Below are 115,343 nucleotides of genomic sequence, written 5' to 3' on the forward strand. Positions count from 1 at the left end.
CACGCTATTGTCCTTCTATCGAGGATAAAGTGGTTAGATTTGCTGACAAAGGAAGACATCAAATATTTGTTGAACCAGATGGTTTAAATAGTATCGAGCTGTATCCAAATGGTTTATCAACTAGCTTACCTTTTGAGGTTCAATGTAACTATATTCAATCGATTAAAGGTTTTGAGAAAGCTTTTATAATGCGCCCAGGTTATGCGATTGAATATGATTTCTTTGATCCAAGAGATCTAAAGCCAACATTAGAAACAAAACATATCAAAAATCTCTATTTTGCTGGACAAATTAATGGTACTACTGGCTATGAAGAAGCTGGTGCTCAAGGTTTAGTAGCTGGCATTAATGCCGCTATTAGCTTAGATAGTGACAAATCATGGTACCCAACTCGTGCAAACAGTTATATCGGAGTGTTAATTGATGATCTTATTACTAAAGGTACAAAAGAACCATATAGAATGTTTACCTCTCGTGCGGAATATAGACTGATTCTACGTGAAGATAACGCTGATTTACGCCTTTCTGATAAAGCTTGTGAACTAGGACTTTTGAACAAAGAAAATCAACAATACTTCATCAATAAGAAAAATGCTATTAATGAAAATATAGCAATTATGAAAAACACTTGGATAGGTCCACAAACACAGAAAGCTCGTGATTTAGAGAAATTCTTAGATAAGAAAATGACACGTGAAAGTACCTTATTCGACTTACTCAAAAGACCAGAAATAGATTACAGCAAATTACAACAAATATCTGAGCTAAATCTAAACTTAAAAGATGAGGATGTAATAGAACAAATAGAAATTTCAGCAAAATACTCTGGCTACATAGAACGTCAACATAAAGATATTGCAAGATTAGCAACCTTTGAGCAAAAAGCTATTCCTAAAGATTTTAATTACTCTCAAGTTAAAGGTCTATCTAATGAAGTTCTACAGAAATTGACTGAACAAAAGCCTACGACATTAGGAGAGGCATCACGTATCCCAGGTATAACTCCTGCAGCTATATCATTATTGACTATATATATGAAAAAAACTGGTTTTATAAAATAGGAAAAGATATGAAAAGAGATTACTTCAAAATAATTATATTAACATGCTTAGTTACTATGCTTTTTTCCTGTGCTACCAGACAGAAATATATAGATCAACAAAAAGCATGGATTGGCAAAAGTATTGATGCTTATATCCAAGAATTTCGTATGCCACAAAATGTAATCCAAGTATCTCCAGACTCAAATATTGAAACATATGTTTATATTCGTAAAGCTGTTAATCCAAACACTCCAGCCTATGCCGGCAACCCTATTAATAGTCTTGTAATGGCAAATAGAAACCCACGCTTTGTCCAATTTGGTGCGCTAATGTGTACAACTTGGGTATCGATAGATAAAAATACTAAGATTATTAAAAATATAACTTTCCGCGGTAATTACTGCGCAACTAGTAAATAAATAGAGAACACAATGAACATCAAACAAACTTCAGCACCTCTAGTTACAGGTCTTGTTTCTGCATCAATTTGTTTTAGCTTTGGCTTCTTTGCAAATGTTTTTAAATACAATGGGCTTGAATTCTTTTATGCTTACATAGCTTTTCTTATATTACTGTGTTATCCAATGAATATAGCTGCGATATATTTTCAAAAATCTTTCCCTGATTTAAACTCACACAATAAGCTAGTCAATAAAATTACTAGAAGCTCTAAGTTTAGGCCTGTTAGTGTTTTATTAACTGGTTGTATGGTAATTTTAATAGCTTTGATAATATTTGACATAGCAACTTATGTTTTAGATTTTTTTGACAACATACCAGCTATTGATCGCTTAAGTGATGAGAGTCTCAAATTTAATAATAACATACCCATATATGTCTCACTACTTGTAGTATTTATTGTAATCCTTTTAATGTTTATTTTAGCTGATAAAAGAAAGCTGAATTTAAATGAAACTCTAAAAACTACAGTCCATGTATCTTTGTATTTAGTTACTATTTTAATGCTAATAGTAATATATTCACCGCAAGGAATGTTAGGTATTAAAGACTTTCTTTTAGACTTAAATCACCAAAAAAATAGTCAATTGCCTCAAATGTTTGCTTTAGCACTAACATATGCAATCTTAAGTAACTTTATATCAATAGCATTCTATAAAAATATAATAAATATTGGTGATGATAATTATAGTAAGCTTAAAACTAGTGCTTTTAAGAGTATTTTTTATAATATAATTTTCTCATTTATCATTTGCGCTACTATATATGCTATTTTAGGTAATTATAGAAGCTATTTACAACCGACTGAAGGCCTAAAAATCACAATTGTTTTCAAAATCGTTAAACTCAATTCGCCGATATATTATTTACTTCTTGAAGTAATATTTACAACTCTTAATTTAGTTGTTTTTATTGCGGCATTAAAATACATCTTCGAAATTGGTTCTAAACTTTATACAAAGCTCATAGTTTTACTTATACCATTTATTATAACTATTACATTTATAGAATCTGGTATAGCTAATATAGACTTCTCTAAAATGTTTGGACTACATTTAGTGATTATTTTTATATTTTTATTTGATGTATTGATAGTTGGTTGGATTTATGATGCTCAAAAACTTAGCTATGAAATACTCAAAAACACAAACACTCGACTTTCACCTCTATTTAATATTATGCTGAGAATAATGATACCTTTTATCTGCATTATTGTTACAATTGGTTATATATTCTGAGCAATGCCTGTAATGTGGCAATTTATCTCTGATTTGGCATGTACGATTATATATATTGTCAAGGGAAGTATTTTTTAGCAATGTCATTTAACAAGAGAAAGTTTTAAAATGTTTTTTAATAAAAAAAATAACCAAGACGAGTTAAAAAAGCTTGCAGCTATTGAAGCTGCTAAAAGTATTACCTCAGAGATCACACTAGGTGTAGGTACTGGAAGTACAGTAGCATTTTTTATAGAAGAACTTGTAAACTATAGAAATAAAATCAAAAATGTAGTATCAAGTTCAGAGGATTCTACTAGCAAACTTAATGCACTAGGTTTTGATGTAATTGACCTTAACTACGCTGGGGAAATTGATTTATATGTTGATGGTGCTGATGAGTGTAATAATCACAAAGAACTTATCAAGGGTGGTGGTGGTGCTCTAACACGTGAAAAAATTTGTGTCGCTGCTGCTAAGAAGTTTATCTGTATCATTGATGAGTCAAAAAAAGTTAATACTCTAGGTAACTTCCCTCTTCCTATAGAAGTTATACCTATGGCACGAAGCTATGTTGCTCGTCAAATAGTAAATCTTGGTAGTCAACCAGTATATAGAGAACAAACAATCACAGATAATGGTAATGTTATCTTAGATGTTTACAATCTAAAAATTGATAACCCTCTGAAATTAGAAACTGAGCTAAATCAAATTACAGGTGTTGTAACAAATGGTATTTTTGCTCTTAAGCCAGCTGATATAGTAATTATGGCAAAGCAAAACGGTGAGATTGAAAGATTTTAAGTATAAACTTATATTTCAGTAACCTATAAACCTTATCTACTTTTTTCTATTACCATACAATAAAATATAATAAAAATGACTCCAAAAGGAAAAGCTCAAAACCTTATCTATATAGTCCAAATTGTAGGATAAAATAACCGAATATCGCCATAACCAATGCTAAAAATAGAGTCCATCTAACAATGCTTGGTGCATCCATCACTATTACCTTTAACATAACTAGGTACAAATTCCAAGGTAATGTTGCTAATAATGCTTGCCATATTCTTGTATTTAGAAACACTAATAACAAAAGGCCTAGCAACAACTATATCATTAAGCCCTTCATAGATATTATTCATACCTTCTTGAGATGCTTTAGCATCATGTTTGACTTAATCAAGTTTTACAAGGATACTAGCTACTCGCTCATATTTTGATAGTTGGCTCGTTAAAGTAATATTTATCATAGATAAAAAACTGTAACTAATAAATAACTAAACATATAAATATAACAAGTATTTTCCAAATAAAATCAGATGCTAACTTCTCAATATGGTTAAAAAAATTTTAACATACTAAAGAATTAAGATTTAACTTAAATTATAAAATTATATCACAACATTAAATAGCTAACTTTAAAAGCTAATATCATTCATTTTGTTAAGTTTTATAAAGATTATTTTTATAAAAATAGGAACCAAAGCCATTACTACTAAAAAAGCCAAAGCTAAGATAAACTTAGTATCAATAAAGTTTTCTTTACTTCCTTGAATTATAGCCTCTTTAAAGTGTACTCCAAACCAGACATAAATAAATGTCACAGGTATGATGCCAATTAAAGTAGTAAAAAAGAAAATACTATTTTTAACCTTTAATATACCTGCTAATATATTTGGTACAAAAAAAGGTATTGGCAATAGTCTTACGACAAAAAGTGTAGTTATAGGGTAATTTTCTACTAAAGATTTAAATTTAGAGACAATTTTATATTTTGGATTAGTAGATGTTTCATCCCAATTATATTTTATAAATAAAAAAGTTAGCATTGCTCCTACGGCAGCTGCAAGTAGACAAACTATAAAACCCAAAGCCAATCCAAATAAAAGACCTGCTAGTATCTTTAAAAAAGGTTTTATAGGAGCAGAAAAAAACACAGCTAAAATATAAATACAAACATAGCTAGAACAAGCTAAAATAATATGCTTATCAACATAAGCACTCGCCTTAATATACGCAAGGTTAATCTTATCTAGATCAAAATATTTATAACCATTGAAGACTAAAAACAATAGAACTCCAAAACTCAAAAAGAATATTAAAAATAGTCTTTTAATAAGTAAGGGGTTTAGGTGCTTCACTTAAATTTTAAAAAATTTATTTTAGACAATACAATAATTAAGCTAAAGCAGCTTTTGCTTTTTTTACAACAGCAGCAAAAGCATCTTTGTTATATACTGCTAATTCAGCTAGTGCTTTTCTGTCCAGCTCAACACCAGCTTTGTTTAAACAATTGATTAGCTGGCTATAGCTGATATCGTATTGTCTAGCAGCAGCATTAATACGGACTATCCATAAAGATCTAAATGTTCTTTTCTTAACTTTACGGTCTCTATAAGCGTATTGACTTGATTTAATCACAGCTTGCTTAGCTACTCTATATACTCTAGAACGAGCACCATAATAACCTTTAGCTTGATTTAAAACCTTCTTATGACGTGCACGTGCTGCTACGCCTCTTTTTACTCTTGACATAATTTAATACCCCACTTTAAAAATTGATAAACAAACCTACGCGTAAGGCATTTGTTGAACTAAGCTAGCAGTATTAACTTTAGCTACTTGGCTCATACCTCTTAAATGACGCTTCCTCTTAGTTGTCATTTTAGTGTTAATATGAGCACGGTTTGCACAACGGTGTTTGAAACCACCATTACCAGTCTTTTTAAAGCGCTTAGCAGCACCACTTTTAGTTTTTAACTTTGGCATATTTAAATACTCCGCATTTTGTATTAGTTGTTATAAAAAAATTTATTTACTACTTTTTCTTTGGTCCTAAAACCATGATCATTTGGCGACCTTCCAGTTTAGGTTGGTGTTCTACCACACCGTGTTCAGCAGCATCATTTGCCATACGCTGAAGCATTTCCATACCTAGCTCTTTATGTGACATTTCTCTACCCCTGAATCTCAATGTGACTTTTACCTTATCACCTTTTTCAAGGAATTTTATCAGGTTGCGTAGTTTTACCTGATAATCTCCTACATCAGTCACAGGTCTAAGCTTTACTTCTTTTACCTGTGTCTGTTTTTGGTTCTTTCTAGCTTGTGCTTTTTTCTTACCTTGTTCAAATAAGTACTTACCATAGTCCATCAAACGGCAAACAGGTGGATTAGCATTTGTTACCATTTCAACCAAATCAACACCAGCCTCTTCAGCCAATGCTAAAGCCTCATTGATAGATACAACACCTTTTTGTTGACCATCAATACCAACTAGACGCACCTCTTTTGCTTTAATTTGCTCATTTATAGGTGCTTTTTTATCCATTTTAATAATCTTTTCCTCCGCAGAAATTATTATTCTTTAGCTTGTATTTGCTTATTTAAAAAAGCACAAAAATCACTTACAGACATCAGCCCTAGACCTTCACCATTATGCTTTCTTATTGTGATAATCTTTTGCTGTTGTTCATTTTTACCAATGATAACAAGGTATGGTACACGCAAAAGAGTATGCTCACGTATTTTAAACCCAATTTTCTCATTTCTCAAGTCTAATTTAGCACGAACACCACTTTTTTCAAGTGTTGTAAATACTTCTTGGCAGTAGTCATCTTGATTATTACTAATCCCCATCACAGCTACTTGCACTGGCGCTAACCACAATGGTAAATTTCCAGCATAGTGCTCAATAAGCATACCGATAAATCTCTCCAAAGAACCAACTATTGCTCTGTGCAGTATAACTGGTACCTGTCTCTCGCCATTTTTATCGATATATGTAGCACCTAGTCTTTGTGGCATTGAGAAATCTAGCTGTATAGTACCACACTGCCAATTTCTACCAATTGCATCTTTGAGATGGAACTCGATTTTAGGACCATAAAACGCACCCTCACCTGGAAGTAGTTCATAGCTAACATTATTTGCATCAAGAGCATTTTTGAGCATCTGTTCAGATTTATTCCAAGTTTCATCATCTCCTATCCTGTTTTCAGGTCTAAGCGCAATCTTGACAGCAAAATCATTAAAACCAAAATCTTTATATACTTCAAAACTCTGTTGTACCATCAAAATCACTTCTTCTTCAACCTGTTCCGGTGTACAGAAAATATGCCCATCATCTTGAGTAAAACTTCTCACTCTTAGTAGGCCATGCAACGATCCAGATGGTTCATTTCTATGTACTATACCGAACTCAGCCATTCTTATAGGTAGATCTCTATAGCTATGCAGCTTTGTGTTATAGACCTGTACACAAGTAGGACAGTTCATCGGTCTAATAGCAAAATCTCTGTTCTCAGATTTTGTTGCAAACATATTATCAGCATACTTAGATGAGTGACCAGACTTTTGCCATAAGCTAAAATCTGCAATAAGTGGGGTTCTAATCTCACTACAACCATATTTATTATTAGAAGCACGCATATAGTCTTCTACTTGGCGCCAGATCCTTACGCCATTATCATGCCAAAATGCTACACCTGGTGAGTCTTCTTGGAAATGAAATAAATTGAGAACTTTACCAATTTTTCTATGATCGCGTTTTTCAGCTTCTTCGAGCATATTCAAATACTGCTCCAAGTCTTCTTTAGTTGCCCAGCATGTACCATAGATTCTAGTCAGCATCTCATTATCATAATTGCCTCGCCAGTAAGCACCTGCCAACTTTGTCAGTTTGAATGCTTTTAGTAGGGAAGTATTTGGAATATGAGGACCTATACATAAGTCACTAAAATCACCTTGTGTATATATTTTTACTTGCTCATCAGCTATACTATCAATGATTTCTACCTTATAGTTCTCGCCTTGAGTCTTAAAAAATGCAATTGCTTCAGTTTTAGGAACTACTTTATAACTAACAGGTATAGACTTTTTTGCTAGTTCTTTCATTTTCTTTTCTATAAGAAGCAATTCTACTTCGCCTATCGTCACTTTGAAAGAAAAATCGTAATAAAAGCCATTATTAACTACTGGACCTATTGTTACTTCAGTACTTGGATATAATTCTTTGACAGCATGAGCTAATAGATGAGCACAAGAATGCCTTAGAGTTTCAAGACCTTCTGGATCTTGTATTGTTATCAATCTTAATTCACAATCATTATTAATTTTATCTTTTGCATCTTTGAGCTGATTATCAATATATGCAGCTACTGTAGTCTTAGCTAAGCTTGGAGATATTGATTTAGCAACATCTAAAGAGTTAACACCCTTTTCAAACCCTCTTATCGAACCATCAGGAAATCTAATATTTATCATTTGTAGTATACTTAATTTTTATATTTGTTAATGAAATTCACATACAACATATATTATATTGTATGGCTATAATTATGTAAATTATTTATCAAAAATGTTGAAATATTTACAAGCAAATGAATCTGAGACCAACTTTTTATAAAAATCTTAATATAAATATCAAAATTAAAATAAATCATTATAGATGATATGAAAAGTATCAAAATATCAATATATTTCCCTTGAGAATAATAATATTAATTTAAATATTAATTAATAAGTTTTATTATTTTGCTAAAATCCTGTACTTAGCTTAAAAACCACCTTTCAACAACTATTTTAGACATAAAGCAAAGCTATTTTTACCATTTAAATTCTTAAATAGAATTTGGTAGGATTAAATCTATAGATAGTTGATTTACTAGCTTTGTTTTTTAAACAATATAGATAAGGAGTCTTATCACATGAAGCTAAATAAAATTACATTACTAACTAGCTTAGTATTATTATAGTTAGCTTAGAAGCATATTTACATGGCTATGTCGAAAACCATGCTTCTCGTGTATTAACTATGTAAATAAGGTAAAAATAAAGATTGTGTTCAAGAGCTCAATATGAGCCTCAATCAATAGAGCAAGCCAGTGAGCTATTTAATTTAGGTGCTCTAGATATATAATATATTGGAAGCGCAGATGTAGCTGGCTTTAAACCTTTGATGAGCAAGAACAAAGTCGTTGGGCAAAAACTGTTGTTCAACCTGGACAACCTTTAAAGATTAAATGGAAATTCACAGCCAATAATAAATCTAAGCATTTCAAATTCTATATAACTAAGCCTAACTGTGACCATGATAAACTACTAACTTGGATAGCTTTGAAGAAAAACCTCTAAATTGTTTTGATCCTCAGCTAACTTGAGTAGCACCCAACTAACCACCTAATATATAGTCTAACATTTACATGTAAAATGCCAAATAGGTCATGTTATCAAATCATTATGGCTAAATGGGATGTTGATGACATTAGGATGAGTTTCTATAACTTACTAGACTTAGATTTTACAACTAGCAAGCTAGCTGGAACTATAATTCTACCTGATGGTTCTAGCATTAATAAGAATGGTTCACAACAGTCTAAAACGCTAACATATAATCCTACTAAATCATATCCATACCAGGAACTGAAATAATCTTTGAAGGCAAAGTTTATCAAAATAAATGGTATGTAAACCTAGGTCAAAAGCCTAGCACTAAACAATGAAGACCTTTGGTGTTTGTAAGAGATCACCAATAGCAAAATAATCCTTCTGATAGATTCCTAGTGAAAAAATTCACGATAAATACACTAAACATTAAAGAAGGTAATAAGATAACACTACAAGTATTCAAAGGTGGAACTATAACAGATTACCCATTACTTACAGTTCCTAAAGCAATCCGTACAAATTAATTTGTTCTTAGAACTTACTAAAAAAATTAATAAAATTAGCACCAAGCATCTTAATAACCAGATTATTGTTGGTGTTAAAGATAGTAATAATGCAGTATAATCCATAATTGCAATACTGTATATATATTTCAAACAGCAGATTAAAACATATGATGAGATTAGCCTTACTATCATCAGGCTAGCTAAAACCTAAAAAAATGAGCTTCATTTGACGGATTTCAAAGATCAGTACAGTATTAGTCCTGATGACAATCTTTATATAAACGCAAAAATGTCTCATAGCTCTGCAACTGCTAATGTAACAGTAGTTCTAAAAGATCAAAATAGTAATCAAGTTTATAGAAAAGCAGATATTCAGATTTTACTTATGGATACTTATGATCTAGCTTTAGAAATTGATAATATCAAAGCTGAAAACTATAAAATTACTATCTCAAGTAAGCTTGCTGGAGCAGAAGCTTAGCAGAATGATATCAACATTAAAGTTTTAAGTTCAGAGATAGCTAATGATAATCCTCTACCAACAAACCAAGATGTTAATGTTAGTATTGAGTCAAATACGTCTTACTATCAACTCAACACAAATGATTCTATAATTGCTATAGCATGGACTAGTAGTCTTGATAAGACTAATTTAGATAACTATCAAATAACGATTATTTCTTGGAATAAAACTCGCCAAGCTAGTGGTAACGATAGTTCTGCTTATGTAAAATTCCACTTCCTAAAAATAACCAAACAAGTGTTACATACTTGGTTAACATGATTTAAATATTGTTACTTTCCATATCAAATATGGCACTACAATAATTAATTATTAAGTCTATCAAAATAATCATTATATAATACATGCGTAATAGCCAAAGCGTTATTATTATAAAGTACTTTATAGACATTAATTTTAGCAATACATTTAATAGTATTCTTTATTACATATAATTCTAAGTAATATTTACAAAAATCTACAGATACCTTGGTATGTGTTTCATACTCTATACCTTTCTTTAGGTTATATATCTTACAGTAGTTAAGACATGACTCTACAGCAAAACTAGATAATGATAAAAAATAAAATACAAGTTAAAACTCTAGCTAACATAATTTTGATAGTCTTGAGGACTTATTAGGCTCTTAAGCTCCTTTAGATTAGCTATTTCAATTTCAAATATCCAGCCCTTACCATAGCAACATTGGTTTATAAGTTTTGGATTATCTAATAATTCTTTATTTACTTTTGCAACTTTTCCAGATAACGGTGTGTAAATATCAGATGCGGTTTTTACTGATTCTATGACACAAATCTCATCGTCTTTGGCATATTCTTGACCAATTTTAGGTAGATCAACATAGACAATTTCACCAAATTCATCTTGAGAATAATCATCTATACCAACTCTTGCAATATTGCCTTTAACCTCAACCCATAGGTTAGAATCTGTATATAAATAATTTTGATTTATTTCAATCATAATTCCTCTTCGATAAAACTCTATCTTATATTTTAAGCTAATAGGTGATAATAACATAAAAATCTTTTAAAATTAATTTTAAAAAATAAAAGTTCATGGTGTAAATGATGAGTCTAGAAAACAAAAACATAATTATAACAGCTGGTGGAACAGGTGGTCATATATACCCAGCACTGGCTGTAGCTGAATTACTCAAGCAAAATAAAGCCAATGTAACTTGGGTTGGTACTCCTAATAGTATGGAGGCTACAATAGTTCCTAACTATTTTAATATCCAGTATATTAAATCATCAGGTGTTCGGAGAAAAGGAATTATAAAAAAGATTACTTTTCCACTAAAGCTTGCTTACAATACCTTAAAATCTCGTACTCTATTAAAAAAACTTAAGGCAGATCTGGTCATTGGTTTTGGTGGTTATGTTTCTGGGCCGATATGTCTAGCAGCTGCACAAATAAACATCCCAATAATCATCCATGAGCAAAATGCAAAAATTGGCCTCACAAATCGTATATTAGCTAAACTTGCAACAACGATATGTTTAGCTTTTGAGATCGAAAATCTCAACAGTCATTTTAGTGTTAAACAATTAGCAAGAACAAAAATTGTCGGTAATCCAGTTCGTAAAGATATCGTTGCGCTTAATGATCAAACAAAAAAATATACTGACTCATCAACATTAAAGATATTAGTTCTAGGTGGTAGCCAAGGCGCTAAAGCAATAAATGAAATCATTCCCAAATTAATTCAAAAAGCAAACGAGCAAGACATAAATATAAAAATCTGGCATCAAACTGGTAAACTATCATTCCAAGCAACTAAAGATGCTTATAAAGATATACCACAAAACCATATCAAAGATATAGCTGCTTTTATAGATGATATGGCTACAGCATATAATTGGGCTGATTTGGTAATTTGTCGAGCTGGTGCACTGACTGTATCAGAATGTGTTATTGCTGGGCTACCAGCTATATTTATACCATTACCATCAGCAGTTGATAATCATCAGTTTTTTAATGCTCAAAATATAGTGAATAACAATGCTGGCTTTTGTTTAATACAACAACAGATGACTTTAGAAAATTTACTTGCTATAATAAAGCCTCTTAATCAAGATAAATCTAAGCTTGAGCAAATGTCACAAATGGCGAAAAAAACATTGATAAAAAACTCAAGTGAACAAATATTAGATTGTGCAAAAGAAATTTTAAACAAAAAGTAAAGGATCCGAAATGAACTTTGATATGTCAAAGCTAATGCAACAAGCACAGAAAATGCAAGAACAAATGAAAAAAGCTCAACAAGAGCGTGAAAATATGCAGGTGATTGGTGAGTCTGGTGCTGGTCTTGTTACGGTAACAATGACAGGTAAATATGATGTTAAATCTGTCAGTATCGATAATTCGCTTATGTCTGAAGATAAAGAGGTACTTGAAGATTTAATTGCTGCGGCTGTCAATAGCGCTGTAAAAAAAGTAGAAGAAAATTCAGTAGCATCTACAGATATCCATAAGATGGCAAAAGAAGCAGGTATCGACTTACCTAGTGGCATCAACTTTCCTTTTAAATAATGACTAGTAAAATTTTTTCTCCAAAAATTACTGCTGTAATAGAATCTTTACGCAAGCTTCCAACTATAGGTAAAAAATCATCTCAAAGACTTGCTCTCTACCTGCTAGACAAATCACCAGAAACAGCTGTTGTTATTGCTAATTCTCTTTTGGATGCTAGTGCAAATATCAAAAAATGTAAATATTGCCAAGCACTTACTGAAAATGATATTTGTAATATCTGTAGTAACACTAATCGAGATGACACCAAACTATGTATAATAGAAAGTATGCTTGATATGATCGCTATTGAAGAAGCTGGAATATACAGAGGTAAGTATTTTATTCTAAATGGTAGAATTTCTCCATTAGATGGTATAGGTCCGAGTGAATTAAAGCTAAACATTTTAGAACAAATTATAGCCGGTAGAGAAATTGATGAGGTAATTCTTGCAATTAGTCCTACTGTAGAAGGTGAAACAACCGCTCACTTTATTTCACAAATGATTGCTAAAGATGTAATGATCTCTCGCATAGGTTTTGGTGTACCATTTGGTGGTGAACTAGAATATTTAGATCAGCAAACTTTGCTACATGCCTTTAATGCAAGAACTAATATTTAATAATAATTTACTTATTAAGTATTCTTTCGATATTTAAACAAACATCTAAATTTCTTACTAAACGGATTAGTAAATATAATTTTCTCCTATTTCTAACTACCACTACGCAAGCAAGTTTGGCTTGTTTATTATCTACAGACATCATATCAAAACTTCTAATATCCACACCCTCTCGTGCTAAAGTTGCTGTGATCTTCGCTATCGAACCAGGAATATTTTTGAGTGTAACTGCAAGCCTAGCTTTAAAACTAGGATCATCATCACTATTTGTAAACCAATCAGCTTTAATCTCTTTAGTCTGACCGTCTTTAAGTTTTGTATATAATTCATTACAACTTTTTCTATGAATCTCGACATTGCTTTGCTCGTTGACAATTCCAATTATTTCATCATTTGGCAGAGGTAAACAACAATCAGCAATACGAGGATCATCACCATATCTGATTTGTAGCTTTGATAATGATGATTTTTTATAAGCATTGCGCATGTCATCAAAATGCTTAACAATAAAATCAATAAAGTTATTTGGATCAATAAGACCTAAACCAGTATCTAAATAAAAGCGATTTATTGTATCTATTCCTTCATAATTGAATAATGCTCCATCAATAATTTCACTTGGAACTTCTCTTAGTTCAACACCTAGAAGTCTAAGCTCACCTTCAACTATATCCTTACCGCGAATATAATCAATATTACGATATTGCTGTTTCAAAAAATCTTTGATAGCTGATTTAGCTCTATTAGTCTCGACAAATTTCAACCATGCTGGATTAGGGTCGGCAATCGCTGAAGTAATAATCTCAACATTATCACCTTGCTTTAACCTATAGTTAAGTGGAACAATCTTGCGGTTTACTTTAGCTGAGATACATTTATTACCAATATCGGTATGTATGTAATAAGCAAAATCAATACAAGTTGAATTTACAGGCAGCTCGACAATCTCACCTTGAGGAGTAAATACGAATACATCATTATTAAAAATATCTGTTTTGACATTTTCTAAAAACTCTACTGAACTAGCAGTATATACATTGATATCAGAAATCTTCTTAAGCCATCTTTGTAATGCTTTATCAGTTTTCTCACCGATTTTATAACTCCAATGAGCTGCAATACCATATTCAGCTTGACGATCCATTTTCTCTGTTTTTATTTGAATTTCTAAAGGTATATTGTATGGTCCTAAGACAACCGTATGTAATGAACGATAGCCATTTGCTTTTGGAGTTGCAATATAATCTTTAAATTTTTGCGGTATTGGCTTATACAATTCATGAACTCTACCTAATGTAACATAACAATCTATTCTATTAGGGACAATAATCTTATAAGCATACATATCCATAATTTCATCAAAAGATATACCTTTTTTACGCATCTTGTTATATATACTATACAAAGTTTTCTTACGTGCTTTGATATCTTCTAATGAGACTAAATCATCAAGCTTTTCAGCTAATGCCTCTTTTACCTCATAAAAGACCTTTTCTTTATTTTTTTCTACTTTTTTTACTTTTTCTTCTAAAATATGATACCGATAAGGATGCATACCCTCAAATGCTAGAGTTTCTAACTGCTCTTTAAGAGTATTGATACCTAATCTATGAGCAAGAGGTGCAAACACATCTAAAGTTTCCCTAGAGATTCGACGCTTTTTCTCAGGTTTTAATGGCGCTAATGTACGCATATTATGAAGCCTATCAGCTAGCTTGATAAATATTACACGGACATCTTTTGTCACAGACAGTAGCATTTTACGGAAATTTTCTGCTTGTTGTTCTGCTATATTTTTATGCCTTATCTGGGTAAGTTTAGTCACTCCCTCAACAAGTTGGGCAACTTTTTCACCAAAAAGATTGATAATATCCTCAGCGGTATATTCAGTATCCTCAACAACATCATGCAATAAAGCTGCAATAATTGTATCAACATCCATCCTAAGCTGAGCAAGTATACATGCTACAGCAATAGGATGGGTAAAATAAGGCTCTCCAGAACTTCTAACCTGGGTTTCGTGAGCATCCGCACCAAATATAAATGCTCGAGCAATCTTTAACCTTTCTGCTTCAGGAAGGTATTTAGAAATTAATTGATTAAGGTCATAAAAACAAAACATATTTAACAAAATATTTTACAATACTTAATTAAATGATAAATTGAATCATATATCAAAGCAATTTATAACTACTTTGTTTTGAAAGAAATTAGATATTTCCTTGAAATAATTGCCATAAACACTACCAAACTAATATCAACAACAAGTAAGATAGCTGCTAGTATAGTATTATATTTTTTCTGTGCAAAAACAGCGCCATGACCAGGTGGCGTTACACTGCTAGGATTATGAATCATACCATATTTTTTAATTATACTTGAGTTTATATCTCTGACATTAATAACTGATACTCCTTCTTTTAAGAAATCCACAGCCACAGAATTAACTGTTTTATATTCTGGAGGTAAACTCTTAGTCACTCCAGTAGGAAAACTAGGTAACTTTATAATACTCTCTTCAGCATTACTAGTACTAGGTTTTTTAGATTTTTTATTATCCTTAATATCTAGATCTGATGATTTAATTTGTGGCTGTTTTAGCCCGATAGAAGCCATGTTACCACCAACATTTATATAAGCTTTAATTTTATCATCGGCACCAGTGGCATCTTTGTACATTTTTATACGTGTTGCAATAGATGTATTTGTTGCATCCTCGTATGGAATATTAATGACTTTATAACCATTCCTTTTTATTGCATCATTAAGTTTTAAGATAGCTACTGGAGTCATTCCATAACCATTATCATGAGGACCACCTAAAGTAATACCTAAGATATCATAATCAAATATACCTTTCTCGACAAGATTATGATATATATCAGGCCAAGTAAAGCCCGGTCTATTTGCACCAAATTGTGAAGCCCCAGCAGAAAATATAATTAATGGCTTAAGTTTCAAAGTCTTAATAGCTGCCAACATCGCTATATCTAAAGCTGGATACGACCCAGTTGCTTGCACAGCCACTGTATCACCTTCTTTAAGATCAAGTTCACTTAACCATTCAATAAATATCGCTGCCATATTTGGATTAACCGAAGATCTCTTTGCATAAAGATCACCGGAATCTGTAGTTATCTCAGTCATTGACAGACCAATCAACCCAGTACAAGAAATATCCCCCATTGTCTTACACAGATAACCTTTTGACATAAAAAAGCGTTGTGTCAACGCAAATGCATTATCAGCTAATTCGGCAGCTGCAAGCTTTTGTGTATAACCTTTCGTTTCAACAACTAGATTCTTCTCAACTATATATAAAGATATAATCATAAATGCGCTTAAAAACACTATTATATAGCGCGATAAAAATTTACGGTGCCAGTACATAGTTTTCATATTATATTCCTACTATCTCAGGTCCAATTAAAACTATTAGTAACAAACGTATAATGATAGAAGCTATTAATAAAGATCCTATTGTTTCTATAAGTCCTTGTCTATCTATAGATAAAGTTATAAGTCCAGGGATAATATAACCAATTACCCGAACTTGATTTGAGTAAAAACTAGTAGTCAAATATTGTGAAAAAAGCATATTACACACAGTACCTAATATAAATGATAAAAGTACTGTAATAGCAATTCTTCGTCTACCATAAATAATCATAAATTTAGACATAAATCTGACTATACCAAATATGATTATTGATATGATAATAGTTACTATGACTCTATCAGGAGCTCCCATCTCTAAAGCAAAATATCCTGGCACAACCATACCACCTGTAGATAATCCTAGTAGTGATACAAAAACTAGACCAACTATAAGACCAATTCCTATAGATAGCGTTAATGGATCCATATTTTCTCCTGTTTAATCTTAAAACTATAAATTTTGCTTCCTTTTATGGCTAGTATTACAAAAATCAACTAATTCCATACCAATATCTTTAATATTACCAACACCAACGAGGATATAAGACTCCGCTGGATTTGACTCAACTATTTTCTCAAGTATTTGTATAGGTGTCATCTCTTCACAAACTATAACTTTAGTCATTGGCTTATTTAGCGATTTTGCATATTTTTTATAAAATGAAGTAAAAACTTCTGTACCAGTACCTATTAGAACAATTAAATCTTGTTTTTGCCAGCCTAAGGCTGCTTCTGCCATTTGTTTTGAGCGATCTTCTCTATCATCTCTACAATTTACAACTAGTACTTTTTTATCACAGCCTGAATATTTATCATAAAGCTTATACCAAAGCATTTTTGTTGATACAGGATCATTAGCGGCAAAAGCATTAGCAAAATTTATTTCAGCATTTTTAATATTAAAATTATACTCTGTCATCGCACCTGGGTCTGGAGTTGATTCCCACATTCCCTTAAGAGCGATCTCTCTAGGTATACCTAAATCATCTGTTACTTTTAATGCTAGAGCAACATTTATCTTAAATTCTGAATAAACAAATTTATTTATTTCTTCATCAGATATTTTCTCAGCATCTTGTGCCGTAGCTGCTATTAGTTCTGTACCACGGTCTTTACAAGCATATTCAAAAAAATCTAAATGGATATCTTCTGCAGTAAAATATTTAGCCTTAACAGGAACAGTAGCTGCTAATGCTTTTGCGACATCTCTTTCTGTAGGACCCATAATATCTAAATGATCAGGGCGGGCATTTGTCAAAACTCCATGTGTCGCTTTAACAAGCTTTAGCTCACATAGCGATTGCAAAAGTGGCTGCAAAGCCATACATTCAATAACGATAGCATCAGCTTTTGCTCTTCTTGCCTTAAACATAATTTTAACTTGCTCAGTAATATTACTAAAGCCTATCCTAAATACAGGTGTCTCTGAACCATCAACATCAATATATCTAGCTAAAGTCCCAGTAGTTTTAGCTATAGTTCTATAGCCACCAGCTCTGACACCAGCTGCTATAAGCCTAGCAACACTTGACTTACCTCGAGTACCATTTACATGAATTCTAATTGGAATACTTTTAATACTGATATTATGTACTATGTTTTCTATTATTAGATACACGCATAAAACAGCAAATACTCCTACAATTAACCAAAAATCCAAAGTAGTCACCTTTTATGTAACAAGTTACATTATATAATTATATCACTGAGAATATAATATACAAAGTCATTAAATTTAATCTAATTAAATATCAGTAAATCTTGTCTCAGGTATGTAATAAAGTACTGGTATCATAATAATAGAAGCTACTACTAAAAGCCATGCTGGCGCTAGCATATTACCTGATGTAACCACTAATGAAGTAGCTATAAATGGTATAGTTCCACCAAAAAATGAGTTACCTATATTATAACTTAGCCCATTGCCACTATAACGATATTTAGTATCAAATAGCTCAGGTGCAGCTGCTCCATACGCTCCCCATATAGCCATCAATGGAACACTTAAAATAAACATAGCCAACAATAAGTAAATGACTCCAACATCCATTAACATAAAACTAGGATATGCAAATATTAAATATACCCAAATCGAGAACTTCATCAAAGGTTTTCTACCTAAATAATCGCTCAATAAACCCCATAATGGCGCTGAAAAAGAAAAAATTAAACTAAATATCGTGACTACTGCCAAAGAAAAAAACTCTGAATAATGCAGCTCAACAAAATGATTACTTAAGTAAGAAAGTACCAAATAATACGCAATATTGGCATAAGCTGATAAGGCTATTGCTAGAAATAACGGCTTAGTCTGCGTTTTAAACATCTCTCTTACTGGTTTAACAGAAATATCTCCTTGTGCCTCCAACTCTTCAAAAGAATAACTCTCTGGCATAATTAAGCGCATTACTAAAGCCATTAATGCTAATACTAAACCAATAATATAACCTATTCGCCAAGCCCATAAATCAAGAATTTCTCGGCTAAACAATCCAAACAATAACATTGCAACTAGTGAAGCTAAGAAAACACCTGTTCCAGATGACATAGTAGCAAAACTAGCAATAAAACCACGACGGGTTGGCTTAGTTGATTCAATCATAAAAACCATTACCCCACCATAGGAGCCACCAATAGAGAATCCCTGTAGTAACCGCATTATCACTAATATGATTGGCGCCAAAATTCCAATACTACTATAAGTTGGTAATATAGCTATCACCAACATAGGTAATATTATCATAATTATAGATATTACTAAAGCTTTTTTACGACCAAATCGATCACCAAAGCTGCCCATAACCACACTACCTATAGGCCCCATGAAAAACCCTGCAGCAAAAACCCCAAAAGTTATAAGAATTGCGGTATATTTAATAAAGTCAGGGAAAAATATACTTGCTATCACAGGAGTTAAATATGCAAAAAGCATAAAATCATACCACTCAACAATAGTACTTGCCGAGGCAAAAAAAATATGTCTTTTGGAAAAGCGTTTCATTTATTTAAAAGAAATTGATTATTATAAGAACTATACTTTATATATAAAAAAGCAACTTTGCAAATAATTAGATTATCAATTGACTTAGATAATCAGTTTTATGTTTTTTTTTTGAAAAACTACTAAATGATTTATTTACCCAAAATTGAAAACTTTAAAATTATCAGTGGTGCGGACGGGGAGATTCGAACTCCCACGGTTGCCCGCTGGAACCTAAATCCAGTGCGTCTACCAATTTCGCCACGTCCGCAATAACTGGGGTGATTGATGGGACTTGAACCCACGACAACCGGAATCACAATCCGGGGCTCTACCAACTGAGCTACAACCACCATTACAAATCGCTACGTCATTGTAATGGCGCGTCCGGCAGGATTCGAACCTGCTACCCTCGGCTTAGAAGGCCGATGCTCTGTCCAGATAAGCTACGGACGCACAAAAATGGTCGGAGCAGAGGGATTTGAACCCCCGACCCTCTGGTCCCAAACCAGATGCGCTACCAAACTGCGCCATGCTCCGATAGTTTTAAAATTAATGGTGGCCAGAGACAGAATCGAACTGCCGACACGAGGATTTTCAGTCCTCTGCTCTACCGACTGAGCTATCTGGCCAGTGAGAGGTATTATACATATACAGGAATATTTAAGTCAATACTTTTATTAAGTTTTTTCTTGGTAAAAAGTTTTTATCTGCTCACCATCAGCATAGGCATATAATGTTTGAGCTACAGAAGTAGATCCTGAACATATATTTCCATACTTATCAATAGCTATGAGTCCAACATAATCACCCAAACTATCACTTTCTGCTATAGATTTATCTACAGCAATTGATAGGGGCATTCCATCTTTTACTCGAGTAGCAATCTTTGCAGCAACTGCTTGATTAATTACATGTTCTCCTATTCCTGTACAAGATATCCCCATACACCCATTAGCAAAATTACCTGCAACTGTAGGACTATCCCCTACTCTTCCAGAATATTCAAATCCAACACCACCTGTTGAGGTTACTGCACAAATTTTTCCTTTTGAGTCTAAAGTTACTACACCTATCGTTCCTGTATAGTCTTTTTTGAGCTGTAGATACTCTTGATACCTTTTTTCTGTCATTGGGTTATAAGTTGGCAAACCCATCACATCATGAGCAAATGTTGTAGCTTGATCACCAGCTAATATACTATGATATTGTTGCATTAGTCTATTTGCTACTTCTATTGGATTTTTAATATTTTGGATATTAATTACACCAGCAAACTTTTGTTTTTGACTATCGATGATAGAAGCTGACATTCTGATTTGCCCATCTTGCTGAACGCGCGAGCCAGTACCTGCATTAAATATGTCATCATCCTCTAGAAGTTTAGCGGCAAAAATTGCTACATCGTTAGCATCATCTACTTCTTTTAGGTAGTTATATGCTTTTTCAACAATCGGTAAAAGATGCCTGTGATAATCTTCAAAAGAAGTATTTTTATCTTCTCTAGCACCACAACCACCGTGAATTATAATTTTTTGCATAATATTTCCATTTATGTATTTAGTTACATCAGACAAATTATATCCAAATTATTATTAAGCTCATACAATTAAAGTAACTAGGTTAAATCAAAAATACAAACAAATTAATATAAATTAGAGTAACATATTTATAGATAGTAAAACTAAACAGTTATATGAAGATATAACTATATTCTAAAATTGATAATGACAAATAAAAAGAAAAATATAGCTAGATATTAGAACTCTACTAGGCAAGTATTTAGATCAAATTTTTGACTTTCTAATAAAATATGCATACGAATATCAACTAAGCTAATTGGTGCATTGTTACGCGCGTTATGTAGTGATGAGTATTTAAGGTGAGAGAAATCTATAATTGTCACCATACCTGAGCCAACAACCTCTATAACATTTTCAGCATTCAGTAAAGCTGAAGTATCTTCATCAATACCTACACCAACCATATACGGATTGTATGAAAGTGCGGCTAAAAGCCTACCTAGTTTATTTCTTTGAGAGAAATGCTGGTCTACTAGAAGTTTATTTGTTAAACCTAAACCAGGAGCTAGATTAACCATGTTACATCTAGGCATAAGGCCTGCTTGACCACCTGCGATCATAAAACCAGATATAAACGCTGCACCTGCTGAAGTCCCTGCTACATTGACACCCTTTGCATTTAACCTACGAATAAGCTGTGCCACCAAGAGTAGTCGAAAGTAAAAGTTGGTTACCTCCAGTCATAAAAATACCTGTACAATGGAAAAGTATATCTTGATATTCTTTATTAATAGTAGCATCAAGACGCGTTTCTATTTTTAGGTTATGTACTTCTTTGACTCCCATTTTTGTAAATATATCAACATAAATACCTCCTGTATCTGGAAGTTTTGATGCTGTTGGAATAATAGCAATTTTTGCTTCACCACCACCCGATAATTGGACAAATTTCTCTAGAACCGTAGGGCTTGCGAACTTATCTTCACCACCGCCAATCGGTATTATATACCCACGCTGGTCTTTTTTTACTGGCTTAGAAGGTATCTTTAAAATCTCCTTTATAATAAAAAAAATATATGCTAATAGCATTTTGCTAAAAAAATACTAATTAATTGAAAACTTTTAGATAAAAAAGGTTTATTTTAGGGTATAAATTTGTATGCATCTAATATTAATTTACGCTCTTGAGAATTGATGATATGCTATCACATAATTATTTATATTAAACTAACTAAAATGAAAAATCTTAAAGCTCTAACAATTGGTGGTGCAACTCTTGATACTATTATCGAGTATGAAGAAATGTTCACCATGAGTATGCAAAAGAAAGATACCATCCAATCTTTTATGCTTCTTGAAGAAGGAGCTAAGATTGAAGTGACAGATCAAAAATCTTTTTCTGGTGGTGGGGCTACTAATGCTGCTGTTTCATTCAAAAAACAAGGCATAGATGTCAGCTTTTTTGGGAAGATTGGTAAAGATATTGCAGGAGAACAAATCACTCAAGAACTAAAAAATCATGGTATAGATATCTCTAACATTCGCTATTCTAGTAAATATGGTACTGCCACCTCATATGTAGTGCCTACCCTAAGTGGTGATAGAACAATTTTTGCTTATCGCGGCGCTAACAAAGATATTCTAAAAGATGATTTACCATCACAAGCAATTATAGCAAGTGATTTTATATATATCACATCATTGAGTAAATCATCTGCAGCAAGGTTACCCGAAATAGTTAAACTAGCAGCAGATAATAACACCAAAGTTGCTATCAATCCTGGCTCTAGTCAGCTAAGCGTTGGTGAAAGTTTTATAAAAGACTCAATGTTCGGTATTGATATTCTTGTACTAAACTTCCAAGAAGCACAAAAATTGATGTTATCACTACTATCATCTGATGATAAAGATATTGTTGAATCGCCTCTTAGTGAAGAAAAAAGTGATTTTTTAAACTCCACTTTTAGACTTAAAGATTTCTTTAAAATCTGTCTAGATCTAGGTGTAAGAATAATAGTAGTTACAGATGGCGCTAATGGTGTCTGTGCTGCAACTAAATATAAAATATACCATAGTGAATCACTACGTGTTAAAAATGTCATAAATACACTCGGTGCCGGTGATGCATTTAGCTCAACTTTCTGTGCAAATATTTACAAAGGAAATAGTATCGGAAATTCTATAAAGTTTGCTCTAATCAATGCAAGTCATGTAATCCAATATTCTGATGCAAAATCAGGGCTACAAACATCAGAAAGCCTTGAGAAAATAAAATCAAAAATGAATTGCGGTTTAGATAAAAAAGTAACGGTTATTTCCTGGTAGCTATATATACCCTCAAAAAATGACTCGACATCTGCAACATAATAATCTATCTCTTGATTGTCATAAAAATTAGCCTCTGATTTATGATCATCTGCATGGACTAATACTGTTTGCATACCTAAATGCTTTGCTGATATTAAATTATGTGATGAATCTTCAAAGAAGATAGTTTTTTCAAAATTAATATCAAATTTATCTCTACCTATTTCAAAATATTTGGTCTTTGGTTTAGAAACTAAGGCTGTATCTTGTATTGTTAAGATACCATCAAAACTTTTATCTAAACCAAGTTGATTAAGTACTCTATTAGCATGGAAATTAGAAGCATTAGTAAAAATATAAGTACGATTATTTTTTCTTAAATCATTGATATAATTATTTAGTTTTTTATTCGGCATAAAGTGACTAATCTCAATATCATTGACATAGTTTAGAAACTCTTTAGGCTCAATTATGATAACGTATCATTCCAAGCATAGTTGAACCAAACTCATAATATAGCTCATCACGGATTGCATTTGCTTTCTCTGTATCTGAGATATTTAGTTTTAATTTAATATACTCACTCATTCTAGCCATTTGGCTACCAAATAAACCATTTTGTAAGAATAAAGTGTGTTATCAAGATCAAAGATGTAGGTTTTCATTTTTTTAATACTTTTTATAAGCAAAATACCCTACCAAAGATTTAAGTAATTTCATATATAAAGCCTCTCTCAAAAAAAAACCTGCTACCTCAGCAAAAGCAGTCTTATCTCATTTAATATGCTCAACATGTATTCTACATTAGATTTTCTTGAATGTTGTAGCATTTTATAGATACATCTCTCATTAATCTAAGCCAAAGATCATAATCTTCACTAGCTTTACCATCCATATAACAATTATATTTCAAAATGGTTTCTTTTTTTATACATTACAAGATGGATGAGAGATTATACACTTATAATATATTCTTCCTAATACTTCCATTGCTTTCTGGGAAAGTCTTATATCTATTATTTTCCCATGACTATTAATATGTTCTAAATTAGTTCCAACAACATCATAACCATACTTTGTAATATAATCCATTTGTTTCACAAATCTAACTTTATATGCAATATCATCAGCATCCACGTACATCCTAGCTATATACTCACCATTTGCTAAAAAAAAAAAAGCTTCGTTTAGAGAGTAAATTAATACCACTATTCTCTCTAGATATAATCCTAATTCGACTATCAGTTTCCTCATATTTTTTTTTGATTATAGCCAAACTATTATCAGTTGAACCATCATTTACAATGATAAACTCAAAGTCTTTAAATGATTATTGTAAAATACTTTCAATAGCTTGAGCTATATATTTCTCAGCATTATATACTGACATAATCACTGATATCTTTACATTATTCATATTCTTATCCATGATTTAGGGCCATATATCATCTTGCTTAATTTTAGTATAATTAAACCTACTTACTAAGGAGCTATAACAATTTTTTTACTATTTTGTTAAGCCAAGCTCCCCACCAACTAAATGAGCTATTAGCGATAATATTGTGTTTACACAGGCTCATTCAATGCATATCTCTAAAGCTTTGTTTCTATATATTCCAATCTACAATTTGGAAATCCTCAATATCTAATAAATCTTTTGCATAGGCAAAATCGTTTGTGAATAATAAAAACTTTGGTTTTTTGACTCTACTATTAATATAACTAATAGCATGGTAATATTTTCTTGTGCAAATCTCTCCAAAGAGATACTTATTTTTAGGATTCGATATATAATCTCCTTCCATAATATGTATAGCTACACAATTTTCTTATAACAAGTTTTCTTCAACACTAGATATTAAAAGCCTACCTTTAGTTTGCTCAATATAACTAATATAATATATATGTTTGAAAATGCCCATCAACATAAAGATCTGTTATGTGTTTAGCAAAAATTTATTTTCTATTTTGAAAAATAAAGATGACTTTGACTTATATTTTAAAATTCTAGTTAATGGTGCTATATTCTCTTCAATACCAAATACACTATTTAACCCATAACCATTATGTATAATATGAGTTCCAAAACCTGATAAATCTAGCTCAAGCTCTATATTCTTTACTAAAGATAAATACTTGTAAAAGACATATTGGAACATTTGGTTGCCAAGACCACCAATCAATTGACATATAATAACTTTATCTTTTCTTAGCATGTATATGATATCTAATACAAGCTGATGATTGATATTTTTTTAGAAAGGGAAAAGTCAATCAAAACTTTTGGAACTAGTACAGCACTATAAAAATCTTTCATTAAGTGATCCTTAGTAAGTTTTAATCCTCTAATATTTTCTTGGACTAAAAATGTAAAAAAATCTCTATTAGAAATTATTTCAAATCCATTCTTTTCTAAGAGATGAATAATACCATTCCTTAGAAAAACCTAAATAATAATACGGCTGAAAATGTGGTAGGCTTGCAAAAGAAGCTGTTAAAAACAGATCTACCCTATCTTTAAAAGTCTAGAAAACTTAGTTATAGCTTTATCTGGATATGGTATATGCTCCAACACTTACGTACATAAAATAACATCGAAGTGATTATGTTCATTAATATCCCAAATATTTCCAGTATATATACGATAACTCTCCATATTCCCAAGACTCAATCTGAAGCCCTTCACTCGAAGTACTGGACTCATACTTTCCAAAATCTTGACCATAATATTTCAGGTGACTACAATATTTCTATATCTTTGGATCACGCACCCAGCATCAAGTAAGGTACTGTTCTCTTTAATCTATTGCAGTTTATTTTACCCATTTATGCCGATTATACTTATTATGAATAGGAAGTTTTTTTATTCTTATTTAATATACCTAACCCTACTTTTTTATAAGCTAAATAATTAATACATCTAAAGTTTTCGAGTTTATAGCAGTATTTTTCTCAATCTTGACTATACCATTATACAAACTTTGATATATATCTCATAATCATCACTTAATAAATCCCAATAGTCTTTTTAAAAATTCTCAATACTTGGCTCATAGAACTCAAACTGAATACATCTAATAGCTTTATTTTCTAGTAATTTTTTAGCTCCCAATAAAATATTATACTCATGCCCATGAACATCCATAAAAGTCAATTTGCTTAATATTATTCTCTAAACAAAAATATCGATAGTCGTTACATTTATTTCTTCAGAACACTTACTGTCCTTCATCAAGATGCTAGTACTTCCTAGAGTTTCATAATCATAGAAAATATTTACTTTTTCTTTTTTACCTCCTAACACCTAATTTATAAAAAATGATTTTCTTTATTTGAAATTTTTTTTGTCAATTTACTATAAGCTAATTTTAATGGTTCAAACATGTAAAGCTTATAATCTAAATCTTTATATTCATTTATTAAATATTTAGACCAAATCCACAATATTTGCCCCTACATTAAAAATTACTTGTGGATTTAATATTTTAACTTTTTTGATAAAATAAAGTTCTCTACTATAGCTAGTAATACACTAGCTACACCAAAATTCATTCCAAAATATGACAAAAAATTGAATTTCTTCCAAAATTGACAAAATATTTTGTTTCTTATTACTCTTGATACAAATTGCTTAATCATTTATCGCCTTTTACTACTTACAATATGCAAAGTTATTTTTAGAAAAATAACATAATGTAACCTCTCACCAAATATCGTATAAAAACATAGCCCTAGAAATATTATATAAATTAAACAGTATCCAGTTATATGATACTTTCTGTTGCGTCTCTGATTTCATTTTCCACTGTTCTTTAAATGAGATACTTAGGATTATTACCAACACCTCCCAAATGAAATCTGGCAATAAATATATCAACATATTGACAACAATAGTGCTCTAAAAGTTACTTTTATAAAACCATTGATAATTTTAATATAATTTTGCACCTCTTGTACTTTTCTATAGCATTTTCATTTTTATGAGCATCAGAATATGATAAATAACTCACTACCTATAAGCAAGCTTATTTTTTTAAAAAAAAGCTTTGATTGTTTGTTGTGTACGCCAAGGACGATTGTATACAAATAGTACTATAGGTGCTAATTTATGCATCTTATTTGAGCTAATCTTTTTTAAATATATCTCTTGTGTGAACTTTATATCCTACATCAAGTAGATTTTTATTAGTGATAATTAAATCACAAAGACTTTTAAAAGTCTGTAAACTAATATACTTTAACAAAATTATTATCAACAGTTTTTAATATTGGCTCATACACTATCACTTTAACATTAGATTTAACTAACTTTTCAATAATATCAAATACTGCATATTTGGCTTTCTACCTATATCTGGTGTGTAATAAAATCTTTGCATGTTTGATTAGACTGTACAATTGCACTAATCAAATTATTGGGAATGTTTAAATAATTTGCTTTAAACTGCTTAGTACCTTTAGGTAAACAACCTCCATAGCCAAAACTAGGATTATTATAATAATCTCCTATTCTAGGATCTAGACATACACCTTTGATAATATCTTGAGTATTTAAATTACGTAATTCGGTATAGGTGTCAAGCTCATTTAAATATGCCGCTCGCGTTGCTAAGTAAGTATTAGCAAAAAGCTTCACAGCTTCTGCTTCTGTAGAGTCCATTGTGCCATTTTTTAACAAGTTTGCAAAACCTCTGACAACCTCTGATTTTTCTCTGATAATAATTCTACTAGGATAGAGATTATCGTATAATGCCTTTCCTTATCTTAGAAACTCTGGTGAAAATATAATATTATCCACCCACAACACCTGCTTTAAAGATTTTGTAAAGCTTAGGTGAACTGTTGATTTTAATAACAATCGTTGAACTTGGGGATATTTTTAAGCAATCTTTGATAATAGCTTTTAGAATGGAAACATCAAAAGTACCTATAGTATAATCATAATCTGCCGGATAGACATTAGCAATATACTCAGCATTTTCATAGACTATGTACTTGTCAATAGTTGTAAAATATAGTTTAGTTGTTTTTCCGACGAAAACTTTTGTATAAGTTCATCCTTAATTGGCGATATTTTGCTAAGTAAATTAACTCTAATATCATCTATATCTACAAAAGCAAACCTCATTATTTTGCGCCAATAAAATACTATTGCTTAAACCTACATAACCTAAGCTTACTATTGTTATTTTCATGTGTACCTTTCTTTATAAAATTTTTACATATTTAAAATACTGTATTTACTGATTTTGCATATACTAAATAATCCTTAACATACAAAAACTTTAATATATCATTATCAAAAATATTTGTTAGATTACTTTTTAGAATCTCAATCAATATAACTTTTGGTCTACATTTTTAAAAATCATGAGATTTAATCACAATAAAATCCAAACCTTCAACATCAATAGACAAAAAATCTATTTTTTGATGTTCAGATAAATTGTTATTAAAAACTTCTGCCAAGGTTAATGTTTGAATGTCTTTTGTAAATTTTATAAAATAATTACCTTGACCATCTCTTTCTTCTGATATATATCTTGAAAAAACATTTAATGCCAGTTCATTTAAAGCATAATAAGTTATAGTCTGTATTTTATACGAAATTGGTTTTTCTATATTTATATCACTTGGGCGAATTTTATTAAATAATTTCATACTACTATGCATTGCATCTATGTTTATCCCTATACAATCTTTTTTATAAAAAAATAGGTATTAGAAAACCTCTTAGGATAATGAGCCCCAACATCTATATAAAAAAAGCCTTCTTGTTGGTATTCAAAAATCCTATTTAAAGTCAAATCAACCATCTTGAAAATAAGATTTGGTAGCATATTCATCTAAATAAGTATTTTTAAAATACCTTAATTTATCTTTTACTGCCTTAGGTAATACAGTTTTAATAACTTTTTAAAAAACATTTAATATCCTTAAAATCAAAAAACTTTTTAATAAACTAAAAAAGTTCTTTATAGTCTTTTGCCCAAAACCAAGACTAAAATATGCAGCTATAAAGTATGATATTAGAAGTGGCTAGTGCAGCTCCTTGAATTCCATATGTCATAAATAATAGTTAAGCAAAATATTAATAACACTCCCAAAAGTATTTATCACATAAAATATTTACAAATTCTCAGTTAAAAGCCATCTACTACTAGCAACCCAAAGTGATACAAACACCACAGCCCAAATATGAATCATAATCACACTACCTGCTTGATTATATGTTGCCCATATAACAAACTAACCTCCCAATTACTTAAAAATGTCATAGTAATTCAATAGCTATAGCCATCCATACCATCAAATTTACATTGATAATAGTAGGAAAAAGAGATGATGATATAATTGCTGGCACGAAATACCAAACTGTAATTATCTTCACAGCTGCAGCAAACTGTCAAACCTCCCCTGCTCCAAGCATATGATTTATCATAACCTGATATATATTCATATATATAGATACTGCCAAACCACTTAAAGATCAAAGACCAGCTATTATCTTAATAATTATTTTGCAACAGCAAACTTAAAGCGCCATTTTCTGATATTGCCAAACTTTTTAGATTGATAAAAATATATCAATCCTGGTGATAAAGTAAAGCTATATAAAACGGCAACTACAGCAAAATAGATTAACTTAGCTCTCTATAATAGTATAAATATTATTTTTGTAGTTGATGATATAAAGATATTAAATTCGCTAGCGCTACAAATTTACTTTTTACTTGACTCTGAAAATAAAAATCTATGATATTAAACTCTGCATCATAGTATAAATAGCTACTACTAAAATTATACTTTTTGTATAAAAACTCTCATCTGAAAGATAAAGAGTCCATAATAGAATCTCCAAAATACAAAAAACCCAAGCAACTTCAAACCCAAAATGCTTCCCAGAATAGTATTTGATTTATTTGAATCTTTTACTAATTCTCTGACAACTAAACTATATAGTCATAGAATTGTAAGCACACTAAAAAGTGCCACAAAACTGCTAGCATAATTTAAAACACCAAATTCTTTTGGCCCTATGTATCTAGCAACCCATATCCATACTAGTAGAGATGCTAGCATTCTTCATACATTCCCAATAAATAACCATCCAGTATTTAAGAAATATTTTTTAAATCCTTACAATTAGTTTCAAATTAAGAGTCATAAAACTTTCTTAACTCTCTAATACACTTTATCTAGTCTGTAGTCTTGTATATTGATTTTAGTTGTATACTTTTGAATAGTGTTTACCTCTTAAACTATTAGGTCTTTAAGCCTATCAACATCTCCAACCTCAAACAAATACTCTTCTGCAACTAAGTCTCTATTACCACTACAATCTGAAGCGAAGACAGGTAATCCCACAGCCAAAGCTTCAAGTATATTTAGAGGCAATCCTTCTCTCTGAGATGATAAAACATACAAATCTGTAATATTTAACCATTCGTTTATATTATTTTGATATCCTAGCAATCTTACTCTTTTATCTAAATTATCATCTTTGATAAATTTAATATAATTGTAATATTCTTTGCCTTGACCAATTAATAATAATTTTAGTTTTTTATTTTTAATTTGTTGTACTGCTTTTATTAAATCCTCTTGTCTTTTGTTCTTGACTAGTTTAGCAACATATATGATTATAAAATCATTTGCTTGAAAACCCAGTTTGGCTCTAAGTTATAGTTTTTTCATAAGCTGATAATGGTTTAAACTTACCAAGGTTAGTTCCAACACCGTTTACCAACTTAGTATTTTTTGCTCTAAATTTATCTTTAGCTATATTATAATCTTCTTGATTAATAGTTAATAAATATATATTTTGATAGATATTTTTCTATTGGATAGAAAATTAACCAACTTTTAAGTGATGCTCACTTATAAAAATGAAAACCATGAGCTGTATATATTAGTTTATATTTTTGCTTAATATTTTTTATTGCTAGTCTTTTCAAAACACTTGGAACTGGTGTATGACAATGCACAACATTATATTTTTCTTTGATTATAAGCTCTTTTAAGTGTCTATACGCTTTGAAATTTTTAAGAGATAATGGTGACCTATTAACTTATATTTTATGTATTTATAACAAAAAGGTATCTGGCACTGAAATATTTCTTCATAATCATTTTTAGCACACACATGAACTTCATAACCAATATATTTAAGCATTTGAAAAGTTGGTATGTGAAATTGCATAATATGTGTTTTAACAACGCTTGTAACAATCAGAATTTTTTTTGACATTAAATATTATTCTCTTTTGCATAGTTTTGCCACCTAAGCATATCATAACAAATATCATCTATAGTCTTTTGTGTCTCAAAGCCTAATTCTCTTTTAGCTTTAGCAACATCTGCAAAACTAGCTGCAATATCACCAGCTCTTCTAGCTACTATCTGATATGGAACCTCTTTGCCTAGGGCTTTTTCATAAGTTTTGATAATCTCTAATACGGAGTAACTATTTCCAGAACCAAGATTATAAGCTCGCCAAGCAGGGTTATCTCGCGATAATTTTTCTAATGCTAATATGTGCCCTATTGATAAGTCTACCACATGTATATAGTCTCTCACTCCAGTACCATCTCTAGTCTCATAATCACCACCAAAGATACTCAGTTTAGCTAACTTGCCAGCACCTACTTGCGCTACATAAGGCATGAGATTATTAGGTATACCTTGTGGATCCTCACCTATCATACCACTGCTATGAGCTCCTACAGGATTGAAATATCTAAGACAAGTGATATTGAAGTTATTATTAGCATTTTGCAAGTCTCGCAAAATATCTTCTAACATTAGCTTAGTTGCACCATAAGGGTTAGTTGTACTTAGAGGCATATCCTCTGTAAACGGTGGTTGATTATTCATTCCATATACAGTTGCTGATGAACTAAAGACCAAGTTATAAACTTTATACTCTTGCATTAGCTCAAGTAAATTTAACGTGCCTTGGATATTATTATGGTAGTATTCTAGTGGCTTCTCAACACTCTCACCTACAGATTTAAAGCCAGCAAAGTGAATCACTGCATAGATATCATGTTCTTGAAAAACTTTTGCTAGCTTAGCTTTATCTAAAAGATCTAGCTGGTAAAAATCAAAATATTTATTTGTGATTCTTTTAACTCTATCTACTACAGATGGTTTACTATTTGAAAGATTATCAACTACCACAACTTGATAATCTCTATCAAGAAGTTCTACCACTGCATGACTACCTATATAGCCTGTACCACCTGTTACCAATATTTTTTTATTCATAATATACACTCTATATAGTTTTTATCTTTTCTTTCTACAAAATTTGATTGAGATTGTTGTTTAGTTTTTATAAACAGTTGCAAAATTTTCATAGTAATAACTCTCACACTTTCTATAACAATAAGTAAATTAAATACAAAACTCCATCTTCTGATATAGACAAGATCAAGTTTTAACTTATTCTCTGGTAGAATTGCATAACTTGTCAAAACTTGCGCATAACCAATGATTCCCACCTTAACTTTTTTCTGTAAGAAAACTCAGGAATTTCTTGACTAAACTTATTTATCAGCTCTTGGCGCTCTGGCCTTGGTCCTACTATAGACATATCACCTTTTAAAACGTTGAAAACTGCGGTAACTCATCTAACCATATCAGGCGAATTATTTTACCAACTTTTGTAATTCTAGTATCATTACCAATAGCCCAAACTGCACCAGTTTGTGATTCAGCATTTACTTTCATACTCCAGAATTTTATTAGATTAAATCTTTTTCCATTTCTAGTAACCCTCTCTTGAATAAAAAATGGTGAACTTCTATCTTCTAAATAAATCGCCACAGCTGTTAGTAACATGATTGGTAATGTTAAGATAATAACTACTAAACCAAAAAAGATATCAAAAATTCTTTTAATAATTTTTGTTTTTTTTACACTCATAGCTAAGCTATCACCAAGAGGAACTAGGATTGCACCCCAAATTGATATTTCATACTTTCTTGGGATGAGAACTACTTCAAGGTTATATTTGCTTAGAATTGATAAGTCATTATCATCTAATAGCTTCAATGCCTTATCTGAGATAAATGCTTTTCTATAACTATATGCCACATCAGCTAGGCTAAAACCATCGATATCTTTACTTAAATATCCAGCAATTATTTCTCTAGGTAGCTTGGTAGTCTCTGCCTTCGCACAAAGCCACTCTTGTTCTTGATCTAAACCAATAATTAGGATTTTGCTATAGATAGTATTTCTTATCAACCACCTAAAAATATTTCGTGATACAGATAACATTAACAGTTGCAGTAAAAAGCCCAAAATGATTAAGCTACGCGGAAATGAGAACCTCCTTAGAAAGAGTGCTAGCGATGTTATGAAAATTGCAATAGCTAATCCACATAATAAATTTTTTAGGACATTTCTTGATTTAGATACTTTTTCACCATTAGTATATTCAGAAATAAGAAAAATTAATAAAGATGTTACTGCTATAAAAACCGCCATGAAGTCAAAACTATTAAAATTACTAGCATTATAATTTAATAGATGTAAAGGTATAGAGTAACTCAGTAATACAAGTATTACAGATATCACTAGCGCTATTGTTTTGATGATGATCGCTAAATTAAATTTTATTAAGCTCATCTCTCATCTTATCAATAGCTTGCTTATAGCTATGAGAATTAAAAATAGCTGAACCGACAACAAAGGCATTTACCCCACATGCTGCTATTTCAGCTATATTTTGAGGATTCACCCCACCATCTATCTCTAGCAAAATATCTCTAGCTGTAGATTTAATCCATTGCGAGACTTCTTTAGCTTTATCAAGCATAGCCGGAATAAATTTTTGTCCCCCAAAACCAGGGTTTACTGACATTATCAATACTCTATTAATATTTTTCTCAACATACTTCAAGCAATCTATTCCAGTAGCAGGATTTAAGGCAAGTCCAGCTTGAATACTAAAAGATTTAATTAGCTGTAAGCTTCTATCAACATGCTCACTTGCTTCAGGATGAAAAACTATACTAGTTGCTCCAGCTTTAGCAAAATCCTCAATCAAAGTATCTACTGGTTTAACCATGAGGTGAACATCCATACCAGCAGTTATACCAAAGTTCCTTAGAGCTTTAAGTACCATAGGTCCAAATGTCAAATTAGGTACATAGTGGTTGTCCATAACATCAAAATGAATGTTATTAGCGCCAGCTGCTAAAACTGCTTTAACATCATTGCCTAACCTAGCAAGATCTGCAGAGAGTATAGAAGGATTTATCTGAATATGTTTCATAATAGCTAGTTTAAATATTATTATATATACTTGAAAATTCTATCATATTGAAAGTAAAATTTGGTTATATAAAATTTATGTTTGTAGATATTAGTTAAAAAGATTTGTTAGCAAGTTTAGAAAGCTTTATTATTTGGAGATTAAAATGACTAAACATATTAAAAATGCTGTAGAAACATTTCGTTTAGAAATAGAAACGTTAGAAAAATTAAAAAACTCTATTGATGAGAATTTCGAAAAAGCATGTGAAATCATTTTAAAAAATAGTCGTAATAAAGGTCGAGTAATAATAACAGGTATGGGAAAATCAGGTCATATCGGTAAAAAAATGGCTGCAACACTTGCTAGTACTGGCACACCTGCTTTCTTTGTACATCCAGGTGAAGCTGGACATGGCGATTTTGGTATGATTACCAAAAGTGATGTATTAATAGCTATTTCCAACTCTGGAACCTCATCAGAAATCATGGGATTAATGCCGATGCTAAAATACCTTGATATTCCAATAATTGCTATGACTAGTAATCCAAAATCTATGCTTGCTAAAAATAGTGATGTTACTCTTAATCTAAATGTTGATAAAGAAGCATGCCCACTTAACCTTGCTCCTACATCAAGCACTACAGCAACTTTAGTATTAGGTGATGCTTTAGCGATTGCATTACTTAAGGCAAAAAACTTTTCAGCAAAAGACTTTGCTTTCTCACACCCTAATGGTGCCTTAGGTAAAAAACTAGTTTTAAAAGTTGAAAATATTATGCGTAAAGGTAATGAGATACCAATAGTTAAGCCGACAGATAATATCCGTAAAGCAATATTAGAAATCAGTGATAAAGGCGTTGGAAGTACCTTAGTTGTTGAAAATAGCAAAATTTTAGGTATTTTCACCGATGGCGACCTAAGAAGAATGTTTGAAGCTGAGAGTTTCAATTCTCAGAGAGCTATCTGTGAAGTCATGACAAAAAAACCTAAAACCATCTCTAAAGAAGAAATGGCTGTAACCGCCCTCGAAAAAATGGAAAAATATGAAATTACAAGTTTAGCTGTAATAGATGAAGATCATAATATACTAGGCATAATAACTATGCATGATCTTGTCAAAATTGGGCTTAGATAGAGAAATTTGATTTATTTCTGTTTGATAAAATTTTTTTAAAACCAACGATCTACGCTTACATATCTACACCATAATAAAATATAATATAAATCTCAAAATGATCAGCATAAAAATGCGTTACATTAATTATTTATAAATCTTCTAAACGAGAGCCAGATTAACCAAACTTAAGATAGGTCCACCACCAGCATCTATTAATCTAGAGCCCAATAACTGCAAAGTAAAACTCAAGCACTGTGGTGAAGTTTTAGCAATACTACGTGAAACACCTATAGTAAGCATAGATACAAGAACCAAATTTTAAAATATTTTTATTCATATAATGACCTTTTATCTCTTTGATAGGCCATATCAAAGATTATTATAAATAAAAAAAACTAATAATATTTAATAATATAAGAAATTATGATACATGATCATAGTAAAGATTAAATTTAGTAGTGGTTTTGTTTGAAAAGATAGAACTAAAGAACATTACCTATAGACACACAATGATAGCCAGCATCCACATGGACGACTTCTCCTGTTATACCAGTTGCCATATCTGAGCATAAAAACGCTACGGTATTACCAACTTCCATAATATCAACATTTTTCTTAAGTGGAGAAACCATAGCATTATAATCAAGCATCTTCTTAAAGTTTGAGATGCCAGAAGCTGCAAGAGTTTTGATAGGGCCTGCTGATACAGCGTTCACTTTAATACCATCTTCACCTAAAGCTAAAGCAGTATATCTAACTGTGGCTTCTAAAGATGCTTTAGCAATGCCCATAGTATTATAACTTGGCATAGCTTTTTCTGCACCAATATAGGTAAGTGCTACCATAGAAGCATTGCGATTTTTCATCATACTACGACCTTCTTTAGCTAATGCCGCAAAAGAATACGCACTGATATCATGAGCAATATTAAAACCTTCACGAGTTACACAATCAATAAAATTGCCTTCTAACTGGTCACGCGGTGCAAAAGCTATAGAATGAACTATGCCATCTAGACCATCCCAAACTTTACCAAGCTCTACAAATAAATCCTTAATCTCTTGATCAGAAGTTACATCACAAGGCAAAACTGCTGCTGGATTAAATTCTGCACACAATTTTTCTACTCTATCTTTGAACTGGCCAACATAAGTAAAAGTAAGCTCAGCTCCTTCTCTATGCATAGCTTTTGCGATACCATAAGCAATTGACTTATTACTTAAAAGCCCTGTAATTAATATTTTTTTTCCTACTAGAAAACCCATTAAACTCTCCTTTGCAAATGTTTTTTAAAAAAATTAATCTAAATACTAGAATTCACTCAACTTGATTATGCAGTACAAATAATATTTCAAAGTAGTATATTATAATTATAATTAATAATAAAATAAAACACTAGACTAATTTGATGAGAGAAATAATTTATGAATAGTAAAAATAAAAAAATAGTTCCTACAAATAATGGCGAAGTAAACTTTGATCGAGCTAAAGAAACTTGGAATATTATGAAAATAACATCCGAACTTGTAGAAGGATATGAACGCCTAGATAAACTTACTCCTGCTATAAGCATATTTGGATCAGCTAGACTAAAAGAGAATAATAGATATTACTTAGAAGCTGTTAAAATAGCAGAAAAACTATCTAACCATGGTTTTACAATAATTACAGGTGGTGGCCCAGGCATTATGGAAGCAAGTAATAAAGGAGCTTCTTTGGGTTGCTCCTATAGTGTAGGATTAAATATAACTCTACCACATGAACAAACTCCTAATAAATACCAAGATATTAGCCTACTTTATAGATATTTTTTTACTCGAAAAGCAATGTTCATTAAGCATTCTATGGCTTATATAGTAATGCCTGGAGGTTTTGGCACCATGGATGAACTTTTTGATACTGCAACTCTTGTTCAAACTAAAAAAAAAGCATATATGCCAATTATTCTTTTTAGTAAAGATTTCTGGGGAGGGTTAGTAGATTGGATAAAAACAACAATGATAGAAAATGGTGTTATAGATAAAAATGATCTTAAAATTTTACACCTTGTTGATACTATTGAAGAGGTTATTGAGATTATTCGAAACTACTATCAAAATTCTTATCATGCTAAAGAACACGCAAAAATAATTTTTTAAAGGTTTATACATGGATATCAACACTATATCAGCAACATTAATAAACAACTCTTTACCTATAATCGTAATTTTTAATGTTTTGATTCACATTTTCTGTGGACTAGGACTAGCCAAAGATATACCCAAAGTTTTAGAAAGAAGGCTTACAACTATTTTGTTACCAAAAAATATTTGGATTTTAGTTGGTTTAGTATTTGGTATCTGGGGGTTGCTAATATATTGGCTACTGCATCACTCAACTTTCTCACGAGGGTAAAGCTAACTCACCAAAAACTTCTTTTCTTAGATTATCAATATCTTTGCGGATAATCTCTTCGACAATTTCCTTGGTAAGAGTATGATCGATATTTTTGATACAACCTACATTACCCCATTTACTCTCAAAAAATTGATTATCAACGATTTGATCATTCTCTGCTAAGGTAATCCGAATAGACTCATGAAACTTACCTAGTTTACCATTCATTAATAATAAAAAATATGCTCCAAGCATTTTCCTAATCTTGACCTTACCAAGTACACGCATAGTTTTATGATGAATAAAAAATGGTGTAATCAAGTGAAGCTTCTGATATAGTACCTCATCTATTAATGATGAAATTCCAGCAGACATTGATATCGCATAAATTAGATCATAGTTATCTGCACTAATCTTGTATTTATTGATAATCAGCTTTAATTTTCTTCTTACAAAAATAGGGCGTCCCAAGGCTACTGTAGTTACCTTAACTTTTATACCATCAACATCAACATGCTCAACGCTATCACTCTTACTGTAATAGCCTCTTATAATTAATATATTTAATCTGTCTTTATTCATTAAGCTTTTTCATAAATGTCTAAAACAGTCCCATTGAATACTCATAATCACTCCAGTTATATGTCAATTCTAGAACTGTATGGTTAGATATATCTACATAACCTAGAAAGGCTAAAGTATACTTATACTCTATATTATCAGTTTTTTACTGCACTGTCATTACTAGCACACTTGTATAAAAATCTACAGACTTATCTAAGTCTTTTACAAGCAACATTACATTAGCAAAGCGTATCCAAACTCCTTATCAAAAATTTATTTGTTATTGATAAACTATTTTGCTATATTATAGCAGATTTTTAATCCCCTGTTCGTAACTATCCAGGGTTAACAAAACTATAGGAAAGCAAATGACTAATTTTCAACTTTTAATATTATTCACGTTTATTGATTTCTTAATTCTATTTTTATCTTTCAAGCTTTTTGGTAAAAAAGGAATTCATGTATTTATTGTTGTAAGTATAATAGCTGCAAATATCCAAGTTAATAAAGGTGTTGCTTATGATATCGCTGGATTTCATATTATTGCAACACTTGGTAATGTTATGTTTGGAGGTATTTTTATCGCCAATGATTTACTCAACGAAAAATATGGTCGACAAGAGTCGCGTAAAGCTATATTAAAGTCAATTTTCTTTGGGATATCATTTATGTTTTTAATGTTTATCTCTACATTATTTACTAGTTTAGATGATCCTTTCTATAATGATGCTAATAAAGCACTTAATTTATTTTTCTCTATCAATGGCATAGCTTTAAAAGCTGTGACTATTAGTAATATAGTATATCTGATATCTCAACTTTTTGATGTACTTATTTACTCGAAAATAAAAAGCTATAGTTCTGATATAAAATGGCTATGGTTTAGAAATACTGGCTCAACTTTAATATCACAAATACTTGATACAACTTTTATTACTTATGGGTTTGGATTTGCTGGAATTTTACCACTGGATTACGCTGTTGAAATAGTAATCTCAACTTTAGTAATAAAATATACCTTTGCTTTGATAACTGCACCTCTGTTTTACATTTTAGTATTTACAAAGCCTTATAAAGAAAGTTGATATAAAATTATTATTTAGCTTTAACTTAATAGATAAACTGTTACATCTTTTTGATAACTCTCTCCTATATCCTGATATGAATAGCTAAATAATTTCTGTCACAAGTCCAACACCTTTACAATATATCTCAAAGTCTTTGGTAACCTAGAACCACTACCAAACTCTTTTTTCAACGCTGCGTTCCTTTATTATTCATACGAACAAAATCCTTGTATACAATAACTTCTGTGATTACTTTTGTAAATACTGTCGAACCTTAAAAATCATACTGCTCATTAGAAACATTAGTTTTCTCAAACTTATCTAATATAATCTGTTTATGCAAAAATAAGCTTAGTATCATATGTAAATTGTGGTTTTATCTTTATTATAACCCTTGATAATAAGCTCACATTTTTTTACGAATTTATTAGGATCATTTGCATCTGAGATAACATAAGTATTAATATAGTACCAATATTTGTAGAGATATAATCACTACCATTAATACGTATTATATTTAGCATATGATGCAGACAATGCTAATAATAGCTATAACTAGAAGTTTTTTCATTTTTATTCTCCTTTAGTCAATTAATCATCTAAATGATGTAATGCTTTAAATTAAGCCTAGTTCAACTAGAGCATAATAAACGCCATCATTATAATTTGTTTTAGCGATTAAATTGGCTTTTTCTTTTAGTTGTGGTGAAGCATTTTCCATTGCAATGGCAACATCAACTCTATCAAACATCTCTAGATCATTATTACCATCACCAAAAGCATAAGTCTCATAGTTTTCTAAGCCTAGATACTCAACTACCTTATCAATACCATTAGCCTTTGTATGCCCAGCTAAATAACAATCAACATAACCATGCTCATTATGTGGAGCTGTGATATAATCATCGCCGAGTGTATGCTGTAAGGCAACAACATCGACATTTCTACCTAAAACCAAAGCATTATAGATTGTAACATTATATAGATTGTGTGTCGTAATAATTTTATCTTTATTGACAATAACAGTATTATAAAAATATTCAAGATCCTCTGATTCAAGGTTATTTACATAGGCATACTTACCCTCAAAGAGCCAGTCATGATTGTGTTTCTCACAGAATTCTAAAACACTATCTATAGCACTTTGGGGGAAAAGTTTCTCATAAACAAGTTTATCGCCGACTCTTACAACTGAGCCATTAGCAGTAATAAAGCCGTCCATAGGTAACTCAAGAACCGCTAATGGAATAAAGCCTTGCGTCCTACCAGTAGCTATGAAAGTTTTATAACCTCGTTTTCTGAGATTTTTTATTGCTTGAATATTTTTCTCTGAAACAAAAAGTTTCCCTTTATTTTCATATACTAAAGTACCATCGATATCAAAAAAGAATGCTTTATTTTTCATTTTTCTCCTTAATAATCTAAAATATTTGCTATTCCCATATACATGGGAACCTATCAATTTATAGTTAATATTCAAAAGATATGTAAATCTATAGAAATTATATTTTTAATAAATAAACATTGCATCACCATAGCTGAAAAACCTATATTTTTTTGCTATTGCATGATGATATGCTTGCATAATTTTGTGTTTATCGGCAAAAGCACTTATAAGTATAATCAAAGTAGACTTTGGTAAATGAAAGTTTGTAATCACCGCATCTATAACATTAAACTTTTTTCCAGGATATAAGAAAATATCTGTCTCCCCCTGATAAGTTTCAATCTGACCATTTTGTCCTGCTGTCTCAAGTGAGCGTACAGAAGTTGTGCCTATAGCTATGACTCTACCACCATTTGCTTTTGTTTGTCGAATTTTTTGACACACATCTGCTGGTACAGATATTACCTCAGCATGCATTTTATGACTCTCAATATCATCAACTTTGACAGGTTTGAAAGTTCCAGAACCAACATGTAGAGTTATATAAGCAATACCAACACCCTTAGCTTTTATCTGCCGCATTAGCTGTTGTGAGAAATGCAAACCAGCTGTAGGCGCTGCAACTGAACCTAAATCTTTAGCATATACAGTCTGATAACGCTCAGCATCAAACTCTTCATCTTCGCGCTTCATATATGGTGGTAATGGAATATGACCAAACTCTTCCATCAGCTGATAAATATCTTTGTCGCCTTGTAGCTCAAGTAGATACATAACACCATCTTTGTCTAAAACTTTTGCTAATGTATCCTCAATATATATTTCACTGCCAATAGCTGGTGAACGGTTAGCTTTGATATGTGTTTCAAAGACTTTTGGTGTTTTGATCCTTTCTATAAGGTATTCAAGCTTTGCTCCAGTAGTTTTGCTACCATACAAACGAGCCAACATTACTTTACTATTATTAAAAATAAGTAAATCTTTTGGCGTTATAAAATCAATAAAATCAGTAAATTTATGATCAGCTATTTCACCTGTTTGCTTATTTAACTTTAGTAACCTACTAGCATCACGATTTTTTAATGGGTATCTAGCGATCAATTCTTCTGGTAATTTATAATTAAAATCATCTGTTTTCATCAACAACCTTATACTAATAAAAACTAATATTTTTAGTGTCTCTTAAATTTACTTTTATTTCTTTTATATGACTCATAGTCATTAAGAATTTTTTTAACAAATCTTTATCTGATAAGTCATTTAAAACTTACTATAAGTAAGAGAACTTCTATTTTTTAAAAAGTCAAACAAAAACTAGCATATTAAAAACATTTACTAAGTAATTCACCCTCATCATTTTCAGGATCAAAATTTTCATCTATCATAGTATTCATTTGGATAATTTGGTCTGCAAGTAGCTTACTTGTGAGAATATTCATCTTGAGTAAATCAACATAGTAACTTTCTTATCTTTTATTAAACTTTGTTACTATTGTATCTATATTTTTAATAATCTCTTCTAAACCATCTTGATTATAAAACTCTAAAAATACTTTCTTTTTACATCTAATATTTCGTTTTCCATATTGCTTCATTTTCTCTTGAGCTTACAAGACTTGCTTTACCATTAAACTTTTTAAAATACTATTCTTATCAACAAATTCTAGTCCAGCTCTACGCGCTTTTTTGAGATATTGATTATCACTAGCAAAGACTTCTTTAAATACATTCATCAAAGCTAGCATCTTAGTATTATCAAACATACGCTCACGCTGATATTTATCTAATGTTGAAATATGTCCAATTAAACGCCCTTTTGCAAAAGCATCACTCAAAACTCGAGTTAGTGCAATAGCATCCTTAAAACCTATATTTACTCCCTGCCCTGCTAATGGATGAATTGTATGTGCTGCATCACCTACTAATACCACATTGTTTTGCATATAACTCTTAGCATGACGCTCTATTAACTCAAAACTAAACCTTTTTGATAGTAAGCTAAGACTACCAAAACTATTATCAATTGCCTTAGTAAGTTCTATCTCAAACTTCTCATCTAGTAAACTCATAAGAAAATTAGCATAATCAGTCTTTACAGACCAAACTATTGAAGCTTTGTTTGCATCTACTAATGGTAAAAACGCTAGTACACCTTTATCATAAAAACGCTGATATGCTGTTTGCTGATGGTCTTTTTCAAGCTTAAGTGTTGCAACAATAGCAGTATGTTTATACGGTTTAACTTTAGTTTCAAAATTAAAATAATTACGAATAAAAGAGTTAGCACCATCTGCACCAATTACTAAACTTGTTTCAATGATTTTATCAGCTAAAAATATTTTTTCAGTATTAACATTTCTTTGGATTTTATGTATTTTTTGATTAGCAAAAATCTCAATACCTGTAGCACTGACCTTCTCTATTAGAGCGGCAATTATTATATCATTTTCAACAATACATCCTAAGCTATGCTCGGCTATTTCTTCGGCGGTAATATTGATACTTTCACTAGGAATATCATCCCATACGCGCATTTGATAATATGGTGATATACGCTTATTTTTAATACTATACCAGACACCTAATTGTTGCAAAAAACTTTTTGAGGTATGGTTTATAGCACTAACTCTAGTTTCGACTCTATCAGCTCTTAAAGGCTTATTATTAATCTTTTTTGCTTCAATAAGCGCAACCAACAAACCATTTTGGTGCAATGCTAAAGCAAGGCTTAAGCCTACCATACCACCACCGACAATCACAGCATCTTTTTGAACATTTCTAACACTCATCCTCAACCACCTTTCTCATTAGAGTTGAGCCTTTGCTAAGCTTACCCATCATCACTCTTGATAGAACTTTTTTAGCTAACTTGCTTCTTTGTAACAGATGTAAACCAGCATTTCTACTTGCAACTAACTTAGCATCATTAGATACAAACCATTTTACAAAACCATTAGTGATAAAAATTGTTCTATCATGATCTGGTTTTCTAACTTTGGCAAACTCTACTAAAACAGCTTCAATTGAGTTCTGTGAAAAATCACTCTCTGCAAGCAAATCATACAAAAAACCAATATCTCGTATACTTAGATTCATTCCTTGACCAGATACTGGATGCAAAAAATGTAATGCATTACCAAAAAAAAGCACATTGTCTTTATGTACTTGCTCAGCTTGGACAAGATATAAAGGAAAAACCTCGGGTTTTGAAGTAAGTCTAATTTCTCCTAATCTGTAGCCAAAGCGATCTTGGATTAGCTGCTCAAACTCTTTATTATCTAAGGCTAACTTTGCTTGTGATTTATCTCTATCAATAGTCCAAATACAGCCCATAGCAGTTTTTGCCTTAGGTAACATTGCTAATATCCCATCGGTCATAAATCTTTCAAAAGCTGTATTATCATTATAAAGGTCAGTTTGAATATCAAAAACAAGTGCATCTTGTTGATAATCAGTTGCCTTGACTGCGACATTTAGCATTTTTCTTAAACTTGAGTTTGCGCCATCACAAGCGATTATTAGCTGTGCTTCTATAGTTTTAGTCTCTCCTTGCTGCTTGACTACTAAAGAATACTTATAATCGTGTTTATTTAAACTAACAACTTTTGTTTCAAAAGATTTAACAATATTTGGATTATCAGCAACACTTTGTAAGGCAACTGTCAGAAGCTCTTGCATTGGCACAGTAGCTCCTAGAAATGGCAAATTTTCATCTTTAGCAAATATCTCAGCTCTGCCATAACTACCTTTATCTGAGATATGAACTTTTTTAATAGTTTGAGGTTTACTTGTAACCTTATCCCACAAACCAAGAGTATTTAAAAAAGCTATTGATGAATAAGACACCGCAATACTTCTATTATCATTTTTTACTTGTAACTGATCTTTTTCAATATGAATAATTTTACATCCAGTCTTGGCTAGAGCTAGAGAAGTAAATAAACCAACTATTCCGCCTCCGACAATTGCCACATCATATTTAGTATTCATGTTGATACCTAATTTTTTCACTATCAATAAGTAAAACTGCTACTTTTGTATACTCAACCAACTCAATAAAATCTTTTGCACAACCTTCATCTTCACCTAAAGCTTCATAGTCCATATATGAGATTTTCATCAGATCACTAATTGCTTCCTTGATTTCTTGATATTTTAAATTCTCAAAATCCAAACCAAATAAACCTACTCCTGATAGAAACCATCTTATCCAAGATGTAAGAGCTTCAGCTCGATAACTTAACGGCTTATTATCTGCTGGAATAAATAAATCAAAGCTTAGACCTTTTTCATCGAATTGAGATTTGGTGTAATAATAAAGTTTTTTCATAGTTTTCAAAGCTGAACTAGCAATCAAATCACCATCTTCAATTGGCTTGGTCATTAGAGAATCTGACCAAGCTGTAAATTTAACTTCAGCACCAAAACTAAATAAGGCACAAAGTAAACCATGGGCTTCAGAAGCTGAGCTTATAGCCTGCATTACTTTAAGTGCTTCTGCTACATCTTCAAAACTAGGTTTTTCTTTTTTCATAGAAATCATAATTTTATTTTATTTATCTCGTTAAATATTTTACTGTATCTAGATAATTAGTTATAGGTATTTTTTGAAATATTCTGCTCAAAGCAAAGTTAAAAGCAGCTAATAGTTAGCAACAGTCAAATACTTAATCAGCAAAAGAAAAGCATTTAACTCCAAATTCAATAAATATATCTACAAACTTTTAGTATAAAATTATCCAAAGAGTATTTAGCGTGATTTATAATAAGTTTGTAATCAAGAGTTTAGTTGTCTGGGTTATTAGTAATTTAGTTACAATCTTGTATCGACACTACTTAGAAAAGTGAGCCTTAGTGTTTTGACTAGAGATCAAGCTTTGATGCTCTAGCGTTGACAAAGGAGCCCAACGTTTAAGCTATGGCACCCACCTTGATACCATAGGGATCAAGGATATTGGACTAAAACGTGAATCTGGACAGCTAATTTTTTTCATACTTGCAGTCATGGATAAAAATCAAATACGTAGGCAGCTTTTAAATATTAGAAATTCTCTTACAAACAAAACCTATCTTAGCGAGCAAATCAGTTCTAAACTGATAAGTTACATACAAGTAAATTTTACTAATCCCAAGATAGCTAGTTTTGTATCGCTAAAAAATGAAATAGATACTCAAACTATTAACAGTCATTTTGAAAATATCTATTTACCTATAATTCATCCATTTACAAAACATGGACTCTGGTTTGCTAAAGACTCTAAAAGTTATTACTTAAATAAATATAAAATCAAAGAACCTCTATACTCTGTTAAAGATATAGTTACAGCTTGGGAACTTGATATTATTATAGTACCGATTGTTGGTTTTACTAGTGATAAATTTAGAATGGGTATGGGTGGAGGTTTTTATGACTATAGCTTAAGCTTTAAAAAAACTCATAAATACCCTTTAACTATAGGTATAGCCTTTGATGAACAGCAAAATAATGCTATTATCATAGATATACATGATATTAAGCTTGATTTAATTATTACACCTACGAGGATATTATAACTATGGATAGTACTACTGTAGCAGATCAAATCAAAACTCAAATATTATCCAAAGTTGAACCTCAAGCTATAATTGAAGTAATTGATGAAACACATAAGCATGTAAAACATAAAAGCTATACTCAAGGCAAGTATTATTTCGTGCTTAATATAAACTCTCAAAAACTCAGCACAATAACAAAAATCCAGTCACACAAGCAAATATTTAAAGCTGTTGAAGATTTAATGCCATATATTCATGCTTTATCAATAAAGATCAAACCGGAGTAAGATACAATGTTTGATTTTATTATACATTTTAATGAGTATATAAATTATTTTATTGACCTTTTAGGTGTGTGGTTTTATATTTTATTATTCTTTATCGTTTTTTGTGAAACTGGAATTGTTTTAGGTATATTTTTCCCGGGTGACTCATTACTTTTTACAATTGGTATAACAGCCGCTGCTACAAGTATCAATATTCATTTAGCAGTTTTAGCGATATGCTTAGGTGCTATAATCGGTGACTCGTGCAACTATATCACTGGTAAATTTATTGGCGAAAAACTCTTTAGTAATAATGCACGAATTCTCAAGAAAGTTTATTTGATTAGAACAAAAGAATTTTTAGAACAACATGGCACAAAAGCGATAATTTTCTCACGTTTTATTGCCTTTGTTAGAACCATTACTCCTTTTGTAGCAGGTGTAAGCAGAATGAATTATGCTAAATTTGTCACATTAGGAACAATATCTGCAATTATATGGTCTTTTTCTATAACCTATACTGTATACTTCTTTAGTAATAACAAATTTGTTAAACAAAATCTAAGCCTTTTAATCGCTATGGTAGTAATTGTTGTAATTATTCAAATGCTACTTAAAAGTATTATCAATAAAATAAAAGCAAAAAGAACTTAACCTTTAGAAATTATTTTTTTATAATCTAACGACAAAACATTCAAAAGCATAACTCATGGATACAATCTCGGCGCTATTAAATATAGTCTTGCATCTAGATCAATTTATTAGCACTTATATAAATATACTAGGTGACTGGACTTACTTACTGCTTTTTTTAGTCATTTTTTGTGAAACTGGAATTGTAATAACTCCTTTTTTACCAGGTGATTCATTACTTTTTGCCATAGGTCTTACTGGAGCTGCGACAACTCTTAATGTTCACCTAGTAACGCCAATATTAGTATCAGCTGCAGTTTGTGGAGATTCTTGTAACTATTTCTTAGGTCGTATGATTGGTAAAAAAATCTTTAAAGATGATGCAAAAATTCTTAAGACTGCGTATCTTTTAAAAGCTCAAGAATTCTTTAACAAGTACGGTCCAACAGCTATTATACTTGCTAGGTTTACACCACTTGTACGTACATTTATGCCTTTTACAGCTGGTATGGCACTAATGAAATATACTAAATTTGTGGCAATAGGTATTATCGGTGCATTTATCTGGGTTTATTCTATTGTGTATTTGGCATTTTTCTTTAGTAATAATGCTTTTGTTAAAAAATATTTTGGCTTATTTATCATTTTTATTGTTGTTGTTTCTTTGATACCACCGACAATATCTTTTATCAAAGTTTTGAAAAACAAACTACTTGATCGTCAATAAAAACAGCAAGACTATTGATTTAATATTACAAAAGCATTGAGTACTTCAACAAGCCCACTAACTCATTTGCCAAAATGTAACTTTTAAAACTAAGAAAACAACGAATTCGATAAGCACAGTTAACTTATTGTAAAATTTTTATTGCTTAAATCAACAATTTCTCAGCCATTAGTTAGTAAGATTTAGTTTGTTACTTAACAAGTTTTATTTAAATAATTCTTAAGTCTAAAATCTACTTTTTAAGGTTTAAATAATCTACAAGAAGTTTCCTACTTTTTAACTGCTTACCAGCTAAAACATAATCAATACATACTCGAGTAACTCTAGAAATTGCTTTTAGATCATCATTTGACCACAAGCTTAGCGGTTGATTTATTTTCTTAAGACTTCTGCCAGAGATACTATTGATAGCTGAGCTAAGATCTTTTCTAAACCCATTAGGAAGTATAGTGTAGCTACAATTATTTTGTATTGATATCCCATTAATATCATTATCAACATAAATGCCATGACCAAGACTATTTAATAACTCAAGCTCAAACATTCTTAATAAGTATCTATAATTAGCTTCATCGATATTTCTTAAAATAAAATCATATTTATCAAAGAGAATATCTTCTTCATGAGAATAATTTAAAAGTAAATATATAAGCTCATTAATATACTGCAGTGACAATAAGTTTATATATGATTTTTGGTAAAATGACTCAATAAACTCAATATTATAAATTTTACCTAGACCATCGGCCTTTTTAGCAAGGCTAATTTGTCCTTTTAGTTTAACTAGTGGCTGATATAAATTAGCGTTTTTTTTATTAATTGTTATTAATACCGAGAGCTTGCCGAACTCACGCGTAAATACGCTCACAAGTAGTGAATTTTCTCTATATTTGCGCTGATGTAATATATAAAAGTCATATAGATGCTGCATTTACTTTCTCAATAAGCTGAATTATTTGTAGTCCATCTCTATACCTAACTTGTGGTAAATCAAAATCTGCTATTAGCTTTTCTAAAGAAATTTGGCTCAGATTTTGTTTATTTTGCAAACTAATCTGAAGCCACTTAAGCATAGCTAAGCTATACGCATCACCATAAATCCTATATGATACTCTTTTATCACAAATATAAATCTCGACTGTTGAAAAATTATCGCTAATACTATATTTAGCCTGCTCTGCTAAGATAATACTATCTTCAAACTTAACTTGTGTTAAAAGCTGCTTTACTAATTCATTATACATTTACTTCTCCTTGTGGGGATAAAGCTCGCAAAAGTTGTACTTTTTCTTTTAGCAAATTAGCTGCTTGGATAACTTGTACTTGAGTTGTTTGTAGCCCAAAAGATATTCTAAGCGTTGATTCTGCTTCAACTGCTGTCAAACCTATAGCACTTAAGACGTGTGAAGGCTCAACTGCATGGGAATTACATGCCGAGCCCATTGACATACAAACCCCATCAACTAGCGCTAATAATGTTTCACCCTTTACTCCTAAAAATGTAATACTTAAAATACCTGGATAACTATTTTCAAGATCTGTATTAATTCTTATATTAGCCAATTTATGAATAATCCCTAAAAACATCTGCTGCATTTTTGACACATATTCAAAGTTCTGCTCTTTTTTAACAAACATCTCTTTGGCAGCTGTAGCTAGTGCAAATATCTGATAAGTTGCCAGTGTTCCTGCACGTAAATTAAACTCTTGAGTCCCACCATGTATTTGCTTTATAAGCTTAACTTTGGGTCGTTTTGATCTTAGATACAGAAAACCAACACCCTTTGGTGCATACAACTTATGTCCAGACACTGATAACAAATCAATATTCATCGCTTTGACATCTATATCAACTTTACCATAACCTTGGGCAGCATCAACATGCAGTAATACTCCATTTTGCTTGGTTATTTTACCAATTTCCATAAGATTATTTTGTGTCCCAAGCTCATTATTTACAACCATTAAGCTTACAAGTATTGTTTGTGGTGTGATAGATTTTTTAAGCTGCTTCAAATCAACTTCACCAAACTGATTGACATCAAGGTATGTAACTTCAAAACCCTGTGTCTCTAAAAACTTACAAACATCCAATACTGCCTTATGCTCAGCTTTTGAGGTTATTATATGTCTACCTTTATTTTTATAAGCGTATGCCACTCCTTTTATCGCAAGATTATTTGACTCAGTTGCTCCTGAAGTGAAAATAATCTCTCTTGGTAACACTGCTAAAGTTTGAGCAATTTCAGCCCTTGCCTGCTCAATTTTATTACTAACAATTTCTGCTTGCTGATATGTTGATGACCCAGAATTAAAAAAATCACCATCACTAGCTATTGAATTTAACATAGATTTTTTTACAATTTGACTAAGTGGAGTTGTCGCAGCATAATCCAAGTAAATAAGATTCATTAGAAATTAATAGTTCTTTTATTTAATAGCTAATATTGCTATTATATCAAATAATTGTGTACATAGTACTTTAACAAAATCGCAACAAAATTAAGCAACTGACTAGAGATGGTAAATCTTGTCAATTTCTTAGAGAAATTAGCTTAAAAATCTCGCGATTTATTAAGAAAGACCTTAACGGTCAAAAGCGAGTTGACTCGTTAAACAGTCAGCTATGATTTATATTTATTGAAGGAATTAATAACAAATGAAGAGAATACTAATAAACAGTAAAAGTGGTGAAGAAACAAGAATTGCCACATTAGATAATGGCAAACTAATAGATCTAGATATTGAGAATATTGATAGAGAACAAAAGAAAGCAAATATTTACAAAGGCTACATTTCAAGAATTGAGCCAAGCTTAAATGCTATATTTGTTAACTATGGTGAAGAAAAAAATGGTTTTTTACCGTTTAAAGAAGTATCAGAATATTATCTAAAAGATGTTCCAAATGGCGATAATATCGCGCCTTTGCTTTTAGAAGGACAAGAACTCATCGTTCAAATAGATAAAGAAGAGCGTGGCGATAAAGGTGCGGCATTGACTACATTTATAACCCTAGCTGGCTCCTATATGGTGTTACTACCAAACAATTCTGATGCTGGTGGTATTTCTCGTCGTGTCGAAGGCGAAGATAGAGAAAGATTAAAAAAATATCTAAAGGAATTAAATATCCCAAAAAATATGAGTGTAATAGCAAGAACCGCCTGCGTTGAATGCTCTTTTGAAGAATTAAAACATGATTTTTGTACTCTAGTTGAATTATGGGAATCTATTTCTCAAGCTTACCATAGAATCAAAAAACCCGCACTATTACATAAAGAAAGTGACATTATTGTAAGAACAATTAGAGATCATTTAAAAGAAGATGTAAAAGAAATTATTGTTGATTCTAAAGAATGCTTTGAAGATGTCAAAAGACAACTTAGTTTACTTAGACAAAGCTTTGATATAAATAAAGTAAAACTATACAACGAAGAATTACCATTATTTGCTCAGTTTGGAATTGATCAACAAATAGAAAATGCCTATAGAAGAGAAATTCGCCTACCATCTGGCGGTTCTATCGTAATAGATACTACAGAAGCACTTGTAGCAATAGATGTAAACTCATCTCGTGCTAACAAAGCTGAAGATGTAGAAACTACAGCGTTTAAAACTAACTTAGAGGCTGCAGAAGAAGTCGCTCGTCAACTTAGAATCAGAGACTTAGGTGGTCTTGTTATAGTTGACTTTATTGATATGTCTTTCTACCCAAATCGAAAACAAGTTGAAGAAAAACTAATGGAAGCACTACAACAAGATAGAGCGCGTATCCAAATGTCACGCATTTCTAAACTTGGACTAGTTGAGATATCAAGACAACGCTTAAGTTCTTCAATTAACGAAAGCGTAATGCAAAAATGTCCACGTTGTGAAGGTCATGGTTTTATCAAAACTACTCAAGCTACAGCACTTACCATCCTGCGTAAAATCAGAGCAGAAGCTATCAAAGAAGATACTAACGAAATTCGTGTCCAAGTTCCTGTAGATATTGCTGCGTATATTTTAAATGAGAAAAGAGACAGTATAGTTGAGATCGAGAGAATTTCTCAAGTTAAGGTTATGATTATCCCTAACTTTAATATGGAGTCACCAAAGTTTCAAATGCAGAGAATCTGGGGTACTAGCTATAAATCAAATCGCACTAGTTCAGAATTAATAGAAGATGTTTATAATATTGAAATTCCTAAAGCTGGCAAAAAAAAAGTTGCTGCTGTGGATTTTAATAAAGCCATGGAAAATCTAACTACTAGCAGTACTCAAGAGCAAAAGCCACAAACTGACACTCAAATAAGTAAAGCTATACAAAATGATAAAAAACAAGATGCTGTAAATCAACAAGCTAAGAAAAAAGGCTTCTTTGCTAAGCTATTTAGTAGTATATTTGCAACTGATTCTAAAGCTGCTAAACAAGCTAATAATCTAGCTCAAAAACAACAAAACAAAGGACAAAACTTCCAAAAGCAGCAACAAAATAAGTCGCAAAAAGATAATAACCAGCGCAATGAGCGTAATAATAACAATAATAAAAATGAGCGTAATAAAAATAGAAATAATAAAGTAGCAAAACCACAAACAGCTCAGGAAAATAAGCTACAAAAAGATAATAACCAGCTTAATTATAACAACGGTCACAATACCAATAATAGTAATGATAAAAATGAGCGTAATAAAAATAAATCAAACAATGATAAGTTTGATAAAAAATCAAATAACCACAACAATAGAAGCAATAATCTCAATCTAAACAATGCTGAAGAAGTTATTGATATTACAAAACTTAAGTATCAAAATCAAACAGCTGTTACAAAAACTGAGAGTGTCAAAAAGGTGATTTCTAAAAATCCTGACGAGTTTATCTCTGTAATGGTTAAAGATGTCTTAGAGAACTATGATAGTCTAAAGGATGATGGCGCTACAAAGATAGCTACCAAAGAGAAAATTAAAACTAACAAATACTTAAAGTTTGATACTGTATCTGTAGATAGTGAAATAGCTCTGCTTAACCAAATAGCTAAATCAAATCAAACTGTTGAAGTTGAGCAATTCTCAGCTGTAGCAGTTGAAGAATCTTTAAGTGTTGTTGATAAATTTGATGATACAACAATACCAGATGTTATAGTAGAGCAAGAAAAGCCAGAAAAAGTAATTAAAGAAACTAATCGAGCTAATGAAACTAAACCTAAAAAAGAAAAGCAAACTACTACAAAAAATAATAAAAAAGAAAAACCAGCTGAAAAAGAAACTAAACAAAATCAAGCTAAGCCCGAATACATAAACTATTCACCTGCGATTGATTTTAAATCTCAAGCACTAATATAGAATAAGGTTTTACAATGCTACAATATCCTCATATCGATCCAGTTGCATTGCAACTTGGCCCTATAAAGATCCATTGGTATGGTTTGATGTATCTATTTGGTATCTTTGCTGGTTGGTACTTAACTAGATATAGAGCAAAAGTTAAACCGTGGGCTCCTATCAAACCACAACAAGTTGGCGATTTGACATTTTATGTGGCACTAGGTGTCATTCTTGGTGGTAGGATTGGCTATATTATCTTCTACAATCTTCCTTATTATTTCCATAACCCAGCACAAATGTTTTTCTTATGGGATGGTGGGATGTCATTCCATGGTGGATTTATTGGTGTACTTATAGCATTCGCAATATTTGCACGTAAGATTGGTGCAAATTCCTTTGATTTAGGCGAGTTTGTTGCACCAGTTGTACCAATTGGCTTAGGCGCTGGTAGGATAGGTAACTTTATCAATGGTGAACTTTGGGGTAGGGTTACAGACTCACCAATAGGCATGGTTTTTCCAACTGGTGGACCACTACCAAGGTATCCATCACAGCTATTTGAGTTTTTCTTTGAGGGAGTTGTACTATTTACTATTCTATGGCTTGTTACTATCAAGCAAAAACCGCGTTATCTTGTGCTTGGGCTTTTCATGCTTTTATATGGTTGCACTAGGTTTATCTGTGAATTTTTTAGGCAGCCAGATCCACAATATGGCTATATATTTTTCAATTGGATGACTATGGGGCAAATACTATCAATTCCAATGGTACTACTAGGAGCTGTAATCCTAATTGCAGTATTTATCAAAACAAGGAAACAATAAATGCAAGAATATCTAAATTTCCTTAAATATATTAAAGAAAACGGTGTTTTAAAGAGTGATAGAACTGGCACTGGGACAAGAAGCATTTTTGGCTATCAGATGCGTTTTGATCTTCAAAAAGGCTTTCCGCTAGTAACTACAAAAAAAATTCATATTCCTAGTGTTGTCTATGAGCTATTATGGTTTTTAAGTGGTAGTACAAATATTAAATACCTTAATGATAACAAGATTAGAATTTGGAATGAATGGGCAACAGCAGATGGCGAACTTGGTCCTATCTATGGCAAACAATGGCGGGATTTTAATGGTCAAGGTATAGATCAAATTGCTAAAATAATTGAAATGCTAAAAACAAACCCAAACTCACGTAGAATTATAGTTTCAGCTTGGAACCCATGTGTTGTACCATCAGAAAAAATCTCTCCACAAGAAAATGTTGCAAAAGGTAATTCAGCCCTGCCACCTTGTCATGCCATGTTTCAATTCTATGTCGCGGATAATAAACTATCATGTATGCTTACACAAAGAAGTGCTGATGCTTTTCTTGGAGTTCCATTTAATATTGCCAGCTATTCACTACTAACGCATATGGTTGCACAGCAATGTAATCTTAATGTTGGCAAGTTCATCTGGTCAGGTGGTGATTGTCATATATACAACAACCACATTGGGCAAGTTAATGAACAGCTTAATCGTGAACCCTTAAATCTACCAATATTAAAGATTTTAAGAAAACCAAACTCTATCTTTGATTATAAATACGAAGATTTTGAGTTTGAAAACTATAACTATCACCATGCTATCAGAGCAAAAATATCTGTATAAGGATATCAAAATGAGCCATCTATCTCTTAATAAAAAGAAAATTCCCATTCTTCTCTTAGAAAATATCCACCCAAATGCTGTTGAATCGTTTAAAATTGCAGGATACGAAAATATCGAATTACCAAATACAGCTCTTGAAGGGCAAGAACTAATAGATAAACTTAAAGATTTTAAAATTGTCGGCTTACGCTCACGTACACAACTTACAAAAGAAGTTCTTGAGCAATCTAAGCATCTTATAGCTATTGGTTGTTTTTGTATCGGTACTAACCAAGTAGATATTAAAACCGCACAGAGTTTAGGTATACCAGTTTTTAATGTTCCATTTTCAAACACTCGCAGTGTTGCTGAGCTTGTCTTAGCAGAAGCTATTTTGCTAATACGTAATGTAATCGACAAGAATGCTAAAGCCCATAGAGGAGAATGGCTTAAATCAGCTGATAATGCTAATGAAGTAAAAGGCAAGACTTTAGGAATTGTCGGTTACGGTCATATTGGTATGCAGCTTGGAGTTCTAGCAGAGAATATTGGTTTAAATGTGATATTTTATGATATTGAAGAGAAACTACCTTTAGGTAATGCCTGTCAAGTTGACAGCTTAGTAACACTACTACAACAATCAGATGTCATTTCTCTACATGTGCCACAACTGCCAAGCACTGCAAATATGATATCAACCAAAGAATTTGCGCTTATGAAGCAAAATTCAGTTCTTATAAATGCTTCAAAAGGTAATGTAATAGACATCGATGCTTTGGTTAATGCCATAAAAAGTGCTAAGCTTAAAGGCGCAGCAATTGATGTTTTTCATAAAGAGCCATCATCAAAAGGTGAGATTTTTGAAAGTCCTTTAAGAGGCCTTGATAATGTCTTTCTGACACCACATATAGGTGGTAGCACTATAGAGGCACAAGAAAATATTGCTACTGAAGTAAGTGCTAAATTAATCAAGTATTCAGACAATGGTTCAACATTAAACGCGATAAACTTCCCTAAGTTATCTCTACCTAGTCATAAAGAAACACATCGAATCTTACATATTCATCAAAATATCCCTTGTATCATCAATGAACTCAATAGAATTTTAGCGTCTAAAAATATCAATGTTGAGGGTCAATATCTAAGAACGTTAGAAAATATTGGTTATGTTGTTATGGATATTAAATCAAGCTCAGATCAGGCTAAAGATATTATTGATGAATTTAAAAAAGTTAAAGCTACAATAAAGGCTCGCTATTTAGTATAAATGTCTATAAGTAAAACTCTTGTTTTAAATGAAATAAAAAAACTCTCTCCATCTCATATCATTATTGGTTATAGTGGCGGCATTGACTCAAGTGTTTTACTAAATATCAGCAAAGACTTATATATTCCAATCATTGCAATTTATATTAATCATAATCTTCATCGTGACTCATTAAAATGGCAAATTCATTGCCAAAAAACTTGTGAAAGATATAATCTACAATTTATTAGTCACTCGTTAGGTAAAGCTCCTAAAGGAGAAAATTTTGAGGCTTGGGCAAGTAAACAAAGAATGGATTTTTTTCAAAAAATAATGCAGCAATACCCTAAACCATTACTTTTACTAGGTCACCACCAAGATGACCAAGCTGAGACATTTTTGATTCAAGCAATACGAGGCTCTGGATTAGCCGGCTTAGCTGGTATACCGTATTATAAAAAACTACATCATGGAAACGTATTACGCCCATTACTAAACTATAACAAGATTGAAATTGAAGAGTTTACCAAACTAAATAATATCGTACATATATATGATGATAGTAACGAGGATATAAAATACCGCAGGAATCTAATTCGTAATAAAATAATCCCAATACTACAACAAGTAAATCCAAATATTAGTCAAACCATCTCTCGTAGTGCAAATATTTGTGCAGAAAGTAATAATGTTTTGCAGAAACTACTCGCAGAAAAATTACAATCAATATCTCAAAATACTACGATAATAATTAGTGAGTTAATAAAATTAGACGATGATATTCAAAAAAGTCTGCTGCATCTTTGGTTTAAACAAAACACACAGCAAAGTCTTAAAAGCAAGCAAACAAAAGAATTACATCTAGCTGTCAATAATCACTCAACAGGTTGGAAAATCCACATAAGTAACAACTGTCAAATTCATATACAATATAATCAGCTTATGATAAAGCATACAGCAACTGCTAAGGATGTAAGCAAAGAAGCTATCATAAGTTGGCTTAATGAAAACCTTAACAAACAAATTGATCTAACTGAGATAGTAATCCGTGATAGAAAACCTGATGACAAATGCAAATATTATGGCAGAAACAAGACTAATAAACTTAAAAAACTCTTTCAAGAACTACAAATTCCCGCCACTGAAAGATCAAAAGCAAGAATAATTTTAAAAGATCAGCAAATAATTGCCGTGTATCCTTTTTTTGTTTGTGAGTAAGTTTTTTACCTACTTTAATTTCTTTATGACCAAAGTAACAATATACCATAGTTATAATTGTCACTGCCAAGATAGCCATGATATTGGTAAATAACCCTTAAAATAATTATACCTGTTTGACTAGATCAAAATTATTAGGATTACCTTGAAAAGCTGCTAAATCAGCAGCCTTAGCGCCAATAAATTCAGCGACATTTCCTGTAAAAGCATATATGATACAGCTAAGAAACCTGTATCTTTTAATCTCCGAAAGTGCAATAGAATCTATAAATAATTCTGACACACCTAAAAAACTAAAGCAATGATGACAAGTAAAGCTGATGTTGTCACATCTATGCTTACATTTTTACTATAAAGAATTAAAACAAAACATAGTAACTGAAATGCTAAAACCAAATTAGAACTTGATCATTATACCAAAATCATCATAAAGTGATTTTACTCTCTTCCAAATCCATACAATAATTAGATGACAAACAAGATTGAAAGTGAATTCATTGAAGTAAAAGTACTCGCATGAATATCAATTCCCCATAAGTATATATCGACATTTTTATGTATAAAAATTTCTACTTACGTGTATAATTGCTAATCAAATACCCAAAAAACTATACCAAAAATATAAAAAGGCAATAGTGCAACGTGTAGTAGCATCTGTTTTGATAAAAATGACCATAAAAACTATTGCAGTAATACATGTAACTACTACTAATAGATAACCATCAAAAATATATTCTAAAGTCAAGTAGCTTAGAATCAATATTAACTAAATATTCTAAAAACTACAACTAAGTTTTGTAGCTATTTAGGTAAAGTTTTTTTGTGGAAAAATATCTGAAATTAGAACCTAGCATAAATACAGCTAAACCACATAGCATAGGTGCAAATATTCCACCAAAACTCACCTAAGTATATATAAATGTGAAAGCTGAATATTTGTTTGGATCATCAGAATTATATTGCTTCCCTAACAAAACAATATACATTTCATTTTGAAAAACCATAATCACAGACTATAAATGCCATGCCAAGATATAACTTACTATCGCCACCAAAGCCAGGGATAATATGACCAACAACATAAGTACTGCACCATAAATCACCGTTTTCTTATAACCTAATACTCTATCTGCAATAATCCCACCAACTTTAGGTTACAAATATATCAAATTATATAGCTTCTTATGCTATAGTATAAGATGTAGTATCATCGAGTTTAAGTTGATCTACCATATGTAATATCAAAAGAGCTATCATACACCATAGAAGCTAAAATATTCTCACATATATCACAATAATGTACCATAAAGCTTTATGATGTTTTTTTGATGATAATTTTGTTGCATTGATTAACTAGTAAAATTAACAATAAATAGATTATAGATAAACAAGCATCTTAGTAAAATCTTAGTAAAAGTTATATGTGGCTTTTATAAATTTAGCCCTAATTATTTAATAATACCAATGTTATTAAATATCAATAGTATCTAGTTATTCAAACCATGTTAGTATAGGAGTAGCTAATACTACTAACACTAAAGGATAGAATTTGAAACCTTTAGCAAAAAAGTTTTTTGTATGTTTGTACTCCTTTATTGATGCTATTTTTACAGTCACTAGCATGCACCACGATCTACATTGGTTTAAAATACAACACCGTTTCCGGTAGAACTATGGAATGAGAATTCACCTGGAACTGACAACTCATTTTATATGCTTAAGGGAAGTAATCATTATTTTAACTGCGCTAGGTAATTTAATTAGCTACTCTTCTAAATACTCAATAATCGCTACTGGACTTGTAAATGCTAATAAAGAATTTTTAGTTTATGGACAAAATGATCAAGACCTTAGGCCTTAGTATTAGTGCAAACTATATACCAGACTTTTCCAAATATCAAAAAGCAGCAAATACAGATAAAAAATATGTTTCTATAAACTGAAATTAGTATATTACTACTAAGAGAGTATGCCAATGTAGAACAAGTTAAAGTCTGGTCAGATAAAAGTACTATGATTAATAGTGTTACTCCACGATTACACTTTAATCACTGACAAATATGGTGGGCTAGTGCTAGGAATACATAAAAGGAAAAGTAAGATTATATGATGTCAATTCAAATGTCAAAGTAATGACCAATGCCATAACTTATGATTGGCATCTTAATAAAATTGAGTAAATTACTTAAATTTAAGTAACCAAACAACAACTAGAGTAAAAATAAGTGATACCATTGATCCATCACAAGGCAAAGATACCCAAGATATAAACTCACTCTGTCAAGGCAATGTCTTATTTAGGCTTACCTGAAAACTACTCACCACCATCAAGATTTATCAAAACTACAATATTGGATATTATGCTAACAATAAAGGTGATAATAATGAAAATCTCGTTACTAAAGTTACTCATATCCTTAATAATGTTTATAATATCTAAGGCAACAGTTACTAAAAAACTTGGAAATCAGACATTGATCATACTGCATTTAACTATAATAAAAGATCTTAACAACAATAAACTTTATATCAAAAGCTATAATCCACCTAATAATGCTGTATAAATTGATTTAAATACACTAGACACAAATAACTCTAAGCAGTTTGCTATTAATATAGACAAATTACCTTACCCAAATAAATAATATATCAACTAATCTTATCAAGTAGCTAAGCTCTTTTTCTAGCTAAAAGACTATCATAAACTTGCTGAATTCCTTCAGCTTCATTTTGAATCTTATATTTAGTAGTTACCAAATCATAACCATTTTGAGCTATTTTGCACCTTAGTTGACTATCAGAAATTAGAATATCTAATTTATCTGAAATTTGCTGGCTTGATTTAGGTTCGACTAAATAAGCATTTTCATTATCTACGATGATCTCTGGCCAAGCACCTGCTTTAGTTGCAATTACAGCACATTTTGAAGCCATTGCTTCAAGAGCTGGTAAGCCAAAACCCTCTTTATGACTAGCACAAACAACAATATCTAAAGCTCTATACCAGTTAGGTATCTCATTACTATCAGCTATAAAACCAGTAAAAATTATCTGCTTGTCTAAGCCAGCCTGTTTGACCTTTCGCTCTAGATCTTTTTTAAAATCTAAATCTCTCTGTGTTGCCTCACCAATAACTACAGCAGTCCAATCAGGATATTTTTTTAAGGTTGCTATAGTTGCTTCAATAAACTCTTGAGTTCCTTTAGATTTTCTAATTCTACCGAATATCCCTATGCCATGTTTGCCAGGCATTTTTTTCTCTTGCCATTGTTGTTGCCTAACTTCAGCTGGATAAAAAACTTGTGTATTTACTCCATGAGGCACTATATATGGTTTTTTCTCTAGGTACCCTGAAGATATCTCAGATGGACATATAACTGCTGCCATTCTATTTATATAAAACTTTGTAAGCTTCTTATGATTACGTTGTGCCACAGATGTGAAAACTAGTATTATCTTATATCTGAAAAGATATTTTAATATTATGCCAACAAGCATATCTATATTTCTGCGTGCATGCCAAATACGCCATTTATCACGCCAACATTTAAATAAGAAATCTCTAAATCTAATTTTCTTAATGTCTTTAGAGTCAATATTAAAGCCCATGCCAACAATATTTACTAATTTAGCTTGTACTGGAATGACAGCTAACATACTTGCATTAATTCCAGAAAATCTACACCCTAGTGATAATGCTATAACTTCAACATCCTTGATATTTTTAGTTTCCACAGTTTGTTTATATTAGAAGATTTTATTACACTTATACTAAAACAAACTTATAATATTTACAAGCTAACCAAAACTTGTAGCTAAAATCACAATAATTTCAACCAAAGTAGTTATATTAAATATTCTCTATTTTAGATGCTATAATACTTAGCATATCACTTGCTTAGATATATTATTTTTTTATGATAGCTTTTAAAAAACTTAAAAATTTGTTTAGTTACAAAAAACCAATAATCAAAGAGAATACTTTTTTACTTTGGGAACCTTGTTCTCATAGTCATGCAGAAACCGTCCCTGGCTTTACAAAATATTTGCTTGATTTAGGCTATCATGTTTCAATACTTATCAATCATAAAAGATATAAAGAAGGTCTTTTTTGTAGATTTGATAACCAAAATATTTCCTATAATAAACTATCTAAAAAACAGATTCGTAAATATTTTAAAAAAGACTCACTTGAAAATGTCGAAGGTGTTTTGATAACAACTGTTGGTAAGCTATATGATGGTAAAAATTTAAATCAGGCATATGAATTTTTTCATGAGCAAGCTAATAAGAATAAACTCTTTTTTATCGAGCATGAGATTGATAGTTATATTGATAATAATTCTAACCCACGCAATGATATTATTACCTTAAGGGCTATGGATTACAAAAATGCTACCACAGTTCCAGTTAATCCTCATTATTTTGGAAAAGTTAAATTAAATTATAAAAATGAGCTTACAAAATTTATAACCATCGGTGCTTTATCAGAAAAGAGAAAAAGTACCAAATTACTCATAAATGCTGCAAAAGAACTTTTAGATAACGATATTACAAACTTCAAAATCACAGTCATTGGTAAAGGAAATATAAAATATTTGCCAGCTCAGTTACAAAGTTTTTTTGACATCAAGGGACGCCTAGACTTCAATCAAATGTATGATCAAATTGAAAAAGCTGATTTTATTCTCTCTGCTTATGAAGATAATCCTGAGCATAGAAAATACATCACATCTAAAACTAGCGGTACTTTTCAACTTGTTTATGGTTTTTTAAAGCCAATCATTATTAGAGAAAATTTTGCGGCTATAAATGGGTTTAATCCAACTAATGCTATTTTATATTTACAAGATTCTCAATACAGTGATGCGATGATAAGAGCAATAAATATGTCAGCCAAAGAATATAGACAAATTCAACTAAATCTAGAACAATATACTAATAAATTATACTTAAATTCAAAAATTAACTTACAAAAATTAATCAAAGGATATATTACAAATGAATAAAATACCTATAGTTTTTACTTTTGATAAAAGAATCATTTTAGGTGCTGCTGTAGCTATCAAAAGCTTAATTGATAATGCTAAACAAACTACATTTTATGATATTTATGTTTATCACCCAGATATTGCATATAAAACTATTAAATACTTTGAAGAAATGTTATCTAATACTAATCATAGTATTAGTTTCTACCATATCCATAAATACAGATTTAAAGATGCTCCTATTAATAAGGGCGGTAGTTGGACCGAGATAGTATATTATAGGCTTCTAATACCTGAACTATTACCACAATATGATAAAGCAATATATATTGATGTAGATGTTTTGTTTAAAAAAGATTTAAGTGAGGTTTTCAACATTGACATATCTGGATATGAATGTGCTGCTGTACCTGTAGAACTAAACAGTAATAAAATGATTTGTCATAAATACTTCCCTGAAAATAAAAATAAATATATCTATATTTCAAGCTTTTTAGTTATGAATCTAAAGTTAATGCGAGAAGAAAAAACCGTACAAAAATTTCTAGAAGTTATAAGTTCTTTTAACAAAAGACTAAAGTTTTTTGACTTAGATACATTAAATATTGCTTGTGATAGATTTTATGATTTACCTTTCTCATATGGAACTTTTCAGAGTATTTTCTATAAACATGATGTTACAAAGGCTGGAGAATATCCATTTTTAATGGATATTTATAGTATCGAAGAACTTGAAAAAGCTAAGAAAGAAACTGTATTTATCCATTATGTAGGCAAACCTGGTAAACCATGGCGAATGAAAAAACCGTATATAGATTATAAAGAATATATTAATAAAATCCCTAAAAAACTCAAGAAGTATACTTTTAGAGATATAAGAAAAAAACTTCTAAGTAAATACTAAGTAATAGTACAAAATTCTGTTATTTTCTTTCATAACCAATAACTTTCTTAAAAATTCTTTCAGCTAACATGGGTTTTAAAATACTATAAATTAACGCCCTTATTCGAGCTTTTTTAGTTTGCTTAGAAATATATAAATAATCTATGATATATAGCTCTTTTTTCTTTAAAAAATATTTTGATTTTAATCTAGGTTTATCGTTTTTAATATAACATTTATCATTAAACCAACATATTGGATAACTTTTAGCTAAATCAAAACATCCATAAAGTTCCTTACGATATCCAGGATAAGAATTTAAACTAAATTGCTTACCCATAGAATCCATAATAGCATGGTTATTAAGAATTAGTATTTCAAAGACAAATTCATTTATTCGATACTTTCCTGGCTGAATATCTGACAAATCAGGCCTGTTTAGACAGATATTAACTGCCCTACCAAGCAAATTGGGACCTGTTGGACTTAGAGGATCATTACCATAGTAACTATTGCGTGAGTTTTCAACTATCATTTCAATAGCTTTTTTAAAAAATGGGTGTTTTGCCTTTGAGCATAAAAATGCTTGAAATATATAGCCATCAAATTCAAAATCCTTTAAATATCTATCTTTTACAGATATAAAATCAACATCTTCCGATAGAATATTAGATATTGGCTGTAACGGAACATTCTTAACATCTGAATAAACTCCACCATATATATAAAGTATACAATACCTAAATAAATCGGCTTTATAAGCCTTAGGATATATATTGTTGTATGCTTCAACTACATCTTTATCAAAATTTGCCTTGAGGAACTCTAGTACTTGCTGATCATCATATAAATGCAACTCCCAGTCAGAGTTATTTTTTATCCATAACTGAATATTATTATACATATCATCACTAAGTTGATGAGAATGCCAAGTCATAAATATCTTTTTAGGTATATTATATTGTTTATCTATAGCCACATTACTCTGCGGTAAATAACATTTAAAATATTTCATAGTGACTATCTTTTTTTTGTTCAATCTTTGATAAAAATATTGCTAATAACGTAAAAAACATACTTACTTCATATTGTGTTGATAGATAATAACCTGTCAATGATGCTATAAAATAGCCTAATATAAAAACTCTTACACCAAATCTATCTTGAAGAGGAAGATTTTTAGTAATATAAAATAAACTTATAAAAAACATTAATAAACACAATGCTGAAAATATGCCTCCTCTAAAAGTATAATTTATAAACTCATTATGAGGCTCTATAGGTTGATTTTTAAGAACCATAGGATTAGCTTGCAGTTGCTGATTATTTTCTATTAGGTTTTGGGTACAATAATTTAAATCTGGTGTATTTCCAGTAAAAGAACAACCCCATATAAAAACATTAGGATATTTTTTAAATATTTCTATAGAAGAAATATAATAAATCATTCTTAAACCTGTTGACTGCTGTTCTAAGTTTTTTCTTTCTATTTTAGAGTAACCATTTGATTCAAAAATTCTGACAATGCTTTTAGTAAATTCAGATGTTTTATCATGAAATATTTGACTTTTTTTATATGCAAAACTAAAAATAAAAGTCAAAGCTAATAAAGATAGAAAAGTCATTATCAGCATTTTTTTTATACTTAATGCATTAGTATTAGTTTGAATGCTGTAATTTTTTATAAATACAAAAGCATAATAAACTAACACAAAAACCTCGATAATATAGCCAACTTTACTAGTATTGATAAATAAGTCTGTAAAAATCACTAATAAAACCGATAATAAAAAAATTAGCTTATTTCTTATTTTACTAGATTTTAGAGCTAAATTTAGAAAACAGACAGAAACAAAAGGAAAAGTAAAAGCAATTACTCCTTGTACATCAGGTCCATGGCCAAAAGTACCATATACACCTATTAAATCTATATTTGAGCTATATAAAAATTTTATAAAACACAATAAAGAAAATAATACTGTTACCGTTAAATACGACCATAATAAATAGTCTGCGAGTTTTTTATTTTGTGATAAAAAATAACCAAGTGAATAAGTATAAATTACAATAATAATAGGATTAGTATAAGCTACTAATTCCTTAAGGATAATAGATTTATCATAAATAGTATAACCATATAAATATGCAGCATTAATAACCACCCCAGCAGCTAATAAAAATAATAAAGGCATATAGCGTTGAAATTTAGACTTATCAAAAGAAAAATCACGATTAACAAAAAAGAGAATTATTATTGTAATAAATGCTATTGATATTAATGCTCTAGCAAATAGGAAAACACTTGCAAAGATAACAATACCTGCTATTAAAACTATTTTAGGAAATATATTTTGCTTCATACTTACATAACCATATTTACTTATTTGATATTACTACACTCTTTTAGCAATCTAAAAATCTCTTTAAATGACTTAATTGTAGTATTTTTTTCTACTTCCTTATAATGATTTCTAATTAGTTGTCTTAAATTTTGAATATCTAAATCTGGAAATTCTTGTATCAATATATCTAATGTATCATGCATTTTAAATGGATCTAAAAGATTATTACGAATATTTTCTAAACGCTTAAACATTAGATTTGCTTGTTTGTCTTTATTGACAAGCACATCATAAGCCTTATGAATCTCATCAAGATTATCTGTTTTACGTAAAAGTTTACCAATAAACTGTGTTTGTCTTTTTAAAGCTATCTTTTGTAAGCTTTTAGCAGTGATAATACTATTTTTAAGATTATAATCGATTGGTAATTTCTCTAACTGTTTTTTACTTAGCTCAGTCAAAGAGCTACCGAAATCTGTTATCTCTAATGCATCTTTTTTAAAAGATGTCTTACTCTTTACGGCTTTATAATGAGAATTTTCTCTTTCTAAACGATCTATTTCATCAAGATCAATAACTTTACCCATAGCTTTTATTTTTCAATTTGTTTATATAATATATAAGTTATAATTTTAAACATTAAATTTATTTTATCCATCTAAAAAATATCAGGAGACTACTAAATATGTTTAGCTTTGAAAAAAATAGCCTAAAAAATACCGATAAAGAGATTTTTGACGCTATACAACTTGAAGTTAAAAGACAGCATGAACATGTTGAGCTTATAGCATCAGAAAACTATGCAAGTCCTGCGGTAATGGAGGCACAAGGATCACAACTTACAAACAAATACGCCGAGGGTTATCATGGTAAAAGGTATTATGGTGGTTGTGAATTTGTTGATATCGCTGAGAAACTTGCTATAGAGAGAGCACAGAAACTATTTGGCGTTGATTATGCTAATGTTCAACCACACTCGGGTTCTCAAGCAAATGCTGCTGTTTATAATGCTGTCTTAAAACCAGGTGATACTGTTCTTGGTATGGATTTAGGTGCAGGTGGGCACCTAACACATGGTAGTAAAGTTAATTTCTCTGGAAAAATTTATAACTCTATTCAATACGGCTTAGATGAAAATGGCGATATAGACTACGAGCAAGTAGCACAATTAGCTAAAGAATATAAACCAAAAATGATAATAGCAGGCTTCTCAGCATTTTCTGGCATAATTAACTGGCAAAAGTTTAGAGAAATAGCTAATTCTTTAGATACCGTACTAATGGCAGATATAGCTCATGTGGCAGGGCTAGTGGCAGCTGGAGTATACCCTAACCCATTCCCATATGTTGATGTTGCAACTACAACTACACATAAAACATTAAGAGGACCTAGAGGTGGTTTAATACTTTGTAATAATAATCCAGAACTTACAAAAAAATTCCAATCAGCTATTTTCCCTGGCATTCAAGGAGGTCCTTTGATGCATGTAATTGCAGCTAAGGCAGTTGCTTTTAAGGAAGCATTAGATCCTAGTTTCGTTTGTTATCAAAACCAAGTACTCGAAAATGCTAAAGCTATGGAAAAAGTTTTAAAAGAGCGCGGCATCAATATAATCTCTGGCGGAACTAGTAATCATCTACTTTTGCTTGATATTACAAATACAGGTTTCTCTGGTAAAGAAGCTGAAGCAGCTCTAGGCAGAGCAAACATCACTGTTAATAAAAACTCTATTCCAAATGACCCTCGCTCTCCTTTAGTTACTAGTGGTCTAAGAATTGGAAGCCCCGCTATAACAACAAGAGGCTTTAAAAAGAATGAATGTGAATTAGTCGCTAACTTATTAGCAGATGTAGTGTTTAACTGTGGTAATGAACAAATAGAACACCAAACAGCAGCTAAAATTTTAAATCTTTGTAATAAATTCCCTGTTTATAAATAAACTCAAATCATATAAATTATTAATTTAATTTTTACTCCATAATTCTTAATTGATATTCACAACTCTAGTTTTTTTAAATTTAATATTAAACTTAAAACCTTTTATTTATAACAATATATAACCTATAATTAAAATTTTAAATAAAAAAATTCATTTATTTCAAAAAAATAAATAAATAAATATTGACACAAAATATAATTATAAGTATAATTTGCCTAAACTTTAGAAAAAGTTAATAATAACATTTTAATAAAGTAAGGAGAACCAAAATGAAAAAGACATTAACTATAGCGCTTTTAGGAACTATCGCAGCAACTTCTGCTTACGCTAATAATTTAAATGCAAAAATCGTAAGTGAATCTGTTACTAAGTATTCTAATAATGCTGAGACTGCTGCTAATACTAATGTAGATTCAACAATTCATGCTGTTAAAAGTATAGCTGATATTGGTGATATACAAGCAAATGGAGCAAAATTAGCAAAAGGTTTAGTATTAACTAGTAGTGGTCAGGTTAAAATTCCTAATACTGTTAAGCCTAAAGATATGTATATGACAGATGAAACTGCGGCCGCTAAAGGTATTGCTAAATATAACGCTGAAAAAGATGATATTAACGCTAATATCGAAAGATTGACAGAAAAAAGAAATAATGTTTCTGGAATAGGTAAGGCAATTAAACAATTAAACTATGATCGTAAAATCGCTCAGAAAAAAGAAGAATTGAAAGCTATCGATATTAAAATAGATATCTTAAAGGGCATTGAGGATGGTAGTAAAGCATATGCTGAAGAAAAAATTGCTCAATTTAATAATGTTAAAAATATAACTATAAATGGTCCTAAAGCATACTTTAATGATATTGCTAAACCAATATCATCACATTTAAATGCAGCATGGGACTCTGCTACTAGCCTTAATTATATGGGTTATAGAAGTAATATTGATATGTTCTGGAGTGCAAAAATAGCTCTTTTGAATGGTCAATACTACGTCAATAGTAAAGATGCAGCTACAGCTATTGAATTTAATGATATCAAAAATTACTTAACTATCCAAGCTATCAAGTCTATTCGAAGTAGCGATACAACAAAAGCTATTGCACTATATGCTGATGCTACAACACTTGCTTATGTAGTAACTACTCTAAATGACTTAGAAAGTGGTATTCAGAAGAAGATAGCTACTTCACCAAGAATAACAGCACAATCGATCTGTGAAGCTAACCTACTTAATATCAAAGCTAATACCAAAGTTAGTGCAGCTAGAAACGTTATTAGTGGACTATCAGACCCAAAAAATGTGAAAGCTATACTTACACAATTATTAGATAGGTTTAGTATAGGTGATATTACAGTTTATGATCTATATAAGTTAGGTAACATATGGGCAATCAATGCTGCTGTAAACGCAATCAGTGCTGCAATAGGTTCTGAAGGGTTGATATATGTGAAAGATCGTACTTTAATGTTAAGACCTGCAAGTGCTGTAGCTGATATTGTTGCTAATGCTATTACTGAGGATAGTGTTTACAAACAAGTAAGTGATGCTGATAGCATTCTATTTGGTAATAATGCTTGTAACTTTATAGCAGCTAAAAATAGTAGCAATCCTATAGCTCAAGCTATGGTTGCAGCTTCTAAACAAATAGCTGAGAAACTATCTAAAGGTGAAGTTGTCTCCCCTGCTTTCGAAGAGAAAGTATATGTAGCTTTAGAAGCAACTATTTTTGAAAACTTAAACAAGGTTTTACCTAAATAAATAATAAACTTAAATTATAATTTCTAAAATATATAAGCTGCCTTGTGTAGTTTTTTTATATCTAAACAATTTGTCTATTATTATATTTGTAAGCAATACCATATATCAAGGTCAGTTTTTTGATAAAAATTGTTAGAAAACTGAAGTACAAAATTAGGAGATAGTTAAACTATTTTAACCACAAAACCCCACCTAATATTTATTATCAACATAATGTTGATAATAAATTAGACTTTGAATCATATTATTCTTAATTTGCCAAATAGTAACTTAGTTAATCTATAACTTGTTTAGAAACACTTGCTAAGCCATTATTAATCTGAATTGATACTGGTGTAAGTTGCAAAACTTTGTAAAAAGTATCCTCTCTTTTGGATATGATTTTTTAGGATCGAATAGTTCGCATGTGGATATCAAGTCTTTATAATATATACCAGCATACTGATACTTCGCCAGTATTTGAACTCTACCAACACTCTCATTCTCTAGAGTCTGGTCCAGTATTTTCACAACAATATTAAGATAATTCTTATGCTAAAAATCATAGTTCCTAATTTGTATGTTGGTGTGATATCTATATTATTTAGTTTTATAGTATAAATCTGACTGACTTTCTACCTATTTTTTTAAAACAAAACAAGTAGTTAAAGAATCTTTTTGAGTTAAATCTTGAGTTATTATTACTATTATTATTTTAATTTCAGAACAAAAAGCAAACTGCTCACCTCAATGTTAATTATTTAGTTTTGAGTAGTAGAATGAAAGAGATTTTTTTGATCAAAATATTTATAAGCCTCACTGTTATTTCTCCACTTATCAAACTAAAATGGCTTGCAAGCTTGTGTGTCCTTAAGATTAGGTTTGTAACTACTCCCACTCCATAAGAGCCTCCACCACCATTTGAAATCAAAAAAACTTGATTTTGGCATTCATTTGCGGTGCTACTTGCATCTACAATAACCACTTCACTTTGCATAACATTAGTAAATGAATGTTAGATGATTGACATTTCAACAAAAAATTTATTGAATTTCACAGATAATAAATTTTAAATTGGAGTTAACCTATAACCAACCAAGCCACCTTTGATACCAGCTTTGCTCTTCTGTGCCATCTGGACGAAGGTTTTTAAGGAATTTATTTTTAGGATAGTTTTTCTTAAGTACACGAATATTTGCTTTAGCCTGATCATACAAACCAAGTTTATTATATGATCTAATAGTTAAAACTAATGCATCCTCTGTTGATGTACTTTGTGGATAACTTCTTATCACCTGAGAAGCTCTGTCTATTGCAGCATTATAAGCACCTCTTTTGAAATAAAAATGAGCTATATCATCATAATGCCTTGCGATAGTATTATTTATAAATACCATCCTACGTTTAGCATCCGGGACAAAACTACCATTAGGATCTAATTGAATAGCTTTTTCAAAATTAGTATATGCATCTTGATATCCGGTAGGATCATGATAGTTCATATCATATGGCGCATAAGTCTGTAACATTCCTCTACCATCTTCAAAGCCTACAACACCTATCATATAGTAAACATACCCTTTATATATACTATATGGGTACATCTTAATAAACTGTTGTCCTAATGCAAGCGCCATAGTTGATTCATCATCCATGTAATAAACATATATCAAATCAACCATACCCTTCTCTGCTAATGGCGTAAACGGATACTGTGCTAACAAAGACTTATACGATCTAATCGCATCAAAATACTTTTCATTCTGCATTTGCTCATGAGCCTTAGCATAAATAAATCTAGCAGTATAACTTGTGTAAACTTGTGGCAACTCACTATCCTTCTTAGGTCCACATGAACTTAGTAGCAGCAAAATAAATGTAGTTACTACTAAATATAAAAACCTTTCCATTTTATTAACTATCCTTAGAATTTTCTTATATAATTCTATGTGAAATTAATATTTTATACATAAAACTACTTAATATTAAGCACATAACATGGCACATAATACACTATCTAATAGATTTCATCAAAATATTATAATGCATTCCAAAGATGCTGGAAAAAGAATTGATATCGCAATAAATGAACAATTTGAACAGTTTTCTCGCGCTCAAATACAAAAATGGCTAAAAGAAGGCTCGATCACAGTTAATGGTCAAACTACCAAATCAAAATATATTGTTTTAGGTGATGAGAAAGTTGAAATTAATGTCAAACTACTACCGACTAATGAATGGATTGCCCAAGATATTAAACTTAATATAATTTATGAGGATGATAATATTATTGTCATTGATAAGCCAGTTAACATGGTAGTACATCCTGGTGCCGGAAATCCTACCGGAACAGTATCTAATGCTTTACTACATCGCTATAAAGATCAGAATAAACTGCCACGAGCTGGTATAGTTCATCGTCTAGATAAAAATACTTCAGGATTAATGGTTGCGGCCAAAAGTAGTATTGCTTATAACAATCTTGTCCAACAGCTTGCTGAGAGAAAAGTCTCGCGTAAATATCTTGCAATAGTTGAAGGTGAAATATATCAACAAGGTACCATCAATCAACCGATTGGCAGAGATCCTATTAATCGCACAAAAATGGCTATCAACCATAGAGGTAAACAAGCCATTACACATTATACTCCTATCGAAGTCTATGATGGATTTACACTTATTGAATGTCAACTTGAAACAGGAAGAACTCATCAGATTAGAATTCATATGAAAAGTATCAAACATCCACTAGTTGGTGACCAAACATATAACAAGTCTTCAACAAAACTAGAAAAATTAGCTATAATAGCACCAACTAGACAAGCTTTGCACGCATATAAGCTCTCTTTTATCCATCCAACAACTGCAAAGATGGTTAAATTTAAAAGCAAACTTCCTGAAGATATATTAAATTTAAAAGTGCAGCTAAAGCAAACAGTTGAAATGTTCCAGGATTTTGAAGAAGATTATTATGACTACTATGAGTATTGTTAATAAGAGATTTTTGTTAAAATATTTTTTATAGTATTATCCATATCAGCAGCTATTTTATTTCAAATGAAGATACAAAACATGCTAAAGCAAATTATTTTTTAGAATCTAGAGCCACTAAGATAGTAAAAACCTGATTTTTCTGAAATTAAAAATTTCAAAGCAAGAAAAGACGCTCTTACAAATATATGTTAACAGCAATTAAGGTTGGAATAAAGAGATATGCTTACAACAGCAATAAATTAAAAAGCTTTAAAATGCCTTGACAAAATAAAAAACTTAGATCTTATCTTGAATACTATAAAATTAAAACAAATCGCAGCATAACTAAAGAATTAGATTACCTCAGTATAAAAGTAGGTACGATCTCAACAAGCTTCGTACTCACTCAGGCGGCGCTAGAAAGTGGTTGGTGAACTTCAAGATTTGCTAAAGATTATAAATAACTATTTTGGGCTACACTGTTTTTATGAAGGATGTGGTGTCAAAGTACAAGCTTATGATATTTACCTTGAAATATTTAATAACGCCACTAAAAGTGTTCTAGGCGATTATCATAGACTTAATACATGTTCAAAGTTTGTAGGTTTTAGGATAGCTATGGATAAAATAATTAACCATCAATTACCACAAAAAAACTCTACTTGATACTCTAGAGAATTATTCTGAACTTGATGGTCGTAAGGCAATGATGATTCAATTAAATACTGCTAATATTAAACTACAAGTTGGTATTAAAGCTATTTTTCTTGTATATTAATTATTAGGTTAGTTGTTATGTAAAAAAAATAAATGAAAATAAATATCGATCAAAACACTATTTATTTTGCAGGTTTGTTAACTCTCAAACGAATTAACCCCAAGCTATTTGAGAAAAAAATTTTTCGAGCTAAAGCTACTATAAAGCAAATTGATATCACAAAGATTGAAACTATTGATACAGCTGGAGCTTACTTTATTCTTAAAATTCTTAAAGATCTAGGACTTACTAAAAAAGATTTAGTTTTTAATGGCAAGGATAAAAATCTTATTGATCTTGTTGCAAATAACTATCCAACTAAAATTGATAAAGAATACTCACACAAATCTAATATAGTTTTTACTAGCATTTACACCCTTGGTAAAAGTACGAATAATCTTCTTCTAGAAGTTAAAACAAGTATTATTTTCCTAGGAGCTATTTTTTTAGGTTATCTAACTCTTATTCGTAATCCGTATAAATCTTTCTTTTCTATAGTGCTAAATATTGCTTATGACTCAACCATTAAAGCCTTAAGTATAGTAATGTTGTTGTCATTAATTATCGGGCTTGTTTTAACATACTTGCCACTTAACTTAATGATGCAGTACGGTACACAGATATTTGTTGTAGATATGTTAGGTATATCTTCATTTAGAGAATTTGCTCCTTTATTTACAGCAATTATTATTGCTGGTAGGAGTGGCTCCGCATTTACCTCAGAAATTGGTATTATGAAAGTCAATGAAGAAATAGATGCTTTACAAACTATTGGTGAAGATCCAATACAACGCCTAGTATTACCAAGGATAACTGCTTTGATAATAAGCTTACCCGTACTAACTGTAATTGCGATGATTGCAAACATTATCGGCGGTATTATTATTGCAGATATAATCGCATGGATCACACCTTTACAGTTTATCCAAAGACTGTTTTCAAATGTTAATGTTAACCATTTTTATATTGGTTTACTTAAAACACCTTTTTTTGCTCTAGTTATAGCTGGAATAGGTTGTCATCAGGGTTTAGCAGTTAGAAGAGATTCACAAAGTGTTGGTAAAGCAACAACTACTAGTGTAGTCTACTCGATATTTTTAATAATTGTTGTTGATGCTATTTTTGCAGTATCATTAAATGGTGTTGCTTAGGGAGAAATCAAACCAATGAGTCAGAGTTTAATTCAAGTAAGAAACCTAAGTACAAAGCTTGGTAAAGAATGGATTCATAAAGATCTAAACCTTGATATACCTTTTGAGAAAATAAGCTGTATCATCGGTACTAGTGGTTGTGGTAAAACTACATTAATGCGTGAAATTCTTATGCTCCAACCAATTTACTCCGGTAAAATTTTCTTGCTTGACCAAGAGATATCAAAACTTGCTTATAACCCAATCAATCGTAAAGAAATATCAAGTAAAATGAGTATGATGTTTCAACATTGTGCACTTTTTTCTTCTTTAACTAATCTACAAAACGTCATCTTTCCTCTTAGGCAACATACAAAACTACCTATAGAAATACTTACTGACATAGCAATTATAAAATTAAAAATGGTGGGGCTTAAAGAAGAAGCATTTAATAAATACCCTTCTGAGATAAGTGGCGGAATGTTAAAGAGAGTAGCTCTAGCAAGAACAATAGTTTTAGATCCTAAAGTTGTCTTTTTAGATGAGCCTAATGCTGGCTTAGACCCATATTCTGCCAGAGCTATAGATGATCTTATTTTGTATCTAAAAGAAGAGCTTAAAATGTCAGTAGTAATGATTACTCATGATCTCAATACTATTTGGCATATTGTTGACGATATAATATATATGGATGAAAAGAGAATAATGCTTCATGATACTGTTGAGTTTGTATCCCAACAAACGCAGTATGAAAGTATAAGAAAATTTTTTGACTCACATAATGATGGTAAGTATTAGGAGCTTCATAATGAACGAAAATAGTATAAAAAATCTAATCGCCGGCCTATTTGTGATTTTTATGGTATTTGTAATGATATTTATAGGCTTCTTTTTATCTGGAGGCTTTAAAGATCAAGATACTACAACATTTGTGACAAATTTCAAAAGTATTTCAGGACTTAATGTTGGCTCAGATGTTTCTTACAAAGGTTTTAGTATTGGTAAAGTATCTGATATATCGATAAATAAAAATAATCCTAAGCTTGTTAGTGTTTACATGAATATAAATAGTCAAATACCAATATATAAACAAACTGTAGCAACATTACAAAGTATTGGAATTACAGGTCAGTCAAAAGTTGAGCTTTCTTTAGATATTGATGAAGAAAATACTAGTCTAGATCTACTACCTAACAAAAAAGGACAAATTCCCGAGATTAAATCAAAACCATCACAGCTTGAAAGTATCTTGAATAGAGTTGGTGCAATAGCTAGCTCACTTGAGAAGATTTCTGGCAAACTTAACAAAATGATGTCTCCTGAAAATTTAGAAAGATTTAATGAGTTTAGTGATAATGTAAACATACTTTTATATGACCTAAGTAACTCATCAAGTTACTTTAATAAAACTCTGATGAATCTAAATGAGACTATGACTGAAAGTCAAGAAACCATTACTAGACTTAATGATGTCATCAGAATACTTGAGTATGATCCTTCAACTATTGTCAGAGGCATAGACCATGAGGAATAAAACCATGAAAAAATACTTATTATTAATTATATTATTTTTACCTTTGCAATCATTTGCTTTTTCGTTTTTTGGTGCCCCCGTAAAAGTACCAGAACAAAAAGAATATGTTATCTATAGTAAAAAAATAGAATCAAAACCATTACCAGATACTAAAAATGCTAATATTAGTACGACTTTACTAGTATATAATATCCAAACTCAAACCTCGACATCAACGCAAATGTTTTACCTAAAAGGTAATCGTCTTTATACATTTAAAAATAGCTATTGGGCGATGCCGGTATCAAAAATGCTTACTGTAGCAACTTTTGAATATATCCTAGATCATAATATAGTTAATAATCTTGCTTTCCAAGATATTAATATTCGTCAAGATTTTACTCTGTCAGGAACAACTACTTATGGACCAATATTAGATTTAGATGATAAACAGTTTTACTTTTATATAACCTTCTATCTAAAAAATGAAAAGACAGGTTTTACAAAAATAACAACAATCAAATATCATCAAAAAATACCAGATGATAAAGTAGATGCAACCTTATATGCTCAGATGACTAATACTGCATTGATAAATATATTCTCGCAATTAAAGCCTTGGCTAATCAAAAATCTGAAAATCCAAAAACATAAAAATAAAGAAATCCAAGCTAAATATAAAAATACTAACAATTTCCTCAAACCTTTATTAGCTAAGCAATAAAGCTAGATGCTAAACCTATCAATCCACCAAACACCCCACCCCATACTACTAACCATCCTAGATGCTCGTATATAATTTTTTGAATTATTTCTTTAACCATTTGTGGAGTTAGCTCAACTAAACGACTATCTATAAGTCTCTCAATCTTTTCTGCCTCTTGTTGAGAAATACTATTTGTGTCGATATCTATTGATGATAGTAGCTCAATTATTTTTGAATCTATTTTTTTAGTAAATGGTTCTCTTAATTCTTCTAAAGCCCCTATGCCGCCAAGAAATATTTCAATCATTGAGCCATATTTACTACTCATAAACATATCAATAAAACTATCAAAGATCTTATTATAATCAATTTTAGCTGCAATATTATCAGATAGATACCTTTTAATATCATCACTCTTAAGAAAATTGTTTAAGTTCTGCTGCGAAAAAAATTGCTCCATAATCATTTTTTTTATAGCTCGCTTAAAGCTTTCAAATTTGTTAGGAATAATGCCTGAGCCGTAGAGAAATGGAATTTTCTCAAAGAGCATATATATTGCTATCCAGTTAGTCAATGCTCCTGACAAAGCATAAAAACCAATATTTTTGATATGTTTTTCAGCAAAATACCAGCCAAGTATTGATAGTATTACAGCAACCAAATTAGTTACAAAACTTTTATTTAAAACACACATAAATTTTTCCTACCTTTAAATAATTAAGAATTTATAATAACAGATAAGTATTTTATCAAATTTTAACTTTATGAGAACTATTCGAGGTTTTTTAGCTAATATTTCGACAAAGACTACAATCTTAAGTATTTCAGGAGAATACTACAATTATTTCAAAAATGTATTACGCTTAAAAAAATCCGATATTATTGAATTATTCAATGATTATGATGGCTTACAATATAAGACTAAAATTATCACGATTGACAATAAAAATATAACCCTTGAAGTAATAGATAAAAAGCATATCAACAATGAAAATAACTATATTACAAACATTTATCAAGCTATTATTAAAAACGAAAATTTTGAGCTTGTAATTCAAAAGGCTACCGAACTAGGAGTAAATAATATATATCCTATTATTACTGAGTTTACAAATCATAAGTTTGATAAAAATGGTTTTGATAAAAAGTTAGAACGCTGGCATAAAATTGCCATAGTAGCTAGTGAGCAATGTGGACGTGTTTTTATCCCTAAAATTCATACTCCTATCGATATTAATGATATACAAATACCTCAAAATGATTCAAATATAGTGTTATGTCCATATACTCAGACAAAAAAAGATTTTGAGCAACAAGTTAAATCTAGTACAGATTTTAATATCTTTATTGGTCCAGAAGGTGGCTTTAGTAATAAAGAGATGATTAAATTTCATAGCAACAATTTTTATACAATTAATTTAGGTAAAAGAATTCTCAAAGCTGAAACTGCACCAATAAACATATTATCAATTATAAACTTTCTTAAATAGCTAAGTATTTCGGTAAATAATTATTGCAAAAGATTGTTCTCAGTGCTCTAGTGACTCTTTTAGTCTTCTTAATATTACGAGAAAATGCCAATGCAAAAAAATTATCGCGCCTTTATGTGGATTGTCTGAGATATAGAATTCTGAGAAAGATTTGGCTTTTATGGCTTTCAGGCAATTATTGCTCTGTATTTTACCCAAAGCTATTTTATTGGAGCTATAGTACTTGATTTATCTTACTTGGGTTCATCTTTACAGATAAACAAATCATTTATTATATTTTTGCAGGAATTATTATAGGCAAGGCTATATTCAAAGCAAGTCCATTCTTCTTTGATTTGAAAGATGTTTATAAAGGTGATGGGCATTTAAATAGTACTAGGGCCTTATACTACCTTGCTATTAATGGAGACTAATCTCATATGGCATTGATACCTATGGTATCACTATATATACTCATGCTTTTATACTCTGTGGTATTGGCTTATTTATCGGTATAGCAGGATTTATATTATTTTATATAAATAGAAGGTCTGGATACAGAAGTTGGTAAACATACTGTAAACAAAACACCTGCAAAATATATCCTTGCTTGAAGCATTACAGCATTTTTAATAATAGCGAATATTCTTCCTAATAAAACTCAGTGTATATAATTAACAGCTGTGTCGTAACTATTGCTACACTATATTTCTTATAGTAGCTTTTTTAAACCTTAAGTCATATAAAGGAAATATGATGTTAGTATGTACTTATTGTTGAGTCAATAAATTTCTACTCTTTATACTTTTAAATACCAACTACACTAACTTTCTTTGCCCAGCACAATGTCGAGCTTTCTGTATTTGGTTGGCATATTCCTGCTACACAATATCGGTTTTAAAATCCTTTAGGGATTTTAATATATTTTCACATATTCTGGCAGCATTATACAAAAAAGTTAATTAGTACACGCTACCAAATTCTATATCAAAATAGCATTAATGTTTGTCTAATATGCAACTTTATATTCTACGAAATACTTCGCAACAAACGCTATAGTTTCAGGTAACTGGCTAATTATACCTTACGCAAGCTCTACTTTAGGTGAGCTAATAATATCATGACTTGGGCAATGGTTTCTGAACTGCTTAGAACACATATATGGCGTAGTTGATTATGTCACTATTGGCATTTTAATTACAACAATTTATTATGGTGATTTTGACTCCTATATATAATAAGTAATATAAATAGAATTATAAGTTATTGATGATCATAAAGCAGATATTGATAACTTACATACCATCCTGAGAACTAAAAAATATAATTTTATGGTTTCCTACCATATATACTTGTAAATCTATTTCAATAGTTTGTTTTTTTGCTAGAATTACTTCTAGTAATTAACAACCTTATTTAACATGAGTACATTTTCTAACAAAACATGGTTAGCTAATTATCCTGATTATACTCCTGAGAATATTGCAGAAAACCATGATACAGTTTTAGATCTATATGAAAAAGCGATTATACAATTTCCCTATAGAGAAGCTGTATCATGTCACGATGTAAATCTAACTTTTCTTGAACTTGATAAGATAGCTACTAAAATTGCTAGCTTTCTGCAAAATAAACTTAGAATTAACAAAGGTGATAGAGTAGCGATCGTACTACCTAACTGCTTACAATTTACTGTTAGTTTATTTGCCTGTGTTAAAATTGGTGCTGTATTTGTCAACACTAACCCTCTTTATACTGTAGATGAGATTGAGGCAATATTCAATAACTGTAATGTCAAAACTGCAATTGTTATGGATATGTTTGCTCATCATATGCAAAAAGCCCGTTTAAATATCGACTCTTTAGAGAATGTAATTGTTACAAATATTGCTGATTTATATCCATTCCCTAAAAAACAGATTATTGGTTTTGTCTCCAAATATCTAATTGAAAATAAACCCAAATATACAAAAAGTAATTTTATCCAGTTTAGTAAAGCCATCAAAGCCGATGCAAATTTATATAAAAAACCAGTTTTGACAAAACATGATATCTTATGCTTACAGTATTCAAGTGGGACGACAGGTAAGCCTAAAGGAGTAATACTAACGCATAATAATATTGCATCAAATATCCAACAAGTTTGGGCATGGATCAAGCATGACATAAATATGTCTGATCAAGTAATCATAACAGCCCTACCTCTTTACCACATATTCTCACTTAGTGCTAATTTACTTTGCTTCTTTTTTGCTGGTGCAAAAAATGTCTTAATTCCAAACGCTAAGGATATTAAGAATCTCATTAAGACTATGTCAAAAAATGAGTTCACTATTTTTAACGGTCTTAATACTCTTTATATGACAATGCTTGAACATCCTGATTTCGAAAAAATAAACAAAACAAAATATCAGTATTCTTTAAGTGGTGGTATGCCAATTTCGCGTAAAATATATTTACAATGGCTAGACAGAACAGGAGTAGAGCTAAAAGAAGGATATGGTATGACTGAAATGTCACCTGCAATTGCTTTAAATAAGTTTAATGAGTCTGAGGATGATTATTTTGGTACTTGTGGCTACCCTATTCCAAGTACACAACTTAGTATTCGCGATATTCACACTCATCAAGAGATAAATGAATGTTTTAAAGAAGGTGAAATCTGGCTTAAAGGTCCCCAAAAGTGTCAAGGTTTCTGGAATGATAAAGAAAATAATGGACTCTACTTTACTGCAGATGGTTGGCTAAAGACTGGTGATATCGGCTATGTAGACAAAAAAGGCCGCTTAACTATATCCGATAGAATCAAAAATATGATTATTGTCTCAGGTTTTAATGTTTATCCAAGGGAAATTGAGATATGTATCCTTAAATTAGATTATGTAAGAGAGGTTGCTGTCACTGGAGTTAACTCAAAAACATCTGGTGAAAGAGCTATAGCTTTTATTTTATTGGAAAAAGGCTCTAATGCAACTGAGGAGGATATTATCAAATACTGCAAAGATAAATTAGCGAGTTATAAAGTTCCTAAATCGTGTATATTTGTAGAAAATTTACCAAAAAATAATACTGGTAAAATAGATTTTAAGAAACTAAAAAATCAATTCTTATAAATATTTTTCAGATGCGCCCTTTCACTAGAAAAATACTGTTTTGGTGTCTTACCAAATGCTTTACTAAACAAATATCTTTTGCTAACATATCTAAACCACTTGCAAGTTGTGACTGTTATAACCAATGTGAAAAACTAATCCCTGTTTCGGATAAAAAAGCTCTTCGCAATGTCCGTGGCGACATAGCTGTAAATTATGCTCACTCCTCTAAACTTTTATTTATCGAATAGTTATCAGTAATTGCATTAGCGACTTTAGTAACTCTATCAGTCTTTGGCATCGGTAAATGTAATACTTCTTCTGGAGCAAGCATAATCTCATTACATATAATATCGGCAATATGCTCTTGATCTAAACTTAGATTGTCGTGATTGCCCCATTCTATTGCTCTTAGTGCAAGTGCTCTTAACACCTCGCTCATTGGTATGACTCTTGAGCTCTTGGGAAAATCTTGACACATAGTTGTGAGTATGAAAATCACCAATCCTTCTACAATACCACTTATATGAATTTTATACGATATATTTGGTGGTATCCACCCAGCTCTATTTGATAGCAGCACCCACGAGCCATTAGGAGTACTTACATGAAAAGACCTGATCTATACAAAATATTTTACCATGACAATGGCGATGCCGATCTGACTTTTGGTTATTTATTCTATTTTCACTATCAGGTGTATTTCCGCCTTTTATTGCAATTATTGCTTCCATCAAGTCGATCACTAAAATATTTAATCTCTTACTCAGTTATATTTTGTCCACTTTTCACTATTTATTGTCCATATAATGCTATAATACATAGCTAAAATTGTGCAATAATTTTATGCAAAAATAAACCTATAAAGTAGTTTTCCTATTTACTGCACAAAGCAATGTAGTATGTTAATAATATTTGAACCACAAGAAGTTTTAAAACTTATGCAAACTAGTAATACAACAACCTTTGGCTTTTGGAGCCAAAAAAGAACGATTGTGGCATTAGCAATAAGCTTACTGGCACTTGCTGAGATTGTTGATTTGACAATTGTAGCTATTGCAATACCACAGATTATGGGTGCTATCGGTGCTAATGTTGAAACTATTGCTGATATAACTACAGTATATATTGTCACTGCAGCAATCTTTATACTACTTTCGGGATTAATTATTGAAAAATATGGTATAAAAAAAGTTGCCTTAGTTTCATCCGTAATTTTTGGTGTATCGTCGATAATGTGCGGCCTTTCAACATCTTTAACTGAAATGATTATTTTTAGGGCTTTTCAAGGTATGGGAGGAGCTTTCTTACCATCTGTAGCACAGACATACATATCTACTAGTTTCAAAAACGAAGAGTATAATAAAGTGATGACTATATATAGTATGGTCATCGTTATGGGGCCAATTATTGGACCAGTACTTGGTGGAGCAATTTCTGAGAATATGTCTTGGGCATGGATTTTCTATGTCAACGTGCCTCTTTGTATCGTAGCTTTTATAATTATTTCTTTTATGATGGAAGCAACACGCATAAAAAAAATCAAAATTGATTATATCAGCTTTGGTTTTATGGCTATCGGTGTTGGCTGTTTAGAGCTTTTTATAGATAACGGTAATACCAATGGCTGGTTTTCATCAATTAAAATGATTATAATGTTAGCAATATCTCTAGTTTCACTTAGTTTTTTTATTTGGAGAGGTTTAATTTACTCTTCGGTAGTTAAGTTTAAAATATTTAAAAATTTTAACTTTGCATTAGCTTGCTTTTTATGTTTTATGTTCGTACTACTATTCTCTGCTGCTATGGCATATTTACCCACGATGTTGCAGCAAGTATATGACTATCCTGTTGATCTAGCAGGATATATAACTGCTCCTAGAGGTGTTGCTGCTATTATTGGTGCAATTCTAACACAATCTATTTTAGTAAAAAAACTAGGGGTAAGGAAAACTATTAGTCTTGGAATAATTACTTTTGGAGTGTCTTGTTTAATGCAGGCAGGCTTCTCTCCTACTGCTAATGAATTTGATATTATACTTACAACTGCTATTCAGGGATTAGGAATGATGATGTTTTTTGTTCCATTTATGAGCGTACTAGTAATTGGTATAGCTGATGAAGATATGGGCGATATGTCTGGATCATTTAACTTTTTTAGAAATTTTGGCAGTTCTGTTGGTACCACTTTTGTAGCAACATTTATCTCAAGAAACCAACAGACTACTTATCTGGAATTATCACAAAATATATCATCACTAAATAATAACTTTCAAACTTGGAGTAATAGTTTGCAAATGTCTGATTTGGCTGCAGTAGCTATTGCAAAACAACAAGTGTTACACCAAAGTAGCTTATTAAGCTATATTAACTCTTTTTATGTAGTGGGTATACTCAGCCTAATATTGGCTATAGTACCATTTTTATTAAAGGAACCACCTAAAGATGCTCCTGTTGCAGCGACGCATTAAATGATTATAGGGTATAAAATGTCAGAAGAAAAAATACAACAAACTCAACAACCAGAAGAAATAAAAAAAGGCTCAAGATTTTCACCTAAGAAAATCATCATTGGCTGTAGTATTATCACGATATCAGTATTAGGAATTTATGGCTATTACAAATATAACAAAATCTTTCCTAGTACCGATAATGCTTATGTTAATGCTGATGTGATTAGTATTTCACCTAAAGTTGGTGGCTATATAGAAAAAGTCTATATTCAAAACAACCAATTTGTACACAAAGGTGATAAGCTTGTGCAAATTGATCCTAAATATTATCAGCTACAGGTAGCTCAAGCAAACTCAAAAATCATTCAAGCTAAGGGACAATTAGAGATAGCTAAAGAGCAGGTAAATGTAGCTAAATCTAACCTTACTAAAGCTCAGTCATCTTTAGACATTGCAACAATCATGGCAAACAGATACATCAAACTTTATAAAGATGATGCTGGCTCTCTACAAGATGCGCAAAAATACATAAACCAAAAAGTCCAAGCTCAGAAAGCAAAAGATGAAGCTTACTCATCACTTAAGCAAGCTTTGTTACAGGTTGAAATCGCTAAAGCACAAATTGGTGCAGCTAAACTGAGTTATGATAACGCTAACCTAAATTTAGGTTATACAACATTGACAGCTCCTGATGATGGTTATGTATCTAACCTAAAACCTTACAAAGGACAATTAGTATCTTCAGGACAAGCATTATTTGGCTTTATTGATAATAAAAAATGGTGGATAGATGCTAATTTTAAAGAAACAGATCTTGATAGAATCAAGCCTGGACAACAAGTTAAAATTGAGCTAGATATGTATAGTCATACTTACACTGGTAAAGTTGATAGTATCAGCTATGCTACTGGGTCAGTTTTCTCATTACTACCACCTGAAAATGCTACCGGAAACTGGGTAAAAGTCACTCAACGTTTCCCAGTAAAAATAATCCTAAACAATGATCATAAATACCCACTAAGAGTTGGAGCAAGTGCAACAGTAAAAGTAGATACTTATAGGTCAACATAATGATAAGAAATAAAATATTCCCTTTAGCGTTAATATCCGCAACCTTCTTAACATCTAGTTGTAGCTTCTTTAGTCCTGAGTATGAAAGACCTAAAGTCAAAACTCCAGCATTGTGGAATGACCAAGATAAAAATATCGAAGTTACGAAAAACTGGGATCTTACAAAAGTTGCGTGGTGGAGAGAGTTTAATGATCCAATATTAAATAATCTAATAACTACAGCATTAAAGGATAATAACAAATTACAAGTTTCTATTGGTAATATCTTACAAGCTAATGCTGAAATAAATAAAGCTAATTATGGCTGGTTACCCACAGCAAGTGTTGGTGGTGGTGGTTTTGTGGCACAAGCATTCGATGTAAATTCTAGCTCAAATATTCCTCAACTTAATAATATTGGAACTCAATCTACCGCAGGATCTTTAGTTGGTATTATACCTAGCTATACAATCAACATTGCTAGGCAATTTAAACTAGGTGAAATTTCACGTCTTAGTAAAAAAATGCAAACTAATCTTAAAGATATCACAAGACTTTCAATCATAAGCCAAGTTATTGCTGCATATTTTTCACTGATTACAGCAAAGGAACAGTTGAAATTACAAACACTAATGGTCAATCAAATGCAGTTACTAGTGTACTATGCTCAAAATCAGCATAAGTTAGGGGCAAATTCGCCAGTGCTAGAGGAAGTTATTCGTCAGCAACTTGAAGTACAAAAAGGCAAAGTAGCTATGATCAAAAATGACATAGTTCATTTCCAAAATACCATTAAAGTCTTGATTGGAAGAAACCCTGGTAAAATTGTCACAAGCAGAACTTTAAATGAAATTAATGCTAATATAAAAGTACCGGTAAATATACCTTCTCAAGTTTTAGAGAATCGACCAGATATTGCTATTGCTGAGTATAAGCTAGAAACAGCAAATGCTAATATTGGCTTAGCTAGATCACAATTTTTTCCAAGCATTGACCTTACTGGAACTTTCGGAAATGCCACACTTGCACTTGGAGAACTTGCTACGATGAATGCTTGGGTTTGGGCTGCTGAAGCTGTTGCTGCTGTACCAATATTTAATTTAAGTATTCTAGCTGATAGTGACAAGGCTAAGGCGCAGTTTTATCAAGCATATTATGACTATATTAATACCCTACAACAAGCCTTCCAAGATGTTGATGATAGCCTTTCTGAAAGAGCTGCTAATTCAAAAAATCTCAAAAAACAAACTATATCCTTAGAGTCAACTCAAAGACAAGAGAAAATATTCTTTAAAAAGTACAGTTCTGGAGCTATAAGTAAAGCACAATATACAGGTATTACCTTGAATGTTCTATACCAACAAATGCAAGTTAATCAAGCTAAATTGAAATCTCTTATTAGTATAGTTAACTTATACCAATCTTTAGGCAGTGGTTATAATGTTGATAACTACTCTGACCCTCATTATGATAACCCAGCTTTTGATAAATAGTTTCAAACAATTAATCTTCTTTAGTAAAAAGCTCTAAAAATTACTCTAAAATAAGCTATATCATTATGATAAAATAAGCTAACTAAGATTGGTTTAAATTCATAATAATTCTATTAAATAAGGTCCAAAATGAAAATAGTTAAAGATTTCAACATCAAAGAATATTCACAAAAGTTAATTGATTGGCTAAGTGATACTTGTATGAATTACCCTGCTGAAGGATTTGTCATTGGTCTTAGCGGTGGTATAGATTCGGCAGTTGCAGCTTCTTTAGCTGTCAAAACTGGATTATCAACTACAGCTTTAATATTACCATCAAAAAACAATCAACACCAAGATATACAAGATGCTCTAGAACTTGCAGATAAAATTAATATTGAACATCATACTATTACAATTCAAACAGTATACGAAACTTTTCTTGCGTCAATAAAAAAAATTACAAATACCGAACGTGATAGACAACTTGTCATTAAAGGAAATGCTCAAGCTCGTTTGAGGATGATGTATTTATATGCCTATGCTCAACAATATAATAGAGTGGTTATTGGTACTGATAATGCTTGTGAATGGTATATGGGATATTTTACAAAGTTTGGTGATGGTGCTGCTGATATTCTTCCACTAGTTAATCTCAAAAAATCTCACGTTTTTGAATTAGGTAAATACTTAGGTGTTCCTAAAAATATACTTGATAAAGCTCCATCTGCTGGGCTATGGCAAGGACAAACTGATGAAGATGAAATGGGCGTAACTTATCAAGAAATTGATGATTTCTTAGATGGTAAGCAAGTTTCAGCGAAAGCTCTAGAAAGAATAAATTTCTGGCATAATCGTAGTCATCATAAGAGAAAACTAGCTTTAATTCCTAATTTCTAAATATATTTAACTAATTTTCTTCTGCAAAACGAAACATAGATATTATTAGTATATTATTATTTTTTTGCAGTAAAATAATCAAAAACCACCTATTAGAATTTAAAAATGAAAAAATTACTCTCAGTATTACCTATATTTTCAACCACTTACTTCTTGTGCTTATATTGAAGGTTATAATAAGACACAAGAAAAGCTATATATCAATACGTCATACCAAAGATGTAAACTTTAATGAAAAAGGAGAATTACCAAAAGATATAAAAAATCATACGATGTTGAAGTTTCTAGATCAACACTAGAAAATTGTGATGTAATCGACTATGGTGACATTAAAATCAAACGCTAAAGTATGAATAAGATATTTATTGGTGATTCACGTGACTGGGATATTATTAGAATAGACTGTAGTCAATGTATAGGCAATGGAAAAAATGGTGAAAAACATGATTTAGAAATTAAAGTATTTTCTAATGAGAAAACTTATCATACAAAAATATAAGTAGAACATGGATAAGAATTAAACAAGTAATTTTGGTTTTGATTAAGGTTTTACGATAGAAAAGCTAAAGTAACCTCTAGTTAAAGAATTATAAGTAGGAAGGAATATTCGTATTCTAGAAAGAAAATGTCTTAGTAATTTCAGCAATTCTTTGTCCAATAATGCTGTCATTCTATATCTAAAAGGTGGAGTAATATCAGAAGTATCATTCTCAGATTGAGCCATAACACTAAGACAGGAGCTGATTCTATTAGCAACATCTTCTTTACCAGCAGAACCTTCAGGTGATTGATTGCTCTGCTTGACCAACCCAAATCATCCCATACTGTACAGCAAAAAATACTAACTACAGCAAAAAAATTAACTTATCACCATTAGACTATGAGAGTTTGTAAAGCCAACAGTAATTTTATTTGTCCACTTTTACTCGTACCATTTTCTATAGCTTTTCTCCATGAACTCTTTTAACCCTGTGGCAACAGAACCTATATCAGTTCGAATCCCAAATAAGCATCATAATCATCAAGGACATTAATAATATCTTTTAATGTTTAAATATCAAATAATGCTGATTCAACATCAGCTATGCTATCTATTACCTCTTTAAATATCTTTAGCTAAACTTTGTATGTCCATAACTGCTATAAATAAACTATTGCTGATCTTTTCATAATTATCTACTATTTTACTTTTTTGCAACATCTACTAGTATAACTTCATAATCCTCTATAAACTCTATAATTATCTCATTTTCATTAACCACCTCCTCCATTGCATCTTAAATTTTAGCGATATTTGACCTTATTTTTATTTAACCAGACACTACTATGGTATAAAGTTGTCTGATAATTTTGATAGCTTAAATTTTTGCTAAACTTACCAGCATATACATCAAAAGCTTGATTTTTTATCATCAATGTTTCACTACCAGAATATTGGTTAAATTAGCTTATAATTTATCTCATTACTTTAATATCTAGGTTGAGTATTTTTGTATTGGCTCAACCTATATTTGATAAAACAAAAGTTCTTATCCCATTCCCTACACATTACGTTGAATATTACCAGGTGTAATTTTGCCATAGTTTCCATATGAGTCTCTATATTATAAAACCACCTTAGTAACATAAGTTATTATTTCCATATTTCTATGTGGATAGGTAACAAATTCCATAGTGAGGAATTACAATGTCATAATTTATCACTCTCAAATGCCCAAAACCTATTCTCTCTGGATCATAATCACCCTCAAAACTAAAATGATGCTTAGTATCTAAACAATAAAATAAACTTATACATAAATCATCGTATTTTATAGTTTTTATCATAAACTTTTCTTAGAAGTCAGTTTCATAAGCTAATGATATCGAATATTATTTTTGAGATAATTAACAAAAATATATAAATATAGTATGCCTAAAAAATTATAAAAGATTTAGAAGACAATCTATTTATCCAATATATAATAGCTCATCAAATCGCATAACCTTAGAAGTAGCTACCAAAACTGAAACGGTGTGCCGAAATGATGCTTCAAGGTTGTTTAGATGGCTTAGATATAGCAAAATTACCAATATTTGAAGTTAATAAAAACTTAATTCACCTATTGCCTGATGCAAAAAATCCCCAAGAAAATCTTCTATGTAATTAAGCTCAAAGGATAAATACAGATTAAAGAAAGTTAGGTTATCAAGCGATTACATAGAGAAAAATTTACCAAAAATTGAATTATAAAAGATTATCTTACTGTGTAAATATTACTCAAAAAATTTCTTAGCGTAGTCCTTAACGTTATCAAACCATGTTTTACTCTTTGGAGCATGTTTACTTTGATAATCTTCGCCTAAGCTATCAGCAAATTTTTCCAATAATTCCTTTTGCTCAGCATTTAAGTTTACCGGTGTCTCTACTACAACCTTACATAATAAGTCACCTCTTCTATGCCCTCTCAAAGATTTCATACCTTTTTCACGTATACGAAAAACTTTGCCTGTTTGAGTTTCAGGAACAACCTTTAAGCTAACTTCGCCATCAAGTGTTGGAACTTTGATATCACCACCTAGACAAGCTTTGGTAAAGCTAATCGGCATTTCACAATAAAGATTAATGTCTCTTCTTCCAAAAATCTTATGGTCTTTAATGATGACTTGAACATACAGATCACCGTTCATAGCGCCATTCAAACCAGAATCGCCCTCGCCTTGAAGCCTGATTCTATCACCATTGTCAACACCCTCTGGTATTTTAACTTTAAGAGTCTTTTGCTTCTTGACTTTACCGTTACCATAACAAGCATCACAAAGATCAGTAATACTATAGCCAGTACCATTACATACCGGACACGTTTGTTCAAAAGTGAAGAAACCTTGTTGTCTACGGATATTCCCCTGACCATGACAAGCATGGCAAGTAGTTTTGGTTCTAGATTTAGAACCTGTACCATCACAACTATCACACGACTCCATCCTAGGTATAGATATATCTTTCTCAACACCAAAGAAAGCTTCTTCTAAAGTTATTTCTAAAGTGTACTCTAAATCGCTACCTCGAGATGCTCTAGACCTAGCAGAACCACGCGAAGCTCCTCCACCAAAGAAAGTATCAAAAATATCTTCAAAACCACCAAATCCAGCAGCTCTAGCACCTGCTTGTTGATTTATCCCAGCATGGCCGAATTGATCATATCGAGCTCTTTTACCATCATCACTTAATATTTCATAGGCTTCAGATATTTCTTTAAATTTTATCTCTGCCTCTTTATCACCAGGATTACGATCTGGATGATATCTCATCGCAAGCTTTCTATAAGCTCTTTTGATTTCAACACCTGAGGCAGTTTTTGATACATTTAGAATTTCATAATAGCACTTCTGTTGCATTTTACTTAACCTAAAAAATTTAGACAGACCATTATAACAAAAAGAAAAGTGTGGATAAACCACACTTTATTGATTATTTAAATATTATTTATTTTTTGTCGTCTTCAACATCCTCAAAGTCAGCATCAACAACATCTTCATCTTTCTTAGGTTCTTCAGCTTTAGCACCAGCAGCTTGAGCTTGCTCAGTATAAGCTTTCTGAGCTATAGGTGCAAATGCTTCTTCTAGAGCTTTAGTTTTAGCTTCAATTGCTTGTTTATCATCACCTTTAGTTGCAGCTTCAAGCTCTTTACAAGCTTCTTCGATCTTATCTTTTTCTTCTGATGTTACTTTATCACCTAGCTCTTGAATTGCTTTTCTTGAGCTATGAATTAGATTATCAGCAGTATTTCTAGCAGCTACAAGATCATGGAACTTCTTATCTGCTTCAGCGTTAGACTCAGCATCTTGTACCATTTTTTCGATATCTTCTTCAGATAAACCACTTGAAGATTTAATTACTATATTTTGCTCTTTACCAGTAGCTTTATCTTTTGCAGATACATTTAATATACCGTTAGCATCTATATCAAAAGTTACTTCAATTTGTGGCGTACCACGTGGTGCTGGCGGAATATCTGCTAAATCGAATCTACCTAGAGATTTGTTTGCAGATGCCATCTCACGCTCACCTTGAAGGACATGAATTGTTACTGCAGACTGATTATCTTCAGCTGTAGAGAAAACTTGTGACTTTTTAGTAGGGATAGTCGTATTTCTCTCGATAAGCTTAGTCATCACTCCACCCATAGTCTCAATACCTAGAGAAAGTGGAGTTACATCTAGTAAAAGTACATCTTTAACATCACCAGCTAATACACCACCTTGGATGGCCGCACCAACTGCTACAGCTTCATCAGGATTGACATCTTTACGCGGCTCCTTACCAAAGAACTCTTTTACTTTCTCTTGTACTAGAGGCATACGAGTTTGCCCACCTACTAGTAATACTTCTGTAATATCAGACTTACTTAAACCAGCATCTTCTAAAGCTTTCTTACAAGGCTCCAGAGATCTCATTACTAAATCAGAAACTAAAGATTCAAATTTAGCTCTAGTTACTTTGATATTTAAGTGCTTAGGTCCTGTTGCATCAGCTGTAATATATGGTAGATTAACATCAGTTTGTTGTGCTGATGATAATTCTACTTTTGCTTTTTCAGCAGCTTCTCTAACTCTTTGTAAAGCTAGTTTGTCATTATGCAGATCTATACCTTGTTCTTTTTTGAACTCATCGATTAGATAATTCATCAAAGCTAAGTCAAAATCTTCACCACCTAAGAAAGTATCACCATTTGTTGATAATACTTCTATCTGGTTGTCGCCATCGACATCAGCAATTTCAATAATTGAGATATCAAAAGTACCACCCCCTAAATCATATACAGCTACAGTTTGCTCACCTTTTTTAGAGTCAACACCATAAGCTAAAGCTGCCGCTGTAGGCTCATTAATGATTCTTTTAACATCAAGACCTGCAATTTTACCAGCGTCTTTTGTTGCTTGTCTTTGGCTATCGTTAAAGTATGCAGGCACTGTAATTACAGCCTCTGTAACCTTCTCACCTAAATAATCTTCTGCTGTTTTTTTCATTTTTCTTAAAACTTCAGCTGAAACTTGTGGAGGAGCCATTTTTTTGCCATCTTTAGTAGCAACCCAAGCATCACCATTATCAGCTTTAACTACCGCATAAGGTACTTTCTTTTTAATATCTTCTTGTACAGCTTTGTCATCATACTTACGACCTATAAGTCTCTTGATAGCAAAGAATGTGTTATCAGGGTTTGTCACTGCTTGTCTTTTAGCAGCTTGACCTACTAATATTTCACCATTATCAGTATATGCAACTACTGAAGGAGTTGTTCTATGTCCTTCAGCATTTTCAATAACTTTAGCAGTCTTGCCATCCATAATAGCAAGACAAGAGTTAGTAGTTCCTAAATCTATACCTATTATTTTTCCCATTTGATTCTCCTGTTTTTATTTTGTAATTTTTTTAAAATTACAAACCCATCTAGCTATTAGATGGGCATACTTATAATCTTTTCAAGTGTTTTTTTAATTTTTTACTACGACAACTTTTGCAGCTCTAACAACACGACCATTTAACATATAACCCTTTTGAAACACATCAAAGATAGTATTATCTTCAAATTCAGGATTAGGAATCATCGCCATAGCTTCATGTAGATTAGGATCAAATTTTTCACCCTTTGGATCTAGCTCTTCTACACCATTTTTCTTGAGTACATCAACTAACATTTTTGCTGTTAACTCAATACCATCTTTCATTGCAATAGCTTCTTCAAGTTTAACCTCATGCTTTAATGCTTGTTCAATACTATCAATTACAGGTAAAAGTTCTTTGGCAAACTTCTCTATGCCAAATTTACGGGCATTAAATACATCTCTCTCAGCTCTTTTACGAATGTTTTCCATTTCAGCATTTGCTCTTAAAACTTCATCTCTAAATCTATCACAACTCTCTTCTAGTTCTTTTATAGTATCCTTTGCTCTTTCTAATTGTTCTTCTACAGATAATTCTTCTATAGCTCCATTAGCGCATTCTTGCTCAGTTTCTACTTGTGCTTCTGTTTCAACCTCAAGACCTTTATCTTCTACCTTACTTTTTTCTTGTTTACTCATAAAACAACCTTTTATTTTAGTTCTGTTAATACTACAATTTGCTATATGCTTTATAGATAGTGGTTAACTCTATACTTTCAAGAAATTATTGGTATTTTTTTTATATGTACATTAAAAAAGTAAAAGAAACCTTAAAAAAAATAATTATTGTAGTTAGTTTTATACTTATAACTGGGTGTAATAATCTTACTGCTCAGCGCTACTTAACAAAAAAATACTCAAAAAATATAGATTATAAAAAATCGAGCTTTGAAGATTTAAGAAACTGGGATAGTTCTGATCAACTTGAATCTTTTAGAACTTTTAAAAGATCATGTAAAAAGATATTAGAGGAAAATAAACACGAATATTCAAACTGGATAAATACCTGCCATAAGGTAGTAAATACAGATTTAAACAATAACCAACAAGCTAAAATATTTTTTGAGCAGAATTTCACTCCATATCAAATAATATACAAAGGGAAAGATACTGGTTTATTTACAGGCTATTATGAGCCTTCGATGAAAGGTAGTTTAGTTAAAACTTTACAATATACTGTACCTATATATCGTACTCCTGATAATTTAGTTAAAAAACCTAAAGGCGATGGCGGCTTTTCTTTTGGGATGTATCAAAATGGTAAATTTGTTCCTTATTATTCACGTGAAGAAATATCAAATGGTGATCTACTTCCGACAAAAGATGTTTTAGCATGGGTAGAATCAAAAGTTGACCGGACATTTTTACAAATTCAGGGCTCTGGTCGCATCCAAACTGATAGTGGTGACATTCTTATAGGTTATGATAGCCAAAATGGCCATGAGTATAAACCTATCGGTAGATATTTACTTGATCATGGTTATATGAATGCTGAGCAAATATCTATGCAAGCTATAAAAGCATGGCTTGATGACAATAAAGATAAGATCGATGATGTTTTAAATTATGATCCTTCTTTTGTATTTTTTAGATATATTGATAGTAAAAATGTTGTAGGCGCTCAAGAAGTTGAGCTAACACCTGGATATTCTCTTGCCGTTGATAATAAATACTACCTTTATGGTGTACCTTTATGGTTAGAGACAGATTACTTTACTAATAATCACCATGATACTAAGCCTCTTGATAGGCTAATGATAGCTCAAGATACAGGTGGAGCTATAAAAGGTGCAATTAGGGGTGATATATTTTGGGGACATGGTAAACAAGCAGAATTTAACGCCGGTCTAATGAATAACCGCGGCAAACTATGGATACTTTTACCAAATGACTGATACAAAATATTTTGACACTATTATAATTGGTGCTGGAATCTCTGGTATCTCTTTAGCCCAACGATTAACTGATGCGACAATAAAAAACTGTATCTTTGAGGCTAATAAGGTCGGTGGTTGTATTGACTCAATTTCATACAATGATTTTTGGTTTGAGATGGGAGCTCACACAATATATAACTCTTACAATGAAACTATAAAATATATTCGCAATAACTCTCTTGAAAAAGATATCCAATCAAGAAAAAAAGCACCATTCTTATTTGTTCAACCAAATAATAAAATTCAAAGTATTTTTACAAATATTAATCCGTTTACAGCAGCTCTTAGTTTTTTGAGAAATAGAAAAGCCTCAAAAGAAGATAAGACTGTTAGTGAATATGCTACAAAGCTATTTGGTAAAAGAAATTATAATCAAACTTTGAAGTATTGTTTTGATGCTGTATTATCTCAAAATAGTGAGAACTTCCCAATGGAATATTTATTTAAAAAATATGATAGAGATACGACATTGCCGCGAAGTTTTACTCTAAAGAATGGTTTAGCTGAGCTTTTTAAAAAACATAACCAAAATGTTATAAAAGAAACTGTTATAAGTGTAACAAAACCGCTAAAATGGTATATACACACAAACCATGCTAAATATACTTGTGAAAATCTCTGTTTTGCAACACCATGGGATGTGACCGAATCTTTATTAGAAAAGATATTACCAAACTTAACAAAACATCAATACAGGCCTACAATATTGAAACTAATAAGTGTAGGAATTGTTACTAGTAAAACAAGTTTAAAACATATTAAGAATTTAGCCGGCTTAATTGGTAAACAACAATTCTTTTATTCTGCAGTTTCACGAGATGTTGTCGATAATCGAAACTATAGAGCAGTTGTTTTTCATTGTCGTAATTATTTTTCTGAAAATGAGTTATTAGCTAAAATCACAAAACTGTTAAATATAAAAAAAGAAGAGATTCTGTATACATATATCAAAAATAACACTCTGCCATGCTATCACCGCAATCATAGCCAATTTCTAGAAGATCTAGATAAAGAGTTACAAAAAAACCCTGATCTCTTTATAAGTGGTAACTTTTTTGACAGATTAGCAATTGAGAACTGTATTCAAAGGTCAAATAATCAAGCAGATAAAATTATTCAAAATAAAAAGCCTTAATGATTTGATTATTTCGCGCGAAAAATGTATCATGTAGTCTGCAAAATCTTAAAGTCAAACAAGCTAAAACCAGCTTGCGAATCAAGAATTTTTTGCAAAAACTGAGTAATTGACAACAATAAATAAAGGAAAAAAGATGAAAACGTTTACTGCAAAACCATCAAATACCAAAATAGAATGGCTTTTGATTGATGCTACAGATAAAACTTTAGGTCGTCTAGCTACTGAAGTAGCAATGATCCTAAGAGGAAAAAACAAGCCAGAATATACTCCTCACATGGATACTGGTGATTATGTTGTTATCGTAAATGCTGAAAAAATAGCTATAACTGGTAACAAAAGAAAAGCTAAAACTTATTACCATCATACTGGTTATATTGGCGGTATCAAATCAGTATCTTTCGAGAAGCTAATAACAACTCATCCAGAAAGAGCTATTGAAAAAGCTGTTAGAGGGATGCTTCCTAGAACTCCACTAGGTCGCACTATGTTTAAAAAGTTAAAAGTTTATGCAGGTGAAACTCACCCACATACAGCTCAACAACCTAAAGCTCACAATATTTAATAAAGGATGGTAAAAATGTCAGAATATAATTATGGTACAGGTCGTCGCAAAAGTTCTGTAGCTCGCGTATTTATGAAAAAAGGTACTGGTCAGTTTGTTGTTAATGGTCTTCCATTAGAGCAATACCTATGTCGTGAAACAGACTGCATGGTTGTAAAGCAACCTTTAGAACTAACTAACAACACTGATAACTTTGATTTCAAAGTAACAGTTAAAGGTGGCGGAACTACTGGTCAAGCTGGTGCTATCCGCCTTGGTGTCACTAGAGCTTTAATTGAGCATGATGAAACTCTTAAATCAGCTCTTCGTGAAGCAGGTTTTGTTACTCGTGACCCACGTAAAGTTGAGCGTAAAAAATTTGGTCTTAGAAAAGCTCGTAGAAGAAGACAGTTCTCTAAGCGTTAATCTATATATAACCTTTCTATTATTCTTTTTATTTTACTAGGAGGATACAATCTTGCTTTTATACACAAAAAAAGATGATATCTATAGTGATATAGTCCGCATGGTCCTTCTTATTAAAGGAGCTAATGCGAAAATTGTAGATGTTTCTAAAGAAGAAAATTCAAAATATCTAGAGGAGCTAAATATCATCACACCCAATGGCAATATCCCTACGCTTAGTACTGATGATTTTGCTGTATATAGACTTAGTGTGATTATAGAAGCTATAGAAGATTTATATCCGTTTCCTCCAATGTTTCCGGTATTTCCAAAACAGCGTGCTAATGCAAGAATATTGTTAGAATATGTTAATAAAACATTTCTACAAAACATTATCAAGTTGGAAAACCATAATTTGGATAAAAAACAAGCCGTCGAAATAAAAATGATGATGCAAAGGGATATCATTAGCACTTACAAAACAATAGTTAGCGAAAGAGAAATAAACGCAGAAAGTAATCCTGATGCGCAAAATATAAATGTATTGACTCTGATAATAACTTTTGTTTTTTATTATTTAATTAAGCTAAAGATCTCGATACCAACAAAAGATAAGAATATTATCAAAGAGATTAAAGAACTACTTAGTGAACCTAACTTTATAAAAACCATCAAAGCAAAAGGAGTTTAGTATGTCTATGCTTAGAGCATATGTAGTTAAAGCTACATACAACTGGCTAGTTGATCATGGATTTACACCTTATGTTTTAGTTGATACTGAATATGAAGGTGTTATAGTACCTGCAAACTATATTGATGAGGATAAAAAAATACTTTTAGATTTATCTCCTCAAGCAATACAGAATTTAGCTATAGATGATAACCATATTAGTTTTGACGCAACATTTGATAGTGAGCCAATATCTATAAACATTCCTATTGAAGCTGTCTTAGAAGTATTTTCTAAAGAAACAGAACAAGGAATGTATGCCCGTGAATTTGGTTATGGCATTAATATTAATGAAGGTGAAGATGACGAAACTGCTAATCCTAGCAAAATATGTCAGACAAATTTAGGAAATGTTCTTTCGCTAGATTAATTTCACAAATAAATACCTGCAAAAATCACCGCATAAAACGCTATTTTTTTTAGATTTTGCAGCAAATATCTTATGACCGCGTACCAAAGGATATATTTAAAGACAGTAAGAATTGTTATATTAGTTCAATCAATATTTTCAATTGACGAAGTATCAGTTTGATAAATCAAATATGCCAAGTATAAAAATAATAGTAATGATTAAAAAGTAAAGCTTAATTTATTAATTTTAACTATTATCGAAAGACCATCTTTTATAGTGAATAATAGTATTAAACCACACGTTACATCACTTATTAGCCAGCGATTATAGCTAGGGGAAAGTCACTCCAAATAAATCGCAGCAGAATTATATAAAATTAGTACCAAGACCATGCTATTAGCAAACATAACGCTACTAATAGACCAAATGCAGTATTATAGCGCTGAGAAAAAAACTCTAAAACATAGATAGAAGAGTAAAATAATGGACCAATTTTTAAAATCATCCCTAAAGATAATACCGAAAAATCATAAATAACATATAGATTGATGTTTAATTCTGACATCACTAATGTCGCTGTCAGAGCCAAAATTTCTAAGCTTTTGCCAGTGGCATAACAATCTCCCTAATTTCAAAGTAGTAACTGTATCGGCTTATAGCTTTTTATATGAATATAAAATACATTATATTTTTCTATATTTTCTAAATTTTTGGTTGGATAGCCCTTAGCAAAGCCATACCATGGATATATAATCTATCATGCTCAAGATATATTCTATCTCTATGCACCTTTGCTAATATCGAAGCTGCTAACATTTCTATAACTTTTGAGTCACCTTTATATAACTTTTGAGTCACCTTTACTATAGCTTCTGAATTATAATCCCTTTTTGTAATTTATTACCGTCAACTAGAACTTTATCAAATTGCCTTTTAAAATTATCTGCAACTTGATACATAGCTTGCAGTGTTCTCATCAATTTGCTGTGGACTAATTTCTAATATCGGTATACGCCTTTGCTTGAGTGATTATTTGCTGATATAGATATTTACGTTTTTTCTCAATTACTTTTTTGAGTCGGCAAGACCATATATTTTACATTTGGATCTAAATAACACCATCAGCGACTACAGGTCATGATAATGGTCCACACCCTACTTCATCTATACCTAGTATAATCATACTACCTATCCTAATTTATCTAATGATGTTAAAAAACCTCTCAAAATCTTCACTTCTTGACTCTCAAGCCCAGATATTTGAAAAAGTCTTCGTATTTTGTCCATAACATGTCCTGGCTTATCTTTATCTAAAAACCCCGCCTTTATCATACTATCTTCAAAGTGCTGATATAGACCTTGTAGCTCTTTGACAGAAGCTTCTTTATGCAAATGATTATATTCGTGAACTTCTTTTAAATTGCTCATCTCTCAACTGCTTGCTTATAAATTTCATAGTCATTTGAAGGTACATAAGCATGGACATTACTCATCAAAAGTTCTTCATTTAGCAATCCTGTTCTCTCACGCCCAAATAATATTGCAATCTTTTGGTTAGACTTTTGCATTTTAGCAAGGATACTTGTCGCAACTTTAGCGATAGGCTCTATAGGCAAAGATACTCTGCGTACTCTGGCACTTGTACCAACAATATAATCAATATCCTCAAGAGCATCTGCTAGGCTAGTTACTATAGTAGCGTTTTTACTACCTCAGTAGCATGACAAGGTAGTGCTATTGCTTCATTATCAATATCGTTTTTTTAGGATTTACAAGCCATAAGTTTGTCAGCCCCATATTTAACATCGCTCTAGCAGTAGAGCCAACATTACCACTATGAGATGGCTCAATTAGAACTATACGTATATTATTAAATAAGATTATTCATTACTAGTATTAATAATTAAATTATACAAATCTTCGGAATTTTCTGCTTGTTGAAAATACTGCTGTGTTTTATCTTCTTTTAGATATAAAGCTAATTGTTTTAACAGCTCCATATGAATTGTAGATATATTATCAGGAAAAAAAACACCTACTGCTATTTTTATATCATCATTGACAGTATTATCATAATAACTATTTTTTAATGTAACGATAATTAACCTAGTAGTCATAAGATTCTCAACTCGACAATGAGGAATATAAATATTTTTACCAATATAAGTATTACCTATTCTTTCGCGCTTATAAATATTTCTAAGCACAAGATCTTCACTTACATCAGGGTAAGTATCTGCAATTCTATTTGCAAAAAACTCAATTAAGCGTTTTTTAGACTCAATATTCAAATTTAATATGATATTTTTTTTATCAATAATAGCTTCTAAATTCATAGGTAAAAATGATAGATTTGCGTAAAGAAGAAATGCTTATTCTCCGTTATTACATCTCATTTTATCTTTGTGTTTTTTTAGCTGACGCGCTAACTTATCTTCAAGCATATCTATAGCTGCATATAAATCCTTGTCTTCTGCTTTTGCAACAAATTCACTGCCAGGAACTGTAACTATAGCTTCTGCTACTTGTTGATCTTTCCCAACATCTAATATAACTTTAGTTGAAGTAATATTATCAAAATAGTGTCCAACTTTACCTACTTTTTCATTAACATAGATTTTAATTGAATCAGTAATTTCCACATGTCTACCAGTAATTTGAATATTCATATAAACCTCCGAATTTGAATACCAACAAGCTCATATAATTTTATAGAGCTCTATTTAAATAACGACCTAAGTGATATACTTGTAATCATATTATACAAGCTAAATAACATAAAGCAAAAGTAATGAACAATAATGTAAAACAAATTTTAACTTCACTAACTCTTATCACAATTGCAGTACTATCATTTATCCTTTTTGCCCCTTTATTTGTTTTTTTAATAATCTTTCTGATGATTTCTTCGTTTTTTATACGTAGAAAAATAATTAAAGAAAATCTGGAATTTTTTAGACAATATAAAAGCAAAAAAGGTAGAATTCTTGATCAAGAAGATGATGTTAATTTTGATAATTCAAATTTAAAGTTAAGATAAATATGTATACAAAGGATACTATAGTTGCAGTAGCAACTCCTCAAGGTAATGGTGGTATAGGTATAGTTCGCATATCAGGGATAGATGCTTTAGCGATAGCTAAGAAACTTACTAAAAAACAGCTAAAGCTTCGTTATGCAACATTCTGTAATATTTATAATGATAGTGAAATGATAGACCATGGTATCGCAATATTCTTTAATGCGCCTTTTTCATATACAGGTGAAGATGTTGTAGAAATACAGGCTCATGGTAATCCATTTATATTGAATTTGATTATCAAAGCAGCTCTTAACTGTGGTGCTAGGATGGCAAAGGCTGGTGAGTTTACTGAAAGAGCATTTCTCAATAACAAAGTTGATCTAGCTCAAGCAGAAGCTATTGCTGATATTATTAATGCATCATCAGAAATAGCAGCTAAATCTGCAGCTAAATCACTTCAAGGAGATTTTTCTAAAGAAATAAACAATCTTTTAGAAAAACTTATCTACTTAAGAATGTATGTAGAGGCATCTATTGATTTTCCAGAGGAAGAAATAAACTTTTTAAAAGATCAGAAAATTCACACTAGTCTAGAAGAAATACACAAAATTACTTTAGCGGTAAAAAATAGCTGTAAACAAGGTGTTATCCTTGCTGAAGGAATTACATTAATATTAGTTGGAAAACCAAATGCAGGTAAGTCAAGCCTATTAAATGCTCTTGCAGGCAAAGAATCAGCAATTGTAACATCAATCGCAGGTACAACTAGAGATATTGTCAAAGAACATGTTCAAATCAATGGCGTCCCTATGCATATAATTGATACTGCAGGACTACGCAACAGTGATGATATCATTGAAAGTGAAGGGATTAAAAGAGCTATCAAGAAAATTCAAGAAGCTGATCAAGTACTATTTGTAACTGATGACTATACAAGTAGCCAGGTTAAATTTAGTGATATAAAACAAGTAATTCCTGAATTTTATGATCAAATTCCTAAAGATATTGATATTACATATGTACATAACAAGATAGATCTTCTTAAAGAAATACCACAAAACCATGACAATCATATATATATATCAGCTGAAAATAACATTGGCATTGAAAAATTAAAACAACATATTCTAAATAAAGTTGGCTATACAAATCAGAATGAAAGTATTTATACCGCACGTGAAAGACACGTTACAGCGATAAACAATGCTTTTGAACATATTAAGCTTGCCAAAGAACAATTAGAACTTGATAATGGTGAACTTTTAGCTGAAGAGTTATTAATTGTCCAAGAGTATCTTAATTCGATTACTGGTGAGTTTAGTTCAGATGATTTATTAGGAGAAATATTCTCAAGCTTTTGTATTGGTAAGTAGCTTATCTATTATGATATTTACTAGCAATAGCTATTCTATTCTCTAATTCTTTTCTCTTAATACATTACTGTGATTGAGACTTTTCATAATTATAGATATATCACTATCAATACCATTAGATCTAAATCCAAACTCAGTTAAAGAAGCATAAGACATAGATTAATGGTTATGACTAAGCAAATTAGCAGTTTTAAAATAAATTAATTACCTTTATTTTTACACAATTATCTCATCAGTAATTATTCTTTTAAAATATATTTGTTCTTATGTATGTTATAAACTTTTTAAATACCTTTCTCATAGCAGTTAGTTACTTGTTGTTGTTTAGATTTTTATTATTGCATTCAATTTAATTGGTTAAAAGAATATTTCCTTAGTAAGGATTTTTTGAAAACTATTATATAAATATTACAAATTATTTAAAATAATTTGTCTTGTCAATATACATCAACAAACTCCTGCTCTAAATTACTACGTACACCAGTAGCACGTATCAAGTAGAAACTTATTTTACCTAAATAATATCTACTTAAAACTGGTTCTATATTAAAAATATTTAGTTGCTAAGTTAATAGCATTATTAAGAAATAAATAGCATTAATATTTCTCAACTAGAATTATCTTGTTTTCTGAGAAACCAACCAAAATATTCTGACACTTATCTTTATCTATAAAGCCCACAAAACTATGGTTTTTCCAATTCCTTTATCGTCTGAGGAATTCCCTTTTCTTGAATATACTTTTTATAAGCATAAAACTTATTCTTAGCTCTAATCAGAGTTTTTATATTACAATTATGAGCTGTCGTCGGTTTTCTTGTCGTAATTTGCTGTATTACCTTTTATTAAATTAACAGTTACTAGTGTATAATTAAATATTAGCTGCACATGAGGGGTAGCGTGCATAAAATGTATCAAGCTTAGGAGCAAGAATATTATCAAAAAATAGTTTTGGTACTCCCACTCTTAAAATACCATTAACTTGTTTAAAATTATTAACCCATTTTTGAAATACCATAACAGTTTGTTCTTTGATATAACTAAAGTTGTAGTGACTCACCTTCGCTATCATTTCGATAAAACCTCTTGAATGCCTATTTAGTAGCTTAATATAATATTAATAGATTCCTCTAAACTTTGAACTATACGTGAAACTGTACTCTGAGAAACATTTAACCGTTTTGCTAACTCAGTAAATGTTGCTATATTAATACGCTTAGCGAAAAATATCATCAAAATTCATAGACAACCTCCATTTACGTATAATAGTTATGCATTTTTTGCTACAGACAAATTAATACTACTATATACTAACAGTGTAAATTAAATGACTAAATTAAAATTATTTAATTTAAAGTAAAATATTAAAAATAATAATCTCAAGAATTTTATTAGCTAGCAGTATTTTTACTGTAGTATCTCCTACTTTTGCTTGCTCAGTATTTAACTATAGCTTTGATGGTGATTTAGGTGTTTACACTACTAGAACCATGGATCTATTTTAGATTTAACCAAGCTTGACTATTATATCCAAGAGGTACGAAAGAAATAGGTAGTTTTAAAAATAACTCTTTAAAATTGACCAAAAATATGGTTATGCATCTATAATTAGATAAATTTAGCATCTAACTGGTGAAGGCCTTAATGAAAAAGATTTAACTGCGTACTTTATCTTGGTACACTATTAAACCAAAGAGAGACATAACTAAGCCTGAAGTAAATAGACTATATTGGTTCAGATATATATAGGTAATTTTGCTACTGTTAATAAAGTTCTCAATAACCTTGATAATTATAAAATATACAACCCTCCGCTAAAAAATTAATGGTGAAGAGAGTAACATTTCTATTACATTATATAGTTGAAGATGAAACAGTAGACAGCCTGCGTACTAATAGAGTATATAAATGGCAAATTAACTGTGCATTGCAATGTTAAAGCAATCAGTAATGAATCAAGAAGTTACGATCAAAAACAAAAAATTCTTAAACAAGCTAAAAAACTTGGTTTTATAATATTGATAAACTACCTGGTGGAGCAAATTATGCCTATAGATTTGTCAGAACAACTTTTATAAGTAAAAACTTTCCAGAGGCAAAATCTATGTATCAAACTGTTAATTATATGTTTGCCAGTGCTAACTCAGTTTCCGTACCATTTATAAAATGGCTATAGGAATAAAAGTCTAAATAATCCAAGATTAGAAGATAAATGGCCAACACAATGTAAATCAGTAACATCATTATCACAAAATAAATTATATGTAGTAGATACTCTAAATAGAGTTATGTCGGCTTAAATGAAGCAAACCTAGACAAATGTCAAACTGTTAGAACGATCATCGCTAATGAATGATAGCTTAACTGTAGATATCACTAATGATATGATCCATTAAAAGATATAGAGTAAATTAAAACTAGGAAAAATCCAATGAGAAAAATAATATTAATATAATAACTACAGTAATTGCTTCTTAAGCAGCAATAATACACCAAGCTTCTTCTTACTCGATGGCTATTTATCATACTGTTAATAAATAAACTCTTAAATCAATTTCTATAGCAAACATTTTGTTAAAATACTCTAAGTTTTAAAAGAAACAGACTAAGCTAATGCTATCTCTAATAGGAAAAACTCCTATAATAAAACTTAAAAACATAATAAACAATCATAATCTTTATGCTAAATGTGAATGGTTAAACCCTACTGGTAGTATCAAAGACCGTGTTGCAAAATATATTTTAGAAGATTTTATTATCAATAAAAAAATATCATCGAAACAAGCTGTTGTCGAAGCTAGTTCTGGTAACATGGGTACCTCTCTTGCTGCGATCGGTAAATTATATGGCCATCCAGTATATATAACTTGCCCTGCCAAAACTGGGCAAATTAAAAGAATAATGATAAGAAGTTTTGGTGCTAATTTGACTATTTGTAAAGATACTGCTGATTATAAGGATAAAGATTTTTATGTCAATAAAGCTAAACAAATAGCTAAAGATATAAACGGTATATTAATTAACCAGTATGATAATCAACTAAATACTGAATGCCATTACAAAACTACAGGGCAAGAAATAGTTAACTATTTTCTAAATCAGTTATTTAATATTGATTATTTTATAACTGTTGGTGGATCTGGTGGTACAATTACCGGATGCGCAAAAAGGATAAAAGAGATCTATCCTCAAACTAAGGTCATTATGCCAGACCCTAAAGGTTCAGTTTACTATGATATTTTTCATCATGGAGCTCCAATTCAAGAAAACATCCACAGCTATAAAGTAGAAGGTCCAGGTAATCCAGTTTTTTGCAATTCAATGAATCTTTCATATATTGACGAAATAATACAATTTACTGATGACCAAGCGATACAAGGATGTCATGATTTAGCTAATGAGCAAGGTATTTATGCTGGACATAGCAGCGGTGCTAACTATTTTGTTGCCAAAAAGCTAATTGAAAAATTACCACAACATCAAAGTTATAACATCCTCATAATGGTATTAGATAGTGGTATGAAATATGCTTTTGAATAACATAATGAAAATTATATATACAATATTTATATTTACTGCTATTATTTAATTTCAATTGTTAAATGTAGGAGTAAATAAATATGCCAGGCATATTAGTAAGTTTTGTGTTACTTTTCATTTCAATATTAACTGCTTGGTTTAATAGACGTTGGGGAGTCATCACATTCAGCATTTTCCTAATTGTATCTGGACTTGTATTTTTACATCACATGACAAATCACTTATCTATCTACTTATAATCATAAAATAACTGCTTATGCAAAAGTTTATTGAAAATGACCTAATTAAAGCTCTAAGTGCTATAGAATTAATGGGAATAACGGTAACTATAATTGCTGCTTTCTATTTACAGTTTGCAATGGATGAACTTCCTTGTCCCTTATGCTTATTACAGCGATTAGGGCTATTAGCAATTGGATTTGGTTTTTTACTTAACATTCGTTTTAATATACGTCCTAGCCATTATGCATTATCACTACTAGCCGCAGTATTTACATCTTTTGTTTCTCTTAGACAAATTGCCTTACATGTTACAGATCCAGTTGGATTCGGTTCAAGAATTTTAGGTATGCATACGTACAGCTGGGTATTTGTAACCTCAATGATCGCTATAATTTATATTGCTATAGTTATGTCATACCCTAGACAATATGAATTACGTGCACCACCTCAAGAAATATCACAAGCAAAAAACAACATTATATGCATTTTTACTAAAGTTATATTTATAATTTTTCTTTTAGTTGTCTTTGCCAATGTAGCTTCCACATTCTTTGAGTGTGGTTTACATGAGTGTTCAGATAATCCTACTACTTATCTTTATAAATAACTACACAATTTTTCTTTTCTACTATCATAAGTAGTATTAGTATCTTATTGATTTGTATTCATAATTTAAGTATACTGATATCATTTCTTACTATATCAGATATAATCACTTTACCTTTAGTTAACTATTGTTTTCAGAGTAGGGTTTTCAACTTTTTTCTATCCATACGCATTTAACACAGCATTTAATTAACTTTATATGCTATTAATATGCTTCTATAGCACACCAAAATCCAACTCCACCAACTCACGAACTGACTTAACGAATTTTGTTTGAGTTACAACTAAAGTAGCATATTTTCCTTCTATATTTTTTTAAATTATAGAGAATTAAGATATATACTAAAAATTTAAATTATACTTTTACCATAAAAGATTTATTGATCTATTAACTTTAATCATATCCAATATCTTTTTATCACTTATATATCTTTGATTTTTTATTAGATTTACTTATATCTAACCTAGTATAATCTAAAAGATAGTTTAAGCAGTAGCACTATTATTTTTAGTGCTCCCTTAAATAACTAAATTTATGTTAATTTTGATGATAAAAAAGTAGATTAAACTCATACAAACACTATAAATTAAATTAAGTTATCAATAACAAGAAGTACACCTTGAACTATTTAAAAATTAATACCAATAAACAAGTCTGAGTTAGTTACTATTTTCATAAGTTAAAATATTAATTTATTAAAATATTCAATAACTACATAACAAAAAAATAATAAATTCAAATATCAAAGCATTATAGAATTAAAAGAGTTGTATAGAAAATAATTTATATTACAGTAGAAACAACAAGTCCCATATTTTTATGAGGCATTGTATTTGAGCTTATCACGATAAGTCTTTGGATAAACTAAGAAGATGGCGACTACCTACTTTCACCTGGGCAATGCCAGACTATCATTGGCGTTTTGTAGTTTCACTTCTGAGTTCGGAATGGGATCAGGTGGTTCCTACAAGCTATCATCGCCAAAACTGTGTTTTGGGATTATAAAGATATTTAACAATTCAGTATAGAAATAGACTTAAGTCTCTCGGATCATTAGTACTGGTAAGCTTCATACATTGCTATACTTCCACACCCAGCCTATCAACGTCGTAGTCTCCAACGTTCCTTACTGATTTACATCAGAGAGATCTAATCTTGAAGGAGGCTTCACGCTTAGATGCTTTCAGCGTTTATCCCGTCCGAACGTAGCTACCCGGCAATGCTTCTGGCGAAACAACCGGAACACCAGTGGTTCGTTCACTCCGGTCCTCTCGTACTAGGAGTAACTCTTCTCAAATCTCTAACGCCCACGGCAGATAGGGACCGAACTGTCTCACGACGTTCTGAACCCAGCTCGCGTACCACTTTAAATGGCGAACAGCCATACCCTTGGGACCTGCTTCAGCCCCAGGATGTGATGAGCCGACATCGAGGTGCCAAACTCCTCCGTCGATATGAACTCTTGGGAGGAATCAGCCTGTTATCCCCGGAGTACCTTTTATCCGTTGAGCGATGGCCCTTCCATTCGGGACCACCGGATCACTAAGACCTACTTTCGTACCTGCTCGAGCCGTCACTCTCGCAGTCAAGCGCACTTTTGCCTTTATACTCTTGGCACGATTTCCGACCGTACCGAGTGCACCTTCGTACTCCTCCGTTACTCTTTAGGAGGAGACCGTCCCAGTCAAACTACCCACCATACACTGTCCTCGAATTTCTCCTGAGTTAGAACTTCAGATATTCAAGGGTGGTATTTCAAGGACGACTCCACAGCTACTGGCGTAGCTGCTTCATAGTCTCCCACCTATCCTACACATAAATATTCAAAGTCCAGTGTAAAGCTGTAGTAAAGGTTCACGGGGTCTTTCCGTCTAACCGCGGGTACACTGCATCTTCACAGCGATTTCAATTTCACTGAGTCTCTGGTGGAGACAGTGTGGCCATCGTTACGCCATTCGTGCAGGTCGGAACTTACCCGACAAGGAATTTCGCTACCTTAGGACCGTTATAGTTACGGCCGCCGTTTACTGGGGCTTCGATCCAGAGCTTCGCTTGTGCTAACCCCTTCAATTAACCTTCCAGCACCGGGCAGGCGTCACACCCTATACTTCATCTTACGATTTCGCAGAGTGCTGTGTTTTTGATAAACAGTCGCAGCCACCTGGTATCTGCAGCCCCCAACAGCTCAAAGAGCAAGTCTTATCACCATCAAGGGCACACCTTCTTCCAAAGTTACGGTGTCATTTTGCCTAGTTCCTTCACCAGAGTTATCTCATAGCCTTAGTATTCTCTACCTACCCACCAGTGTCGGTTTACAGTACGGTCGCTTATACAATTATACTTAGAAGCTTTTCCTGGAAGCATGGTATCAATAGCTTCGTCAAACAAGTTTGACTTCGTCTCGTATCTCAGATTAACAAGATGCCGGATTTGCCTAGCACCTCTACCTACATACTTTCACCTGGACAACCATCCGCCAGGCCTACCTAACCTTCTCCGTCCCTCCTTCGTTCATAATAAGCGGCACAGGAATATTAACCTGTTTCCCATCGACTTCACTCTTCAGCTACGCCTTAGGGGCCGGCTTACCCTACGTTGATTAACATTGCGTAGGAATCCTTGGGTTTTCGGCCAATAAGAATCTCACTTATTTTACGTTACTCATGTCAGCATTCGCACTTCTGATACCTCCAGCAAACTTCTCAGTTCACCTTCATCGGCTTACAGAACGCTCCCCTACCAATATACTAAATATATTCCGCAACTTCGGTGCATAGCTTAGCCCCGTTAAATCTTACGTGCAGGCCGACTCGACCAGTGAGCTATTACGCTTTCTTTAAAGGGTGGCTGCTTCTAAGCCAACCTCCTGGCTGTCTGGGCCTTCCCACTTCGTTTCCCACTTAGCTATGACTTAGGGACCTTAGTTGGCGGTCTGGGCTGTTTCCCTTTCCACTACGGACCTTAGCACCCGCAGTGTGTCTCCCGTGATTGAACTTCATCGTATTCTGAGTTTGCATCGAGTCAGTAAGGTCGTAAAACCCCCATTGTCGAAACAGTGCTTTACCCCAATGAGTTATACACGAGGCACTACCTAAATAGTTTTCGGGGAGAACCAGCTATCTCCGTGCTTGATTAGCCTTTCACTCCGATCCACAGCTCATCCCATACTTTTGCAACAGTATTGGGTTCGGTCCTCCAGTTAGTACTACCTAACCTTCAACCTGGCCATGGATAGATCGCGCCGGTTTCGGGTCTACTCCTAGCGACTAATCGCCCTATTAAAACTCGCTTTCGCTACGGATCCCTTATTCAGTTATCCTCGCCACTAAAAGTAACTCGCTGACCCATTATACAAAAGGTACGCAGTCACATGACTAAATCATGCTCCTACTGCTTGTATGCAAGCGGTTTCAGATTCTATTTCACTCCCTTTATAAGGGTTCTTTTCACCTTTCCCTCACGGTACTAGTTCACTATCGGTCATTCAGTAGTATTTAGCCTTGGAGGATGGTCCCCCCATATTCAGACAAGGTTTCACGTGCCCCGCCATACTTGTTCGTATGCTTAGTTCCACTGTCATTATTTCGTATACGGGACTATCACCCTCTATCGTCAAGCTTCCCAACTTGTTCTACTATAATTACAGCTAAATCATACCAGGCTCCTCCCACTTCGCTCGCCACTACTACGGGAATCTCAATTGATTTCTCTTCCTAAGGGTACTTAGATGTTTCAGTTCCCCTCGTTCGCTCTACACCCTATTCGAGTGAGTGACTAGATTATTCTCTAGCCAGGTTTCCCCATTCGGAAATCTCCGGATCATAGCTCATTTACCAGCTAACCGAAGCTTATCGCAGATTATCACGTCCTTCATCGCCTCTGAATGCCAAGGCATCCACCGCTTGCACTTATTTTCTTAAGTCTATTTCTATACTAAATTGTTAAATATCTCTATTTTCATGTAAATAAAATATTGGTGGAGCCAAGCGGGATCGAACCGCTGACCCCCTGCGTGCAAAGCAGGTGCTCTCCCAGCTGAGCTATGGCCCCAACAAAACATAAATTGGTGGGTCTGAGTAGACTTGAACTACCGACCTCACCCTTATCAGGGGTGCGCTCTAACCAACTGAGCTACAGACCCGTATTTTATTCACACTAAAATACATTACCTACAAACACTATGCTAAATCACTTGATCAACAATTAAAGCTTATTTACTTATTTTTTTTCGTATTTCCGTTAAGGAGGTGATCCAGCCGCAGGTTCCCCTACGGCTACCTTGTTACGACTTCACCCCAGTCATGAATCACTCCGTGGTAAACGCCCATTCGTTAAGCTATCTACTTCTGGAGCAACCCACTCCCATGGTGTGACGGGCGGTGTGTACAAGACCCGGGAACGTATTCACCGCAGTATTCTGACCTGCGATTACTAGCGATTCCGACTTCATGCAGTCGAGTTGCAGACTGCAATCCGGACTAAGAGTACCTTTTTGAGTTTCGCTCCAGATCGCTCCTTCGCAGCCCTCTGTAATACCCATTGTAGCACGTGTGTAGCCCTGGTCGTAAGGGCCATGATGACTTGACGTCGTCCCCACCTTCCTCCGCCTTGTCAGCGGCAGTCTCAATAGAGTACCCAACTTAATGATGGTAACTATCAATAGGGGTTGCGCTCGTTGCGGGACTTAACCCAACATTTCACAACACGAGCTGACGACAGCCGTGCAGCACCTGTCACTGCGTTCCCGAAGGCACCAATCTATCTCTAGAAAGTTCGCAGGATGTCAAGACCAGGTAAGGTTCTTCGCGTTGCATCGAATTAAACCACATGCTCCACCGCTTGTGCGGGTCCCCGTCAATTCCTTTGAGTTTTAGCCTTGCGGCCGTAGTCCCCAGGCGGAGTACTTATCACGTTAGCTGCGCCACTAGAGCCTTTACACCGACTCCAACAGCTAGTACTCATCGTTTACAGCGTGGACTACCAGGGTATCTAATCCTGTTTGATCCCCACGCTTTCGTCCCTCAGTGTCAGTATCGGTCCAGAATGTTGCCTTCGCCATTGGTGTTCCTTCTGATCTCTACGCATTTCACCGCTACACCAGAAATTCCCCATTCCTCTACCGTACTCTAGTTTGCCAGTATCAAATGCAGTTCCAAGGTTGAGCCCTGGGCTTTCACATCTGACTTAACAAACCACCTACAGACCCTTTACGCCCAGTAATTCCGATTAACGCTTGCACCCCCCGTATTACCGCGGCTGCTGGCACGGAGTTAGCCGGTGCTTATTCTTTGGGTAACGTCATTCCTAAAGGCTATTAACCTCAAGGCTTTCCTCCCCAACTAAAGTGCTTTACAACCCTAAGGCCTTCTTCACACACATGGCATTGCTGGATCAGGGTTTCCCCCATTGTCCAATATTCCCCACTGCTGCCTCCCGTAGGAGTTTGGGCCGTGTCTCAGTCCCAATGTGGCTGATCATCCTCTCAAATCAGCTATGGATCGTGGCCTTGGTAGGCCCTTACCCCACCAACTAGCTAATCCAACGCAGGCTCATCCATCTGCGACAGCTCGAAAGCTACCTTTAATCCACAGATACTATGCGGTATTAACAGTCGTTTCCAACTGGTATCCCCCTCAGATGGGCAGATTCCTACGCGTTACTCACCCGTCCGCCACTCGTCAGCAACTAGCAAGCTAGTCCTGCTACCGTTCGACTTGCATGTGTTAAGCATGCCACCAGCGTTCAATCTGAGCCAGGATCAAACTCTTCAGTTTAAATCAAATTCTTACTCTAACTACTGATACTCAAATTCTTTAACAAAGTGTTTGTATATAATATACCTCTTAAATATCACTAGAAATTTTTGCCTCTCAACCGCTAACATCACCCGCCAGCCGTGTGAAGACATATAATACACATCACCTCACTACAACGCAAGGGCTTTTTCAATTTTTTTTAACTTTTTCACTTCTTTTTTTTACAATAAACATCTCAATAACCTCAGTATAAATACAAAAATTAAGTTTTGGTTAAATAGTGTTAATATTTAAAATGGTTACTAGCAGTTTAGCCACTTTAATATTACTAGACACTTTATCTATCATATTATACTATTTATATATTTTACTTTTGAAAGGAGGAGTGGAGATACAGTAACCTGCTATCGCATTATATCAAAATAATTTAGACTTATTTGTAAGAAATTAGAAGATTGAGCAATGAACAATCACAAAATGTTAACTCCTGAAGCTATTAGCTAATTTAAGCAGATGTTTGGAATAAGACTTCCGTTGAAAATAGAAGTCATCTACTGAAACAAATTTAGCAAAACATAAAATATATGCTAATGAACTTGCTAAATCAATAAGATACAAAGATGAAAAATAATCTTATGAAGGAAGATTTATACTTAAATCTGATCTCTAAAGTTGGTAACAGTTGCTCCTCTGACTAATGCACTTATTGCCTACATAGGCCATATAGATCACTTAAAGAAAGAAGGTGAGCCACTTAAACCTGTTAGTATAAGTAGGTAAAAGGTAATCTCTACGATATCTAGTTTTACCTAAAAAAGCTAAAGATAAATCATTTATGCAACGCGTAAAGATTTATATTTGTAAAAGGAAGACCTAAACAAGTAAGCCAAATAATAAAAACCCTTAGGGATGATAGTGGTCTTAGGAGCTGGTAATTATATCTCTTCTTCTGAAATGATTAAAGTATTGTTCCTAGAACACTGTATTGTTGTACATAAACCTCATCACTTTAATGAAGAGACCAAGCAAATTTGGATTATTTTTTAAAGCCTCTAATTGAGACTGGAGTTATCAGCCTTTATCCTATTAACCAAGTCCAAGAATTAATTAAAGATACACTTTTGTCTAAAATTTATTTTACAAGGAGTTCTGAAACAGCTAAAGATATCACATTTTGTAACACAAAACTTTTAGGTATATTAGGAAAATTCATCATTGATTAAGATACTAAAAAACTCATAAAAATGATTTAGAGAATGCTGTAATTAATATGAACTATGGAGTAATAGCAATAAATACTATGCCTCATTTTATTTCCTTAAACCCTTATTAAACATGTGGTGGCATGATTCCGATAAAACTTTGGTTTCTGGACATGGCAACTTTGGTAACTTGTTATGTTATAAAAATATTGAGAAGCCAATAATATCTTATGATATCATGTCTCCTGAACACATGATGAATACGACTATATCTGAATGTATGATATATCTGGAAATATTACTGCTTATTCAAGTATACCCAACATGGAGAAATCTATTTAAACTAATTTATGGAGCTCTTAAAAGGAAACTTTAAAATAAAGATTTCTGAATAAATTAATTTACTTACCATTTTAAGTGGTGGGTGCTGAGGGGTTCGAACCCACGACCCTCGCCTTGTAAGGGCGATGCTCTCCCAGCTGAGCTAAGCACCCATTTGAAAATCGTAAAATGGCGGAGAGGAAGAGATTCGAACTCTCGATAGGGTTTAATGCCTATACTCCCTTAGCAGGGGAGCGCCTTCAGCCACTCGGCCACCTCTCCTAAACTAGGCAAAGTACCATTGTAATATAATATAGGTAAAGTGTCAAGAGAACATTACCCTATTTATTTCATTATGTCTGCAATTTTATTAGTATTAATACTTAATTTAGCTAAACAAAATAGTCAAAAAACTTTATAATATCAAAATCACATAACTTTAGATTATATTAAGTAACTCAAATGCGAAAGATACTCGTTACTAGTGCTCTGCCATACGCTAATGGCGACTTACATTTAGGCCATATACTCGGCTATATACAATCGGACATCTGGGTTAGATTTCAAAAACTACAGGGGAATCAATGTATTTTTGTTTGTGGTAGTGACACTCATGGTACACCAATAATGCTCAAAGCTAAAAATCTTGGCATTACTCCAGAAGAACTAGTTGCAAAATACTCTAATAATCACCAACAAGATTTTACTGATTTTGAAATTAATTTCGATAACTATCACTCTACTCATAACGTTTTAAATAAAGAGATTATAGAAGATATATATAATAAGCTTAACAATAAAAATCTTATCTCAAAAAAAACAATAGCTCAAGCTTATGACCCTGAAGCAAAGATGTTTTTGCCAGATAGATTTGTCAAGGGGACTTGTCCAAAATGTAAAGCTGAAGATCAGTATGGTGATAGCTGTGAAGTCTGCAGTGCAACTTATGATCCTACAGAGCTTATTGATCCAAGATCTGTAATTTCTGGTCAAGCTCCGATACAAAAAAACTCTGAACATTACTTCTTTGATTTACCAGCTCTAGAAAAAGATATAAAAAATTGGATAGACTCTAATACTTTACTACAACCTGAAGTAGCGAATAAATTAGCTGAATGGTTCGAACATAATTTACAAAGCTGGGATATATCACGCGATGCTCCATACTTTGGTTTTGCAATACCTAATACTAATGAGCAAAAATTTTTCTATGTCTGGTTAGACGCTCCTATGGGTTATATTGCAAGCTTTAGAGATTATTGTAATAACAACAATGTTGATTTTGATCAATTTTGGGGTGATAACAATAATAGTGAACTTTATCATTTTATTGGTAAAGATATAATCTATTTCCATGCGCTATTTTGGCCATCTATTTTGGCTTCTACAGGGTATAAAACGCCTACTAGTGTGTTTGCAAATGGTTTTCTAACCATTAATGGTAAAAAAATGTCTAAATCACGTGGCACATTTATTAAAGCTAGAACTTACCTAAATAATTTAGAACCAAGTTACCTTAGATATTACTTTGCATCTAGACTAACATCTCGTATAGATGATATAGATTTAAACTTAGAAGAGTTTGTTGCAAAATCAAATTCTGATATTATTGGCAAGGTAGTCAATATTGCTAGTCGCTGCGCAGGTTTTATATATAAGAAATTTGATGGCATTCTATCAGATGAAATTTTTGACAAAGAGTTAGAACATGAATTTGCCAAAAA

93 protein-coding genes, 9 tRNA genes, 3 rRNA genes, 1 other RNA gene and 23 pseudogenes (1 of these 129 running past the window's edge) are annotated in these 115,343 nt (G+C 31.6%); 57 read left to right on the forward strand and 72 right to left on the reverse strand.

Features of this window, described 5'->3' with window-relative positions:
* Positions 1-2: 2 nt before the first annotated feature.
* The 4 genes and pseudogenes from FSC845_RS00005 to rpiA form a co-directional block, all read left to right on the forward strand.
* A pseudogene (locus tag FSC845_RS00005) lies at positions 3-1,061 on the forward strand (FAD-dependent oxidoreductase); the annotation flags it as partial.
* Positions 1,062-1,069: 8 nt separating this feature from the next.
* Positions 1,070-1,462 carry a hypothetical protein gene (locus FSC845_RS00010; RefSeq protein ID WP_064461244.1) on the forward strand — a complete coding sequence of 131 codons (393 nt, stop codon included), beginning with the start codon at positions 1,070-1,072 and terminating at the stop codon, positions 1,460-1,462.
* A 12-nt stretch (positions 1,463-1,474) separates the two neighbouring features.
* Positions 1,475-2,847, forward strand: a pseudogene (locus tag FSC845_RS00015) (hypothetical protein).
* Between the two features lies 1 nt (position 2,848).
* Complete coding sequence (gene rpiA / locus FSC845_RS00020) at positions 2,849-3,523, forward strand: ribose-5-phosphate isomerase RpiA (RefSeq protein ID WP_064461245.1); 675 nt, start codon at positions 2,849-2,851, stop codon at positions 3,521-3,523.
* A gap of 617 nt (positions 3,524-4,140) precedes the next feature.
* Here rpiA and FSC845_RS00025 read toward each other — a convergent pair.
* Genes FSC845_RS00025 through thrS form a run of 5 tightly spaced genes read right to left on the reverse strand, consistent with a single transcriptional unit; the run spans position 4,141 to position 7,987 of the window.
* The gene (locus FSC845_RS00025) at positions 4,141-4,863 is read right to left on the reverse strand and encodes a VTT domain-containing protein (RefSeq protein ID WP_082343465.1); all 723 of its coding nucleotides are present in this window, start codon (positions 4,861-4,863) and stop codon (positions 4,141-4,143) included.
* A gap of 37 nt (positions 4,864-4,900) precedes the next feature.
* Positions 4,901-5,257 (reverse strand): 50S ribosomal protein L20, encoded by a 357-nt coding sequence (gene rplT / locus FSC845_RS00030; RefSeq protein WP_064461247.1) that lies wholly within the window; start codon positions 5,255-5,257, stop codon positions 4,901-4,903.
* A gap of 36 nt (positions 5,258-5,293) precedes the next feature.
* A complete protein-coding gene (gene rpmI / locus FSC845_RS00035) occupies positions 5,294-5,491 on the reverse strand; it encodes a 50S ribosomal protein L35 (RefSeq protein ID WP_064461248.1) in 198 nt (65 codons plus the stop codon).
* A gap of 49 nt (positions 5,492-5,540) precedes the next feature.
* The gene (infC, locus tag FSC845_RS00040; protein ID WP_144416499.1) at positions 5,541-6,053 is read right to left on the reverse strand and encodes a translation initiation factor IF-3; all 513 of its coding nucleotides are present in this window, start codon (positions 6,051-6,053) and stop codon (positions 5,541-5,543) included.
* Positions 6,054-6,082: 29 nt separating this feature from the next.
* Entirely contained in the window at positions 6,083-7,987 is a 1,905-nt protein-coding gene (gene thrS, locus FSC845_RS00045; protein ID WP_064461250.1) for a threonine--tRNA ligase, read from the reverse strand.
* 753 nt (positions 7,988-8,740) lie between these two features.
* Here thrS and FSC845_RS09835 point away from each other — a divergent pair.
* The 3 genes and pseudogenes from FSC845_RS09835 (at position 8,741) to FSC845_RS09845 (ending at position 9,877) form a co-directional block, all read left to right on the forward strand.
* Positions 8,741-9,154: pseudogene (locus FSC845_RS09835) on the forward strand (lytic polysaccharide monooxygenase).
* Between the two features lie 131 nt (positions 9,155-9,285).
* A complete protein-coding gene (locus FSC845_RS09840; protein ID WP_257719633.1) occupies positions 9,286-9,414 on the forward strand; it encodes a hypothetical protein in 129 nt (42 codons plus the stop codon).
* A gap of 271 nt (positions 9,415-9,685) precedes the next feature.
* Positions 9,686-9,877 carry a hypothetical protein gene (locus FSC845_RS09845; protein ID WP_227806599.1) on the forward strand — a complete coding sequence of 64 codons (192 nt, stop codon included), beginning with the start codon at positions 9,686-9,688 and terminating at the stop codon, positions 9,875-9,877.
* A 347-nt stretch (positions 9,878-10,224) separates the two neighbouring features.
* Here FSC845_RS09845 and FSC845_RS09455 read toward each other — a convergent pair.
* Together FSC845_RS09455 and gcvH are read right to left on the reverse strand one after the other, a co-directional pair.
* Positions 10,225-10,482, reverse strand: a pseudogene (locus FSC845_RS09455) (hypothetical protein); the annotation flags it as partial.
* A gap of 20 nt (positions 10,483-10,502) precedes the next feature.
* Positions 10,503-10,883 carry a glycine cleavage system protein GcvH gene (gene gcvH / locus FSC845_RS00060; protein ID WP_064461758.1) on the reverse strand — a complete coding sequence of 127 codons (381 nt, stop codon included), beginning with the start codon at positions 10,881-10,883 and terminating at the stop codon, positions 10,503-10,505.
* Between the two features lie 107 nt (positions 10,884-10,990).
* Here gcvH and murG point away from each other — a divergent pair, with 107 nt between their 5' ends.
* Genes murG through recR form a run of 3 tightly spaced genes read left to right on the forward strand, consistent with a single transcriptional unit; the run spans position 10,991 to position 13,057 of the window.
* The gene (gene murG, locus FSC845_RS00065; protein WP_064461251.1) at positions 10,991-12,106 is read left to right on the forward strand and encodes an undecaprenyldiphospho-muramoylpentapeptide beta-N-acetylglucosaminyltransferase; all 1,116 of its coding nucleotides are present in this window, start codon (positions 10,991-10,993) and stop codon (positions 12,104-12,106) included.
* 10 nt (positions 12,107-12,116) lie between these two features.
* On the forward strand, positions 12,117-12,455 hold the full coding sequence (locus FSC845_RS00070; protein WP_064461252.1) for a YbaB/EbfC family nucleoid-associated protein: 339 nt from the start codon (positions 12,117-12,119) through the stop codon (positions 12,453-12,455).
* A complete protein-coding gene (gene recR / locus FSC845_RS00075; protein ID WP_064461253.1) occupies positions 12,455-13,057 on the forward strand; it encodes a recombination mediator RecR in 603 nt (200 codons plus the stop codon). The genes FSC845_RS00070 and recR overlap by 1 nt, the downstream gene beginning before the upstream one ends.
* Positions 13,058-13,064: 7 nt before the next feature.
* Here the strand turns inward: recR and FSC845_RS00080 are convergent, their stop codons facing one another.
* The 12 genes and pseudogenes from FSC845_RS00080 to FSC845_RS00135 all read right to left on the reverse strand — a co-directional run bounded on the left by FSC845_RS00080 (position 13,065) and on the right by FSC845_RS00135 (position 22,042).
* Complete coding sequence (locus FSC845_RS00080; RefSeq protein WP_064461254.1) at positions 13,065-15,179, reverse strand: RelA/SpoT family protein; 2,115 nt, start codon at positions 15,177-15,179, stop codon at positions 13,065-13,067.
* A 68-nt stretch (positions 15,180-15,247) separates the two neighbouring features.
* The gene (pgsW, locus tag FSC845_RS00085) at positions 15,248-16,456 is read right to left on the reverse strand and encodes a poly-gamma-glutamate system protein (RefSeq protein ID WP_064461255.1); all 1,209 of its coding nucleotides are present in this window, start codon (positions 16,454-16,456) and stop codon (positions 15,248-15,250) included.
* Position 16,457: 1 nt separating this feature from the next.
* On the reverse strand, positions 16,458-16,922 hold the full coding sequence (gene pgsC / locus FSC845_RS00090; RefSeq protein ID WP_064461256.1) for a poly-gamma-glutamate biosynthesis protein PgsC: 465 nt from the start codon (positions 16,920-16,922) through the stop codon (positions 16,458-16,460).
* 24 nt (positions 16,923-16,946) lie between these two features.
* A complete protein-coding gene (gene pgsB / locus FSC845_RS00095; RefSeq protein WP_144416501.1) occupies positions 16,947-18,164 on the reverse strand; it encodes a poly-gamma-glutamate synthase PgsB in 1,218 nt (405 codons plus the stop codon).
* Positions 18,165-18,239: 75 nt separating this feature from the next.
* The gene (locus FSC845_RS00100) at positions 18,240-19,496 is read right to left on the reverse strand and encodes an MFS transporter (RefSeq protein WP_064461258.1); all 1,257 of its coding nucleotides are present in this window, start codon (positions 19,494-19,496) and stop codon (positions 18,240-18,242) included.
* 167 nt (positions 19,497-19,663) lie between these two features.
* Positions 19,664-19,746 (reverse strand) — tRNA-Leu (locus tag FSC845_RS00105).
* 6 nt (positions 19,747-19,752) lie between these two features.
* Positions 19,753-19,828 (reverse strand) — tRNA-His (locus FSC845_RS00110).
* A 26-nt stretch (positions 19,829-19,854) separates the two neighbouring features.
* Positions 19,855-19,931 (reverse strand) — tRNA-Arg (locus tag FSC845_RS00115).
* A 7-nt stretch (positions 19,932-19,938) separates the two neighbouring features.
* A tRNA-Pro gene (locus tag FSC845_RS00120) sits at positions 19,939-20,015 on the reverse strand.
* Positions 20,016-20,031: 16 nt separating this feature from the next.
* A tRNA-Phe gene (locus tag FSC845_RS00125) sits at positions 20,032-20,107 on the reverse strand.
* 48 nt (positions 20,108-20,155) lie between these two features.
* The gene (locus FSC845_RS00130) at positions 20,156-21,016 is read right to left on the reverse strand and encodes an isoaspartyl peptidase/L-asparaginase (protein WP_064461259.1); all 861 of its coding nucleotides are present in this window, start codon (positions 21,014-21,016) and stop codon (positions 20,156-20,158) included.
* A gap of 218 nt (positions 21,017-21,234) precedes the next feature.
* Positions 21,235-22,042 (reverse strand): annotated as a pseudogene (locus FSC845_RS00135) (cyanophycinase).
* Positions 22,043-22,234: 192 nt separating this feature from the next.
* Here FSC845_RS00135 and FSC845_RS00140 point away from each other — a divergent pair.
* Entirely contained in the window at positions 22,235-23,323 is a 1,089-nt protein-coding gene (locus tag FSC845_RS00140) for a carbohydrate kinase family protein (protein WP_064461260.1), read from the forward strand.
* A 2-nt stretch (positions 23,324-23,325) separates the two neighbouring features.
* Here the strand turns inward: FSC845_RS00140 and FSC845_RS00145 are convergent.
* The 13 genes and pseudogenes from FSC845_RS00145 to rpe all read right to left on the reverse strand — a co-directional run.
* Positions 23,326-23,970: pseudogene (locus FSC845_RS00145) on the reverse strand (pyrimidine 5'-nucleotidase); the annotation flags it as partial.
* Between the two features lie 262 nt (positions 23,971-24,232).
* Complete coding sequence (locus tag FSC845_RS08375; RefSeq protein ID WP_068594338.1) at positions 24,233-24,559, reverse strand: glycosyltransferase family protein; 327 nt, start codon at positions 24,557-24,559, stop codon at positions 24,233-24,235.
* Between the two features lie 236 nt (positions 24,560-24,795).
* Positions 24,796-25,119, reverse strand: a pseudogene (locus FSC845_RS09850) (alpha-1,2-fucosyltransferase).
* Positions 25,120-25,242: 123 nt separating this feature from the next.
* The gene (locus FSC845_RS00160) at positions 25,243-25,521 is read right to left on the reverse strand and encodes an O-fucosyltransferase family protein (RefSeq protein WP_064461263.1); all 279 of its coding nucleotides are present in this window, start codon (positions 25,519-25,521) and stop codon (positions 25,243-25,245) included.
* A gap of 956 nt (positions 25,522-26,477) precedes the next feature.
* Positions 26,478-26,609, reverse strand: coding sequence for a hypothetical protein (locus tag FSC845_RS09345; protein ID WP_257719634.1), 132 nt, complete (start codon positions 26,607-26,609; stop codon positions 26,478-26,480).
* 1,044 nt (positions 26,610-27,653) lie between these two features.
* On the reverse strand, positions 27,654-27,965 hold the full coding sequence (locus tag FSC845_RS08380) for a UDP-glucose 6-dehydrogenase family protein (protein ID WP_236940289.1): 312 nt from the start codon (positions 27,963-27,965) through the stop codon (positions 27,654-27,656).
* Between the two features lie 327 nt (positions 27,966-28,292).
* The gene (locus tag FSC845_RS08385; RefSeq protein ID WP_227806601.1) at positions 28,293-28,433 is read right to left on the reverse strand and encodes a hypothetical protein; all 141 of its coding nucleotides are present in this window, start codon (positions 28,431-28,433) and stop codon (positions 28,293-28,295) included.
* Between the two features lie 233 nt (positions 28,434-28,666).
* Positions 28,667-28,966 carry an FkbM family methyltransferase gene (locus tag FSC845_RS08295; protein ID WP_211262105.1) on the reverse strand — a complete coding sequence of 100 codons (300 nt, stop codon included), beginning with the start codon at positions 28,964-28,966 and terminating at the stop codon, positions 28,667-28,669.
* Positions 28,967-30,562: 1,596 nt separating this feature from the next.
* Positions 30,563-30,976: a glycosyltransferase gene (locus tag FSC845_RS06770; RefSeq protein WP_082343467.1), complete on the reverse strand. Its 414-nt coding sequence runs from the start codon at positions 30,974-30,976 to the stop codon at positions 30,563-30,565.
* Positions 30,977-31,182: 206 nt separating this feature from the next.
* Positions 31,183-31,359: pseudogene (locus FSC845_RS09855) on the reverse strand (glycosyltransferase); the annotation flags it as partial.
* Positions 31,360-31,555: 196 nt separating this feature from the next.
* Positions 31,556-32,575 carry a UDP-glucose 4-epimerase GalE gene (gene galE, locus FSC845_RS00190; RefSeq protein WP_064461266.1) on the reverse strand — a complete coding sequence of 340 codons (1,020 nt, stop codon included), beginning with the start codon at positions 32,573-32,575 and terminating at the stop codon, positions 31,556-31,558.
* Positions 32,572-33,943, reverse strand: a pseudogene (locus FSC845_RS00195) (exopolysaccharide biosynthesis polyprenyl glycosylphosphotransferase). Before FSC845_RS00195 ends, galE begins: the two are co-directional and overlap by 4 nt.
* Positions 33,924-34,592, reverse strand: a complete 669-nt coding sequence (rpe, locus tag FSC845_RS00200; RefSeq protein WP_064461267.1) for a ribulose-phosphate 3-epimerase — start codon at positions 34,590-34,592, stop codon at positions 33,924-33,926. Before rpe ends, FSC845_RS00195 begins: the two are co-directional and overlap by 20 nt.
* A gap of 145 nt (positions 34,593-34,737) precedes the next feature.
* Here rpe and FSC845_RS00205 point away from each other — a divergent pair, with 145 nt between their 5' ends.
* A complete protein-coding gene (locus FSC845_RS00205; RefSeq protein WP_064461268.1) occupies positions 34,738-35,709 on the forward strand; it encodes a KpsF/GutQ family sugar-phosphate isomerase in 972 nt (323 codons plus the stop codon).
* Positions 35,710-35,850: 141 nt separating this feature from the next.
* Here FSC845_RS00205 and FSC845_RS07690 read toward each other — a convergent pair whose 3' ends face one another.
* Both FSC845_RS07690 and FSC845_RS00210 read right to left on the reverse strand, forming a co-directional pair.
* Positions 35,851-35,991, reverse strand: a complete 141-nt coding sequence (locus FSC845_RS07690) for a hypothetical protein (protein WP_156507913.1) — start codon at positions 35,989-35,991, stop codon at positions 35,851-35,853.
* A gap of 182 nt (positions 35,992-36,173) precedes the next feature.
* Positions 36,174-36,956, reverse strand: a complete 783-nt coding sequence (locus FSC845_RS00210; RefSeq protein WP_064461269.1) for an enoyl-ACP reductase FabI — start codon at positions 36,954-36,956, stop codon at positions 36,174-36,176.
* 159 nt (positions 36,957-37,115) lie between these two features.
* Here FSC845_RS00210 and FSC845_RS00215 point away from each other — a divergent pair, with 159 nt between their 5' ends.
* Positions 37,116-37,829 (forward strand): LOG family protein, encoded by a 714-nt coding sequence (locus FSC845_RS00215; RefSeq protein ID WP_064461270.1) that lies wholly within the window; start codon positions 37,116-37,118, stop codon positions 37,827-37,829.
* Between the two features lie 10 nt (positions 37,830-37,839).
* Positions 37,840-38,085 (forward strand): hypothetical protein, encoded by a 246-nt coding sequence (locus FSC845_RS00220; RefSeq protein WP_064461271.1) that lies wholly within the window; start codon positions 37,840-37,842, stop codon positions 38,083-38,085.
* Here FSC845_RS00220 and FSC845_RS00225 read toward each other — a convergent pair.
* Both FSC845_RS00225 and FSC845_RS06780 read right to left on the reverse strand, forming a co-directional pair.
* Positions 38,074-38,649, reverse strand: a complete 576-nt coding sequence (locus tag FSC845_RS00225) for a hypothetical protein (RefSeq protein ID WP_064461272.1) — start codon at positions 38,647-38,649, stop codon at positions 38,074-38,076. The two genes, FSC845_RS00220 and FSC845_RS00225, sit on opposite strands and share 12 nt — an antisense overlap.
* Positions 38,650-38,677: 28 nt before the next feature.
* Positions 38,678-38,884 (reverse strand): annotated as a pseudogene (locus FSC845_RS06780) (VOC family protein); the annotation flags it as partial.
* A 115-nt stretch (positions 38,885-38,999) separates the two neighbouring features.
* Here FSC845_RS06780 and FSC845_RS00230 point away from each other — a divergent pair.
* On the forward strand, positions 39,000-39,716 hold the full coding sequence (locus tag FSC845_RS00230) for a queuosine precursor transporter (RefSeq protein ID WP_064461273.1): 717 nt from the start codon (positions 39,000-39,002) through the stop codon (positions 39,714-39,716).
* A 598-nt stretch (positions 39,717-40,314) separates the two neighbouring features.
* On the opposite strand, the gene FSC845_RS00235 is transcribed toward FSC845_RS00230, so the two are convergent.
* The 6 genes and pseudogenes from FSC845_RS00235 to FSC845_RS00260 form a co-directional block, all read right to left on the reverse strand.
* Positions 40,315-41,103: a Cof-type HAD-IIB family hydrolase gene (locus FSC845_RS00235; RefSeq protein ID WP_064461274.1), complete on the reverse strand. Its 789-nt coding sequence runs from the start codon at positions 41,101-41,103 to the stop codon at positions 40,315-40,317.
* A 105-nt stretch (positions 41,104-41,208) separates the two neighbouring features.
* Positions 41,209-42,225 carry a tRNA preQ1(34) S-adenosylmethionine ribosyltransferase-isomerase QueA gene (gene queA, locus FSC845_RS00240; protein ID WP_064461275.1) on the reverse strand — a complete coding sequence of 339 codons (1,017 nt, stop codon included), beginning with the start codon at positions 42,223-42,225 and terminating at the stop codon, positions 41,209-41,211.
* A 13-nt stretch (positions 42,226-42,238) separates the two neighbouring features.
* Positions 42,239-42,670 (reverse strand): annotated as a pseudogene (locus FSC845_RS00245) (hypothetical protein).
* A gap of 22 nt (positions 42,671-42,692) precedes the next feature.
* Positions 42,693-43,874, reverse strand: coding sequence for a UbiH/UbiF/VisC/COQ6 family ubiquinone biosynthesis hydroxylase (locus FSC845_RS00250; RefSeq protein ID WP_064461276.1), 1,182 nt, complete (start codon positions 43,872-43,874; stop codon positions 42,693-42,695).
* The gene (locus FSC845_RS00255; protein WP_064461277.1) at positions 43,864-45,075 is read right to left on the reverse strand and encodes an FAD-dependent monooxygenase; all 1,212 of its coding nucleotides are present in this window, start codon (positions 45,073-45,075) and stop codon (positions 43,864-43,866) included. Before FSC845_RS00255 ends, FSC845_RS00250 begins: the two co-directional genes overlap by 11 nt.
* On the reverse strand, positions 45,065-45,619 hold the full coding sequence (locus tag FSC845_RS00260; RefSeq protein WP_064461760.1) for a UPF0149 family protein: 555 nt from the start codon (positions 45,617-45,619) through the stop codon (positions 45,065-45,067). The genes FSC845_RS00255 and FSC845_RS00260 overlap by 11 nt, the downstream gene beginning before the upstream one ends.
* Before the next feature lie 253 nt (positions 45,620-45,872).
* Here FSC845_RS00260 and ssrS point away from each other — a divergent pair.
* The 5 genes from ssrS (at position 45,873) to FSC845_RS00285 (ending at position 48,246) form a co-directional block, all read left to right on the forward strand.
* Positions 45,873-46,068: non-coding RNA, 6S RNA (gene ssrS / locus FSC845_RS00265), on the forward strand.
* A gap of 21 nt (positions 46,069-46,089) precedes the next feature.
* Complete coding sequence (locus FSC845_RS00270) at positions 46,090-46,638, forward strand: 5-formyltetrahydrofolate cyclo-ligase (protein ID WP_064461762.1); 549 nt, start codon at positions 46,090-46,092, stop codon at positions 46,636-46,638.
* A 2-nt stretch (positions 46,639-46,640) separates the two neighbouring features.
* Positions 46,641-46,907: a BolA/IbaG family iron-sulfur metabolism protein gene (locus FSC845_RS00275; RefSeq protein ID WP_064461278.1), complete on the forward strand. Its 267-nt coding sequence runs from the start codon at positions 46,641-46,643 to the stop codon at positions 46,905-46,907.
* 6 nt (positions 46,908-46,913) lie between these two features.
* Positions 46,914-47,540, forward strand: a complete 627-nt coding sequence (locus FSC845_RS00280) for a VTT domain-containing protein (protein WP_064461279.1) — start codon at positions 46,914-46,916, stop codon at positions 47,538-47,540.
* A 55-nt stretch (positions 47,541-47,595) separates the two neighbouring features.
* A complete protein-coding gene (locus tag FSC845_RS00285) occupies positions 47,596-48,246 on the forward strand; it encodes a VTT domain-containing protein (RefSeq protein ID WP_064461280.1) in 651 nt (216 codons plus the stop codon).
* A gap of 232 nt (positions 48,247-48,478) precedes the next feature.
* Here the strand turns inward: FSC845_RS00285 and recO are convergent, their stop codons facing one another.
* From recO to FSC845_RS00300, 3 genes are read right to left on the reverse strand one after another with little or no spacing between them, the layout of a single operon-like run.
* Positions 48,479-49,177, reverse strand: coding sequence for a DNA repair protein RecO (recO, locus tag FSC845_RS00290; protein WP_064461281.1), 699 nt, complete (start codon positions 49,175-49,177; stop codon positions 48,479-48,481).
* Positions 49,161-49,490 (reverse strand): hypothetical protein, encoded by a 330-nt coding sequence (locus FSC845_RS00295; protein WP_064461282.1) that lies wholly within the window; start codon positions 49,488-49,490, stop codon positions 49,161-49,163. The genes recO and FSC845_RS00295 overlap by 17 nt, the downstream gene beginning before the upstream one ends.
* The gene (locus FSC845_RS00300) at positions 49,483-50,658 is read right to left on the reverse strand and encodes a cysteine desulfurase family protein (protein WP_064461283.1); all 1,176 of its coding nucleotides are present in this window, start codon (positions 50,656-50,658) and stop codon (positions 49,483-49,485) included. The genes FSC845_RS00295 and FSC845_RS00300 overlap by 8 nt, the downstream gene beginning before the upstream one ends.
* 247 nt (positions 50,659-50,905) lie before the next feature.
* On the opposite strand from FSC845_RS00300, the gene FSC845_RS00305 reads away from it, so the two are divergent.
* The 5 genes and pseudogenes from FSC845_RS00305 (at position 50,906) to tilS (ending at position 57,640) form a co-directional block, all read left to right on the forward strand.
* Positions 50,906-53,566 carry an Rne/Rng family ribonuclease gene (locus tag FSC845_RS00305; RefSeq protein WP_064461284.1) on the forward strand — a complete coding sequence of 887 codons (2,661 nt, stop codon included), beginning with the start codon at positions 50,906-50,908 and terminating at the stop codon, positions 53,564-53,566.
* A 14-nt stretch (positions 53,567-53,580) separates the two neighbouring features.
* Positions 53,581-54,388, forward strand: a pseudogene (gene lgt, locus FSC845_RS00310) (prolipoprotein diacylglyceryl transferase).
* Positions 54,373-55,197, forward strand: coding sequence for a thymidylate synthase (locus tag FSC845_RS00315; RefSeq protein ID WP_064461286.1), 825 nt, complete (start codon positions 54,373-54,375; stop codon positions 55,195-55,197). Before lgt ends, FSC845_RS00315 begins: the two are co-directional and overlap by 16 nt.
* Positions 55,198-55,207: 10 nt before the next feature.
* Positions 55,208-56,443, forward strand: a complete 1,236-nt coding sequence (serA, locus tag FSC845_RS00320; RefSeq protein ID WP_064461764.1) for a phosphoglycerate dehydrogenase — start codon at positions 55,208-55,210, stop codon at positions 56,441-56,443.
* Positions 56,444-57,640 (forward strand): tRNA lysidine(34) synthetase TilS, encoded by a 1,197-nt coding sequence (tilS, locus tag FSC845_RS00325; RefSeq protein WP_064461287.1) that lies wholly within the window; start codon positions 56,444-56,446, stop codon positions 57,638-57,640.
* A 106-nt stretch (positions 57,641-57,746) separates the two neighbouring features.
* Here the strand turns inward: tilS and FSC845_RS08300 are convergent, their stop codons facing one another.
* A complete protein-coding gene (locus FSC845_RS08300; protein ID WP_193789265.1) occupies positions 57,747-57,923 on the reverse strand; it encodes a hypothetical protein in 177 nt (58 codons plus the stop codon).
* Between the two features lie 1,266 nt (positions 57,924-59,189).
* Between FSC845_RS08300 and FSC845_RS09860 the strand changes: the two are divergent.
* Positions 59,190-60,310, forward strand: a pseudogene (locus FSC845_RS09860) (linear amide C-N hydrolase).
* Here FSC845_RS09860 and FSC845_RS00340 read toward each other — a convergent pair.
* Complete coding sequence (locus FSC845_RS00340; RefSeq protein WP_064461288.1) at positions 60,311-61,375, reverse strand: glycosyltransferase family 4 protein; 1,065 nt, start codon at positions 61,373-61,375, stop codon at positions 60,311-60,313. It lies immediately after the preceding pseudogene.
* 182 nt (positions 61,376-61,557) lie between these two features.
* Between FSC845_RS00340 and FSC845_RS00345 the strand changes: the two genes are divergently transcribed.
* Together FSC845_RS00345 and FSC845_RS00350 are read left to right on the forward strand one after the other, a co-directional pair.
* On the forward strand, positions 61,558-62,649 hold the full coding sequence (locus FSC845_RS00345; protein WP_064461289.1) for a glycosyltransferase family protein: 1,092 nt from the start codon (positions 61,558-61,560) through the stop codon (positions 62,647-62,649).
* Positions 62,642-63,535: a glycosyltransferase family 8 protein gene (locus FSC845_RS00350; protein ID WP_064461290.1), complete on the forward strand. Its 894-nt coding sequence runs from the start codon at positions 62,642-62,644 to the stop codon at positions 63,533-63,535. The genes FSC845_RS00345 and FSC845_RS00350 overlap by 8 nt, the downstream gene beginning before the upstream one ends.
* A gap of 19 nt (positions 63,536-63,554) precedes the next feature.
* Here the strand turns inward: FSC845_RS00350 and FSC845_RS00355 are convergent, their stop codons facing one another.
* Genes FSC845_RS00355 through yjgA form a run of 3 tightly spaced genes read right to left on the reverse strand, consistent with a single transcriptional unit; the run spans position 63,555 to position 66,443 of the window.
* Positions 63,555-64,529 carry a glycosyltransferase family 32 protein gene (locus FSC845_RS00355; protein WP_064461291.1) on the reverse strand — a complete coding sequence of 325 codons (975 nt, stop codon included), beginning with the start codon at positions 64,527-64,529 and terminating at the stop codon, positions 63,555-63,557.
* Positions 64,516-65,874, reverse strand: a complete 1,359-nt coding sequence (locus FSC845_RS00360; RefSeq protein WP_064461292.1) for an O-antigen ligase family protein — start codon at positions 65,872-65,874, stop codon at positions 64,516-64,518. The genes FSC845_RS00355 and FSC845_RS00360 overlap by 14 nt, the downstream gene beginning before the upstream one ends.
* 20 nt (positions 65,875-65,894) lie before the next feature.
* Positions 65,895-66,443 (reverse strand): ribosome biogenesis factor YjgA, encoded by a 549-nt coding sequence (gene yjgA / locus FSC845_RS00365; RefSeq protein WP_064461293.1) that lies wholly within the window; start codon positions 66,441-66,443, stop codon positions 65,895-65,897.
* Between the two features lie 98 nt (positions 66,444-66,541).
* On the opposite strand from yjgA, the gene glyA reads away from it, so the two are divergent.
* Positions 66,542-67,795 (forward strand): serine hydroxymethyltransferase, encoded by a 1,254-nt coding sequence (glyA, locus tag FSC845_RS00370; RefSeq protein WP_064461294.1) that lies wholly within the window; start codon positions 66,542-66,544, stop codon positions 67,793-67,795.
* A gap of 269 nt (positions 67,796-68,064) precedes the next feature.
* Entirely contained in the window at positions 68,065-69,555 is a 1,491-nt protein-coding gene (locus FSC845_RS00375) for a hypothetical protein (protein ID WP_064461295.1), read from the forward strand.
* Positions 69,556-70,619: 1,064 nt separating this feature from the next.
* Here FSC845_RS00375 and FSC845_RS00385 read toward each other — a convergent pair.
* On the reverse strand, positions 70,620-71,444 hold the full coding sequence (locus FSC845_RS00385; RefSeq protein WP_064461297.1) for an outer membrane protein assembly factor BamD: 825 nt from the start codon (positions 71,442-71,444) through the stop codon (positions 70,620-70,622).
* A gap of 88 nt (positions 71,445-71,532) precedes the next feature.
* Here FSC845_RS00385 and FSC845_RS00390 point away from each other — a divergent pair, with 88 nt between their 5' ends.
* From FSC845_RS00390 to FSC845_RS00415, 6 genes and pseudogenes are all read left to right on the forward strand, one after another.
* Positions 71,533-72,528 carry an RluA family pseudouridine synthase gene (locus FSC845_RS00390; protein ID WP_064461298.1) on the forward strand — a complete coding sequence of 332 codons (996 nt, stop codon included), beginning with the start codon at positions 71,533-71,535 and terminating at the stop codon, positions 72,526-72,528.
* Positions 72,506-73,204: pseudogene (locus tag FSC845_RS00395) on the forward strand (glucosaminidase domain-containing protein); the annotation flags it as partial. The gene FSC845_RS00390 and the pseudogene FSC845_RS00395, both read left to right, overlap by 23 nt.
* 113 nt (positions 73,205-73,317) lie before the next feature.
* The gene (locus FSC845_RS00400) at positions 73,318-74,415 is read left to right on the forward strand and encodes an MlaE family ABC transporter permease (protein WP_064461299.1); all 1,098 of its coding nucleotides are present in this window, start codon (positions 73,318-73,320) and stop codon (positions 74,413-74,415) included.
* 15 nt (positions 74,416-74,430) lie between these two features.
* The gene (locus FSC845_RS00405; RefSeq protein WP_064461300.1) at positions 74,431-75,192 is read left to right on the forward strand and encodes an ABC transporter ATP-binding protein; all 762 of its coding nucleotides are present in this window, start codon (positions 74,431-74,433) and stop codon (positions 75,190-75,192) included.
* Positions 75,193-75,202: 10 nt separating this feature from the next.
* Positions 75,203-75,928, forward strand: coding sequence for an MlaD family protein (locus FSC845_RS00410; protein ID WP_064461301.1), 726 nt, complete (start codon positions 75,203-75,205; stop codon positions 75,926-75,928).
* Positions 75,929-75,932: 4 nt separating this feature from the next.
* Positions 75,933-76,631, forward strand: coding sequence for a hypothetical protein (locus FSC845_RS00415; RefSeq protein WP_064461302.1), 699 nt, complete (start codon positions 75,933-75,935; stop codon positions 76,629-76,631).
* Here FSC845_RS00415 and FSC845_RS00420 read toward each other — a convergent pair.
* Entirely contained in the window at positions 76,621-77,307 is a 687-nt protein-coding gene (locus FSC845_RS00420; protein ID WP_064461303.1) for a DUF445 family protein, read from the reverse strand. The two genes, FSC845_RS00415 and FSC845_RS00420, sit on opposite strands and share 11 nt — an antisense overlap.
* A gap of 70 nt (positions 77,308-77,377) precedes the next feature.
* On the opposite strand from FSC845_RS00420, the gene FSC845_RS00425 reads away from it, so the two are divergent.
* The 3 genes and pseudogenes from FSC845_RS00425 (at position 77,378) to FSC845_RS00430 (ending at position 81,195) form a co-directional block, all read left to right on the forward strand.
* Complete coding sequence (locus FSC845_RS00425) at positions 77,378-78,103, forward strand: 16S rRNA (uracil(1498)-N(3))-methyltransferase (RefSeq protein WP_064461304.1); 726 nt, start codon at positions 77,378-77,380, stop codon at positions 78,101-78,103.
* 132 nt (positions 78,104-78,235) lie between these two features.
* A pseudogene (locus FSC845_RS09460) lies at positions 78,236-79,440 on the forward strand (MFS transporter).
* Between the two features lie 63 nt (positions 79,441-79,503).
* Complete coding sequence (locus FSC845_RS00430; protein WP_064461305.1) at positions 79,504-81,195, forward strand: long-chain-fatty-acid--CoA ligase; 1,692 nt, start codon at positions 79,504-79,506, stop codon at positions 81,193-81,195.
* On the opposite strand, the pseudogene FSC845_RS00435 reads toward FSC845_RS00430, so the two are convergent.
* Positions 81,183-81,933 (reverse strand): annotated as a pseudogene (locus FSC845_RS00435) (AraC family transcriptional regulator). The gene FSC845_RS00430 and the pseudogene FSC845_RS00435 sit on opposite strands and share 13 nt — an antisense overlap.
* A gap of 182 nt (positions 81,934-82,115) precedes the next feature.
* On the opposite strand from FSC845_RS00435, the gene FSC845_RS00440 reads away from it, so the two are divergent.
* From FSC845_RS00440 to FSC845_RS00460, 5 genes and pseudogenes are all read left to right on the forward strand, one after another.
* The gene (locus tag FSC845_RS00440) at positions 82,116-83,645 is read left to right on the forward strand and encodes an MDR family MFS transporter (protein ID WP_064461766.1); all 1,530 of its coding nucleotides are present in this window, start codon (positions 82,116-82,118) and stop codon (positions 83,643-83,645) included.
* A gap of 18 nt (positions 83,646-83,663) precedes the next feature.
* Positions 83,664-84,698, forward strand: a complete 1,035-nt coding sequence (locus tag FSC845_RS00445; RefSeq protein ID WP_064461768.1) for an HlyD family secretion protein — start codon at positions 83,664-83,666, stop codon at positions 84,696-84,698.
* On the forward strand, positions 84,698-86,170 hold the full coding sequence (locus tag FSC845_RS00450; RefSeq protein WP_064461306.1) for a TolC family protein: 1,473 nt from the start codon (positions 84,698-84,700) through the stop codon (positions 86,168-86,170). Before FSC845_RS00445 ends, FSC845_RS00450 begins: the two co-directional genes overlap by 1 nt.
* A gap of 129 nt (positions 86,171-86,299) precedes the next feature.
* Complete coding sequence (gene nadE / locus FSC845_RS00455; protein WP_064461307.1) at positions 86,300-87,049, forward strand: NAD(+) synthase; 750 nt, start codon at positions 86,300-86,302, stop codon at positions 87,047-87,049.
* 105 nt (positions 87,050-87,154) lie between these two features.
* Positions 87,155-87,548, forward strand: a pseudogene (locus FSC845_RS00460) (hypothetical protein).
* Positions 87,549-87,590: 42 nt separating this feature from the next.
* Here the strand turns inward: FSC845_RS00460 and FSC845_RS00465 are convergent.
* The 3 genes from FSC845_RS00465 to FSC845_RS08395 form a co-directional block, all read right to left on the reverse strand.
* On the reverse strand, positions 87,591-87,857 hold the full coding sequence (locus tag FSC845_RS00465; RefSeq protein ID WP_144416505.1) for a hypothetical protein: 267 nt from the start codon (positions 87,855-87,857) through the stop codon (positions 87,591-87,593).
* A gap of 476 nt (positions 87,858-88,333) precedes the next feature.
* Positions 88,334-88,462 carry a hypothetical protein gene (locus tag FSC845_RS09350; protein ID WP_257719635.1) on the reverse strand — a complete coding sequence of 43 codons (129 nt, stop codon included), beginning with the start codon at positions 88,460-88,462 and terminating at the stop codon, positions 88,334-88,336.
* A 234-nt stretch (positions 88,463-88,696) separates the two neighbouring features.
* Entirely contained in the window at positions 88,697-88,876 is a 180-nt protein-coding gene (locus tag FSC845_RS08395; RefSeq protein WP_144416506.1) for a cupin domain-containing protein, read from the reverse strand.
* Positions 88,877-88,968: 92 nt separating this feature from the next.
* Between FSC845_RS08395 and FSC845_RS09465 the strand changes: the two are divergent.
* Positions 88,969-89,282 (forward strand): annotated as a pseudogene (locus FSC845_RS09465) (LysR family transcriptional regulator); the annotation flags it as partial.
* Positions 89,283-89,305: 23 nt separating this feature from the next.
* Here the strand turns inward: FSC845_RS09465 and dnaJ are convergent.
* From dnaJ to grpE, 3 genes are all read right to left on the reverse strand, one after another.
* Positions 89,306-90,427 (reverse strand): molecular chaperone DnaJ, encoded by a 1,122-nt coding sequence (gene dnaJ / locus FSC845_RS00475; RefSeq protein ID WP_064461308.1) that lies wholly within the window; start codon positions 90,425-90,427, stop codon positions 89,306-89,308.
* Between the two features lie 88 nt (positions 90,428-90,515).
* Positions 90,516-92,432 carry a molecular chaperone DnaK gene (dnaK, locus tag FSC845_RS00480; RefSeq protein WP_064461309.1) on the reverse strand — a complete coding sequence of 639 codons (1,917 nt, stop codon included), beginning with the start codon at positions 92,430-92,432 and terminating at the stop codon, positions 90,516-90,518.
* A gap of 93 nt (positions 92,433-92,525) precedes the next feature.
* Entirely contained in the window at positions 92,526-93,113 is a 588-nt protein-coding gene (gene grpE / locus FSC845_RS00485) for a nucleotide exchange factor GrpE (RefSeq protein ID WP_064461310.1), read from the reverse strand.
* A 104-nt stretch (positions 93,114-93,217) separates the two neighbouring features.
* Here grpE and mltA point away from each other — a divergent pair, with 104 nt between their 5' ends.
* From mltA to mglB, 6 genes are all read left to right on the forward strand, one after another.
* On the forward strand, positions 93,218-94,369 hold the full coding sequence (mltA, locus tag FSC845_RS00490) for a murein transglycosylase A (RefSeq protein ID WP_064461311.1): 1,152 nt from the start codon (positions 93,218-93,220) through the stop codon (positions 94,367-94,369).
* Positions 94,362-95,546, forward strand: a complete 1,185-nt coding sequence (locus FSC845_RS00495; RefSeq protein ID WP_064461312.1) for an NAD(P)-binding protein — start codon at positions 94,362-94,364, stop codon at positions 95,544-95,546. Before mltA ends, FSC845_RS00495 begins: the two co-directional genes overlap by 8 nt.
* A 136-nt stretch (positions 95,547-95,682) precedes the next feature.
* A complete protein-coding gene (gene rplM, locus FSC845_RS00500; protein WP_064461313.1) occupies positions 95,683-96,111 on the forward strand; it encodes a 50S ribosomal protein L13 in 429 nt (142 codons plus the stop codon).
* Positions 96,112-96,126: 15 nt separating this feature from the next.
* On the forward strand, positions 96,127-96,516 hold the full coding sequence (gene rpsI / locus FSC845_RS00505; RefSeq protein ID WP_064461314.1) for a 30S ribosomal protein S9: 390 nt from the start codon (positions 96,127-96,129) through the stop codon (positions 96,514-96,516).
* 52 nt (positions 96,517-96,568) lie between these two features.
* A complete protein-coding gene (gene mglA / locus FSC845_RS00510; protein WP_082343469.1) occupies positions 96,569-97,186 on the forward strand; it encodes a transcriptional regulator MglA in 618 nt (205 codons plus the stop codon).
* A gap of 1 nt (position 97,187) precedes the next feature.
* Positions 97,188-97,595: a transcriptional regulator MglB gene (gene mglB / locus FSC845_RS00515; protein WP_064461315.1), complete on the forward strand. Its 408-nt coding sequence runs from the start codon at positions 97,188-97,190 to the stop codon at positions 97,593-97,595.
* 17 nt (positions 97,596-97,612) lie between these two features.
* Here mglB and FSC845_RS09865 read toward each other — a convergent pair.
* From FSC845_RS09865 to hpf, 5 genes and pseudogenes are all read right to left on the reverse strand, one after another.
* Positions 97,613-98,169: pseudogene (locus tag FSC845_RS09865) on the reverse strand (sodium:solute symporter); the annotation flags it as partial.
* 39 nt (positions 98,170-98,208) lie between these two features.
* Positions 98,209-98,760, reverse strand: a pseudogene (locus tag FSC845_RS00525) (ribonuclease HII).
* A gap of 5 nt (positions 98,761-98,765) precedes the next feature.
* Positions 98,766-99,461: pseudogene (locus tag FSC845_RS00530) on the reverse strand (RNA methyltransferase).
* Complete coding sequence (locus FSC845_RS00535; RefSeq protein WP_064461317.1) at positions 99,458-99,913, reverse strand: PTS sugar transporter subunit IIA; 456 nt, start codon at positions 99,911-99,913, stop codon at positions 99,458-99,460. The pseudogene FSC845_RS00530 and the gene FSC845_RS00535 overlap by 4 nt, the downstream one beginning before the upstream one ends.
* Before the next feature lie 36 nt (positions 99,914-99,949).
* Entirely contained in the window at positions 99,950-100,246 is a 297-nt protein-coding gene (hpf, locus tag FSC845_RS00540) for a ribosome hibernation-promoting factor, HPF/YfiA family (RefSeq protein ID WP_064461318.1), read from the reverse strand.
* Positions 100,247-100,368: 122 nt separating this feature from the next.
* Between hpf and FSC845_RS00545 the strand changes: the two genes are divergently transcribed.
* Both FSC845_RS00545 and mnmE read left to right on the forward strand, forming a co-directional pair.
* On the forward strand, positions 100,369-100,617 hold the full coding sequence (locus FSC845_RS00545; protein ID WP_064461319.1) for a hypothetical protein: 249 nt from the start codon (positions 100,369-100,371) through the stop codon (positions 100,615-100,617).
* Positions 100,618-100,619: 2 nt separating this feature from the next.
* The gene (gene mnmE, locus FSC845_RS00550) at positions 100,620-101,972 is read left to right on the forward strand and encodes a tRNA uridine-5-carboxymethylaminomethyl(34) synthesis GTPase MnmE (protein WP_064461320.1); all 1,353 of its coding nucleotides are present in this window, start codon (positions 100,620-100,622) and stop codon (positions 101,970-101,972) included.
* Positions 101,973-102,409: 437 nt separating this feature from the next.
* On the opposite strand, the pseudogene FSC845_RS09470 reads toward mnmE, so the two are convergent.
* Positions 102,410-103,214 (reverse strand): annotated as a pseudogene (locus FSC845_RS09470) (LysR family transcriptional regulator).
* 1,370 nt (positions 103,215-104,584) lie between these two features.
* Between FSC845_RS09470 and FSC845_RS00565 the strand changes: the two are divergent.
* The 3 genes from FSC845_RS00565 (at position 104,585) to FSC845_RS00570 (ending at position 106,340) form a co-directional block, all read left to right on the forward strand.
* Positions 104,585-105,511: a PLP-dependent cysteine synthase family protein gene (locus FSC845_RS00565; RefSeq protein WP_064461321.1), complete on the forward strand. Its 927-nt coding sequence runs from the start codon at positions 104,585-104,587 to the stop codon at positions 105,509-105,511.
* Between the two features lie 80 nt (positions 105,512-105,591).
* Positions 105,592-105,750: a DUF5993 family protein gene (locus FSC845_RS08410; RefSeq protein ID WP_227806605.1), complete on the forward strand. Its 159-nt coding sequence runs from the start codon at positions 105,592-105,594 to the stop codon at positions 105,748-105,750.
* 17 nt (positions 105,751-105,767) lie between these two features.
* Positions 105,768-106,340: a disulfide bond formation protein B gene (locus FSC845_RS00570; protein WP_064461322.1), complete on the forward strand. Its 573-nt coding sequence runs from the start codon at positions 105,768-105,770 to the stop codon at positions 106,338-106,340.
* A gap of 870 nt (positions 106,341-107,210) precedes the next feature.
* Here the strand turns inward: FSC845_RS00570 and rrf are convergent.
* The 7 genes from rrf to FSC845_RS00615 all read right to left on the reverse strand — a co-directional run bounded on the left by rrf (position 107,211) and on the right by FSC845_RS00615 (position 113,901).
* Positions 107,211-107,325, reverse strand: a 5S ribosomal RNA gene (gene rrf, locus FSC845_RS00575).
* Between the two features lie 47 nt (positions 107,326-107,372).
* Positions 107,373-110,262 (reverse strand): 23S ribosomal RNA (locus FSC845_RS00580).
* A gap of 52 nt (positions 110,263-110,314) precedes the next feature.
* Positions 110,315-110,390, reverse strand: a tRNA-Ala gene (locus FSC845_RS00585).
* A 14-nt stretch (positions 110,391-110,404) separates the two neighbouring features.
* Positions 110,405-110,481: transfer RNA gene (locus tag FSC845_RS00590), tRNA-Ile, on the reverse strand.
* Positions 110,482-110,580: 99 nt separating this feature from the next.
* Positions 110,581-112,114: ribosomal RNA gene (locus FSC845_RS00595) — 16S ribosomal RNA — on the reverse strand.
* Together the 16S, 23S and 5S rRNA genes with 2 tRNA genes alongside form the textbook arrangement of a ribosomal RNA operon.
* Positions 112,115-113,716: 1,602 nt before the next feature.
* Positions 113,717-113,792 (reverse strand) — tRNA-Val (locus FSC845_RS00610).
* Between the two features lie 17 nt (positions 113,793-113,809).
* Positions 113,810-113,901 (reverse strand) — tRNA-Ser (locus FSC845_RS00615).
* A 180-nt stretch (positions 113,902-114,081) separates the two neighbouring features.
* On the opposite strand from FSC845_RS00615, the pseudogene metG reads away from it, so the two are divergent.
* Positions 114,082-115,343, forward strand: a pseudogene (metG, locus tag FSC845_RS00620) (methionine--tRNA ligase); it runs 760 nt beyond the window's last position.

The sequence above is a fragment of the Francisella persica ATCC VR-331 genome (assembly GCF_001653955.1).
In the GTDB taxonomy this organism is placed as follows: Bacteria; Pseudomonadota; Gammaproteobacteria; order Francisellales; family Francisellaceae; genus Francisella; species Francisella persica.

What these genes read in the sequence shown, in the direction of transcription:
- mnmE (WP_064461320.1), top strand. Translation starts at nt 100,620, where the DNA reads ATGTATACAAAGGATACTATAGTTGCAGTAGCAACTCCTCAAGGTAAT.
- FSC845_RS00285 (WP_064461280.1), top strand. Translation starts at nt 47,596, where the DNA reads ATGGATACAATCTCGGCGCTATTAAATATAGTCTTGCATCTAGATCAA.
- FSC845_RS00230 (WP_064461273.1), top strand. Translation starts at nt 39,000, where the DNA reads ATGACTAATTTTCAACTTTTAATATTATTCACGTTTATTGATTTCTTA.
- rpe (WP_064461267.1), bottom strand. Translation starts at nt 34,592, where the DNA reads ATGAAACATATTCAGATAAATCCTTCTATACTCTCTGCAGATCTTGCT.
- FSC845_RS08295 (WP_211262105.1), bottom strand. Translation starts at nt 28,966, where the DNA reads ATGAAATTATTTAATAAAATTCGCCCAAGTGATATAAATATAGAAAAA.
- FSC845_RS00160 (WP_064461263.1), bottom strand. Translation starts at nt 25,521, where the DNA reads ATGCTAAGAAAAGATAAAGTTATTATATGTCAATTGATTGGTGGTCTT.
- rpmI (WP_064461248.1), bottom strand. Translation starts at nt 5,491, where the DNA reads ATGCCAAAGTTAAAAACTAAAAGTGGTGCTGCTAAGCGCTTTAAAAAG.
- FSC845_RS09845 (WP_227806599.1), top strand. Translation starts at nt 9,686, where the DNA reads ATGTCTCATAGCTCTGCAACTGCTAATGTAACAGTAGTTCTAAAAGAT.
- FSC845_RS09350 (WP_257719635.1), bottom strand. Translation starts at nt 88,462, where the DNA reads ATGATAAAAAATCAAGCTTTTGATGTATATGCTGGTAAGTTTAGCAAA.
- mglB (WP_064461315.1), top strand. Translation starts at nt 97,188, where the DNA reads ATGTCTATGCTTAGAGCATATGTAGTTAAAGCTACATACAACTGGCTA.
- mltA (WP_064461311.1), top strand. Translation starts at nt 93,218, where the DNA reads ATGTACATTAAAAAAGTAAAAGAAACCTTAAAAAAAATAATTATTGTA.
- rpiA (WP_064461245.1), top strand. Translation starts at nt 2,849, where the DNA reads ATGTTTTTTAATAAAAAAAATAACCAAGACGAGTTAAAAAAGCTTGCA.
- FSC845_RS00235 (WP_064461274.1), bottom strand. Translation starts at nt 41,103, where the DNA reads ATGAAAAATAAAGCATTCTTTTTTGATATCGATGGTACTTTAGTATAT.
- FSC845_RS08375 (WP_068594338.1), bottom strand. Translation starts at nt 24,559, where the DNA reads ATGAGGAAACTGATAGTCGAATTAGGATTATATCTAGAGAGAATAGTG.
- FSC845_RS07690 (WP_156507913.1), bottom strand. Translation starts at nt 35,991, where the DNA reads ATGCTTACTATAGGTGTTTCACGTAGTATTGCTAAAACTTCACCACAG.
- gcvH (WP_064461758.1), bottom strand. Translation starts at nt 10,883, where the DNA reads ATGATTGAAATAAATCAAAATTATTTATATACAGATTCTAACCTATGG.
- recR (WP_064461253.1), top strand. Translation starts at nt 12,455, where the DNA reads ATGACTAGTAAAATTTTTTCTCCAAAAATTACTGCTGTAATAGAATCT.
- FSC845_RS00570 (WP_064461322.1), top strand. Translation starts at nt 105,768, where the DNA reads ATGCAAAAGTTTATTGAAAATGACCTAATTAAAGCTCTAAGTGCTATA.
- FSC845_RS00425 (WP_064461304.1), top strand. Translation starts at nt 77,378, where the DNA reads ATGAGAACTATTCGAGGTTTTTTAGCTAATATTTCGACAAAGACTACA.
- FSC845_RS00295 (WP_064461282.1), bottom strand. Translation starts at nt 49,490, where the DNA reads ATGTATAATGAATTAGTAAAGCAGCTTTTAACACAAGTTAAGTTTGAA.
- rplM (WP_064461313.1), top strand. Translation starts at nt 95,683, where the DNA reads ATGAAAACGTTTACTGCAAAACCATCAAATACCAAAATAGAATGGCTT.
- FSC845_RS00385 (WP_064461297.1), bottom strand. Translation starts at nt 71,444, where the DNA reads ATGGAAAGGTTTTTATATTTAGTAGTAACTACATTTATTTTGCTGCTA.
- dnaJ (WP_064461308.1), bottom strand. Translation starts at nt 90,427, where the DNA reads ATGCAACAGAAGTGCTATTATGAAATTCTAAATGTATCAAAAACTGCC.
- pgsC (WP_064461256.1), bottom strand. Translation starts at nt 16,922, where the DNA reads ATGGATCCATTAACGCTATCTATAGGAATTGGTCTTATAGTTGGTCTA.
- rplT (WP_064461247.1), bottom strand. Translation starts at nt 5,257, where the DNA reads ATGTCAAGAGTAAAAAGAGGCGTAGCAGCACGTGCACGTCATAAGAAG.
- FSC845_RS00100 (WP_064461258.1), bottom strand. Translation starts at nt 19,496, where the DNA reads ATGAAACGCTTTTCCAAAAGACATATTTTTTTTGCCTCGGCAAGTACT.
- FSC845_RS08395 (WP_144416506.1), bottom strand. Translation starts at nt 88,876, where the DNA reads ATGATAAAAACTATAAAATACGATGATTTATGTATAAGTTTATTTTAT.
- FSC845_RS00345 (WP_064461289.1), top strand. Translation starts at nt 61,558, where the DNA reads ATGATAGCTTTTAAAAAACTTAAAAATTTGTTTAGTTACAAAAAACCA.
- glyA (WP_064461294.1), top strand. Translation starts at nt 66,542, where the DNA reads ATGTTTAGCTTTGAAAAAAATAGCCTAAAAAATACCGATAAAGAGATT.
- FSC845_RS00215 (WP_064461270.1), top strand. Translation starts at nt 37,116, where the DNA reads ATGAATAGTAAAAATAAAAAAATAGTTCCTACAAATAATGGCGAAGTA.
- yjgA (WP_064461293.1), bottom strand. Translation starts at nt 66,443, where the DNA reads ATGGGTAAAGTTATTGATCTTGATGAAATAGATCGTTTAGAAAGAGAA.
- queA (WP_064461275.1), bottom strand. Translation starts at nt 42,225, where the DNA reads ATGAAAACAGATGATTTTAATTATAAATTACCAGAAGAATTGATCGCT.
- FSC845_RS00495 (WP_064461312.1), top strand. Translation starts at nt 94,362, where the DNA reads ATGACTGATACAAAATATTTTGACACTATTATAATTGGTGCTGGAATC.
- FSC845_RS00360 (WP_064461292.1), bottom strand. Translation starts at nt 65,874, where the DNA reads ATGAAGCAAAATATATTTCCTAAAATAGTTTTAATAGCAGGTATTGTT.
- FSC845_RS00410 (WP_064461301.1), top strand. Translation starts at nt 75,203, where the DNA reads ATGAACGAAAATAGTATAAAAAATCTAATCGCCGGCCTATTTGTGATT.
- FSC845_RS00140 (WP_064461260.1), top strand. Translation starts at nt 22,235, where the DNA reads ATGAAAAATCTTAAAGCTCTAACAATTGGTGGTGCAACTCTTGATACT.
- serA (WP_064461764.1), top strand. Translation starts at nt 55,208, where the DNA reads ATGAGCCATCTATCTCTTAATAAAAAGAAAATTCCCATTCTTCTCTTA.
- FSC845_RS00070 (WP_064461252.1), top strand. Translation starts at nt 12,117, where the DNA reads ATGAACTTTGATATGTCAAAGCTAATGCAACAAGCACAGAAAATGCAA.
- FSC845_RS08380 (WP_236940289.1), bottom strand. Translation starts at nt 27,965, where the DNA reads ATGGACTCTACAGAAGCAGAAGCTGTGAAGCTTTTTGCTAATACTTAC.
- dnaK (WP_064461309.1), bottom strand. Translation starts at nt 92,432, where the DNA reads ATGGGAAAAATAATAGGTATAGATTTAGGAACTACTAACTCTTGTCTT.
- recO (WP_064461281.1), bottom strand. Translation starts at nt 49,177, where the DNA reads ATGCAGCATCTATATGACTTTTATATATTACATCAGCGCAAATATAGA.
- FSC845_RS00255 (WP_064461277.1), bottom strand. Translation starts at nt 45,075, where the DNA reads ATGAATACTAAATATGATGTGGCAATTGTCGGAGGCGGAATAGTTGGT.
- FSC845_RS00565 (WP_064461321.1), top strand. Translation starts at nt 104,585, where the DNA reads ATGCTATCTCTAATAGGAAAAACTCCTATAATAAAACTTAAAAACATA.
- FSC845_RS00275 (WP_064461278.1), top strand. Translation starts at nt 46,641, where the DNA reads ATGGATAGTACTACTGTAGCAGATCAAATCAAAACTCAAATATTATCC.
- FSC845_RS00260 (WP_064461760.1), bottom strand. Translation starts at nt 45,619, where the DNA reads ATGAAAAAAGAAAAACCTAGTTTTGAAGATGTAGCAGAAGCACTTAAA.
- FSC845_RS00250 (WP_064461276.1), bottom strand. Translation starts at nt 43,874, where the DNA reads ATGAGTGTTAGAAATGTTCAAAAAGATGCTGTGATTGTCGGTGGTGGT.
- FSC845_RS08385 (WP_227806601.1), bottom strand. Translation starts at nt 28,433, where the DNA reads ATGAGGTTTGCTTTTGTAGATATAGATGATATTAGAGTTAATTTACTT.
- grpE (WP_064461310.1), bottom strand. Translation starts at nt 93,113, where the DNA reads ATGAGTAAACAAGAAAAAAGTAAGGTAGAAGATAAAGGTCTTGAGGTT.
- FSC845_RS00420 (WP_064461303.1), bottom strand. Translation starts at nt 77,307, where the DNA reads ATGTGTGTTTTAAATAAAAGTTTTGTAACTAATTTGGTTGCTGTAATA.
- FSC845_RS00315 (WP_064461286.1), top strand. Translation starts at nt 54,373, where the DNA reads ATGCAAGAATATCTAAATTTCCTTAAATATATTAAAGAAAACGGTGTT.
- FSC845_RS00390 (WP_064461298.1), top strand. Translation starts at nt 71,533, where the DNA reads ATGGCACATAATACACTATCTAATAGATTTCATCAAAATATTATAATG.
- FSC845_RS00305 (WP_064461284.1), top strand. Translation starts at nt 50,906, where the DNA reads ATGAAGAGAATACTAATAAACAGTAAAAGTGGTGAAGAAACAAGAATT.
- FSC845_RS00430 (WP_064461305.1), top strand. Translation starts at nt 79,504, where the DNA reads ATGAGTACATTTTCTAACAAAACATGGTTAGCTAATTATCCTGATTAT.
- FSC845_RS00080 (WP_064461254.1), bottom strand. Translation starts at nt 15,179, where the DNA reads ATGTTTTGTTTTTATGACCTTAATCAATTAATTTCTAAATACCTTCCT.
- galE (WP_064461266.1), bottom strand. Translation starts at nt 32,575, where the DNA reads ATGAATAAAAAAATATTGGTAACAGGTGGTACAGGCTATATAGGTAGT.
- nadE (WP_064461307.1), top strand. Translation starts at nt 86,300, where the DNA reads ATGAAAATAGTTAAAGATTTCAACATCAAAGAATATTCACAAAAGTTA.
- FSC845_RS00450 (WP_064461306.1), top strand. Translation starts at nt 84,698, where the DNA reads ATGATAAGAAATAAAATATTCCCTTTAGCGTTAATATCCGCAACCTTC.
- FSC845_RS00440 (WP_064461766.1), top strand. Translation starts at nt 82,116, where the DNA reads ATGCAAACTAGTAATACAACAACCTTTGGCTTTTGGAGCCAAAAAAGA.
- thrS (WP_064461250.1), bottom strand. Translation starts at nt 7,987, where the DNA reads ATGATAAATATTAGATTTCCTGATGGTTCGATAAGAGGGTTTGAAAAG.
- FSC845_RS00545 (WP_064461319.1), top strand. Translation starts at nt 100,369, where the DNA reads ATGAACAATAATGTAAAACAAATTTTAACTTCACTAACTCTTATCACA.
- FSC845_RS00225 (WP_064461272.1), bottom strand. Translation starts at nt 38,649, where the DNA reads ATGAATAAAGACAGATTAAATATATTAATTATAAGAGGCTATTACAGT.
- FSC845_RS08410 (WP_227806605.1), top strand. Translation starts at nt 105,592, where the DNA reads ATGCCAGGCATATTAGTAAGTTTTGTGTTACTTTTCATTTCAATATTA.
- FSC845_RS00205 (WP_064461268.1), top strand. Translation starts at nt 34,738, where the DNA reads ATGACTAAACATATTAAAAATGCTGTAGAAACATTTCGTTTAGAAATA.
- FSC845_RS00210 (WP_064461269.1), bottom strand. Translation starts at nt 36,956, where the DNA reads ATGGGTTTTCTAGTAGGAAAAAAAATATTAATTACAGGGCTTTTAAGT.
- FSC845_RS00415 (WP_064461302.1), top strand. Translation starts at nt 75,933, where the DNA reads ATGAAAAAATACTTATTATTAATTATATTATTTTTACCTTTGCAATCA.
- FSC845_RS00375 (WP_064461295.1), top strand. Translation starts at nt 68,065, where the DNA reads ATGAAAAAGACATTAACTATAGCGCTTTTAGGAACTATCGCAGCAACT.
- infC (WP_144416499.1), bottom strand. Translation starts at nt 6,053, where the DNA reads ATGGATAAAAAAGCACCTATAAATGAGCAAATTAAAGCAAAAGAGGTG.
- FSC845_RS00350 (WP_064461290.1), top strand. Translation starts at nt 62,642, where the DNA reads ATGAATAAAATACCTATAGTTTTTACTTTTGATAAAAGAATCATTTTA.
- pgsW (WP_064461255.1), bottom strand. Translation starts at nt 16,456, where the DNA reads ATGAAAACTATGTACTGGCACCGTAAATTTTTATCGCGCTATATAATA.
- FSC845_RS00130 (WP_064461259.1), bottom strand. Translation starts at nt 21,016, where the DNA reads ATGCAAAAAATTATAATTCACGGTGGTTGTGGTGCTAGAGAAGATAAA.
- FSC845_RS00220 (WP_064461271.1), top strand. Translation starts at nt 37,840, where the DNA reads ATGGATATCAACACTATATCAGCAACATTAATAAACAACTCTTTACCT.
- FSC845_RS00445 (WP_064461768.1), top strand. Translation starts at nt 83,664, where the DNA reads ATGTCAGAAGAAAAAATACAACAAACTCAACAACCAGAAGAAATAAAA.
- hpf (WP_064461318.1), bottom strand. Translation starts at nt 100,246, where the DNA reads ATGAATATTCAAATTACTGGTAGACATGTGGAAATTACTGATTCAATT.
- murG (WP_064461251.1), top strand. Translation starts at nt 10,991, where the DNA reads ATGAGTCTAGAAAACAAAAACATAATTATAACAGCTGGTGGAACAGGT.
- FSC845_RS00270 (WP_064461762.1), top strand. Translation starts at nt 46,090, where the DNA reads ATGGATAAAAATCAAATACGTAGGCAGCTTTTAAATATTAGAAATTCT.
- FSC845_RS00405 (WP_064461300.1), top strand. Translation starts at nt 74,431, where the DNA reads ATGAGTCAGAGTTTAATTCAAGTAAGAAACCTAAGTACAAAGCTTGGT.
- FSC845_RS00010 (WP_064461244.1), top strand. Translation starts at nt 1,070, where the DNA reads ATGAAAAGAGATTACTTCAAAATAATTATATTAACATGCTTAGTTACT.
- rpsI (WP_064461314.1), top strand. Translation starts at nt 96,127, where the DNA reads ATGTCAGAATATAATTATGGTACAGGTCGTCGCAAAAGTTCTGTAGCT.
- FSC845_RS00400 (WP_064461299.1), top strand. Translation starts at nt 73,318, where the DNA reads ATGAAAATAAATATCGATCAAAACACTATTTATTTTGCAGGTTTGTTA.
- tilS (WP_064461287.1), top strand. Translation starts at nt 56,444, where the DNA reads ATGTCTATAAGTAAAACTCTTGTTTTAAATGAAATAAAAAAACTCTCT.
- FSC845_RS00280 (WP_064461279.1), top strand. Translation starts at nt 46,914, where the DNA reads ATGTTTGATTTTATTATACATTTTAATGAGTATATAAATTATTTTATT.
- FSC845_RS00355 (WP_064461291.1), bottom strand. Translation starts at nt 64,529, where the DNA reads ATGAAATATTTTAAATGTTATTTACCGCAGAGTAATGTGGCTATAGAT.
- FSC845_RS00300 (WP_064461283.1), bottom strand. Translation starts at nt 50,658, where the DNA reads ATGAATCTTATTTACTTGGATTATGCTGCGACAACTCCACTTAGTCAA.
- FSC845_RS00535 (WP_064461317.1), bottom strand. Translation starts at nt 99,913, where the DNA reads ATGAATTTAGAAGCTATTATTGATAAAAAAAATATCATATTAAATTTG.